Source organism: Hyunsoonleella rubra (assembly GCF_042684665.1).
Lineage (GTDB): Bacteria > Bacteroidota > Bacteroidia > Flavobacteriales > Flavobacteriaceae > Jejuia > Jejuia rubra.
In genome coordinates, this window is the sequence record NZ_JBHULY010000025.1 from 1 (window position 1) to 115,343 (window position 115,343).

Annotated in this window: 84 protein-coding genes and 2 tRNA genes (1 of these 86 running past the window's edge); 58 read left to right on the plus strand and 28 right to left on the minus strand. The window is 38.4% G+C overall.

The features are described from left to right. Positions 1-203: 203 nt before the first annotated feature. From ACFSR8_RS10790 to ACFSR8_RS10805, 4 genes are all read right to left on the minus strand, one after another. Positions 204-2,705, minus strand: a complete 2,502-nt coding sequence (locus ACFSR8_RS10790) for a COG1470 family protein (RefSeq protein ID WP_380291894.1) — start codon at positions 2,703-2,705, stop codon at positions 204-206. Positions 2,706-3,235: 530 nt separating this feature from the next. Beyond that, on the minus strand, positions 3,236-7,186 hold the full coding sequence (locus tag ACFSR8_RS10795) for a hybrid sensor histidine kinase/response regulator transcription factor (RefSeq protein WP_380291896.1): 3,951 nt from the start codon (positions 7,184-7,186) through the stop codon (positions 3,236-3,238). 223 nt (positions 7,187-7,409) lie between these two features. Then, positions 7,410-15,665 (minus strand): CARDB domain-containing protein, encoded by an 8,256-nt coding sequence (locus ACFSR8_RS10800; protein WP_380291898.1) that lies wholly within the window; start codon positions 15,663-15,665, stop codon positions 7,410-7,412. 13 nt (positions 15,666-15,678) lie between these two features. Continuing rightward, positions 15,679-16,785 carry a hypothetical protein gene (locus ACFSR8_RS10805; protein ID WP_380291900.1) on the minus strand — a complete coding sequence of 369 codons (1,107 nt, stop codon included), beginning with the start codon at positions 16,783-16,785 and terminating at the stop codon, positions 15,679-15,681. A gap of 254 nt (positions 16,786-17,039) precedes the next feature. Here ACFSR8_RS10805 and ACFSR8_RS10810 point away from each other — a divergent pair, with 254 nt between their 5' ends. After that, positions 17,040-17,828 carry a response regulator transcription factor gene (locus ACFSR8_RS10810; RefSeq protein ID WP_380291902.1) on the plus strand — a complete coding sequence of 263 codons (789 nt, stop codon included), beginning with the start codon at positions 17,040-17,042 and terminating at the stop codon, positions 17,826-17,828. A gap of 187 nt (positions 17,829-18,015) precedes the next feature. On the opposite strand, the gene ACFSR8_RS10815 is transcribed toward ACFSR8_RS10810, so the two are convergent. Then, positions 18,016-19,158: an acyl-CoA dehydrogenase gene (locus ACFSR8_RS10815; RefSeq protein WP_380291904.1), complete on the minus strand. Its 1,143-nt coding sequence runs from the start codon at positions 19,156-19,158 to the stop codon at positions 18,016-18,018. A 94-nt stretch (positions 19,159-19,252) separates the two neighbouring features. Between ACFSR8_RS10815 and ACFSR8_RS10820 the strand changes: the two genes are divergently transcribed. The 10 genes from ACFSR8_RS10820 to ACFSR8_RS10865 all read left to right on the plus strand — a co-directional run bounded on the left by ACFSR8_RS10820 (position 19,253) and on the right by ACFSR8_RS10865 (position 27,115). Continuing rightward, positions 19,253-20,317, plus strand: a complete 1,065-nt coding sequence (locus tag ACFSR8_RS10820) for an anhydro-N-acetylmuramic acid kinase (RefSeq protein WP_380291906.1) — start codon at positions 19,253-19,255, stop codon at positions 20,315-20,317. A gap of 148 nt (positions 20,318-20,465) precedes the next feature. Beyond that, a complete protein-coding gene (locus ACFSR8_RS10825) occupies positions 20,466-21,692 on the plus strand; it encodes a Glu/Leu/Phe/Val dehydrogenase dimerization domain-containing protein (RefSeq protein ID WP_380291908.1) in 1,227 nt (408 codons plus the stop codon). A gap of 10 nt (positions 21,693-21,702) precedes the next feature. Next, positions 21,703-23,094: a sodium:proton antiporter NhaD gene (gene nhaD, locus ACFSR8_RS10830; protein ID WP_380291910.1), complete on the plus strand. Its 1,392-nt coding sequence runs from the start codon at positions 21,703-21,705 to the stop codon at positions 23,092-23,094. Between the two features lie 131 nt (positions 23,095-23,225). Next, positions 23,226-23,924: a MotA/TolQ/ExbB proton channel family protein gene (locus ACFSR8_RS10835; RefSeq protein WP_186563374.1), complete on the plus strand. Its 699-nt coding sequence runs from the start codon at positions 23,226-23,228 to the stop codon at positions 23,922-23,924. Position 23,925: 1 nt separating this feature from the next. Continuing rightward, complete coding sequence (locus ACFSR8_RS10840; protein WP_186563372.1) at positions 23,926-24,321, plus strand: ExbD/TolR family protein; 396 nt, start codon at positions 23,926-23,928, stop codon at positions 24,319-24,321. Between the two features lie 61 nt (positions 24,322-24,382). Continuing rightward, on the plus strand, positions 24,383-25,231 hold the full coding sequence (locus ACFSR8_RS10845; protein ID WP_380291913.1) for an energy transducer TonB: 849 nt from the start codon (positions 24,383-24,385) through the stop codon (positions 25,229-25,231). Positions 25,232-25,234: 3 nt separating this feature from the next. Continuing rightward, positions 25,235-26,452 (plus strand): bifunctional folylpolyglutamate synthase/dihydrofolate synthase, encoded by a 1,218-nt coding sequence (locus ACFSR8_RS10850; protein WP_380291915.1) that lies wholly within the window; start codon positions 25,235-25,237, stop codon positions 26,450-26,452. A 63-nt stretch (positions 26,453-26,515) separates the two neighbouring features. Beyond that, positions 26,516-26,590 (plus strand) — tRNA-Val (locus ACFSR8_RS10855). Positions 26,591-26,720: 130 nt separating this feature from the next. Further along, on the plus strand, positions 26,721-26,969 hold the full coding sequence (locus tag ACFSR8_RS10860) for a GIY-YIG nuclease family protein (protein ID WP_380291917.1): 249 nt from the start codon (positions 26,721-26,723) through the stop codon (positions 26,967-26,969). Between the two features lie 71 nt (positions 26,970-27,040). After that, a tRNA-Val gene (locus ACFSR8_RS10865) sits at positions 27,041-27,115 on the plus strand. Positions 27,116-27,227: 112 nt separating this feature from the next. Here the strand turns inward: ACFSR8_RS10865 and ACFSR8_RS10870 are convergent. Together ACFSR8_RS10870 and gldJ are read right to left on the minus strand one after the other, a co-directional pair. Continuing rightward, positions 27,228-28,508, minus strand: coding sequence for a UDP-N-acetylmuramoyl-tripeptide--D-alanyl-D-alanine ligase (locus ACFSR8_RS10870; RefSeq protein WP_380291919.1), 1,281 nt, complete (start codon positions 28,506-28,508; stop codon positions 27,228-27,230). Between the two features lie 66 nt (positions 28,509-28,574). Beyond that, entirely contained in the window at positions 28,575-30,275 is a 1,701-nt protein-coding gene (gldJ, locus tag ACFSR8_RS10875) for a gliding motility lipoprotein GldJ (protein ID WP_380291921.1), read from the minus strand. Positions 30,276-30,541: 266 nt separating this feature from the next. Here gldJ and porU point away from each other — a divergent pair, with 266 nt between their 5' ends. The 18 genes from porU to ACFSR8_RS10965 all read left to right on the plus strand — a co-directional run bounded on the left by porU (position 30,542) and on the right by ACFSR8_RS10965 (position 55,622). After that, positions 30,542-34,426 (plus strand): type IX secretion system sortase PorU, encoded by a 3,885-nt coding sequence (gene porU, locus ACFSR8_RS10880; protein ID WP_380291923.1) that lies wholly within the window; start codon positions 30,542-30,544, stop codon positions 34,424-34,426. A 33-nt stretch (positions 34,427-34,459) separates the two neighbouring features. Continuing rightward, on the plus strand, positions 34,460-35,728 hold the full coding sequence (porV, locus tag ACFSR8_RS10885) for a type IX secretion system outer membrane channel protein PorV (protein ID WP_380291925.1): 1,269 nt from the start codon (positions 34,460-34,462) through the stop codon (positions 35,726-35,728). 84 nt (positions 35,729-35,812) lie between these two features. Next, positions 35,813-36,295, plus strand: coding sequence for a cytidine deaminase (gene cdd, locus ACFSR8_RS10890; protein WP_380291927.1), 483 nt, complete (start codon positions 35,813-35,815; stop codon positions 36,293-36,295). Between the two features lie 177 nt (positions 36,296-36,472). Continuing rightward, positions 36,473-37,471 carry a pyruvate dehydrogenase (acetyl-transferring) E1 component subunit alpha gene (pdhA, locus tag ACFSR8_RS10895; protein WP_380291929.1) on the plus strand — a complete coding sequence of 333 codons (999 nt, stop codon included), beginning with the start codon at positions 36,473-36,475 and terminating at the stop codon, positions 37,469-37,471. Positions 37,472-37,474: 3 nt separating this feature from the next. After that, the gene (locus ACFSR8_RS10900) at positions 37,475-39,106 is read left to right on the plus strand and encodes a pyruvate dehydrogenase complex dihydrolipoamide acetyltransferase (RefSeq protein ID WP_380291931.1); all 1,632 of its coding nucleotides are present in this window, start codon (positions 37,475-37,477) and stop codon (positions 39,104-39,106) included. 163 nt (positions 39,107-39,269) lie between these two features. After that, a complete protein-coding gene (locus ACFSR8_RS10905; protein WP_380291933.1) occupies positions 39,270-41,213 on the plus strand; it encodes a tetratricopeptide repeat-containing sensor histidine kinase in 1,944 nt (647 codons plus the stop codon). Between the two features lie 2 nt (positions 41,214-41,215). After that, positions 41,216-41,839, plus strand: a complete 624-nt coding sequence (locus tag ACFSR8_RS10910) for a response regulator (protein WP_380291935.1) — start codon at positions 41,216-41,218, stop codon at positions 41,837-41,839. A 76-nt stretch (positions 41,840-41,915) separates the two neighbouring features. Beyond that, positions 41,916-43,508: an ELWxxDGT repeat protein gene (locus tag ACFSR8_RS10915; RefSeq protein ID WP_380291937.1), complete on the plus strand. Its 1,593-nt coding sequence runs from the start codon at positions 41,916-41,918 to the stop codon at positions 43,506-43,508. 266 nt (positions 43,509-43,774) lie between these two features. Further along, positions 43,775-45,598, plus strand: a complete 1,824-nt coding sequence (locus ACFSR8_RS10920) for a sensor histidine kinase (protein WP_380291939.1) — start codon at positions 43,775-43,777, stop codon at positions 45,596-45,598. Then, complete coding sequence (locus ACFSR8_RS10925) at positions 45,599-46,222, plus strand: response regulator (RefSeq protein ID WP_380291941.1); 624 nt, start codon at positions 45,599-45,601, stop codon at positions 46,220-46,222. Positions 46,223-46,314: 92 nt separating this feature from the next. Continuing rightward, the gene (locus tag ACFSR8_RS10930; protein WP_380291943.1) at positions 46,315-47,997 is read left to right on the plus strand and encodes a BspA family leucine-rich repeat surface protein; all 1,683 of its coding nucleotides are present in this window, start codon (positions 46,315-46,317) and stop codon (positions 47,995-47,997) included. 83 nt (positions 47,998-48,080) lie between these two features. Continuing rightward, positions 48,081-48,464, plus strand: a complete 384-nt coding sequence (locus ACFSR8_RS10935) for a cadherin repeat domain-containing protein (protein ID WP_380291945.1) — start codon at positions 48,081-48,083, stop codon at positions 48,462-48,464. 463 nt (positions 48,465-48,927) lie between these two features. After that, a complete protein-coding gene (locus ACFSR8_RS10940; RefSeq protein WP_380291947.1) occupies positions 48,928-50,637 on the plus strand; it encodes a sensor histidine kinase in 1,710 nt (569 codons plus the stop codon). Then, positions 50,634-51,383, plus strand: a complete 750-nt coding sequence (locus ACFSR8_RS10945) for a LytR/AlgR family response regulator transcription factor (protein ID WP_380291949.1) — start codon at positions 50,634-50,636, stop codon at positions 51,381-51,383. The genes ACFSR8_RS10940 and ACFSR8_RS10945 overlap by 4 nt, the downstream gene beginning before the upstream one ends. Before the next feature lie 118 nt (positions 51,384-51,501). Beyond that, positions 51,502-53,118, plus strand: a complete 1,617-nt coding sequence (locus tag ACFSR8_RS10950; RefSeq protein ID WP_380291951.1) for an ELWxxDGT repeat protein — start codon at positions 51,502-51,504, stop codon at positions 53,116-53,118. 244 nt (positions 53,119-53,362) lie between these two features. Further along, positions 53,363-54,307 (plus strand): M28 family metallopeptidase, encoded by a 945-nt coding sequence (locus tag ACFSR8_RS10955; RefSeq protein ID WP_380291953.1) that lies wholly within the window; start codon positions 53,363-53,365, stop codon positions 54,305-54,307. Then, positions 54,300-54,983, plus strand: coding sequence for an SDR family NAD(P)-dependent oxidoreductase (locus ACFSR8_RS10960; protein WP_380291955.1), 684 nt, complete (start codon positions 54,300-54,302; stop codon positions 54,981-54,983). The genes ACFSR8_RS10955 and ACFSR8_RS10960 overlap by 8 nt, the downstream gene beginning before the upstream one ends. Positions 54,984-54,986: 3 nt before the next feature. Next, complete coding sequence (locus ACFSR8_RS10965; protein WP_380291957.1) at positions 54,987-55,622, plus strand: HAD family hydrolase; 636 nt, start codon at positions 54,987-54,989, stop codon at positions 55,620-55,622. A gap of 17 nt (positions 55,623-55,639) precedes the next feature. Here ACFSR8_RS10965 and ACFSR8_RS10970 read toward each other — a convergent pair whose 3' ends face one another. After that, positions 55,640-56,212 carry a hypothetical protein gene (locus tag ACFSR8_RS10970; protein WP_380291958.1) on the minus strand — a complete coding sequence of 191 codons (573 nt, stop codon included), beginning with the start codon at positions 56,210-56,212 and terminating at the stop codon, positions 55,640-55,642. 108 nt (positions 56,213-56,320) lie between these two features. Here ACFSR8_RS10970 and ACFSR8_RS10975 point away from each other — a divergent pair, with 108 nt between their 5' ends. The 8 genes from ACFSR8_RS10975 (at position 56,321) to ACFSR8_RS11010 (ending at position 63,786) form a co-directional block, all read left to right on the plus strand. Continuing rightward, positions 56,321-56,917, plus strand: coding sequence for a SprT-like domain-containing protein (locus tag ACFSR8_RS10975; protein WP_380292144.1), 597 nt, complete (start codon positions 56,321-56,323; stop codon positions 56,915-56,917). A gap of 5 nt (positions 56,918-56,922) precedes the next feature. After that, on the plus strand, positions 56,923-58,002 hold the full coding sequence (locus tag ACFSR8_RS10980) for a mannose-1-phosphate guanylyltransferase (protein ID WP_380291960.1): 1,080 nt from the start codon (positions 56,923-56,925) through the stop codon (positions 58,000-58,002). 74 nt (positions 58,003-58,076) lie between these two features. Next, complete coding sequence (locus ACFSR8_RS10985; protein WP_380291962.1) at positions 58,077-59,549, plus strand: DUF389 domain-containing protein; 1,473 nt, start codon at positions 58,077-58,079, stop codon at positions 59,547-59,549. A gap of 115 nt (positions 59,550-59,664) precedes the next feature. After that, positions 59,665-60,042, plus strand: a complete 378-nt coding sequence (locus ACFSR8_RS10990; protein WP_380291964.1) for a thioredoxin family protein — start codon at positions 59,665-59,667, stop codon at positions 60,040-60,042. After that, positions 60,039-60,971 (plus strand): FAD:protein FMN transferase, encoded by a 933-nt coding sequence (locus tag ACFSR8_RS10995; protein WP_380291966.1) that lies wholly within the window; start codon positions 60,039-60,041, stop codon positions 60,969-60,971. The genes ACFSR8_RS10990 and ACFSR8_RS10995 overlap by 4 nt, the downstream gene beginning before the upstream one ends. Continuing rightward, a complete protein-coding gene (locus ACFSR8_RS11000) occupies positions 60,952-61,161 on the plus strand; it encodes a DUF4266 domain-containing protein (protein WP_380291968.1) in 210 nt (69 codons plus the stop codon). Before ACFSR8_RS10995 ends, ACFSR8_RS11000 begins: the two co-directional genes overlap by 20 nt. A 9-nt stretch (positions 61,162-61,170) precedes the next feature. Beyond that, positions 61,171-62,385 carry a DUF3570 domain-containing protein gene (locus ACFSR8_RS11005; protein ID WP_380291970.1) on the plus strand — a complete coding sequence of 405 codons (1,215 nt, stop codon included), beginning with the start codon at positions 61,171-61,173 and terminating at the stop codon, positions 62,383-62,385. A gap of 132 nt (positions 62,386-62,517) precedes the next feature. Next, a complete protein-coding gene (locus ACFSR8_RS11010; RefSeq protein ID WP_380291972.1) occupies positions 62,518-63,786 on the plus strand; it encodes an NTP/NDP exchange transporter in 1,269 nt (422 codons plus the stop codon). 111 nt (positions 63,787-63,897) lie between these two features. Here ACFSR8_RS11010 and ACFSR8_RS11015 read toward each other — a convergent pair whose 3' ends face one another. Together ACFSR8_RS11015 and ACFSR8_RS11020 are read right to left on the minus strand one after the other, a co-directional pair. Then, positions 63,898-64,665: an ABC transporter ATP-binding protein gene (locus ACFSR8_RS11015; RefSeq protein ID WP_380291973.1), complete on the minus strand. Its 768-nt coding sequence runs from the start codon at positions 64,663-64,665 to the stop codon at positions 63,898-63,900. Next, positions 64,665-65,402, minus strand: coding sequence for an MlaE family ABC transporter permease (locus ACFSR8_RS11020; protein WP_380291975.1), 738 nt, complete (start codon positions 65,400-65,402; stop codon positions 64,665-64,667). The genes ACFSR8_RS11015 and ACFSR8_RS11020 overlap by 1 nt, the downstream gene beginning before the upstream one ends. Positions 65,403-65,513: 111 nt before the next feature. On the opposite strand from ACFSR8_RS11020, the gene pafA reads away from it, so the two are divergent. Both pafA and ACFSR8_RS11030 read left to right on the plus strand, forming a co-directional pair. Beyond that, on the plus strand, positions 65,514-67,136 hold the full coding sequence (pafA, locus tag ACFSR8_RS11025; RefSeq protein ID WP_380291977.1) for an alkaline phosphatase PafA: 1,623 nt from the start codon (positions 65,514-65,516) through the stop codon (positions 67,134-67,136). Next, a complete protein-coding gene (locus ACFSR8_RS11030) occupies positions 67,136-67,942 on the plus strand; it encodes a DNA/RNA non-specific endonuclease (RefSeq protein ID WP_380291979.1) in 807 nt (268 codons plus the stop codon). The genes pafA and ACFSR8_RS11030 overlap by 1 nt, the downstream gene beginning before the upstream one ends. On the opposite strand, the gene ACFSR8_RS11035 is transcribed toward ACFSR8_RS11030, so the two are convergent. The 3 genes from ACFSR8_RS11035 to ACFSR8_RS11045 all read right to left on the minus strand — a co-directional run bounded on the left by ACFSR8_RS11035 (position 67,943) and on the right by ACFSR8_RS11045 (position 70,793). Beyond that, entirely contained in the window at positions 67,943-68,911 is a 969-nt protein-coding gene (locus tag ACFSR8_RS11035; protein ID WP_380292146.1) for a Gfo/Idh/MocA family oxidoreductase, read from the minus strand. Positions 68,912-68,914: 3 nt separating this feature from the next. After that, positions 68,915-69,496, minus strand: a complete 582-nt coding sequence (locus tag ACFSR8_RS11040; RefSeq protein WP_380291981.1) for an acyltransferase — start codon at positions 69,494-69,496, stop codon at positions 68,915-68,917. Between the two features lie 88 nt (positions 69,497-69,584). Next, positions 69,585-70,793 (minus strand): glycosyltransferase, encoded by a 1,209-nt coding sequence (locus ACFSR8_RS11045; protein ID WP_380291983.1) that lies wholly within the window; start codon positions 70,791-70,793, stop codon positions 69,585-69,587. Positions 70,794-71,687: 894 nt separating this feature from the next. On the opposite strand from ACFSR8_RS11045, the gene ACFSR8_RS11050 reads away from it, so the two are divergent. Both ACFSR8_RS11050 and ACFSR8_RS11055 read left to right on the plus strand, forming a co-directional pair. Then, on the plus strand, positions 71,688-72,224 hold the full coding sequence (locus ACFSR8_RS11050) for a LamG-like jellyroll fold domain-containing protein (protein WP_380291985.1): 537 nt from the start codon (positions 71,688-71,690) through the stop codon (positions 72,222-72,224). A gap of 33 nt (positions 72,225-72,257) precedes the next feature. Next, positions 72,258-72,653 (plus strand): T9SS type A sorting domain-containing protein, encoded by a 396-nt coding sequence (locus ACFSR8_RS11055; RefSeq protein WP_380291987.1) that lies wholly within the window; start codon positions 72,258-72,260, stop codon positions 72,651-72,653. Positions 72,654-72,656: 3 nt separating this feature from the next. Here ACFSR8_RS11055 and ACFSR8_RS11060 read toward each other — a convergent pair whose 3' ends face one another. Further along, on the minus strand, positions 72,657-73,715 hold the full coding sequence (locus tag ACFSR8_RS11060; protein WP_380291989.1) for a 3-oxoacyl-ACP synthase III family protein: 1,059 nt from the start codon (positions 73,713-73,715) through the stop codon (positions 72,657-72,659). Between the two features lie 103 nt (positions 73,716-73,818). Beyond that, entirely contained in the window at positions 73,819-76,668 is a 2,850-nt protein-coding gene (gcvP, locus tag ACFSR8_RS11065) for an aminomethyl-transferring glycine dehydrogenase (RefSeq protein WP_380291991.1), read from the minus strand. Positions 76,669-76,862: 194 nt separating this feature from the next. Between gcvP and ACFSR8_RS11070 the strand changes: the two genes are divergently transcribed. Beyond that, positions 76,863-77,681 carry a hypothetical protein gene (locus ACFSR8_RS11070; RefSeq protein ID WP_380291993.1) on the plus strand — a complete coding sequence of 273 codons (819 nt, stop codon included), beginning with the start codon at positions 76,863-76,865 and terminating at the stop codon, positions 77,679-77,681. Here the strand turns inward: ACFSR8_RS11070 and ACFSR8_RS11075 are convergent. The 3 genes from ACFSR8_RS11075 to ACFSR8_RS11085 form a co-directional block, all read right to left on the minus strand. Further along, positions 77,664-77,921 carry a hypothetical protein gene (locus ACFSR8_RS11075; RefSeq protein ID WP_380291994.1) on the minus strand — a complete coding sequence of 86 codons (258 nt, stop codon included), beginning with the start codon at positions 77,919-77,921 and terminating at the stop codon, positions 77,664-77,666. The two genes, ACFSR8_RS11070 and ACFSR8_RS11075, sit on opposite strands and share 18 nt — an antisense overlap. Positions 77,922-77,923: 2 nt before the next feature. Next, positions 77,924-78,475, minus strand: coding sequence for a sigma-70 family RNA polymerase sigma factor (locus ACFSR8_RS11080; RefSeq protein ID WP_380291996.1), 552 nt, complete (start codon positions 78,473-78,475; stop codon positions 77,924-77,926). A 79-nt stretch (positions 78,476-78,554) separates the two neighbouring features. Next, positions 78,555-79,553, minus strand: a complete 999-nt coding sequence (locus ACFSR8_RS11085; protein ID WP_380291998.1) for a GlxA family transcriptional regulator — start codon at positions 79,551-79,553, stop codon at positions 78,555-78,557. A gap of 162 nt (positions 79,554-79,715) precedes the next feature. Here ACFSR8_RS11085 and ACFSR8_RS11090 point away from each other — a divergent pair, with 162 nt between their 5' ends. Then, positions 79,716-80,087, plus strand: a complete 372-nt coding sequence (locus ACFSR8_RS11090) for a SnoaL-like domain-containing protein (RefSeq protein ID WP_380292000.1) — start codon at positions 79,716-79,718, stop codon at positions 80,085-80,087. A gap of 70 nt (positions 80,088-80,157) precedes the next feature. Here ACFSR8_RS11090 and ACFSR8_RS11095 read toward each other — a convergent pair whose 3' ends face one another. Continuing rightward, the gene (locus ACFSR8_RS11095; protein WP_380292002.1) at positions 80,158-80,835 is read right to left on the minus strand and encodes a hypothetical protein; all 678 of its coding nucleotides are present in this window, start codon (positions 80,833-80,835) and stop codon (positions 80,158-80,160) included. A 282-nt stretch (positions 80,836-81,117) separates the two neighbouring features. Between ACFSR8_RS11095 and ACFSR8_RS11100 the strand changes: the two genes are divergently transcribed. Continuing rightward, on the plus strand, positions 81,118-82,050 hold the full coding sequence (locus ACFSR8_RS11100; protein WP_380292004.1) for an aldo/keto reductase: 933 nt from the start codon (positions 81,118-81,120) through the stop codon (positions 82,048-82,050). 1 nt (position 82,051) lies between these two features. Here the strand turns inward: ACFSR8_RS11100 and ACFSR8_RS11105 are convergent, their stop codons facing one another. The 3 genes from ACFSR8_RS11105 to ACFSR8_RS11115 all read right to left on the minus strand — a co-directional run bounded on the left by ACFSR8_RS11105 (position 82,052) and on the right by ACFSR8_RS11115 (position 85,929). Next, complete coding sequence (locus ACFSR8_RS11105; protein WP_380292006.1) at positions 82,052-84,112, minus strand: M3 family metallopeptidase; 2,061 nt, start codon at positions 84,110-84,112, stop codon at positions 82,052-82,054. 145 nt (positions 84,113-84,257) lie between these two features. Further along, positions 84,258-84,740 carry a 5-(carboxyamino)imidazole ribonucleotide mutase gene (gene purE, locus ACFSR8_RS11110; protein ID WP_380292008.1) on the minus strand — a complete coding sequence of 161 codons (483 nt, stop codon included), beginning with the start codon at positions 84,738-84,740 and terminating at the stop codon, positions 84,258-84,260. Between the two features lie 34 nt (positions 84,741-84,774). Continuing rightward, positions 84,775-85,929, minus strand: a complete 1,155-nt coding sequence (locus ACFSR8_RS11115) for a 5-(carboxyamino)imidazole ribonucleotide synthase (protein ID WP_380292010.1) — start codon at positions 85,927-85,929, stop codon at positions 84,775-84,777. Between the two features lie 261 nt (positions 85,930-86,190). Here ACFSR8_RS11115 and ACFSR8_RS11120 point away from each other — a divergent pair, with 261 nt between their 5' ends. From ACFSR8_RS11120 to ACFSR8_RS11145, 6 genes are all read left to right on the plus strand, one after another. Further along, a complete protein-coding gene (locus ACFSR8_RS11120; RefSeq protein WP_380292011.1) occupies positions 86,191-87,111 on the plus strand; it encodes a T9SS type A sorting domain-containing protein in 921 nt (306 codons plus the stop codon). Positions 87,112-87,273: 162 nt separating this feature from the next. Then, the gene (locus tag ACFSR8_RS11125; protein WP_380292013.1) at positions 87,274-88,383 is read left to right on the plus strand and encodes an adenylate kinase; all 1,110 of its coding nucleotides are present in this window, start codon (positions 87,274-87,276) and stop codon (positions 88,381-88,383) included. A gap of 63 nt (positions 88,384-88,446) precedes the next feature. Continuing rightward, the gene (gene obgE, locus ACFSR8_RS11130) at positions 88,447-89,445 is read left to right on the plus strand and encodes a GTPase ObgE (protein WP_380292015.1); all 999 of its coding nucleotides are present in this window, start codon (positions 88,447-88,449) and stop codon (positions 89,443-89,445) included. A gap of 56 nt (positions 89,446-89,501) precedes the next feature. Further along, complete coding sequence (locus ACFSR8_RS11135) at positions 89,502-90,224, plus strand: ion transporter (RefSeq protein ID WP_380292017.1); 723 nt, start codon at positions 89,502-89,504, stop codon at positions 90,222-90,224. 172 nt (positions 90,225-90,396) lie between these two features. After that, complete coding sequence (locus ACFSR8_RS11140; protein WP_380292019.1) at positions 90,397-90,921, plus strand: DUF4136 domain-containing protein; 525 nt, start codon at positions 90,397-90,399, stop codon at positions 90,919-90,921. Between the two features lie 53 nt (positions 90,922-90,974). Beyond that, complete coding sequence (locus ACFSR8_RS11145) at positions 90,975-91,700, plus strand: SDR family oxidoreductase (protein WP_380292021.1); 726 nt, start codon at positions 90,975-90,977, stop codon at positions 91,698-91,700. 1 nt (position 91,701) lies between these two features. Here ACFSR8_RS11145 and ACFSR8_RS11150 read toward each other — a convergent pair whose 3' ends face one another. From ACFSR8_RS11150 to ACFSR8_RS11160, 3 genes are all read right to left on the minus strand, one after another. Further along, the gene (locus tag ACFSR8_RS11150; RefSeq protein WP_380292023.1) at positions 91,702-93,138 is read right to left on the minus strand and encodes a M64 family metallopeptidase; all 1,437 of its coding nucleotides are present in this window, start codon (positions 93,136-93,138) and stop codon (positions 91,702-91,704) included. Beyond that, positions 93,135-93,593, minus strand: a complete 459-nt coding sequence (locus ACFSR8_RS11155; protein ID WP_380292025.1) for a hypothetical protein — start codon at positions 93,591-93,593, stop codon at positions 93,135-93,137. Before ACFSR8_RS11155 ends, ACFSR8_RS11150 begins: the two co-directional genes overlap by 4 nt. A gap of 152 nt (positions 93,594-93,745) precedes the next feature. After that, positions 93,746-99,925 carry an alpha-2-macroglobulin family protein gene (locus ACFSR8_RS11160; RefSeq protein ID WP_449272396.1) on the minus strand — a complete coding sequence of 2,060 codons (6,180 nt, stop codon included), beginning with the start codon at positions 99,923-99,925 and terminating at the stop codon, positions 93,746-93,748. A gap of 96 nt (positions 99,926-100,021) precedes the next feature. Here ACFSR8_RS11160 and ACFSR8_RS11165 point away from each other — a divergent pair, with 96 nt between their 5' ends. Then, complete coding sequence (locus tag ACFSR8_RS11165) at positions 100,022-101,092, plus strand: tetratricopeptide repeat protein (protein WP_380292029.1); 1,071 nt, start codon at positions 100,022-100,024, stop codon at positions 101,090-101,092. 274 nt (positions 101,093-101,366) lie between these two features. Next, positions 101,367-102,722 (plus strand): UDP-N-acetylmuramate--L-alanine ligase, encoded by a 1,356-nt coding sequence (locus ACFSR8_RS11170; protein ID WP_380292031.1) that lies wholly within the window; start codon positions 101,367-101,369, stop codon positions 102,720-102,722. 258 nt (positions 102,723-102,980) lie between these two features. Here ACFSR8_RS11170 and ACFSR8_RS11175 read toward each other — a convergent pair whose 3' ends face one another. Together ACFSR8_RS11175 and ACFSR8_RS11180 are read right to left on the minus strand one after the other, a co-directional pair. After that, positions 102,981-104,798: a long-chain-acyl-CoA synthetase gene (locus tag ACFSR8_RS11175; RefSeq protein ID WP_380292033.1), complete on the minus strand. Its 1,818-nt coding sequence runs from the start codon at positions 104,796-104,798 to the stop codon at positions 102,981-102,983. Between the two features lie 417 nt (positions 104,799-105,215). Beyond that, the gene (locus tag ACFSR8_RS11180; protein ID WP_380292035.1) at positions 105,216-105,632 is read right to left on the minus strand and encodes a hypothetical protein; all 417 of its coding nucleotides are present in this window, start codon (positions 105,630-105,632) and stop codon (positions 105,216-105,218) included. Between the two features lie 260 nt (positions 105,633-105,892). Here ACFSR8_RS11180 and ACFSR8_RS11185 point away from each other — a divergent pair, with 260 nt between their 5' ends. The 3 genes from ACFSR8_RS11185 (at position 105,893) to ACFSR8_RS11195 (ending at position 110,481) form a co-directional block, all read left to right on the plus strand. Next, positions 105,893-107,509, plus strand: coding sequence for a CTP synthase (locus ACFSR8_RS11185; RefSeq protein WP_380292037.1), 1,617 nt, complete (start codon positions 105,893-105,895; stop codon positions 107,507-107,509). Positions 107,510-107,672: 163 nt separating this feature from the next. Next, positions 107,673-109,565 carry a membrane protein insertase YidC gene (gene yidC / locus ACFSR8_RS11190; protein WP_380292039.1) on the plus strand — a complete coding sequence of 631 codons (1,893 nt, stop codon included), beginning with the start codon at positions 107,673-107,675 and terminating at the stop codon, positions 109,563-109,565. A gap of 220 nt (positions 109,566-109,785) precedes the next feature. Next, a complete protein-coding gene (locus ACFSR8_RS11195; RefSeq protein ID WP_380292040.1) occupies positions 109,786-110,481 on the plus strand; it encodes a toxin-antitoxin system YwqK family antitoxin in 696 nt (231 codons plus the stop codon). A gap of 93 nt (positions 110,482-110,574) precedes the next feature. On the opposite strand, the gene ACFSR8_RS11200 is transcribed toward ACFSR8_RS11195, so the two are convergent. Further along, a complete protein-coding gene (locus ACFSR8_RS11200) occupies positions 110,575-111,966 on the minus strand; it encodes a fasciclin domain-containing protein (RefSeq protein ID WP_380292042.1) in 1,392 nt (463 codons plus the stop codon). A 187-nt stretch (positions 111,967-112,153) separates the two neighbouring features. Between ACFSR8_RS11200 and mnmA the strand changes: the two genes are divergently transcribed. The 3 genes in view from mnmA to ACFSR8_RS11215 are tightly spaced (at most 25 nt apart) and all read left to right on the plus strand, a layout consistent with a single transcriptional unit that may run on beyond the window. Beyond that, positions 112,154-113,341, plus strand: coding sequence for a tRNA 2-thiouridine(34) synthase MnmA (gene mnmA, locus ACFSR8_RS11205; protein ID WP_380292044.1), 1,188 nt, complete (start codon positions 112,154-112,156; stop codon positions 113,339-113,341). Between the two features lie 25 nt (positions 113,342-113,366). After that, positions 113,367-114,968, plus strand: a complete 1,602-nt coding sequence (locus tag ACFSR8_RS11210) for a S8 family serine peptidase (RefSeq protein WP_380292046.1) — start codon at positions 113,367-113,369, stop codon at positions 114,966-114,968. Continuing rightward, positions 114,968-115,343 carry the 5' end (the start) of an NAD(P)H-dependent flavin oxidoreductase gene (locus ACFSR8_RS11215; RefSeq protein WP_380292048.1) on the plus strand. 572 nt of this gene lie beyond the right edge of the window, so 376 of the gene's 948 nt are visible here — the first part of the coding sequence; it begins with the start codon at positions 114,968-114,970; its stop codon lies beyond the right edge, outside the window. Before ACFSR8_RS11210 ends, ACFSR8_RS11215 begins: the two co-directional genes overlap by 1 nt.

Sequence of the window (115,343 nt, forward strand, 5' to 3'; positions counted from 1 at the left end):
TACTGCAATCCGTGGGAGAGTAGGTCGCCGCCTTTTTTGAAGGTCCAATTACAATCGTAGTTGGACCTTTTTTTTTGCCCTTAATTTCAATATCTTTAATACCAATACGTACAAAACGAGATCTCTTCCAATTATGTTGTACACCATAATAGATGTTGAAACGACGGGAAAGAGCAATTATAAATATGGTTATATTACTTTAATTAATTCCCATCACAATTTAAAATTCCTTCATTAGCACCAAAAATTAGCGTGAATGGCAAATCATATTCTTCTCCCTCATCCGTCTCACTTAGAAATACACCTGTAATATTTGCCTCTAAATATTGATTCTTCCACTTTATAGTAGCATTAAAGCTTGTGGGGCCAAATCCACCTTTTATATTAAAGCATTGAATAGGCATTTTAAGAGTTTGCGGCGTTTGGGTACCGCTAGTAACTTTTGTTTCTCCTTCCCCCGGTAAAAATTCGTTTGGAATATAAATCCAGATTTCCTCATCGAGTATATTATCGAAGTCATTATGCAGACGAATATCCATGCCTGTATCAGAAACAGTATACCATGCTATATCATAAGACGCTGAGGCCTCATTGGTTGAATAGCTCCAGTAACATGAGCATGCCCCAACAACTTCTATCTCAAGGGTATCAAATATTTCTGGGTTACTCTGTAATTCAGCTTTTATGATATATTTACCTGCTTCATTTGGTGCTGTAAAAATGCCTTCTTGCGATATGGCAAAATTTTGTCCGGATTCATTTTGTGCAGACCATTTAACTTCTTTGTCCTCTCCTTCTACGATTACATTAAAATCCTTCTCATCTCCAACCTGAAAGCAACCGAAAAGATCATCGGTGTAAACTGTAATTTGGGAATCATTTATTATTATTTCGGCGGTGATGGGATTTGCATACTGCGTCCCTCTAAAACATTGGGTGGATTTAAATTCGGCTGTCACGGTGAAAGGGTATTTACTTGGGTCTGTTGGAGTTTGAAGCGTAAATTTTTGGATAGTATCTAAAGATACTCCTTCTCCTGCTTGGAGAAAACCCTCTGGGGAATTCACAACAAGATCTAAATTTATGGTGTTTTTTAAATGTGCATCTAGGCTAACAATGTCACCTGGTTTTATGATATGAGGATTGGTTGTTGGTTTTGCCCATTTAAGCTCCACTGGTGTTAGCTCTATGTCTGTAGTAACCGATATGGTTTGCTGAGAAAAATATTCGGGACGCAAACTTATCTCTAATACATCTTTTCCTGTGTTTACTGGGTAAAATTCTATGCCACCATCAATTTTATAGTCCGCTTCAAAAATATTATTTAATGGGTTGGCCTTGATGTATTTATGGTTCAATACATCAATGGGGCCACATTCTATGGCTTCTATTTTTAGTTGGTCATTTTCCCAAAAGCCTTGATCGGCCAGATTTTTTAGTTGCTTAATCGTAAAGACCCTAGATAACTTAAAACCAAATTCTTCGATATACTCATTTAAATGTTTCTCCAAATACTCCTTCCATGGAGTACCTTCCTCTTTTTGTTTTATTTTTCTAGTTGATAAAATGCTGGCCAGTTGAAGTGCGGATTCATAAATCGTTTTTGGCATAAACCAATCATTGCTGGCCGCGTAAACATGGGCCTTATCCATAGGGATTGGACAAGCTACTTCTTCTAAAAACTTGGTTTTGGTTATATTAACCTCAAATCGAGTAAAATGTGATAAGCGGGTTTTGCTGTAAGCTTCTTCTATTTTTTGAATAGCAAAAACAATTGTACTTAAAATATCTCCAGCGGTGCCAACTCTTCCGGGTGCCAACCCAGTTATGGTGGCCAAATCAGATAAGTCTTTAAAGTATTCCCCTGTAGGGTTTTTGGGATCGGAATATTCTGTGTTTGCAGCAGATTTCATTTGAGAGGCCAAATCCTCAGCGTCCACACCCTTACACCTTTCTGAGTTTTTTTTTTCACTATTTTTTTCGTCCTTTGTGTTATTGCCCTGCTTACCAGTAAAATTGGACATAGTTAAATTTACATGGCCTAAAACCTCATATTTTTTTAGTAAACGGTTAGTAAGGTCAATGATTGTGGCTTTGTCCTGACTTTCCCCCGTCCAGTTTTTGTCATTATTCAAAAAAGGTATCAAGGCAAATTCAGCGTCTTCATTATGCAATAAATTATAAAGCATTGCAAATGGCACATCCGTTGGTTCAATGTTTGCTAAATCTCCAGATAAAAGGGCTTCATCTATATTTAGGTAATCCGTGCGCTGTTTTAAAAGCTGTTTAAGGCCTAAGGTCACCTTATCTGTGTAGCCGTCTGCCTCGGGCAATTCTAAAATCGTTATTGATTTTGTATTACATATTAATTCATCTGATAAATTTTTTACGATAACCTGTAGCTCACCTCCTTCAATCGGATGTTGAGGATGAACTGGAGCAATTATAAAAGATTTACCACTTTCATCTAGGCCAACGCTTGTACTTACCTCCGTAAAGGTATCATTATACCAAAATTCAACAATTAGATTATCTTCTTGTTTTTCATCAATTCCTTCGATAAAAACTTTTTCCGATGGATATGCAGTGCCTTGATTTAAAACGAGTTGATTGCATTCAATTTTTTGTTGTTCACTATGATTTTCTTCCTTGCTACAGGCTAATAGTGTTAAAACTAATAATGTTGATAGAATGGTTGATCGCATTTTGGTTGGTTTTATATGTGAGAGTAGATTTTTTAAAGGTCAAAAAAGTAATGTATGGCAGATTGTAATTAATGAACTTTCCCTTTATAACTTTTGCTTTGTAGGATAAAATACTTTATGTGAAGCCTTCTTTTTGGTTCGGTTGTTTCATGTAGTATCATTCTGAAGGGTTAAGGTTTGTTTAGCTGAAAAAGCAAAAAAAAGAGAGCCACTTTAGTTGCCTTCGGTTAACTCTCCTTTTCCATCACTGATTAATAGCATTTTAAATATTTTCAGCTCATTCTCTATTAAAGAATATGGACTTTATTACTTGTTCCTTTTGGGTAATTCTTAAATTATAAGTCCCTTTTTTCAGATGGTCTATGCTTAGATAGACCACATTTTTTTGGTTACTTTCTTTTTCAAAAACGTCCTCCTGGGTCACGAAAGTTATGTATTGAGAATTATTATGCTGTAAAATTACAAGGAGGGTTTCAAACGGGATAAAACATATGTAACAAATAATGTCACATACGTAACAAACCTTGATCTTACTTGGGGTTGTAGGTATTTGGGGTGGTGTTATAGGCTTCCTTAAAACACTTTATGAAATAGGAAACGGAGTTAAAACCGACTTGGTAAGCCACCTCAGAAACTGTTAAACCAGATTCGTTCAAAAGGGTAACGGCGGATTTTAGGCGTTGTGATCTTAAAAACTGCGAAGTTGATAATCCAGTAAGCGCTACAAGTTTTCTGTGCAGTTGCATTCGGCTCATGGCCATGTGTTTACTGAAACTCTGAGCATTAAATTCTGGATTATCTAAATGCGCTTTTAAAGCTTCCTCTACTTGTTTGATAAATATTTCATCCAGATTTGTAATAGCAATATCTTTCGGTTTCAAAACTGAATGTTGCGTATATCTTTTTTGAAGCGATTTACTGAGTGTAATAAGATTTTCAACCCGTTTTAGTAGAATTTTTGAATTAAAAGGTTTGGTAATAAAATCATCCGCGCCCACTTGCAGTCCCTCCAGTTCATTGGTTTCTCCTGTTTTGGCGGTTAGTAGAATAAACGGGATGTGGCTAGTAAGCGTATTTGTTTTTAAAGCGTTGCATAGTTCGATCCCATTCATTTCTGGCATCATTATATCGCTTATGATTAGGTCAGGAACGTTTTCGATGGCTTTTTCCAACCCTTTTTTTCCATCAGGAGCTTTAAGAACTTTATATTTTGGTTTTAATATGGATTGTATATAAGACCTGAGTTGAGAATTATCCTCAACCACCAAAACAATTGGTTTGTGATTTAAAGTAAGTTCTCCTTGTGCATTAGTTTCATCTGAATCATCAATTGATAAGGCTTCATCTTTTGGATTTATAACCTCGCTAATGTCATGTTCTTCAAAAGCGGATTTTTCTATTGGCAGGGTTACGGTAAACTGAATATCATCTTTATTGATGCTATTGGCTAAAATGCTTCCTTTTGCCAGGGACACCAGCTCTTTAACCAACGCTAAGCCAATCCCAACGCCATCCGCATTGGGGTTGATTTGGTAAAACCTATTGAATAATTGATTGATGTCCTTGGGGTCAATTTTGCTTCCGTTGTTTAAAATAGTAATTACTAAATGACCGTCCTGTCGCACTACTTTTAAAGCGATATACCCTTTTTTTGGCGCGTATTTTATGGCATTAGCCAAAAGGTTCACCATGATTTTTTCAATAACATCCTTATCATACCAAGCATTCTCTATTTCGTCGATATTAGATTTAAATTTTATTCTCTTTTGCTCAATTTGATACTTGAAACTACTAGTTAATTGGTTGATTAAAATGGAAAGGTTTCCTCTTTCCACTTTTAGTTTGGAGTAGCCAGTTTCCAATTTAGCCAAGTCAATCAGCTGATCTACTAAATTTAGGAGGCGTTCGGCATTATGTTTTATTAATGAAAGTTCCTCTCGGTTTTCTTGAGAAATCTCGGATTGCGCCAACTGATTTTTGGCCGGACCTAGAATTAAAGTGAGCGGTGTTCTGAATTCATGCGAAATATTGGTGAATAGCCTGGTTTTAAATTCATCCAAGTTTTTCAGGCGTTGCGTTTCGGCATGCTCCAATTGCAATTGGGTTTTGATATGCCATCGCCATTTAATATATCTATAAATAATAATACCTAAAAGTAAGGCAAGGCAAGCATATATGATTCGTGCCGTTAGCGTATTGTACCATGCACGCTGGATAGTAAAGGAGTAGGTGGCCGGTGTTTCGTTCCAGATGCCATCATAATTACTAGAAATGACTTTAAATGTGTATGTGTCTGGCGAAAGATTCCCGTAATAAGCGGTATTGTTATTACCAACCTCTATCCAATCTTTGTCATGACCCACCAACATATATTTAAAGGTGTTGAGTTCGGGTTGCGAGAAATGCAAACTAGCAAAAGAAAAGGTCAATGAATTTTCCTTGTGGCTAAATTGTTGGTCTAAATTCCTTTCAATCGGCTCATTAAATAGTGACAACCCCGAAATAATAGTTTTTGGTTTCACTTGATTGAGTGTCAATTGCTCAGGTTTAAACCAGTTGATACCGTCCAATCCCCCAAAATATAGCATTCCATAATCATCTTTAGTATAGGCCCCAGTATTAAATTCAAAGGCTTGCAAACCGTCGTATTGGTCGTAATTTGTAACCGACACTCCCGAATCCGTTTCAGAAAACATAGTGATGCCGCGATTTGAACTCAGCCAAAGATTATTGTTTTTATCGGGAAGAATTCCGTAAATCACATTATTGGGTAAACCGCCAACAGTGGTATAATTGATAGCGGTTTGGCTTACCGGGTTGTATTTTATTAAACCACTACCGTTGGTGCCCGCCCACAATACCATTTTTTCGTTATCCCATAACAGTGATTTTATTTTATCTGGAATACCATTAATGCGTTTAATTATTTTTGTTTTTGTGTTTAGTAGGCAAATCCCGTTGTCTTCGGTACCTATCCAAAGTTCATCGCCTTTTCCTTTTGTGATGACTCTTATATTATCGCTGGAGATTGAATTCTTGTCAGTCAGGTCGTATAGGTAATTTTCCTTGACACCTTCTTTTTTGTTAAACAGAATAAGTCCCTGACCTCCAGTTGCCAACCATATATTGCTTTCGTCTTCCTTTAATATGCACCAAACGGCATTTGTACTAAGAGCAGGGGTGGTGTTTTCATTGAAATGATCGATAGAACCGTTACCGTTTATAATATCCAGTCCATTGTCCTGAAAACCGACCCACAGTTCATCGTTAACGAAGTTCAGGCTCATGACTCGATTCGAATTTAATTTGGAATTTGCTGTGGTTATCGTTTTGTAAGTGTTGGTTTTTAAATCAATACTGGTGAGGCCCTTTCCCGAAGTACCCACCCAAATCACGTTGTTTTTGGGATTCACACAGATAGCACGGGCCACGTCTACATTTGTGCCCAAAGGCAACTGATTGTTGGTGAGAACATTAAATTTCAGTAAATGTTCATCATAATAACTTAGGCCTCCGCCGTCAGTGCCGACCCAAATATTTCCCGTATTGTCTTCAAAAAGACTAAGTGCATCATTATAATGCAGGGCATAAGGATTGTTTTGCTGAACGGTATAGTTATCAATTTTATGTCTTTTGAAATCGATGATGTAAACGCCCCGTCCATAAGTGGCCAGCCAAAGGCGTTGGTGTTTATCGGCCAATATGGCTTCAATATTCAAATTGGTGGGCAAGGGCTGATTTTCAAAACCCTTAAAACGATGCAACTTGGTATGATTTTCATCCAAATAAAAAAGCCCGTAGCTGTAGCTACCAACCCAAATACGGCCGTCCGAAAGCTGTTCAATACAGCTGTAATTTATAGGATTATCAATGTTCGAGGTAATCTTCCTATAACCAAGGTCGTACTTTGAAATTTTTAAAACGCTGTTTGACGTGCTGGCAAAAATGGTGTCCTTGTCCTCTAGAAAGGAATAAGTTGTTTTAGACTCATCTTCCCAAGAAAGAATTTGAGTGGTGTCTTTAGTTTTCGAATTAACATGATACAAACCATTACCAAAAGTGCCGACAAAGTAATTATGGGCGTCATCTTGAAAAATGGTACTTGCGTTTTTTATATTGGAAATACCTCGGAAACTATCGGTCTCTACATTAAATTTTTCAAGATTCCCAGAGTTCGAAATGATCCATAGTTGATTGGTTTTATCGGAATAAACCTTTCCTAATTTGCTATGTGTAATCTTGGTGACGTCCTCAAATTGCTTGTTATAAATCTTAAATCGTTTGCCGTCGTATTTATTAAGGCCATCCTGAGTGGCAAACCACATATAGCCAATACTGTCTTGGGCGATACTCACTATGCTATTCTGTGACAAACCTTGATCAACGGTTAAGTTATGAAAGGCAATAGGATCCAAAACGAGATTTGTCCCCGTTGTTTCTAACTCAGTGTTTTGGCCCGTTAGTATTATCGGCAAAAGCACTAAAATGAATAGTATGTAATTGTAAACTCTAATAAAACATGTGTTTACATAAATATATGAAAGAAATTTAAAGATAGTCGAAATTTGAACGGAAAGTCTTTATCGGCTATATTATGCCTTGACTATCAACTAAAAGACATAGAAGTAATTAAGTGGGCAATACTTGGAACAAAAAACCCAACTCTTTTATAGAGTTGGGTATCTAAATATTAGGACTGAGGTTTTAGTACTTCGTAAGTCTAATTGTTTGAATGCCGTCACTATGCACTATTCTCACCATATAAACACCGCTTTCAAGGTTTGAACCGAAGGTATAAACTTTGTTTCCGCTGAATTGGTTCTTGTGCACCAGTCTATTATTAATGTCGAAAACAAAAATATCCGTGTTGCCTATTTCCTTTTGCGATATCAATTTTATATTGAAATCTGTCTCACTTGGATTAGGCCAAAAATCAATTGTAAGTGTGGTTCCTGATGCCTCATCATTCTTAGAAATACTTTCTTTGGCTTTGGCATTTCCTTTTTGATGCACTATAATTGAGCCACCAGAAATGGCCAATGTGGCATCTGCGTTATCATCATCACCTAATTGGTTGTCGTACACCACGATTTCTGTAATGGCATCCCAAATTTTAATTCTGAAAGTATCGTCTCCTCCTTTCTTTGATTCATCTTTGGCTGAAATAATGAATTTATAATACCCTTGATTATTAATGGTTCCAGAACCTTTAAACATAGCTTTTGTGCCGGCAACAATCAACCATTCATAGACTGAACTTTTAAAATTAAGATTACCTGCATGGAATTGAAATTCAGTATGACCATCTGGAATGGTCTTCCCTTTTTTATACTTCGAAACGAATCCAAAATTTGCTTTTCCGACAAGTGATGGATCTGGAAGATAAGCCCCTAAAGGTGAATCAATCCAACCTCCACCAGTAACAAACCCTCCACTAGAATCATAAATCACTACATATTTGAAGGATTCAGACGTTTCATTATCACAAATATCAGTTATGGTTAACTTTACTTCATAAACTCCAGGATTTTGATAAGTATGGTTCCCTGAAATCATAGGTTCAGAAATCGCTCCATTTGAAGTAGTACCATCGCCCCAATCCCATATAGCAGATGCAATTTCACCACCTGTATAATCTGCAATTGCACTAATATTAGTCCCCATCGGTCGCGGGTCGGCTGGCAAATTTATGGAGGTAATTATTAGGGCATCACAATCAGTATCGTCACAAACATCTCCTATACCATTATTATCACTGTCAACTTGGTCTGGATTAGGGTGGTTAGGACAATTATCGATGCAGTCTGGAATGGTGTCGCCATCAGAATCCAAATTATCATCAAAACCGGGGCAAATATCGCTGCCGTCGCAGACACCATCACCATCGGTATCACCGGAGGCATCATCGCCGGTACAGACGTCACAGCCATCGGGGACACTGTCGCCATCAGCATCGGCAAGGTCATCAAAGCCCTCACAGGCATCCAAACAATTAGGCACGCCATCACCGTCACTATCGTTGGAAACGCCATTCGCATCCACGTCCAAGGGACAAGGCGAATTGACCTCAAGGTCGTCGCAATCGTTGACCCCGTCGTTATCGGTATCTACTGAATTGTCGCAGGAATCGCAGAAGTCCGGAATGCCGTCGCCGTCGGAATCCAAGTTATCGTCCCCGCCGGGACAGATGTCGTTCGAGTCGCAGACCCCATCGTTATCGGAGTCGTCTGCAGGATCCAATGGGCAGGGGTCGCTGTCGTCGCAGACACCGTCACCATCGGTATCGCCAGAGGCATCATCGCCAGTACAAGCGTCACAGCCATCGGGGACATTGTCACTATCGGCATCGGCCAAATCATCAAATCCCTCACAGACATCCAAACAATTGGGCACGCCATCACCGTCACTATCGTTGGAAACGCCATTCGCATCCACGTCCAAGGGACAAGGCGAATTGACCTCAAGGTCGTCGCAATCGTTGATCCCGTCGTTATCGGTATCCACGGAATTGTCGCAGGAATCGCAGAAATCGGGTATGCCGTCGCCGTCGGAATCCAAGTTGTCGTCCCCGCCCGGACAGATGTCGTTGGAGTCGCAGACCCCATCATTATCGGAGTCGTCTGCAGGGTCCAATGGGCAGGGGTCGCTGTCGTCGCAGACACCGTCACCATCGGTATCGCCGGAGGCATCATCGCCGGTACAGACGTCACAGCCATCGGGGACATTGTCACTATCGGTATCGGCCAAATCATCAAAGCCCTCACAGACATCCAAACAATTTGGAATACCATCACTATCGCTATCGTTCGAAACGCCGTCCGAATCCACATCCAATGGACAAGGTGAATTGACCTCAAGGTCGTCGCAATCACTGACCCCGTCGTTGTCGGTATCCACGGAATTGTCACAGGAATCGCAAAAATCGGGTATGCCGTCCCCGTCGGAATCAATGTTGTCATCCCCGCCCGGACAGATGTCGTTGGAGTCGCAGACCCCATCGTTATCGGAGTCGTCGGCAGGGTCCAATGGGCAGGGGTCGCTGTCGTCGCAGACACCGTCACCGTCGGTATCGCCAGAGGCATCATCGCCCGAACAGACGTCACAACCATCGGGAACACTGTCCCCATCTGCATCCGCTAGGTCATCAAAGCCAGCACAGATATCATCACAATCTGGAACGGTATCTCCGTCGCTATCGGCAATCGTTCCAGAACATCCACAATCATCATCATAGAGGTCATTTACGGTACAAGGATCACCATCGTCACATGGCGTACCTATTAGATTGGCATCGCAGTTATCACAACCGTCGGGAATACCATCACCATCGGTATCTATAGTGTCATCGAAACCAGGACATTGGTCATCGGAATCACAGACCCCATCGTTATCGGAATCATTTAAAAAGTCAAGTGGACAAGAATCACATTCGTTTGGAATACCATCATCATCCGTGTCTGCCAAATCATCTCCATCAGGACAAATATCACATGCGTCACCTACACCATCTCCGTCGCTATCCAGTTGGTCGGGATTGGAATTATCTGGGCAATTGTCGCAATTATCAGGAACTGCATCGCTATCGGCATCGGCCAAATCGTCAAAGCCAGGACAGACATCTTCACAATCGGGAATAGTGTCGCCGTCGCTATCTATGTCATCCACTAGAATTTCGCCTTCAACGGTTATCGATAAGCCTGTGTTGTCAGTTACCGTGAGCATATACGTGCCTGGACCACCTGTGATGGCGTTCAAAACAGAACCATCACTCCATTTATACGCGTAGGGCGGAGTTCCACCACTAACATTGGCTGTCAGACTACCGTTAGTCGCATTGTTGCAGCTTGGTGTAGATTCAATGTCAACATTCAAATTTCCAAGTTGGAAGGAAGCTTCATTATCTTCATAATTGTATTCAAAAGGATTGGAATTAACAATTCTTGCGATAATAGTAGTGTTATTATCAAGAACGTTCCACGGGAATTGGATGGTTGTATTCTCGCCGGTATTCAAGTCTATTGGAATTGGACCAAAAATTTGAATTTCATTTAGGGCATTATCGACATAATAAAATAATACATCAGCATCAACTGCCGCATTGCCCTCATTTTCAATAGTTGCTGAGATATCAATACTATCTGCAAGGTTTGGTGACAGATCCGAGCCTGTAAATGCCGTGAAAATCAAATTGCCCGCATCGCCTACTATTATGGCTCTGGTAGCCTCATTGTTGAGTTCATCTGATTCATTTATATCCTCAGCACAATCAATTTCGGCTGAAAGCACATGGGCTCCTGCGATGGTTGAGGAATAGGTTGACGTTAAGGAAATAGTATTATTCATTCCTGTTAACAGTCCGCCAACATTAGGAACCGTTTCGATAAGCGTACCATCGGCATATACACAAAGCTCCATTTGATCCCCTGCATTGGATGCGCCAATGTTTTCGTAGGTGACATCAATGTTGATAGCTTCGCCAATATCTGGATTTAATTCTGATGGATTAATATATTGTGCCAAAATGCGCATATCCGGTAAGTTCGTGACGTTAACTTCTACAGTTTTGACATTGTTGGTCTCATCACATTCTAAGTACCCATTCGTTGGATCCAGAGTTGCAGTTACCGTATAAATCCCAGCCTGCGGGAAGATGAATGGGACGGGTAAATCGGCCCGATACGGACAATTACAATTCGATTCTAGATCGTTGAGAGTCACCGTTCCAGCATTTACGGTTCCTGTTAACCCAGGGCCACTGACTTCATATAAAACCTCTAGAGCACTAGCGTCATAAAGGCCTGTAAGTTCAAAGCCCATTGAAAAGTAAACCGGTTTATTTATGGGTTGGATAATATCCCAAAAGTTATCGTCTACGCAGGATGTAGTATCAAATGCAAAATCCCAACACAAATCTCCCGATCTGGAATTGTCCAGTTCATTGCTTTCTGTAATATCATCATTGGCATCAATATTTACCGTTAAGGTTTCCGTACCCGATTGCACAGTTGAGCCATCAATACTTACGGTAGTATTAGCTCCTGGAGAAAGGATACCATTATATGTAGCCGTCAGTACTTGCCCTCCACTAAATACAAAATCCACATCAAAAGGACCTGTGGCCGTACCATCACCTTTATTATATATTTGTGCGGAATAGGTAGAAGTGCCTGGGAAAACAGGATCTACACTGACGTCAATTTTGTCATCATCGCAAGTTTCTGGATAGAAAGTGAGATTTGGGATACAATTAGAAACTGTTTGACTAAACGTTATAGTATTATTGGTTTCGTCAAATTCATCGATATCATTATTGCTGTCTGCTATCAATTCAAATTCATAGGCTCCTGCTGTGCTATAAGAAAATGGTTCGGTAAAGCTGTAAGTGTCATCAGCGTCAATACCTGAAACGTTTTCGGTTATGGTCTGAATTAAAGACCCGTCCAAATACACATTTACCAATGTTGTGAAAGCACCTGTGTCAACCGTATTTGCATTGGATAAAGTAAAGGTCACCTCCGTTGGGGCATTATCTATACAAGGTACGGTTCTAGGTGGCCCTCTAACAACTCCCAAATTAGGAAGAATGGGGTCAACATAAATTACAGCACAATCGTAGTTATTGTTTTCGAAACTTTCGGTAATTATCAATTGGGCATCCGCAAAAGCACATATTGAAAAACTTCCACTTGTATTATATACGATATTTGAAAAAGTGGTAGTAAAACTTTCTCCCGGATTAAGTTCAGGAATGATTGCATCTGCAATGGTTGGGTTTCCACCACTATTACTAATATCTAAAAGACTGGTAACGGTAGTTGCCGCACAACCGATATTTCTCACCGTAATAGTACCCGAAATGCTTTCACCACTCAATATAGTGTTGTTAGAAAGGGAAACGGTGGTTTCCAAATCTGGCAAACAAGGTGGTTCAATGATTTCAAAAGAAGTGGATTCTGTAGTACTTAAGGTGAAATCCGTTATAGTAACATTTGCAGTATAGGTTCCCGCAACTAATGGCACAGGAACACTAAAGCAATAATCCCCATTGGCATTGGTATATGTGGTATAGCTTGCGCCAGTTTCTGAAATTTCGATAGTAACGGTTGCACCCGCTACACTTGGATCAGAAAGTGATACAGCGGTATCCGTATAAATGGCATTACCACATATATTTACAGTATTTCCAAAACTGTTGTATGCAGGATTAGGGCTGGCATTGGCCGTTAAAACGATATTGCCCGGTACGTTAAAGTCCCCATTGGTAAATGGTCGTACTGCCGTATTGTTGGTTTCAATGGTTTCTGCAATAACATTGGTGTGGTCAATACTCACCAGCATTGGGTTCCATCCATCTGTTGGAGGGGTGGTGATCAACCAAGATAACGTGGTACTGCTATTTGCTGGCAAAATGGGTACAGTAATGTCTGGATAAACCGTTCCCGGTTCAGCCTGATTTTCAAGATGAACATCAAAGTTGAGGGCATCAAAATCTGAAATGTTATGAATTGTTGCGAATACTGTTATTTCCGAACTTACGTCAGGATTGGGATTACTGAAGGTAATATCGTTGGCAAAAATTTGCAAATCCGGTAACACAAGAACATCAGGATAATTAAACGGCCCAAGCGTCGAGCTACATGCGCCGTTGATAATCTGTACAGAACTTTCCCAATTGGTGCTTGCTGGTAGGGCAGGAACGGAAACAGAGTAACGTTTGCCATCACTGGTGTTTGTGTCATTGATATCCACCTCGGTCATTATCAAGGTAAGATCGTTGGGGTCGGTTAAATTGCCATTGCCTTCAAAGTCTAATAATAACCTTGGAAAAGTGGCTGGAGGCAAGTTATTACCAGCATCCGCATATACTACTTCAAAAGTAAAGCCAGTGTCGGTGCCTCCAGAAAGGGGATAGACCAATGCAGAGGTAAAATTAGCTGTGCCACTAAATTGTAGAGACGGATTATTGGGGTTAAAGTTGGAGTTGGTATCATCGCAGTCCGTATTATCAGCGACATAGCCTGAAGGTTGGGAGCAAGCCAGAGTGCTGTTTCCGGCATCTCCAAAACCGTCACCATCGGTATCGGCATACCAAGTGGTTTGTCCTGTAATATCTGGATCATCATTGTCAACTAATCCATCACAATCGTTGTCAATGCCATCACAAATTTCAGGAGCAGTTGGAAATTTGGTATTATCGGCATCATCACAATCGGTATTGTTTATGACAAAACCCGCAGGTTGGCTACAGGACATAGTACTATTGTTGATGTCTCCAAAACCATCACCGTCAGTGTCTGCATACCACGTAGTTAATCCAGTGGCATCAGGATCTGCGTCATCAATTAAGCCATCACAATCATTATCAATCCCATCACATACTTCTGGTGCAAGAGGAAAGACGGTATTGTTGTTGTCATTACAGTCTGTATTGTCCGCTACGTAACCAGGAGGTGCTTGACAGTCTGAAATTGAATTGTTTGGGTCGCCAAAACCATCACCATCATTATCCGCATAAAAAACAGTATTGCCTAAAATGGTTATGGTAAATGAGATACTATTGGTATTGTCGTTTCCATCATCTGCTGTTAGTGTAATTTCTTGTGTAGTGTTTGCACTAGAAAGCACGGTGCCTGGGCTGGGTGTTTGGGTTACCGTAGGCGTAGTACAATTATCCGTGGCCGTTGTCAACGAAGTATAATCGGGTACTATAAATTCACAATTGATGTCTAAGTTTTCGTCAAAATCATCAACCGATGTAAGTTCTGGTGCGGTGAGGTCATCAATAATCACATTTTGTGTGGATTGCACCACATTGCCATCGCCATCATCAAAGGTCCATGTAATTTCATAAGTACCTTGTTGGTCATAGGTTAAAGCGTCTGTGGTCGTTCCCGTAACACTCGATGCACAAAAGATGGATGTTGTGGGCGCAGTAACCGTGGCACTACACTCTTCAACAATATCATCAAGTACTGGAGGGTCAATATCAGTAGCGCTTACCACTTCCAAACCTGAGCCAATATCATACAGCGACCAGATATCATTTTGGTTTTTAACACGAATATAAAAATCATGAGTGCCACAGTCTAAATCCGTAGTTTCCAGATCTACGGTGTATTCATCTGGGTTTCCTGTTGGGGTTAAGGTTGCGGTTAGGCCTTCTCCAAAACCAGGATCGGTATCATAGAAATATTCAAGCCCTGTAATCGGAGCAATAGTAGTATCGGGTTGAATATAAAAGGTACGTTGATCATAAAGACTCCATACGCCATTATTGTCTTTTACCCTAATGTATAATGTGTTAAAACCTTCTAATGTATTGTCTAAATTTAAGGAGAAGGTTTGCGTTAATTCACCAGTATTGCCGTTTACCCCTAAAGGTATACCCCCGCCAAAACCAGGGTCTGTATTAACGAAATACTCCGCACTATCAATATTGGATGGTGAGTTGTCTTCTGGTACGATGTAAAATGTACGTTGGTCATAAAGACTCCATACGCCATTATTGTCTTTTACCCTAATGTATAAAGTGTTAAAGCCCTCTAAGGCACTATTTAAATTTAACGGAAAGGTCTGTGTTAATTCACCAGTATTGGGATTTACAGAAATGGGATTATTAAGACCGAAACCATCATCGGTATTTATAAAATATTCTGCACTTTCAATATTTGTAGGTGTATTGTCCTCTGGTACTATGTAAAAAGTACGATGGTCATACAGACTCCATACATTAGCATCATCTTTTACTCTGATGTATAATATATTAAAACCTTCTAAACTGGACGGCGGTGTAACGTTAAAGGTCTGTTCCAGTTCGCCCGAATTGCTCGATGCGGTAAATGTGGTGTTGTTGCCAAATCCAAGGTCTGTATTAAAAAAATATTCTATCTCGCTTACAGACTGCCCAAATCCCAACCAACTTATACCGCATATTATGTATAATAATATACGCGTTTTCATAAGGATTGGAATTTTAGTTGGCGTTAGCTTTAATGGTAACCGTAAGAGGCTGATTTTTATCCACTGTACTGCTGAAAGATTCTATCTGTAAATAAGGTGTGTTAACGGGTTGTCCCAACATGCTAAAGTTATAACCATTCAGAATACCGATATCACCACCATCGGAGGCAGCGCCAATGGCAGGGGAACCTGGCAATAAGGTGAAGTCGGCAATCGATCTGTCGAAACCGGATGAATTGTTGTAAATCCCGCCATCATTTGTAAAGTTAGGATTTCCCGAAACTGCATTATTAACAAAACTTGTTCCAGTACCAGCAAAGGACATTGTGGCATTTAAAGGGTTGTAGGTGAGGCAATTGTTAATTTCAAATGAGCCGTTATTTAACTCAACAATATTATGGCCACTTGCTGTACCAATAAACATTGAATTGCTAATGGTTAAAGTTGAACTAGAATTATTCGTTATGGTAATGTCGGCACTATTGTTTGTAAAATAACTTCTAAAAATATTTTTATCTACTACGATAGTGGCAGCTTTATCAAAAACCAAATCGGAACCTTGATAATCCGTAGTGTTTAGAAATATGTTATTAGCTATTATCATATTAGATACATTACTGCCTATTCGTTTGTTGAGACCATTTGAAATAACATTACCTTGAAAAACGACATTGTTAAAGTTTAGACTATTATTTCCAATAACATAATCATTAAATATATTTTCTTTTAGAATAAGGTTATTAATAGTGCTGCTAGATGCAGATGTTGTAAGCGTGCTAAAAATTATGCCGTTAATCGTGGTGTCCGATGCTCCCGCCGCTATGGTAATATTACCAAGGGTTGTTCGGTAATTGCTATTGGGCTCAGAATGCGAGCGCCCCACCAAGGTAATCCCCCGGTCTATAGTGATATTACCATAGCTGGTTGGCGATTGCTGTACATATATAATGTCTCCACCAGTTGCAGAGGCCGCATTTATGGCATCTTGGAGGTTGGAATAATCGGCTGTTGTCCCAGGGGTGTTATTTACTGTGTAAGTGGTTTGAGCAACTCCTAAATAGCAGGTTGAGAAAATAAAACAAATAATAAAAGCTTTAAGAGAAAGTAATGCAGTTTTCATAATGATGGTTTTTTAGGTTTAGACAATAAAAAGTTGGCACAAATTAAATTTGCGTTCTTTTGGGAGAAAGCCTTAAATAAATAGAACTTGTTATAAAGCAGATAAAGGGGTGGGCTTTAAGTGTTGTTGGGAGATAAAATTTTGTTGGTTAATAGCTTTTACAAGGTACAAATTAATTTTAGAAAGAAAATAGTCCATATGGGGTATTTTTTTAATAGTCGTTTTTTTATTAATTTAACACTTAAAATAGTACGATGGCAAATAAAAAAACTTCAAAAATAGTTGAAACGTGGAAGACGATAAATCCCGTGCAACGCCCCAATGATGTCAAGGATTTTCATGATATAATTAAAAAAATGACCTTTTTAATGACCTTGGGGCCCTACTACTATTTTGTGCTTAATTCGGTCAGTTATGAATTTGATTATGTAAGTGACAGTGTCAAGAGCGTGCTGGGTATAGACCCAAAAGAATTTACATTGGAGAAATTATTGAGCCTATATTATCCCGAAGATTTTCAGAAATTACAAGAAAAGGAAGAAATTATAGGTGATTTTATATACAATTATATGAGCGATAGAAGTTTTTCTGATGCAGTGTCTTTTGGTAAAGCTTTGTATTTGAAACGGCTAAGACATAGTAGTGGTGTTTACAAAACCATTATGCATCAGGTGATGGCTTTGAATGTCTCGGATGATGGAAAAATTCAACATTCTTTGGTGATTCATGCGGATGTGTCCCATTTGAACATGCTTGTGGATCATAAAGTGTCTTTTGTTTTTGAAAATGGGCCTTCATACTACTCTCAGGAAAAGGGGGTTTATTTTAACTTAAATGAAGTTGATAATTATACGGCTTTTACGAAGCGTGAGACGGAGATTATTAGAAAACTGTCCGAAGGCAAAGATTTTAACGAAATAGCCGAACAGCTAATTGTCTCTCCTCACACCGTCAGGGCGCATCGACGTAATATCCTCAAGAAATCTGGCTGTAAGAATACAGCGGAATTGGTAGCAAAATGCGTTAGGGAAGGCGTGATTTGATCTTCCTATGTAGTCATCCGAATCAAAAAAAATTATAGAAATGTCAGTTCGAGTGATTTTTGAAAAAAAATCGTATCGAGAACTATTTTAAGATCGAAAATTTCTATTCTCGATACAAATTTTGCTCATTCCAATCGCAAAATTCACTCGAATTGACAAAATTTTCTTAAAATCCAAATTGGCAATTCTAATCCCTCAAAATACTCCTTGAGATTACAATCTTTTGTATCTCGGAAGTACCCTCATATATCTGGGTGATTTTTGCATCCCGCATCAAACGTTCAACGTGATATTCCTTTACAAAACCGTTCCCACCGTGAATTTGTACCGCCTCCACCGTATGCTCCATCGCTACTTTTGAGGCATAAAGCTTAGCCATAGCGCTGGATTTGTCATAGTTGTTTCCGGCATCCTTATCGGTCGCCGATTTCATCACCAAAAGGCGCGCCGCTTCAATATCAGTGTACATATCCGCCAATTTAAAGGCGATGGCCTGATGGTTGCAAATCTCGGTACCAAATGCTTTTCTTTCTTTCGAATATTTTAGCGCCAACTCGTATGCACCCTGAGCAATGCCCAAAGCTTGCGCCGCGATACCGATGCGACCTCCTGATAATGTTTTCATAGCAAATCTGAACCCAGAGCCATTCACTCCGATGCGATTTTCCTTGGGTACTTTTACATCATTAAATTGCAAAGTGTGGGTGTCACTACCACGAATCCCCAATTTATCCTCCTTTGGGCCAACATGAAAACCTTCTGTGCCCTTTTCAACAATAAAGGCATTGATACCGTGGGAGCCTTTGTCACGATCCGTCTGAGCAATCACTATATAAACATCCGCTCTCCCACCGCTGGTAATCCAGTTTTTTGTGCCATTAATAAGATAATGGTCGCCTTTATCAATGGCCCTAGTTCTTTGTGAGGTTGCATCACTGCCGGCTTCTGGTTCACTCAAACAAAAAGCTCCTACGAATTCCCCAGTAGCCAGTTTGGTCAGATACTTTTGTTTTTGCTCCTCCGTTCCGTAAGTTTCTAAACCGTAGCACACCAAGGAATTATTCACACTTACAATCACCGATGCCGACGCATCAATTTTGGATAATTCCTCCATAATGAGCACATACGAAATGGTGTCCATCCCGCTACCGCCGTATTTTGGGTCTACCATTACACCCATAAAACCCAATTCACCCATTTTCTTCACCAATTCCTTTGGAAAATGCTGTTTTTCATCACGTTCAATAACGCCCGGGAGTAATTCGGTTTGGGCAAAATCACGAGCCGCGTCTCGAATCATTTTATGCTCTTCAGAAAGGTTAAAATCCATAATTCGTAATTAATATGTGTTTTTGGTAAAAAAAGTTCACAAATATAGCTTTTTAATGTGAATAATTCAATACAGATCATTAAATTTACGGGCTATGATGAACGACAACTATAATGTTATCGGAGTGATGTCTGGCACTTCTTTGGATGGCATCGATTTGGTTTATGCCAACTTCAAATTTGAAGATAAATGGCGTTTCGAAATCAAAAATTCCCAAACGGTTGCTTATGAGCCCGATTGGACAGAACAATTAAGGAAACTAGTTGATTTGAATTCTTATGAACTAAAAATACTTGATGTTTCATACACTAGGTACTTAGCCAATATTATTGATGCTTTCATTATAAAAAATAACATTCAGTCCATAGATGCAATCTGCTCCCATGGCCATACGGCATTGCACAAACCTGAAGAAGGTGTTACTTATCAAATTGGAAATCAACCTATTATTTCAAAATTGCTTAATCAAACGTTAGTTTGTGATTTTAGGGTGCAAGACGTCAAACTAGGTGGCCAAGGTGCGCCTTTGGTGCCGATAGGGGATAAGCTGTTGTTTTCGGATTACGATTTTTGTTTGAATCTGGGTGGCTTTGCCAACATATCCATGGACATCGAATCCAAACGTATTGCTTACGACATCTGCCCCGTCAATATCGTTTTAAATCATTATGTAAAACAACTGGGTCTGGATTATGATGATAATGGAACCATTGCTTCTAAAGGAGAAATTCACGAGGAATTATTGAAGCAATTAAACCAGTTGGGTTTTTACAATCTGCCTCATCCCAAATCCCTAGGATTGGAATGGGTGCAATCCCATATTTTTCCTTTGATAAATGAATTTCAATTGGACATCAAGGATATTTTAAGGACCTATTGTGAGCATATTGCCATTCAAATTTCAAAAGAAATCAACAGTAAAAAGGGAGCCTCTGTTTTGGTAACAGGTGGTGGAGCATATCATTCATTCCTCATAAATCGCATCAAATTCCATTCGGAGAACATACTAGTAATTCCCGATGCTCGTCTAATCGAATTTAAGGAAGCCCTGATTTTTGCGTTCTTAGGTGTGCTGAGGCTTCGTAATGAAACCAATTGTTTAAAAAGCGTTACCGGTGCTTCAAAAAATCATTCATCGGGTATGATTTATCTACCTTAAATTAATGCTAATTTAATCTGTAATGGTTTCTTAGTTTTTTATATTTGTGTCTATAACATTCTAAAATTTTTTCCGATGACTCAGCTTTAGCTTCACATAGATATTTACTCGAAATCAAAGTATGTGTTAGTTTAAAATGAATCTAAAGATGAAAGCGTTATTAAAAAAATTTGAAGATAAAGCCCCCGAAATTGTTTTTAACTGGAAAGATGCCGAGACGGATGCCGAAGGTTGGGTAGTTATTAATTCACTTCGCGGAGGTGCTGCCGGTGGCGGAACGAGAATGCGTAAAGGTTTGGATATGAATGAAGTGCTGTCCCTTGCCAAAACCATGGAAATAAAGTTTACTGTTTCGGGTCCGCCGATAGGTGGGGCAAAATCAGGCATCAACTTCGATCCAAAAGACCCAAGAAAAAAAGGAGTGCTCAAACGTTGGTATCGCGCCGTTTCCCCATTGTTGAAAAGTTATTACGGCACCGGTGGTGATATGAATGTTGACGAAACCCATGAAGTCATTCCCATAACTGAGGAAAGTGGTGTTTGGCACCCACAGGAAGGTGTGTTTAATGGTCATTTTAAGCCTACGGATGCCGATAAGATTAATAGGATTGGACAGTTGCGGCAAGGCGTCATCAAAGTCATTGAAAATCCATACTACTCACCTGATGTTACCAGAAAATATACCGTGGCCGATATGATTACTGGTTTTGGCGTGGCCGAGGCTATCAAACATTATTATGATATTTATGGCGGTTCAATAAAGGGTAAACGTGCTGTGGTTCAGGGTTTTGGGACCGTGGGTGCCGCCGCAGCGTTTTATCTATCTCAAATGGGAGCTAAGGTAGTAGGTATCATTGACATAGTTGGAGGGTTAATAAATGAAGATGGTTTTAGTTTTCATGACATTAGTCATATGTTTCTTGCCAAGAAAGGTAATACTTTAGTGGCCGATAATTTGATTCCTTTTGAGGAGATAAATCAACGCATTTGGGGATTGCAGACGGAAATATTTGCGCCTTGTGCGGCATCGCGACTGATTACTATACATCAAATCGATGAAATGATCGATAGCGGATTGCAGGTGATATCCTGTGGTGCTAATGTGCCCTTTGCCGATAGAGAGATATTTTTTGGTCCTATCATGGAGCATACGGACTATAGGGTGAGTTTAATTCCCGATTTTATATCAAATTGTGGGATGGCACGGGTTTTTTCGTATTTTATGGAACGAAAAGTACAAATGACGGATGAAGCAATTTTTAATGATGCGTCAAATAGAATTCGAGAAGCAATAAAGAAAGTTCACAATAAAAATAATTCAAAAACCGAGATAAGTGCAACCGCATTTGAGATTGCGCTGAACCAACTTGTTTAAACACTAATTTATGGAAGCAGTAATTATCCTAGTATTCGCCTTAGGCTATTTGGCCATTACCTTGGAACACAGTCTAAAAATTGATAAATTAATTCCGGCACTGGTCATGATGGCCATTTGTTGGGCCTTAATTGCGTTAGGACTAGAAAGCTTCCCTCAGTGGTTTGACTCTGGTAAACATGCCCTTTTAGAAGATTTCGGTGGCTTTGGGCATGAAGAAAAGATGCACCTAATGGAAGAAACCTTGTTGCATCATCTGGGTAAAACTGCTGAAATCTTGGTGTTCCTTTTGGGAGCGATGACCATTGTTGAAATCATCGATTACTTTGACGGTTTTGCAACTATTAAAGGCTTTATCAAAACCAAAAAGAAGACAAAAATCCTTTGGATATTTTCCATTTTGGCGTTTATACTGTCGGCAATCATTGATAATTTAACTGCCACCATCGTATTGATATCTATTCTTCAAAAAATTGTAAAAGACAGAGATATCCGAATTTGGTATGCCGGTTTAATCATCATTGCCGCTAATGCTGGAGGGGCTTGGTCACCTATTGGAGATGTTACTACAACGATGCTTTGGATTGGGAATAAAGTATCCACAGGACATTTAATAGGGTATTTATTCTTGCCTTCATTATTATGCATGGTGGTTCCTTCGCTAATAGCCTCGTTCCTGCCCGTATTTAAAGGCAATTTGGATATTGTCGAAGAATCGGAAAAGACAAAGTCAAGATTTAGTGGTACCATGCTTTATTTGGGCTTGGGGGCTATTATTTTTGTTCCCATCTTTAAAGTAATTACCCATTTACCGCCTTATGTTGGTATGATGCTATCTTTAGGCGTCGTAGCTACTTTTGCAGAAATTTATAGTAGTTCAAAATTTGCGCTTTCTAGTCCTGACCGCGAGGAGAGTGATGCTCACGCTCACCATAGCCCCGTGCATACAGCATTGTCTAAAATAGAAACTCCAAGTATCCTGTTTTTCCTTGGAATTTTGATGGCAGTGGCGGCCTTGGAGTCTTTGGGAATTCTGTTTGGTTTTGCCGATTCATTAAGAGAAACCATGCCTCAGCTGGGTACGGAATTACATGAAGGTGGCGTTTCAGATCTAGTGGTATTGTTGCTAGGGGTTGGTTCTGCGGTGATTGACAACGTACCTTTGGTTGCTGCCAGTTTAGGTATGTTTTCTGAGCCCATGGATCATGAGTTATGGCATTTTATTGCCTATTCTGCAGGTACGGGAGGAAGTATGTTGATTATCGGTTCGGCCGCAGGAGTGGTGGCAATGGGAATGGAAAAAATTGATTTTTTCTGGTATTTAAGAAAGATTTCGTGGCTGGCCCTTGCTGGATTTTTGGTCGGTGCCGTTGCGTTTATGTTCACCCGAACTTTATTCTAAAAGATAAACTATAATATGGTATAAAATTTGAAAGATTAGCAAAAACGCTAATCTTTCTGTTTTTTAAAACCTTAAATATTATACTTTAGCAGCAAAACGCACGTTATACAGTTGCATTTAACCTAAATTTTATGTTGAACCTATTATTACTATTTACCCAAGAAGGGACTGAAGTAACAGAAGGGGAATCCGTTGAGAAAACCCTATCTATAATTGAATTGATAAGTAGCGGTGGTGTAGCAGGACAGGTGATTATTGCTGTTTTGTTCTTATTGCTTATGGTGGCTACTTACATTTATTTTGAAAGACTTTTTGCCATTAAGGCAGCCTCTAAGGTTGATTCGAATTTTATGAACCAAATCAAGGACCATGTCAGCAATGGGAAAGTGGATTCTGCACAAGTGCTATGTGCTCAGGCCAATTCACCTGTGTCGCGATTGATCGGAAAGGGTATCACTAGAATTGGTAAACCTTTAGCTGATATCAATACGGCAATTGAAAATGCCGGAAGATTGGAAATTTATAAGTTGGAAAAGAACGTTAGTGTATTGGCCACCATTTCAGGTGCCGCTCCAATGATTGGATTCCTCGGTACCGTAATCGGTATGATTTTAGCCATTTTTGAACTGGCAAACGCCGGAGGTAGTATTCAAATTGACGTATTGGCCAGTGGACTTTATACGGCAATGACGACTACGGTTGCTGGTTTGATTGTTGGTATTGTGGCCTATATGGCGTATAACCATTTGGTGGTGCGAACCGATAAAGTGGTGTATCAAATGGAGGCGAATTCCTTAGAATTCTTGGATCATTTAAACGAGCCTACTTAATATGAATTTTAGAGGAAGAAATAAGGTAACGCCGGAGTTCAATATGTCGTCCATGACGGATATTGTATTCCTTTTGCTCATCTTTTTTATGATAGCTTCCACATTGGTGACCACTAATGCGATAGATATTTTATTGCCCAAAGCCAGTGGAAAGACCGAAAATAAAAAATCTGTGGCCGTTAGTATCAAAAAAGATTTGACCTATTATATCGACCAAAAGCGCGTGGGGGTTAGCGTTTTAGAAAATGAATTGATGGCAGCGCTATCCAATCAGGACAAGCCAACCATAGTATTACGAGCCGAAAAGTCCGTACCTGTTGAAAATGTAGTAAAGGTGATGGATATAGCCAATAGAAATAAATTCAAAGTAATCTTGGCGGTAAAACCGAATAATTAAATAAAAGTGTCACTTCGAGTGATTCCGCCATAAGCGGAATTGTATCGAGAAGTTGTGTTAAATGAAATATTTCGAAACCAAACACGAACGTAATTCAGCAAAAATAACGGCTTTGATCGCTGTTATTTTGTTGCTCCTGTTGTTTGTGGTTGGCCCACCGTATATGGATCCTCCGATAGAATATGGCGTAGCGGTAAATTTTGGAAATTCTGATTTTGGAAAAGGAAATGTACAGCCGAAGAAACCTGTGAAATCTGAACCAAGAGTAATTGAAGAACCACCCCAACCAGAATCTTCAAAAGCGGAGCCTACTAAATCCGCAGAAGCGAAAGAAGAAGTGTTGACTCAGGATAATGCAGAAGAAATCGCCATCAAAAAACAAAAAGAAGCCGAAACCAAAGCAAAGGCTGTTGCGGAAGCCAAGGCTAAAGCAGAGGCTGAACGAATTGCCAAGGAAAAACTTGAGCAGGAAGAAAAACGAAAAAAATTGGATGCTTTAATAGGTGGTGTAAGTAAATCTGAAGGCACTGAAACGGGTAGTGAGGGAAACGACAATAAATCTGGTGATAAAGGTCAGTTGGATGGCGACCCTTATGCACCAAGTTATTTTGGTGGACAAGGTGCTGGCAGCGGTGGTGTAGGTTACGGCTTGAACGGCCGTGGCAGTGCTACGTTTAAAAGGTTGAAGCAGGATTGCAATGAGTCTGGACTCGTTATCGTAAAAATAGTTGTGAACCGAAGTGGCAATGTGGTAGAAGCGACTCCGGGTGTACGAGGTACTACAAACAACGCTCAGTGTTTGCTTGAGCCTGCCAAAAAGATTGCACTTTCGCATAAATGGCCTGCCGATTCCAATGCGCCTTCCCGTCAAATAGGATTTGTAAGCGTTAACTTCAAATTGACCCAATAGTACATGACTTATCCCGATACGCTCGATTGGATGTTTGCACAACTACCAATGTATCAACGGCAAGGCAAAACCGCCTTTAAAAAGGATTTAACTAATACCTTAAATTTAGCGACTCACTTAAATCATCCTGAAAAGGATTTTAAGTCCGTTCACGTCGCTGGCACCAACGGCAAAGGTTCCACAAGCCATATGGTTGCTTCCATACTTCAGGAAGCAGGATACAAAGTCGGGCTATATACTTCGCCTCATCTTAAAGATTTTAGGGAGCGCATCCGAATCAATGGAAAACCTGTAAGCAAACAGTTCGTTATTGGGTTCATCAAGCGAAATAAAGCCTTTTTAGAGCAAAATAAACTCTCTTTTTTTGAACTGACCGTCGGAATGGCCTTCGACTATTTTTCAAAACAAAAAGTTGACATAGCCGTGGTTGAGGTTGGAATGGGTGGCCGATTGGATTCCACAAATATTTTAACACCTGAGGTTTCGGTCATTACTAATATTGGCATGGATCACACCCAATTTTTAGGTGATACTTTGGAATTGATAGCAGGTGAAAAAGCTGGAATTATTAAACCAAAAATTCCTGTGGTTATTGGTGAAACACAAAAGGAAACGAAACCAGTGTTTGACAAAAAGGCCGAGTTGAGTTCCTCTAAAATAGTGTATGCCGATCAATCCGTTAAAAAAGTATATCCTTCCGATTTGGTCGGAGCGTATCAATCCAAAAATATAAAAACAGCTTTTCAGGCTATTAAGGAATTACAGTTACAGGGGTTCAAGATTTCAGATAAGCATATCGAAAAAGGCTTTTTAATTGTTGTAAAAAACACTGGCTTGTTGGGGCGTTGGCAGGTATTGGGTGAAAACCCCAAAATAGTTTGTGATACAGGGCATAATCGCGAAGGGTTGGGCTATGTGATGCATCAAGTTTTAAATCAAACCTTCGATCAATTACACATTGTTTTTGGAGTCGTGAATGATAAAGATTTAACAACAATTGTGGATTTATTGCCTAAGGAAGCGATCTACTATTTTTGTAAACCAGATATGTCACGTGGAAAAAATGCCGAGGAACTCCAGAAAGAATTCAGTAAATATCATCTCGTTGGGGAGTCTTATAATTCTGTAAATGAAGCCTATCAATCTGCGTTAAAACATGCTTCAAAAAACGACTTCATATTTGTTGGCGGGAGTACTTTTGTCGTAGCTGAAATAATTTGATTTTTTCTGGAAAAAGTTTTTGCAGAATTAAAAACTAGGTTATATTTGCACACCTAATTATTAGGGCGCGTAGCTCAGTTGGTTCAGAGCACTTGGTTTACACCCAAGGGGTCAGGGGTTCGAATCCCTTCGCGCCCACCTTCGCTCGCCGAAGTTTTCTTTTTTGAAAACGTAGGCGAGTTTTTTGTTTTAAAGCGTTCCATATTTTAATTTTGGTAGCGAGCTTCGGCGGGCAACGCCCACTATCTACTAATTCTTAAAAGCTCTTATGGAAGATGAAATTTGGACGGTTTACATTTTACTATGTTCGGATGGGACAAATTATGTTGGATGCACAAGTAATTTAGCTTCAAGATTGAAGAGGCATTCAAAAGGACAGGTAATTTCAACTAAAAATAGATTGCCCGTAGAAATTGTAACTTACATCGTTTTTAATGATAAATACAAGGCTTTCAATTTTGAAAAATATTTGAAATCCGGTTCGGGAAGAGCGTTTATGAAAAAGAGGCTTATTTAATATTTTAATCTTATTTTTGAAAAACTAAAAGGGTCATTAACTCAGTAGCCTGCCCGCCAATAAATTTTAATGGAGTGTTAGCTCAGTTGGTTCAGAGCACTACCTTGACAGGGTAGGGGTCACTGGTTCGAATCCAGTACACTTCACTAAGGCAGGCAGGGTTCAGAGTGTTACCATGGCACTGTAGAAGTCACTGGTTCGAATCCAGTATGACCCACAATTTTTGAAAGGATTAAAACGGGCAGATTTATGTTTTCGCTAAAGCAACTCCAAAACCCGTTCCAAGGCCATACCTCTTGAACCCTTGATTAAAATTAAGGAATCCTCGAAAGTACTATCACTAAAAGCTTCTTTGAAATCCTCAAAAGAATTGAATTGGATTGTCTTTTTAGAGTTGATTTTAGATTGATTGAAGTTTTCGCCAACAAGAAAAATGTTGTCAATAGCCATCGAATTGGCTAATTCCGCAATGGTTTGGTGCTCATATTCAGCATCCTCGCCCAACTCAAACATATCCCCAAGGATTGCGATCTTGTGACCTTCCTGTTTTTCAAAATTCAAAAGGGCTGCCCGCATACTTGTTGGATTGGCGTTGTATGCGTCTAATATGATTTTGTACGTTCCTTTTTCAATGATCTGGGAGCGGTTATTTGAGGGGATATAACTTTCAATAGCGGATTTTATTTTGGCAGAATCAACTTTGAAGAAATCTCCGATGGCAATAGCAATAGCAATGTTCGTAAAGTTATAATCTCCAATGAGTTGGCTATTTATAATGGTTTCTTTGTATTTTGAAACGACAAAAGGTTGCGCTCCCAAAAAGTCGATGACGATTTCTGGTTGGCTTTCGGGATTTCCAAAAGTGATAGTTTTAGCACCTTGGGATTTCTCAATTTGAATTAGATCGTTATTATTTAAGAAAATCGTTTTATCGTGTTCCGCTAAATGCAAAAACATTTCACTTTTGCCTTTAATAACACCATCAATACCTCCAAATCCCTCTAAATGGGCTTTGCCGTAATTGGTAATTAAGCCATAATCAGGGTAGGCAATCTTGCATAAAAACTCAATTTCTTTTTGATGGTTGGCACCCATTTCTACAATGCCTATTTCGGTCGCCGAAGTCATAGAAAGCAAAGTCAAGGGCACCCCTATGTGGTTATTAAGATTGCCTAAAGTAGCAGTTGTTTTATAGTTTTGAGATAATACAGCATTGATGAGTTCTTTGGTGGTGGTTTTGCCGTTGCTTCCTGTGAGGGCGATAATTGGCGCTTTCAAATAATTTCTATGATGAGTTGCAAGCTTTTGAAGTGTTTTAAGAACATCATCTACCAAAATAGTTTTATCAGAGCTGTCATAAGCTTCTTCATCTACTACTGCATATTTGGCACCTTTTTCCAGGGCGTGTTCGGCATAAGTATTCCCATTAAAATTTTCGCCTTTAAGGGCGAAGAACATATTTCCATTTTCCAATTTTCTCGTATCCGTGCACACGGAATTGCAATCTAGGTACAATTGGTGAAGTTGTGCTATCTCCATAAAAATTTGATATAAAAAAAGTCCTGATCGGAATCAGGACTTAAATATAAACTTTAGAGTTGAGATTTAACTCTTCTTTTTGTTTTTCATTTTGGATTTTGAACCAACACGAGACATCGCGCATCTAAAGCCGATGTAGTCGGTGGCCATATCCTGCGGGAAGTAGCGTCTTTGTGCTGGATCCAACCAGTACTCTCTGTCTTTCCAAGAACCACCTTTATAAACTCTTACCTCGTCATTAATCATGGAGGTTCTGTTATTGGCCTTGTCATATTCTCTAACAATATTTCCTAGAGAATCTCTAGTAATTGTATGTTTAGGCGAATTATACATTTTTCTGGTTTCAGTTTCTTGAACGCTACCTTCTTCATCCGATTCAATATCGTTAAAACTTTCATAGTAGCGAGAAGAACGTCTGTCACCATCCCTAAAGTTGATATGGTTACTTCTATCAAAATTGGTTCTCAAATACGTCTCATTTTCATCAACAGGTACTTGAACAATTTCACCTGGTAGGTCCCTTGCAATTACTTTTCCATTAGAAAGCGTATCATAAACAATATCATCTACTGTAACTACCTTTACTGTACCGTCTTCAGTAATGGCGTTTTTTGTATACACATTACCACGATAATAGTTAAAGTCGTTAAACTCATCATCCACAATCGGTCTGTAAACATCTGCTACCCACTCGGCCACGTTTCCAGCCATATCATATAAACCGTAATCATTTGGAGGGTATGATTTTACTTGATTTGTAATATCAGCACCATCATCACTCCATCCAGCAATGCCGCCATAGTCTCCTTTACCTTGCTTAAAGTTCGCTAATTGGTCACCACGATATTTACGCTTTCCAGAACGGGTGTATTGTCCATCCCATGGATATTTTTTTCTACCTCTATATAGGTTGTAGCTTCTTATTTCGCTTAAACCAAGAGCGGCATATTCCCATTCCGTTTCAGTTGGGAGTCTGTATTTAGGAGAAATCAAACCAGATTCTCTAGTGGCGTAAAGTCCAGTTTCATTGCCATCGGCATCCACACGAACGTTTCTTCTGCCTCGTCCATCTCCGCTAGTGATTTCTTCATTACCTCCATACGTTAATGTAGGAGCGTTGATATAAGTATCAGTGTTAAAAGTAGCGTCTGCCATAACTTCAGTAGTCTTAGCATCGCGCTTGATGTAGCCTGCTCTTTCCAAGTTGTATTCGTTAACACGATCTGAGCGCCAGTTGGCGAACTCCACTGCCTGAATCCAGCTAACTCCAACCACAGGATATTCTGCATAACCTGGATGACGTAAATAGTTCTCAGTCATAATTTCATTAAAACCTAAACGATTTCTCCATACCAAGGTGTCTGGTAAAGCCCCATTGTAGATGGCTCTAAAGTTTTCGTCAGATGGCGGATAAACGCGCTTAATCCAATCCAAATATTCGAGGTACATCATATTGGTCACCTCAGTTTCGTCCATATAAAAGGATTGTACGTGTTGCTGTGTAGGGGTATTGTTCCAATCGTGCATGACATCATCTTGTACACGACCTTTGGTAAACGTACCACCTTCTATGAAGACCAAGCCAGGAGAAGTTTCCTGCTCTTTAAAGTTGGTATTGTATTGAAAACCTCCTTCGCGACTGTTGATCTGCCATCCCGTTGCTCTGGAGCTATTTTTGGAGCTGGATGATTTTTTACAACTAAAGGTTGTAACAGATAGTGTTGTTAGCAACAGTACCTTGAATATCACTACGTTTCTCATATCCATACGTTTAAGTAAGCTAAATTTCTTTTTGGTGCTGCAATATAAGAATTAAACCTTACAGAACAAGCAATTTTTTGCATTTTGGCGAAAAAATTAGGTATTTCATCCTGAATACCGTGCATTTCATCGATGATTTTGACGCTTTTCCGACATTTCCTGCTTTGAATAAACGCTCAATTTCAGAAATTATTATTGTATTTTTGAACGCTTAAGAAAAAATGTTGTTTTTATTAAATACTAACGTCAAATTAAAGACGTTATTTTAGTGCATGAAAGGAAAAATTTTACTTTTATTTTTATTGATTGTATCGGCTGTTTTTGGTCAAAAGAAAAACTTCTCGATAAACTGGGATGGCAAAAAAGTGTTGGATTTTGGCCAGTACAAGTATGTATTGCCGTCATTTGATGATAAGCACTACAATTTTGATTTTGCGCAGGGGCTGACCTTTGTGGACCAATGGGAAGCTACAAATGCCGTTGATGAATCCTCTGTTTCGGTATCCAACATTGCCTATCGCCCGATACCCCAGCAGGATTTGTTCGAGTTGGATATCAAAACCATTCCCAGTCGAATAAAATTCAGTTTAAAAAATTCGAAAGCAAGGAACAAAAGCTACGTATTTTTTGAAATCACACCTATTGTAAAAGATGCAAATGGTACCTTCAAAAAGGTTGTATCTTTTCAAATCAACTATAAAAATTCAAACCGCCAAAACAAGAGAGCGAATTTTAAACGATTTACTAATTCAAAAGTTGTTTCAAATTCTGTGTTGCGCACCGGCGAGTGGTATAAGTTTTATGTTGACACTACTGGGGTTGTTCAATTGAGCAAAGGGTTTTTGCAGGCACTTGGGGTAAACGTAAATACTGTGGATCCCAGAACTATTAAGATCTATGGAAATGGTGGAGCGATGATCCCTTATTCCAATAGTGTACCCTATCCATTTGATGTCACGGAGAATGCCGTTAAGTTTGTTGGTGAAGCAGATGGTGTTTTTAACAATGAAGATTACATTTTATTCTATGCCCAAGGCCCAAAAGGCTATAACGAGGAAAGCAACACCAATATCAATGCCTACTCGGACAAAACCTATTATTATGTAAATGTAAGCTCGGGGCAAGGGAAGCGTATCCAATCTGGTGTGCAGCCTACAGGTGCTGTAGACCTTACCATTGATACCTTCCAGGATTACAAATTTCACGAAAAGGATATACATAACTTAGGTACTGTTGGACGGAGATGGTTTGGCGAACGGTTTAATATTGATAGCGAACAGACCTTCAGGTTTAATTTTCCCGATTTAGTCGTATCCGAACCTATAACATTGAAGGTGTATGCAGCGGCGGTTTCGACATCCAATACATCCATGACTATTAACTTGAATGGCACAGTGCTAAGTACGATTCCATTTGGTTCTACTAGCAAAACTATTGTGGGGTCCGGGTCGTTTTTATCCACGGAAAGAGACGTTTCCGATGGCCGGATTGATGTTACCCTTACCTATAATAATCAGGGAAATCCAAGCGCTGTGGGCTATTTGGATTATATTTCCATAGAAGCGACAAGTGTGTTGAGGTTCAATAATAAACAGTTTCAATTTAGAAATAAAGATGTTGCCGGGAGTTCGGGTATAGGAGAATATGTTATCTCAGGTGCTGGAAGCCTAGAGGAAGTTTGGGATATTACAGATATTTATAATGTTTCAAGTTATGAAAATAGCGAAGCTTCCTCTGAATTTAGTTTTAGGGTGGCTATGGGGGAAGAGCGGGTATATGTTGCAGTTTCAGCATCGGACTATTTTCAACCGAAGGCAGATGGTAACAGAAGTGTGGCAAACCAGGACATTAAAGGCACAATTTTGCAAAATGCGCAAGGTCAGTTTCAGGATTTGGATTATCTCATTGTGGCACCAAATAATATGTTGCAGCAGGCAGAACGCCTTGCCCAAATCAATAGAAATCAATACGGATTGACAGCGAAAGCCGTCGGTCTAAATGAAATTTATGCGGAATTCAGTACTGGGAATCAAGATATTGGTGCCATCCGTAATCTGGTGAAATATATTTATGATAATGCCAGTGCCCTCGAAAAACGGATAAAGTATTTATGCCTTTTTGGGGATGCTTCATATGATTATAAGGATAGAATTCCCAATAATACCAATATTGTGCCTTCTTGGCACTCGTATAATAGTTTCAGTTTGACGAGTGCGTTTGTTTCGGATGATTTTTACGGTACGATGGATGATAACGAAGGCACCATGAGCATTAGCGACAAACTAGATGTTGCTGTGGGTCGGATTCTGGCAGATACCCCACAAAGGGCGCGTGAATTGGTGGACAAAATAGAATCCTACTACATCAAGGAAGCTTTTGGAAGTTGGCGGAACAGTTATTTGGTGGTATCAGACGATGTAGACCACGATTGGGAAGGTATTTTACAGGAAACAACCGATGATGTTGGAGAAAGGGTAACACAGAACAAGCCTTTTATTAATGTAGTAAAAATTCATATGGATGCATTTCAGCAAGAGTCTTCTGCCGGGGGAAACAGTTATCCTGAAGTTACGGAGGAGTTTGCGAATGCAATTGATAATGGAGCTTTAGTGGTTAATTATTTTGGGCATGGAGGTGAAGAAGGCCTTGCCAATGAACGTGTGCTTCAAAAAACTAATATCCAGGAGCTTAGGAATTTCTGTAAACTGAATTGTTTTGTTACCGTTACTTGTGAATTTACCAAGTTTGACAATCCTTTCCGGGAAACGGCAGGGGAGTTTACGTATTGGAACAAGCAGGCCGGTGCCATCAGTTTAATTACTACTACCCGTCAGGTATTTGTGAATTTTGGCGTACAGTTCAATGAGGCGTTGGATCAGTACTTATTTTCTTTTAGTGATATCGATGACATCCCAGATAATGATTACCCTACTATGGCCGAAGCATTGAGGCTGACCAAAATCGATCCCGGAATTGCATTTTCCGGTCAAAGAAGGTTAGTGTTTTTTATTGGAGACCCCGCTATGAAATTGGCATTTCCAAAGCCCAATGTTAGATTGACGGAAATTAACGATGTGCCCTTGGCACAAACTACTGATACCCTAAAGGCATTGAGCCGAGTTAAACTGGCCGGAGAGGTTACTGATGTAAATGGAAATTTATTAAGCGGTTATAACGGCACGGTTTCCACCACCATTTATGATAAGTTTGTGCAGCGACAAACCTTGGCTAATGATAATACCCGACTTAATGGCCAGTTGGTGAAAATGGATTTTAGGACACTTGGAGAAATTATTTTCAAGGGGCAGGCTACTGTGAGTAATGGCCAATTTGAGTTTGATTTTGTGGTGCCAAAGGATATTAGTATTCCCGTTGGCTTAGGAAAAGTGAGCTTTTATGCAAAAAACGGACAAAGATTGGAGGATCATGCAGGGGCTAACCTTTCGGATGTCAGAATTGGGGGTATTAACGAAAATGCTGAGGTTGACAATACGGGTCCCGTCATTAATATTTTTATGAATGATGAGAATTTTGTTTCAGGGGGCATTACCAATGAATCTCCAACTCTATTGGCAAAACTGGAAGATGCCAATGGGATCAATACAGCAAGTGGTGTTGGGCACGATATAGTTGCCATAATTGATGGCGATGAAACCAATCCTGTTATATTAAATGATTATTACGAAACCGAATTGGACAGCTATCAAAAAGGAACCGTGAGCTTTCCATTCAGGGATTTGGAGCCTGGGTTGCATACGTTAACCCTTAAGGCATGGGATGTTTACAATAATTCCTCCACGGCCGAAATACAGTTTGTGGTCTTTGACAAAGATCAGGACTTGGTTATTAACAATGTCTTGAACTACCCAAATCCCTTTGTGAATTATACTGAATTTTGGTTCAACCACAATAGTTCGGAGCCTTTGGACGTTTCTATACAAATATTTACAGTATCCGGTAAATTGGTAAGAACCTTAAACGGACAGACTTCCGGAGGCATTAAAGCGACTAGTTCCCTTTCAAAAGATATAGTTTGGGACGGTCGTGATGATTTTGGTGATAAAATAGGAAAAGGTGTGTATGTGTATAAACTCACTGTAAAATCAAACCTTTTGAATAAAAAAGTAGAGAAAATCGAGAAACTTGTGATACTCTAATAAAAATTTATATTTGCAAAATAAATCTGATATATGAAGAATCCAATTATAGTGCTGATCCTTTCGTTTTTAGCACTGAACTTAACCGCCCAGAATACTACCGTAATTGTTCCCAATGAGAATGATTCCCGAGTGATTACAACAGGTATGCCTTTTACATTAATTGTGCCCGATGCGCGATCTGCAGGAATGGGGGACATGGGTGTGGCCACTAGCGTTGATGCCTATTCCCAGCAATGGAATTCCGCTAAATATGCATTTTCAGAAAATGACCAAGGGTTTTCTATAAGTTATACGCCTTACCTAAGTAAATTAGTAAATGATATTGGTTTGGCCTACATTACCTATTACAACCGTTTGGATGAGCGTAGCGCTATTGGTGCGAGTTTCAAATACTTCGGTTTGGGGGAAATAGAATTTCGAAATAGCGAATTTGAAGAACCTAATATACAAAAGCCCAATGAACTGCAGGCTGACATCTCTTACGCCTTGAAGCTAAGCGATCAATTTGCGATGTCTGTAGCCATGCGTTATTTAAGATCGGATTTAAGGCTTAATGTACAAAACGTCGATGCAAGTGCGGCAAATACCTTTGGGGTAGATATTTCTGGATTTTATCAAACCGAGGAGCAGGCCTATAATGACTTCAATGGCCGTTGGCGTTTAGGTTTTGCAATTCAAAATCTTGGTCCCAAGTTTAAATATGATGATGGAGGAGCTGATAATTTCCAACCTACTAATTTACGCTTAGGTGGTGGATTCGATTTTATTTTTGATGATTATAATAAGTTATCGATTACTGCTGAAGTTGCGAAACTTTTGGTGCCTACGCCACCAATTCTTGGAACAGAACTCGTGTTTACCGATAATAATAATAATGGAATGTACGATGAGCCGGCCGATCCAGGAGACCCACAACCCGGGGAGGACGTTTTGGTTTCGGAAACTGAAAATGTAATTTATGAAGGAAAATCTCAAGATGTAAATTTCCTATCAGGAATTTTTCAATCTTTTGGGGATGCGCCAGGTGGATTTAGCGAGGAATTACAGGAATTTACATGGGCTTTAGGTGCGGAGTATCTTTATCAGGATTCATTCGCTTTTAGAGCTGGATACTTCAATGAGGCCGAAGAAAAAGGAGCAAGACAATTTATGGCAGTGGGAGCAGGATTTAAGCTGAATATTCTTAATATTGACTTTTCTTATCTGTTCTCGACGTCAAAGGTTCAAAGCCCTTTGGAGGGAACATTGCGTTTTTCCCTAACGTTTAATTTTGGGGACGGCACGTATTACGAATATTAGGCAAAATGAAATATAATTTAGAAAAGCTATTGTTCCCTTTACGATAGCTTTTTTTATTTTCCAGAGATTCTTAATTTTACTTTTATGAAGGTAGAAAAAATTGAAAGCCTTTTTTATATTTTTGAGAATGCCGAAGCACTACCAAAGGATGTCGGCGGTCTTATGAATAAAGCCTTAGAGGCAAGACAAAATGCCTATGCCCCTTATTCAAACTTCAAAGTAGGGGCAGCCTTGCTTTTGGATAGTGGCGAAGTGGTTACTGGAAGCAACCAAGAAAACGCCTCCTATCCTTCGGGATTATGTGCCGAACGCACTGCCGTCTATTATGCTGGCGCTAAATATCCTGGCTCTAGAATCATGAAAATAGCGATTACCGCTGGGGCATCCAATGGAAATACTTCAAAGCCAATTCCGCCTTGCGGAGCATGTAGGCAGGCTATTGCGGAATATGAAATCAAGCAGAAAACCCCGATTGAAATTTACTTTATGGGCACCTCTGGAGAAGTAATTAAATCCGATTCCCTTAAAAACTTGCTGCCCCTGATTTTTGATAATTCGCAGTTGTAAAACTAAAGTCTTTTTTTAAAATTTATTATAATCGAACCTAAACCAAAAGATTTCCAAAAAATGCGTGTCAAGGCTTGATATTTAACAATTTTTAGACATTACATACCCAACCGTTTTCCCAATAGGAATCAAAGTATTACTTTTGTATTTCGCTTAAACATAATATTAAACTAGCCAATGCAAAAAATCACGAAACAGGTGTACCTAAAATGGTACGAGGATATGTTGTTCTGGAGAAAGTTTGAGGACAAACTTGCTGCAGTTTACATTCAACAAAAAGTAAGAGGATTTCTTCACTTATATAACGGCCAGGAAGCTGTATTGGCAGGAGCCTTGCACGCCATGGATCTGACCAAGGACAAAATGATTACGGCATATAGAAACCACGTACAGCCAATCGGCATGGGCGTTGATCCAAAGCGAGTTATGGCAGAGCTTTATGGAAAGGGAACCGGAACATCGCAAGGTTTAGGAGGGTCAATGCATATTTTTTCTAAAGAGTTCCGTTTTTATGGTGGTCATGGTATTGTTGGCGGACAAATTCCTTTAGGTGCTGGTATTGCTTTTGGAGATAAGTACCACGGCAGTGACGCTGTTACGCTTTGTTGCTTTGGAGATGGAGCTGCCAGACAGGGTTCATTGCACGAAACGTTTAACTTGGCGATGTTGTGGAATTTGCCTGTAGTTTTCGTTTGTGAAAACAATGGCTATGCCATGGGAACGTCAGTAGAACGAACTGCAAATCACGACGAAATTTGGAAGTTAGGTAAGGGTTATGAAATGCCTTCTGCACCGGTGGATGGTATGAACCCGGTGAAAGCAGCTGAAGCGTTTGACGAGGCTATCCAACGTGCCAGAAAAGGTGGTGGGCCAACATTTTTGGAGTTAAAGACTTATCGTTACAGAGGACACTCCATGTCTGATGCACAGCACTATAGAACCAAAGATGAGGTTGAGGAATACAAGAAAATCGACCCTATTACACAAGTAAAAGAGGTTATTCTTGAGAAAAAATATGCTACGGAAGACGATATCAAAGAAATTGATAAGCGTGTAAAGGCAAGGGTTTCTGAGTGTGAAAAATTTGCAGAAGAATCACCTTGGCCAGAAAAGAGTGTGATGTACGATGTGGTGTACGAGCAAGAAGATTATCCATTTATTCAACACAAATTATAAGATATGGCAACAGTAGTAAATATGCCGAGATTGAGTGATACCATGGAGGAAGGAACTGTGGCGTCATGGTTAAAGAAGGTAGGGGACAAGATTGAGGAAGGTGATATTTTGGCGGAAATTGAAACCGACAAAGCGACCATGGAATTTGAATCGTTCCATGAAGGTACGTTGCTTCATATTGGGGTTCAAGAAGGCGAAACTACAAAGGTGGACGAGCTTTTGGCTATTATTGGCGAAGAAGGTGAGGATATATCAGGATTGTTGAATGGTGGTGGCGGAGATGCACCTGCTCCTGAAGCTAAAGAAGAAGTAAGTGAAACGCCAAGTGCTTCTAAAGATGCTACAGAAAGTGAAGCACCAGCCTCGCAAGAATTACCGGAAGGGGTAATCATTGTTACCATGCCGCGTTTAAGTGATACCATGGAAGAGGGTACAGTGGCTACTTGGTTAAAAAAAGTGGGTGATACCGTTGAGGAAGGCGATATTCTTGCAGAAATCGAAACCGATAAAGCAACGATGGAGTTCGAATCCTTCCAATCGGGTACACTTTTGGAAATAGGCCTACAGGAAGGCGAGTCGGCAAAAGTAGATTCGCTATTGGCAATCATTGGCCCTGCCGGAACGGATGTTTCCGGAGTTGCGGCTGGTTTTTCAAGTTCGTCAGCACCAGCGAAAAAGGAAGATGCGCCGAAAGCTGAGGCTGAAGCAGAGTCTCCAAAGGCGGCGCCAGCACAAACAGAAACAAAAACTAAAGCACCGGCTCCCACACCAGTAACCGAAAACGGAAGAGTATATGTTTCTCCTTTGGCCAAAAAACTGGCGGAGGAAAAAGGTATCAATCTAACTAAAGTACAAGGTTCTGGTGAAAATGGACGTATCATAAAAAGAGATATCGAGAATTACGAACCAGCCGCTGGAGCAGCAGCAGTTGGTAAGTTTGTACCATCAGGTACTGAGGACTTCGAAGACGTGCCTAATTCTCAAATGCGAAAAGCTATTGCTAAATCATTGACCAAATCTAAATTCTCTGCGCCACATTATTATTTAGCAGTTGAATTTGACATGGACAATGCCATTGCATTTAGAACACAATTTAATTCAATCCCAGATACTAAAATATCATTCAACGATATGGTGGTAAAAGCTTGTGCGTTAGCGTTAAAGCAACATCCGCAAGTTAACTCACAATGGTTTGATGACAAAATGCGTTTAAATAACCACGTTCATATAGGTGTAGCTGTAGCAGTTCCTGATGGGTTAGTCGTGCCAGTTGTACGTTTTGCAAACGAGCAAAGTTTACCACAAATTGGTGCTGAGGTGAAAGAATTGGCTGGAAAGGCTAGAAACAAAAAGTTAACCCCAGATGAAATGTCTGGAAGTACATTTACAGTGTCTAACTTAGGAATGTTTGGTATCGATTACTTTACATCGATTATCAATCAACCAAACTCAGCAATTTTATCTGTTGGTGCTATTGTTCAAAAACCAGTAGTTAAAAACGGTGAAATCGTTGTTGGGAATACAATGAAGTTAACTTTAGCCTGTGATCACAGAACAGTTGATGGCGCTACAGGAGCACAATTCTTACAAACTTTAAAAGGATATATTGAAAACCCTGTGACGATGTTGGTGTAAACATAAGTTGTCATTCTGAACTTGATTCAGAATCTCATAATAAAGTAGAAACCCATTTCGAAAAGAAGTGGGTTTTTTATTTGAAATGGTTTTGTTAATGTGATTTACTACCAAAAAGGGTGGGTGTTTTTCGTTTTGTGTTTTTGTAACTTGTTTTCTTTTTATGAGAAACACCTTTTTCAAATATACTGTAATGCGATTGCTTTCGATACTCGTGTTTGTTCTATCTATTACAAATGTTAATAGTCAAGATGTAGAAGCAGAGTTGCGGGGCCAATTAGTTGATGCTTCCACCGATTCCAAAGTCGAAATCTATTCAGAATTGGCCCAATATTACTACGAATCCACTGGTAATGGAGATTCTATGATGGCTTTAGGAAACAAGATTATTAAATTATCTTCTAACGAAAATGGCTTAAAACATCAAATTACAGGCTATAGATTAATAGGCGAGGGAAATTTTATCAATCGGCAATTTGATACTGCCGAAATTCATTTAAAAAAAGCATTCGAGCTAGCACAAACGGATAATAATCAAGGAGAATTAGCCAAAATTCATAGTCGCTTAGGAGGAGTTTATCAAAACAAGGATAGACTTCCAAAAGCCATTTCACACTTTTTAGAGGCCATAAAATTAGCTGAATCCATTTCAGATGACAAAACGTTTGCATCTGCTTGTTACGGTATTTCGGTAATTTATGCACTTCAAAAGCAAACCGAAAAACAAATTGAATATTTAGTAAAATCAACGAAAGCATGTGATACAAAAGAAAGTATTCCTCTATTCACTAAAAACGTGATTTATGGTTCGGCATCGCAACAATATTCAGTATTAGGAAGTAAATCTGAATTTAAAAACTACACCGATTCCTCGATTGTTTATGCAAAAAAAGCATTACGTATTTCTAAAGAAAACCAATTAAATCAGCGTATTCCTTCCGATTTAATCGTTTTAAGTTCACTACACGCTAATAAAAAGGAGAACACCAAAGCTTTGGAATATGCCGAAGATGCCCTAAACTATTTGGATTTTATGAAAGAGGACACCAAGTTGAATGTGTTTATGACGTTGTCTTACATAAATCGGGCAGAGGGCAATAAAGAAGCTAGTTATGTGTATCTAGATTCCTTGGATAACTTACCCATAAAGGAAAGGCCTCATTACGGAGGGATTATTGAAAAATTCAAGTACAATTCTTATAAATATTTCAAGGATTTCGACAAGGCATTTAACGCAATGGACAACTATTTTGAGCTTGAAAGTAAAAAGAAGGCTATTGAACAGAATAAAACGATTAATGAGTTGGAAACCAGATATAAAACGGAGTTAAAAGATAAAGAGATTAAGCGTTTATGGGTGCTGTTAATTATCGCCTTGTCAGTCATTTTATTGGGCGGTTTTATTTTTAAATGGATTCAACTAAAGCGCAGTAAAGCCAAAAACATTGCTTTAAAAGAAGCTATAAAACAGCAACTGAAATTAGAGCGGGAATTGGTGAATGTACGGCACAATATTGCGCAAGATTTTCATGACGATTTGGGGAATAAATTGGCGAGAATTTCTTTTTTAACCCGATTGGTAGAGGATGAGCTTTCAAATGAAAATGAAGGCGTTAAGGCCAAAGTAAATCAGGTAAAAGAGGATACGGTAAGCCTGTATGTAGGCACAAAGGATTTTATTTTTTCATTAAAACCAAATAGTGATTATCTCGAAGAAGTCGTAACGTATTTGTCCGATTTTGGTGAGGATTATTTTGATCAAACTGATATCAAATTTGTACTCAATAAAGATATTAGTCTCAATATGAAATTACCACATTATTGGAGCAAGCAATTGATTTATATTTTTAAGGAAGCTATGACGAATGCTTTTAAACATTCAAAATGTACGGTGCTGACCTTAAAGTTCAAGCAAGTTGAAGACGAATTATATATTGAATGTTCAGATAATGGTGTAGGGATTTCAGAAGCACATCTTAATTCGAAAAATGGGTTGCGTCACATGAAATCGAGAGCTGAAAAAATAGGAGGGCGTTTGGAGATTCAAACTTCAAAAGAAAATGGAACATCTATAGTATTTAAAGGAAAAACTAATAAAACCATCTAAAAATGAAACACAAAGTTGTTATTATTGAAGATAATATCCCACTGCGGGATGGGTTTGCCCAAGTGATTAACAGCACCGAAACGTTTAAAGTTATTAGTGTTTATGATAACTGTGAAGATGCCATCAAAAATGTAAAAAAAGATAGTGCAGATGTTTATCTAATGGATATTGAACTGCCGGGGATGAACGGGGTTGAGGGCACTAAACGGCTAAAAGATATCAATGAGCAAATTGATGTTTTGGTAGTAACGGTGCATGAGAATTCCGAAACCGTTTTTGATGCTTTATGTGCTGGTGCAACTGGCTATTTAACCAAAAGTTTAATGCCAGAACAACTTATAGAAGCTCTTAATCAAACTATTTCAGGTGGTGCTCCTATGAGTATCAAAATCGCTAAAATGGTGGTAAGTTCCTTCAAACGAAAACCAAGTGAAATTGAATTATCCACCCGAGAAAAAGAGGTACTCACCTTACTTTCAGATGGCAATAGTTATGATGTGATAGCCGATAAACTTTTCTTAAGTAAAAATACCATCAAATTCCATATCAAGAATATTTATGGGAAACTTCAAGTCAATTCAAACGTAAAAGCAGTTCAAAAAGCCAATCGCGAAAATTTAATTTAGAAAAACTACCCTTTTTGGTGTTACAAGTCAGTTTTGGGTGAAATAGTTTTGTCTCATAACCTTAAATCTATTAATTATGAGAATAAGACTACTTTTATGTTGTTTGTTATTTGGCTTTTCTGCCATAGGTCAAGTAAGTTTGGTTGATGATATTAACCCTACCGGAGATGCCTCTCCGCTGAAGCTCACTGTATTTAAAAAATCACTCTACTTTACGGCTAATGATGGCACGAATGGTAGGGAACTTTGGCAATACAACGGCACGAATACCACATTGTTTGACATTAATACCACAGCAGGAGCAGGGTCGTCTCCTACGGGTTTATTCCCCTTTCAAGGTAACTTGTATTTGTCCGCGGATGATGGTAATAACGGGAAAGAACTTTGGCGTGGTGATGGCACAAGCTTTAGCCTGTTTTTGGATATCAATTCAGGGAGTGGGGATGCCACACCAAATGCGTTTGTGGAATACAATGGCCAAATGGTTTTTACTGCCTTTCAGCCATTGCCAGTAGCAAGGGAGCCTATGATTAGTGATGGAACAGTTTTTGGTACACAATTATTGGCAGATGTAAGCCCTGTGACCAATACCTCCTCAAACGCCGAATTTTATACCGAATATAATGGCAACCTATATTTTTCAGGTGCATCTACGGTAGGTGGAGCAAATGGGGTGCAATTTTATGTTACCGATGGTACAGGTGCAGGTACACAAATGGTAAAACGTATTAATAGTTCGGGAGATGCTTTTCCAAGGGATTATATTGTTTACAATAACTTAATTTATTTTACTGCTGAGGATGGTGTAAACGGTAGGGAACTTTGGGTGAGCGATGGCACAAATGCAGGTACACAATTGGTGCAAGATTTATATTCAGGACCCATTGGAAGTTCTCCAGGTTTCTTCACGATTTACAACAACAGATTGTATTTTAAAGCATCACATGCCACATTGGGTACAGAGTTGTTCTATGTTAATACTTCAGGATCTATCGTTAATGCCGCCAATATAAACCCTGGTTCAGCGAGTAGTCTACCTTCATGTCTTAAAGTCTTTAATGGAAAATTATACTTCTCCGCTACCGATGGGACTAGCGGTACTGAACTATGGGAAACCTCAGGTACTGCGGTATCTACAGTAATGACAAAAAATATTAATCCTGGAAGTAACAGTAGCTCTCCAAAAGAGTTTACCGAGTATAATGGAAAATTGTATTTTAATGCGTCTGAAGACTTCACTGGAGCTGAGCTATGGGTAACCAACGGAACATCGGCAGGAACCATCATGGTTGCAGATATAAATCCCAGTTTTGGGCCTCAAGGAGACCCAGAACAACTTACAGTATTCAACAATAAACTACTTTTTGTGGCTAATAACGGCACGTCAGGGCGAGAGTTGTTTGAATATACCGATCCAACACTATCTGTACAGCATCAAGAATTAAATAAGGATTTAACTATATATCCAAATCCAGTTTCTGAAAATTTTAAAATAGATAACGAGTCTCAAATCAAATCCATTGTAATTTATAATATACAAGGTAAGGAGGTGAAGGTATTTGGGTATAAGCAGAGTGTCTATGGAATCGCTAATTTAAAATCTGGATTATATTTTGCTGAGATTGTTACCGACAGAGGCGTAGTTTCAAAAAAAATTATTAAGCATTAATAACGAGATTTTTTAGCAATAATAAACTAGAAATTATGACTGCTTTAAGTTAGATTAATAGTTAAATCCCCAATATAAAACCTGTTTCTCCCGAAAGCTATCGAGGCGGAAACAGGTTTTTTTTGCATCAAACTCAAAATGACACTACCCAATCGGGTAGTTGCTTGCTTTGTTTGCTTTTTGTACATTTAGAATATTGAATTTGCAATAAGTTTAAAATGGATTTTAGGGCAATAAATACAATAGTTTTCGCCTTTTTAATAACTATGTGTTCTTTTGGGCAGATCAATTGTAATTGCAGTATTGGAAGTTATTTAGAGAAAATAGAATTACTAAACACTAGGGATTCATTGGAGGTTTTTGAGCTATCTGCTGAACTAAAAAAAACAAAGCTAGAGGTATGTAAATTCAAAGCCTTAGAAATTGAGTTCAACTATTTCATTACTCAATTAAATGAGGAAAAGGCTTTTGCAGTTTTAAATGAACTTGAAGACTATTTAGGGCGTATCAATTGCGAAAGTGACCTAAAATTCAATATTTACATAAATAAAGCAAAGTATTTCAAGTTACATAATAACTACGAAAAATTATCAGAATTTGCCTTTAAAGCTTTAAAAGAAGCTGAATATCTCAAAGATTCTAATAAAGAAATTGAGGCAATAAAACAGATCGTTTATCTTTTTACTAGGATGGATGAGGACGATAAAAATTGGCAGTACATAAAACGTGCTGAAAAATTAATCTTTAAACAATCAAATCCAATACGATCTGTAAAGAACTTTCGGTGGCTGGCTTTTGAATATGAAACAAAATATACAAGAACCAAAAGAAAACCATTGCTCGATTCATTGTTTATTTTTGCAAATCATTCAAAAAAAGGAGCTAAAAAGTATAATATATTTGATGAGTTGGCACTCTCGTATCGTGCCTTGGAGGCATACTCGTATCACAAAGGAAATGCAAAAAATGCCCTAAAATATATTGATTCTGCTATTTTTTATGCCAAGAAAATAAAGGGCAAAAAAAACTTGAGTGGATTATATATTTCAAAAGCATGGGATCATTTAGATTGGGGAGAAAAAGAACTGGCTGTAAAATGGATGGACACGTCCTTTGCTTACGATACAAAAGATGATATTGCAGGTTTTATGATGCATCATTTAGACGCTACTGATTTATATGAACAAGCTGGGAGATTAGATAAGGCTCTTTCCAGTTATCAGATTCACTCTAGGATAAAAGATAGCATTTTTAATACTGAACGGACCCAAGTAATAAATGAACTTGAGACAAAGTATAAAACAGAACTAAAAGATGCCAAAATAAAAAGACTTAATGTGTTGTTGGTCATTACTTTGTTGATCATTGTGTCTATTCTTTTAGCGGGAAGCGTCATCCAATTAAAGCGAACAAGAAAAAAGAACAAAATATTGAAACGCGCCATAGAGGAGCAGGAAAGGTTGGAAAAAGAATTATCTGATGTGAGGGGTGAGATTGCACAGGATTTTCATGACGATTTAGGAAATAAACTTGCCAGAATTTCGTTGCTGTCAAGTTTGATTAGTGGCGAAGTGTCCATAAAAAGCCCAAACATAAAATCGAAAATAAAACAGATAAATGAAGATGCCAATGGTTTGTACAAAGGCACCAGAGATTTTATTTTTTCGCTCAAATCAAACAGTGATTACCTAGAGGAAGTAGTTACTTATTTGTCAGATTTTGGTGGCGATATATTTAATAAGACAGAAATTAAATTTACTGTTGAAAAACATATTTCAACTAATGTAAAACTGCCCTATTATTGGAGTAAACAGATTGTCTTTATTTTTAAAGAAGCCCTAACCAACGCGATGAAACATTCAAATTGCCATACGGTTAAACTTTCATTTGGGTATCAAGGTTATCAACTTTCAATTAGGTGTGAAGATGATGGGATAGGAATTTTAGAAAGTGATTTACAATCTCTAAATGGATTATCGCATATGAAAACAAGAGGCATTAAAATAGGTTGTGAACTTCTCATTAATTCTAATATTGGTGAAGGTACTGCGGTTATTTTAAAAGGTAATTTAAAAGAAGATATCATTTAAATGAAGCATAAGGTTGTAATAATAGAAGATAATTTGCCTTTACAGGAAGGGTTTGCCGAGGTTATAAAAGCTACTAAAAATTTCGAATTGACTAATTGTTACAATAGTTGCGAAGAAGCTATTGAACGACTAGAATATGATACTGCCGATATTTTTTTGATGGACATAGAACTGCCTGGAATGAATGGTGTTGAGGGTACAAAGCTTATTAAACAACAATTGCCAAAGGCCAATATTATAATGGTTACTGTTTTTGAAAACTCAGAGATTGTTTTTGATGCTTTATGTGCAGGTGCAACGGGGTATTTAACCAAAAATATCGATCCGGAAGAATTAATAGATGCGCTCAACGAATCAATCGCTGGCGGTGCTCCTATGAGTATAAAGATTGCGAAGATGGTGGTAAGCTCTTTTCAAAAAGAACCTAGTAAAATAGAATTATCAAAACGTGAAAAAGAAGTTTTGTCTTTTTTGGCAGAAGGTAATAGTTATGACAGTATAGCAGAGGCGCTCTTTATTAGCAAAAACACCATAAAATTTCACCTTAAAAATATCTACATCAAGCTTCAGGTAAACAGCAATATTGAAGCCATAAAAAAGGCGAATAAGGAGAATCTTATTTAGTTAAAGACTTTTCATTTTTAAAATCCACCCAAAGGGGTAGTACAGTTTAAAAGGGGTGAATCTACTTTTACATCAAACTTTTAAACCTATTTATGATGAAAAGACTTTTACTTTATTTGATTGCCATTGTTCCAATTTTTTCAATATCACAGAATCATTTTGTGACAACATGGCAAACTACTACTCCAAATGAATCTATAACGATACCAACGATAGGAACAGGATACAACTACGATATTGATTGGGAAAACGATGGTACTTTTGATGATTTAGGAGTTACCGGAAACATTACTCATAATTATCCTAATTCAGGTGTTCATACTATTGCAATTAGAGGAGATTTTCCCAGAATCTATTTTAATAATGGAGGGAGTAAAAATCAAATATTGTCCATTGAGCAATGGGGAGACATTGCTTGGACTTCATTTAATAGAGCCTTTTTCGGTTGTGCTAATCTGGTTATTAATGCCAGTGATGCTCCAGATTTATCAAATGTAAATGATTTATCTTCTATGTTTCGTAGTTGTACTTCCTTTAATCAATCTATAGACCATTGGGATGTTAGTAATATTACAAGTATTGCCGCTATGTTCTTTGATTCAACATACAACCAGCCATTAAATTCATGGGATGTAAGTAATGTAACAAGTATGTCAAATACGTTTAGTGGAGCATCCTTTTTTAACCAACCACTTAATAATTGGGACGTTAGCAATGTTATTGATATGACTTACATGTTTAATGCCTGTTCAGCATTCAATCAGCCTTTGGACAACTGGGATGTTGGCAACGTCACTAGTATGTTTGGGACGTTTTATTTTGCTATCGCTTTTAATCAACCTCTAAACAGTTGGGATGTTAGTAGTGTTACTAATATGTGGAATTCATTTGGTTCAGCAAGCTCATTTAACCAGCCCTTGAATAATTGGGATGTAAGCAGTGTAACGAACATGCGAGGTATGTTTGAAGCTGCGCAATCGTTTAATCAACCCATTGACAGTTGGAATGTTGGAAATGTTACCGATATGGCTTTTATGTTTATTAATGCCCAAAGTTTTAATCAACCTTTAAATAATTGGGATGTTAGTTCAGTTACAAATATGAATCGAATGTTTACAGATGCAATTTCATTTAACAGACGTTTGGGCGGTTGGATTGTTAGCAATGTAACCGATATGTCAAGAATGTTTGATGGAGCTACATCATTCAATCAGCCTTTAACTACATGGGTTGTAAATAATGTAACCGATATGTCAAGTATGTTTTCAGATGCTACCGCTTTTAACCAGCCTTTAAATACTTGGGATGTGAGTAGTGTTACCAACATGACAAACATGTTCTTAAATGTAACTTTGTCAACAGAAAATTATGATGATACACTGATAGCATGGGATGCCCTAAACCTGCAACCCAATGTTGTATTTCATGGAGGAAACAGCTTATATTGTAATTCTGCCACGCAACGTTTAAATATGATAAATAGCGATGGCTGGACGATCACAGACGGTGGGCAAACCATTTGCGGTTCTTTAAGTACAAATGAGTTTGATGAAGATATCGTAGCTTTATATCCCAACCCAGCACGAAATAGTTTTTCGATTAATTCAAACGAAAATATAAAACAAATAGCAATACATGATCTTTCAGGAAAAGAGGTATTACGTTATGATAGAATAAAAAGAGACTATAGAATCGAAAACCTTGTATCTGGAATTTATTTCGTAAAGATTCAAACTGAAAAAGGAGAAGTAACCAAAAAGCTTATCAAAAAATAATACTACCCACTAAGGGCGGTTCAATAAAATAGGATAATATCTAATTTTACTGAAACAGATTAATAACCCCAAATCTTTTAATTATGAAATTAATGAAAACTTTAGGCTTTGTCGCTGTTTTGGCTTTGATATTAGCCTGTGATAGCGATGATAGCCCAACAAATAATCCTCCGGTTTTAGAGGACAGAACTATGAATATGGATGAAAATCCAACATCCGACTTGTTAACGACCGTTACGGCGACCGATGCTGATGAGGATACTTTAACCTACGCCATTATCTCTCAAACTCCCGCCAATAGTGTATCTATAAACTCAGTAAATGGAGAATTGTATATTATGAATGCTAGTGCTTTTGATTATGAGCAAAACACCTCGATAATGGTTACAATCTCGGTAACGGATGGAACCGATACGACCGAAGCAACGCTAACCATCAATATTTTGGATGTAAACGAAAACGGTTAAGCATGTTTTCAAAACTAAAAAAATACAAGTTGGAAATCTTTATGACCCTTTTCTACGGCGTCATGATAAGCTTGATATTCTTGGCCCTGAGTTAGGTTAATAGTCAAGTCCCCAATTTTAAACCTGTTTCTATATATTTTTAGAGGCAGGTTTTTTTATTCAAATACGTATTCAATGATAACACTTGTTTGAAAATTAATGACACTTATTTAATGAACATAACTTTTGCAATTTGTATTGCTCATTCAAAGACTGAACTTTCAAATTATTGCTTAATTTAGTTTTAATAACCATTCAGGTTTTCATTAGTGTTTTGTTGTTAGATAATTTTAGATTTAAAGTAGGATTTCAGCTTTTCTTAAGAGTTGCAATGCTTTTGTATATTATCTTTTGGTCAATTTCGCTTCATACTCAAGAACGCTGTAGGTGTGACATGCCTTACCCAGAAATCAATTATTATTCGATGGACTCCATATCTGTTGTTCATGCAACAAACGCATATCTGAGTTCGGAAACCGAAAGTTGTAAATTTAAAGGAGAATCAATTCTCTTTCACTTTTATTTAAATAACAATGATTTTGACAAAGCGTTAAGCATTATAAATCGACAAGAACAGCTTTTGAATACATTTAGTTGCAAGGGACAATTTCAATATCAATTACTTAACAATAAGTCTATATACTATAGAGCGATTAACGATTTAGAAAACCTTTCGAACTTTGCTTTTAAAACTTTGGAAAGTGCTGAGCGCTTAAAAGACCCCAAGAAAGAAATTGATGCTATTCAGCATATTGTATTCGTGTTTACAAGATTAAACGAAGACGATAAAAATTGGAGCTACATAAAAAGAGCACAAAAGTTAATAGAAGTCTTAAAACCCTCAAAAGAAACCGCGCCCTATTTGAGGTGGCTTGCCCAAGAATACGAAACAAAATATACGTTAACCGAACGGGAAACCTTAATTGATTCCGCATTACTATTTATCAATAAATCTAAAACAATTGCACTTAAATATGATATGAATGCGGAACTATCAGAAACCTACAAGGTATTGGAGGGCTGTGCGTACCACAAGAAAAATTTTAGCAATGCTGTAACTTATATTGATTCTTCGATATATTATGCCAAAACCATTAAAGGCAATGTAAATTTAGGACCATTATACATCTATAAATCTTGGGATTTATTAGAAATGGAGCAAGTTGAGGAAGTTAATAAAAACCTTGATTCAGCATTAAAATATGATAAATCCAGTGGAGGAGGTAAAATGTATTTTTACCATGAAGTTTCTGCAATTTACGAAGGCATAGGAAAAAGGGACAAAGCACTTCATTATTACAAAAAATACGCCTCGCTAAAAGACAGTGTCTTAAATATCAAAACACTTGAAAAGGTGAATGATATGGAGCAGAAATATAACAAGGTAGCCAATGAAAACAAGATTGTTCAGCTTGAAAAAACAAAGCAGTTTTATTTGTTTTTGATTTTGGGAAGTCTACTCACCTTGCTAACGTTTATTTTGCTGTTTAGGCAACGAGCATTAAAAAATAAACATAAGATTATGCTTACGGAGCAACGGTTGAACAAAGCCAGAATGGATCCGCATTTTTTCTTCAACGCCATGGCATCCTTACAAAATTTATCCTTGGAGGAAAATAGCCCAAATACATCACTATTTGTTTCCCGTTTCGCAAAAATAATGCGACAATCTTTGGAAAACACCTATGAAGACCTTATTCCATTGGAGGATGAAATTGATTTTCTTAAACACTATTTGGAAATACAGAAATTGCGCTATCCCGACAAATTCGATTTTAAATTTTCAATTGATGATACTTTAGAAATCGATGAACTTTATATGCCATCAATGATACTGCAACCTTTTGTTGAAAATGCCATAGAACATGGGTTTAAGAATATTAACTTTAAAGGTATGCTTAACGTTGGTTTTAAAGACCTTCAAAATGTCATTCAAATTACGGTACGTGATAACGGAAAGGGGTTTGAAACAAAACCAATAGAAAAAGAGTACAAATCTAGAGCAATGCAGATTATAAAAGACAGGCTTTATTTGTTCAATGTACAGCATAAATCCAATGCTAAATATATTGTAAGTCAAAAGGTTGATGGGTTTGAAATAGAAATTGAGTTACCAAAATTATATCAAATATGAAAGTTTTAATTGTTGATGACGAATTAAACATCAGGGAAGGGCTAAAAAAAATGATTACAGCGTTTTGTCCCTATGTTTCCGAAATAGGCGATACTTATGGTGTGCAATCTGGATTGGAAGCTATTAAGAAAGAACAACCGGATTTGGTATTGTTGGATGTAGAACTGGAGGACGGTACAGGAATGGATTTGTTATCATCACTCGATGTTATCGATTTTCAGCTCGTTTTTATTACAGCGCATAACAAATACGCCATTGATGCATTTAAGTTTAGTGCCATCGAATTTTTATTGAAACCTATTGATACTGATAATTTGATGCACGCTTTGGACAAGGCCAAAAAACAAATTGGGAACGAGAATTTAGCAGAACAATTGCAAATTTTAAAACAAAGTTTAAACGCTATAAGGGCTAACGATAAGAAAATTGTGCTCAAAGATATCAATTCCATCTATTTCGTAAAGGTAAGCGACATCGTTCGGTGCGAATCCGACGGACAGTACACGCAGTTTCATTTAAGCGATTCACAAAAAATACTGATTTCAAAATCCCTAAAGGAATACGAAAAATTGTTGGAGCCTTATGGTTTTATAAGGCCTCACCATTCGCATCTTATTAATCGCCATAAAATCGTTCGCTTTGATAAAACCAATGGTGGTACTTTACTAATGGAAACCAATTGCCGTATCCCAGTGTCCCACAGAAAACGTGCCCATATACTTCAGGTATTGGACAATCAACAGTAAATTGCACTTATATATTATGTTGTAACGACTGTATAACGCCCTTTTACAGTAAATAATGTTGGTGTTTTTTGGATAGAATTTTCATGATTTTTGGCTTAAATCTTAAACCAAATTTATCATGAAAACAAAACTACTTATTTTATTAAGTTTCACTTACTTGCTTAACTACGCTCAAGTAAGCCAAGTTAAGGACATCAACTCTGGGTCAGCTTCAAGTAACCCTGAAAACTTAACCATATTCAACAACGGATTTGATGATACGCTGTACTTTACGGCAACCACAACTGCCCAAGGTAATGAAATGTGGAAATCTAATGATGCCACATCGGCGCAAACAACAATTTTGGCTGATATAAATCCCAACACGGGAACAGGAAGTTTTCCGAAAACGCTGACTAAAGCAGGAAACTTCAGGTTATATTTTACTGCAGATGACGGCACTACAGGAAGGGAAATATGGTACACTAACGGTGTTGGAGCAACGCTTTATTTTGATCTTTATGCAGGAAGCACAGGTAGCAACCCTACCGAACTAGTTTCCAATGGTACAAATGGTGTATTCGCATCTTGCCATACATTAACTTCTATTGATTATGGTACAGAAATAGTTAATACCGCCAGTTTTAGTATAACAGATGTTGGAACTGGGGCATTGAATGGCGAACCCGAAAATCTTTATTTTGAAACAGCCAATAACATTATTTACTTTTCAGGGAACAATCAATCAGGATCTGGAAAGGAACTTTACCAATGGAATGATGGCTCTAATGGAACGCTAGTTGCTGATATTAATACAAACCCGATGGGAGACAGCAACCCAAATCATTTTATTAATTTAAATGACAAGATTTATTTTTCTGCAGAGGATGGCAATGTTGGAAATGAATTATTCGAACTGGATTACAATGGTGGCAACCAAGTTGTTATAGTAAAGGATATAAATATCAATGCTGGAAGTAGTAATCCTGGAGAAAAAATTGTGTTCAATAATAAAATTTATTTTTCAGCGGATGACGGCATCAATGGTACTGAATTATGGGAATCAGATGGGACAAATGCAGGAACACAATTGGTATTTGATTTATACTCTGGAATTCAAGGAAGTAACCCTAAAAATTTCACAATTTATAACAATAGGCTATATTTTTCAGCATTGCACCCATCGTTGGGTACGGAATTATTTTATATGACCACTTCTGGAAACGTTATTTTAGCTTCCAACATTGCCTCTGGGGCGTCAAGTTCTAATCCCGAATATTTAAAAGTGTATAACGGTAAGTTATATTTTAGCGCTACCGATGGGATAAACGGCATAGAACTTTGGGAAACTTCCGGGACAGCTTTTAGTACCTTGATGACCGCAGATATCAATACGGCAGGTTCTTCAGATCCAAGTGAATTGGTAGTAATGGACGGCAACAAGCTAGTGTTTTCGGCAGACGATGGGGTCTCTGGAAGGGAGCTGTGGAAATATATCGACCCTACATTATCTTCAGACACCTTTGAATTAGATAATCAAATTGTACTTTTTCCAAACCCGGCTAATGATACATTTTCAATACGTTCAAATTTGAAAGTTGATGCTGTGTTGTTAATGGATATTTCTGGAAAACAAATAAAAACATTCAAAAGTAATTTAGAGGATTATAGCATTAGGGATATAATGTCAGGTATGTACTTTGTGAATATACAAACGGACAAGGGAAGCGTCTTAAAAAAGCTAGTCAAAAATTAAATTCTTTTGTAAAGGGGCAAATCACGTAGGTTTTAATAGTTAAAAGACAAGAATCGGAAATGGCTATGCTGTCAAAACTAAAAAAATATAAGCTGGAAATCTTTATGACCCTTTTCTACGGCGTCATGATAAGCTTGATATTCGTGGCCCTGAGTTAGGTTAATAGTCAAGTCCCCAATTTAAACCTGTTTCATGCATTCGCTGAAACAGGTTTTTTTTATCTTTAAATTTTTAAAACCATAAAATGAAAAAAATATTTTATTTGATCCCCTTTGCTTTGATGTACTGTTGTAAAGGTGAAGTTAAAACTGAACCAATTATAATTACCTCAGAAGAAATTCAAGAAATAGTTGGTTATTTGGCCTCAGATAATTTAAAAGGAAGAAACACAGGTACCGATGGCATCGATAAATCAGCTACTTATATTGAAACACGATTTAAAGCTTATGGTGTGAAGCCATACTTTGAGAGCTATCGTGACAACTTCAAAGTAGATAGCCTCAACGCATTTAATGTTGTGGGCTATTTGGAAGGCAGTGATAAAGCGTTGAAGGATGAAGTCATCATTTTAGGAGCACATTACGACCATATTGGTTTTCAAAAAGACATTGAAGGAGATTCTATCGCCAATGGTGCCAATGATAATGCCGCCGGAACTAGTGCAGTGATAGCAATGGCAAAATATTTTACTCACAAAAAGAATAACAAACGAAGTATCATTTTTGCGTTGTTTTCAGCCGAAGAAAAAGGCTTGTTGGGTTCAAAACATTTGGCAAAACGCTTGAAGGAAGATAAGCTAAACCTTTATACAATGGTCAATTTTGAAATGATTGGAGTGCCTTTTAAGGATAGGGATTATGAGGCGTTTTTAACGGGATATGACACGTCCAATATGGCCGAAAAAATCAATACTTATGTGGGATCAAATTTAATTGGAAAGTCTGATGTTGCCGTAAAATATCAATTGTTTAAAAGGTCGGATAACTATCCATTTTATTTGGAATTTAAAGTCCCTTGTCAGACAATTTCTTCGTGTGATATGTCTAATTTTGATTATTACCATCACGTGGATGATGAAGTCGATAAATTAGATTTTAACTTTATGGCAAACTTGATAAATAAAACCATTCTAGCCATTGAAACCATGAGTAACACACCAACAAAGGAAATTAAAATCACGAATGAGTAAAAATATCATAGTTACAGGAACAAGCAGGGGCATTGGCTTTGAGTTGGTACAATTGTTTGCCAAAGCAGGGCACAATGTATTGGCACTTTCGAGGAATGAAAAGCCTATTCAAGATTTAAATCTTGAAAATGTATCTTGTTTTTCTTTTGACTTGAATGATTCCAAAGCCTATCAAAATGTAAAAGCCTTTATTGAAAAGGAATGGGGTCAGGTAGATGTGCTCATCAATAATGCGGGAGCACTTTTAAACAAACCTTTTTCAGAAACTACGATTTCTGATTTCGAAACCGTATATAAAACTAATGTTTATGGAGTTTCCGAATTAACAAGAGTCGTTTTGCCATTTATGAAAGGTGGAAGTCATGTAGTAACTATAAGTTCCATGGGTGGGGTTCAAGGGAGTATGAAATTCCCTGGTTTGGCGGCCTACAGCTCCAGCAAAGCCGCAGTTATCACCTTAACGGAATTATTGGCTGAGGAATATAAAGATTTTGGTATCTCATTCAACGTATTGGCTTTGGGTGCTGTACAAACCGAAATGCTGGAAGAAGCTTTCCCGGGATATCAAGCCCCAATCACAGCACCAGAAATGGCAGAATACATCTTCGGTTTTTCTTTGAACGGCAACAAATACTACAACGGAAAATTACTTCAGGTATCTAATTCTACACCATAATTTATGAGCAAATACAAATGCATCATTTTTGATTGCGACGGTATTTTAATTGATAGCGAATCCATCGCCATCGGCGTTTTGGTGGATATGGCGAATGATTTGGGAGCAAAAATGGACTTTGAAACCTCTTTGATTGATTTAAAAGGGAAATCGCTAAACTCCTGTATGGCGTTGATTTCTGAGCGTATTGGAAAACCGCTTCCCGTTAATTTTGAACCCGATTATCGTATCAACACATTCGAGGCATTCCGCAAGGATATTAAACCCATTGAAGGGATTAAGGAAGTGGTTGAAAACCTAGAAATACCATTTTGTACCGCATCCAGCGGCCCCGCCAACAAAATACGTTTAAATATGGAAATCACGGGTCTGTTGCCTTATTTCGATGGCAAGATATTTAGCTGTTACGACATCCAAAAATGGAAGCCAGAGCCCGATATTTTTTTATGGGCGGCAGAAACTATGGGTTTTCAGCCTGAGGAATGTTTAGTGGTTGAGGACAGTGTTTCAGGGGTAAAGGCGGCAAAGGCTGGTGGCTTTGATGTGTTTGGCTATACCGAACATGATTATAAAAATGAACTTAAAGCCTTGGCTACACAAACTTTCGATAGTATGGATAAGCTTTTGGGGATGATTTAATTTATCAATCCATTCTTTTAATTTCTTAGAGGAAAGGATAGCGTTATGCCAACACCTCCATTCACCTGTTCTAAGGAAGGGTGTTCGTAATAGGTTACAGCGAGTTCAACATTATGTTTAGGGCCTAAAGCCAACCCCAGCGAATAGGGGATATGAATAAAAGCCCCACTTTCATCAATATTGGTTAAAGGTGTAAAGGTTTCAAAAGCTCCAATAGATGCACCAACTCCAATTTCAATAAAAGGAGCTACCCAAGGAATAGGTGCCACAACTCTTACCTTGCCACCAAACATAAAGGCCTTTGATGATACTTTAAAATCGGCTAAATTGGGATTGTCCGAATCCGCAGGAGATGTTAATATAAACCCTGCATACGGGCGAACGCCAAACCAGGTTTTTATGCCCATTACGTATTCAGCTTGGGCATAAAAACCTGATCCGGAAATATCAAAATCATCATAAGGAAAAGTGATACCTATTCCAATGGAGGCATTTATAAATCTTCCTTTTTGCGGTTGTGCATATGCAGTGGTTTTAAATATTAGGGTAAGTGCTGAAACAAAAAATATGGAGCAAAACTTCCTGGGCATAATTAAGAATTTAAAGATAGCAATTTCTATATTTTTTATGAATAATCCTACTAAAAAGATAACCTAATTCAGCCTTGAAAATCGATGAAATTGGCTATTTTTGTACTGATGCAAACCGCTCTGGAAAGCTATATCCCAAATAAAGCCCAACCTGAAGTTGTCAGGCTTTTGGAACATGATAATCTTCTGGTCAAAATTAAGAATGAACGTAAAACTAAACATGGCGATTACAGGCCGTTGCTAAACGGGAAGCATCAAATTACCATCAATTCCAATTTAAATCCTTACCGTTTTTTAATCACATTAATCCATGAGATTGCCCATTTTGAGGCATATAAAAAACATGGTAGATTCATTAAGCCCCACGGCAGGGAATGGAAACTTACTTTTCAGTACTTAATGCTCCCATTTTTAAATCCGGAAGTGTTCCCAAATGATTTGTTGCCACTTTTGGCAAACCACTTCAAAAACCCAAAAGCGAGTAGCGATACCGATGTTAAGTTATCGTTAGCATTGAAACAATTTGATGCACCTAATGATAAAACTTATATTTTTGAATTACCTGCTGGCAGCACATTTAAATTATATAACGGCAAAGTATTTCAAATGGGAAAGAAACGTACAAAGCGTTTTGAATGTGTTGAGATCAAAACGGGCAAAATATATCTGTTTAATCCAAACGCAGAAGTCGAACTGATAAATTAGAAAAAATGAATAAAAATTATTATGCCATATTAATGGCCGGAGGTGTAGGCTCACGTTTTTGGCCTGTAAGCACCCAGGATTTCCCAAAACAATTTCACGATATGTTGGGGACTGGGGATACTTTGTTACAAAAAACGTTTTACAGGTTGGCAAGTTTTATCCCAAAGGAAAATATTCTGATATTGACCAATGAACGTTACAACGATTTGGTTTTGGAACAGCTACCTATATTAAACCCGGGCCAAGTTGTGTTGGAACCAGCGATGCGCAATACGGCACCTTGTATTTTATATGCCTCGTTGAAAATCCAAAAGGAAAATCCAAATGCGGTAATGATAGTGGCACCGAGCGACCATTGGATTGAAGATGAGAAAGCCTTTGCCAAAAATGTAACACAGGCTTTTGAGTTCTGCTCGGAAAACGATGCGTTGATGACTTTAGGCATTCAACCAACTTTTCCAAACACGGGCTATGGCTATATCGAATATGATAAATCGTCTTCCACAGAGATAAAACCCGTAAATCAGTTTAGGGAAAAACCAGATTACAACACCGCCAAGGAATTTATTGCACAAGGTAATTTTCTTTGGAATGCTGGTATCTTCATGTGGAGCGTGAAGAGTGTGGTGAATGCTTTTAAAAATAATCAACCCAATTTATTCGAATTGTTTGAAAATGGGATAACGGCATACAATACCGATGCCGAAAAGGATTTTATTGCTGAAAATTACCCAAAGGCGGAAAACGTTTCTGTGGATTACGCCATCATGGAAAAATCAAAAAATGTATTTGTGATTGCCGCTGAATTTGACTGGAACGATCTCGGTACTTGGGGTAGCCTTTACGATAAATTGGATAAAAGTGAATCCGATAATGCATTAGTTAATGCCAAGGTTTTGGCCGAAGAGGCCTCCGGAAATATGATTCGAACGGAAAAGAAAAAAATAGTGGTTGTGGACGGCATCAGCGACTACATTATTGTCGATAAAGAAGACGTATTGCTTATTTATCCCAAAGCCAAGGAGCAGGACATCAAAAAAACACTGCAAAAAGTTAAGGACAAGTTTGGCGAGAAATATGGGTAATTCCTAACATTTTTTTAAGTCCGTTGTATTTTAAATTGTCTTATATTCGTGAGGTATGAGCCAATTTAAATACAATGGAAGAAAGTAAATTCAATTTTTCTGAGGAGCCAGAAGAAAAAAATAGCGAGCAAAAAGTAGAGGAATCCAAAGAGGAAGTTAGAAAAGGTGCCCAGGGATTATATGCCAGCACCAAAAAATTTCTGAATGAACTTTTAGATTTCAGGGAAGATACCGACAGGGATGCCACCATTCAGGCCATAAAAGGTGATATTTCCTTTAAAGGCGCCACGGCTTGGATTTTAATATGTTCCATTTTTGTGGCTTCCGTGGGACTCAACGCCAATTCTACAGCCGTTGTAATCGGTGCCATGCTAATTTCTCCTTTAATGGGACCTATTTTGGGCGTAGGGCTTTCAATTGCCATAAATGATATTGACACTTTGCGACGGTCGTTAATCAACTTGGCTATAATGATTGTGTTGAGTTTATTGACCGCATTTCTGTTCTTCAGATTTTTTCCGCTTAGCGAAGATACATCAGAACTTTTAGGCCGGGTAAAACCGGATATTCGGGACGTTTTAATTGCTTTTTTTGGCGGTTTGGCACTCATCATTGCTAGAACGAAAAAGGGGACTATTGCCTCTGTGATTTTTGGCGTGGCCATTGCTACAGCCTTGATGCCTCCTTTGTGTACGGCGGGTTACGGACTTGCCAAGGCCAATTTCGTCTATTTTGGACAGGCCATGTATTTGTTCACTATAAATACCATTTTTATTGCCTTGGCCACCTTTTTGGTGTTGAAGTTATTACGATTTCCAATGTTGCGATATGCCAATTCTAAAAAGCGAAGGATGATTTCAAGGGTGGCTACAATTTTAGCCATCGTGGTCATGATTCCGGCAGGTTTCACGTTTATCGATGTATATAAAGAAAGTAATTTCAAGAGAGATGCAGCACTTTTTATTGATGAAGAATTGAATGCTTTGCCTCATGCAGAGTACATCAAAAATAATTCGTCATATAAATACGGTGGTGATGAAGACAGCAAGATTTTATTAAATTCCTTTGGCTTGGATGAAATCCCTGAAACCACAATAGACGTTTTACGAACTAGGTTGTCCAGCTATCCATCCTTGGCTTCAAATACACAATTGATATTTAACCAAAGCAGAAGCACTGGCCTGGACAATTTTAAATATATGAAGGAACTGCGGGCTAGGGATTCTTTGGATATTCTATCGCAAAGCGAAAAGATCGCCTTTTTAGAAAGTAAGGTGAAACAATTGTCCGTTTTAGAAAAAAACTATTTTGCATTTGATGAATTGACCAAGGAAATGAAGATAAATTATGATGCCATTGAAAGGATATCCTATTCAAACGTTATCAGTTCCAATTTTTCAAAGATGGATACATTGTCGGTTTTTGAGGTAAAATGGGTGGACTCTTTGTCTAATAATGAATCACGGGCAAAAGATAAATCAAAACTAGAAAATTGGCTGAAGTTTAAATTGGATTTGGATACCCTAGTCGTTAAAAGGTTGAACTAGGATAAAATTGTCAGTCCATATTTCGTTTTAAGAAAAAGGTTTAATTTTAAGGCGACCAAAAACCCGATACCTTATTAAAAATCTAGTTTTAATTGTAGTTGTCATTGTAGTTTGGATGACTACCAGTAGTTATTCAAACCCATCGCTCTCTTCAAATACATTCACTCTTTTTGTTTTTGAGGGTTCTGATTGGTGCGTTAATTGCCGAAGACTTGAAAAAAATGTTCTGTCAGATACAACTTTTATTTCATTTTTAAATGAAAAACAAATCACACTGACTAGGGTGGACTTTCCTCAAAGAACAAAACAGAACAGTCAAGTGAAAAAGAACAACGAACTATTGGCGGAACGTTATAATTTTGATGGTATTTTCCCCACTTTGATTCTTTCGAGGAACGATACCTTACTCTATCGAAAACTTTTCTACAACAAAAAGCAGGATTCTAAGGGAATGCAAGACCTTATATTAACTCATCTTAAAGCCTTGAAATGAAAACTTTTGTCCACAAGGAAAAATTGATGGGTACGGCATTCAGTTTGGGCGTTGTGGCAGAAGATGAGCAAGAGGCAAAACATTGGCTCAAAATTGGGGTTGATGAAATTAAGAGAATCGAGGATTTACTTTCTGAATACAAAACTACATCGGTCACTTCAAAAATTAATGTTTTTGCAGAAAAGCGTCCAGTGTCGGTTGATAATGAGACGTTTGCGCTTATTGAGCGAAGTATTGCGATTTCAAAATTAACCAAAGGTGATTTTGATATTACTGTTGGTCCTTTAAAAAGACTGTTCAATTTTAAGAACACTGATTTTGAAATGCCATCTAATGGTTTGATAAAAAAGACTTTGGATTCGGTTGGATTTCAAAATATTAGTTTGAATAAAGAAAAATTAGAGGTAGCTTTTAAAGCAGAAGCTATGAAAATCAGCTTTAATGCTATTGGAAAAGGTTATGCATCCGATAGGGTAAAAAAGCTATGGAAAGGGCACGGTGTTACCTCCGGATTTATAAATGCCAGTGGGGATTTAACGGCTTTTGGGCAAAAGCCTGATGGCTCTAATTGGAACATCGGTATCGCCAATCCAAATACGAAGAACCAAGCTCTTTTGAATATTCCGCTGGTCAATGCCTCGGTAGCTACATCAGGGGACTACGAACAGCATTTTTTATGGAAAGGGAAACGTTATTCTCATAATATCAACCCGCATACCGGGATGCCTTTGTCGGGCATTAAAAGTGTAACAGTCATATCCCCAAGCGCTGAACTTTCGGATGCCTTGGCCACGGCGGTTTATGTTAAAGGGGTTGCCAAGGGATTAGAATTTATTAATCAATTACCTCAAACCCATTGCATCATAATAAATGACGACAACCAATTATTTTTCTCTAAAAAAATGGCCTATGAAAATCATGTGGCTTAGTCTTTTGTTAGCAATATTGCTGTCGTCCTGCAAAGCGGTAAAACCTTATGAACAGCAATATGTAAGTGACCCTGAAATGCAAATGCAAAATGATACGGGGAAAAATTTCAATCTTTATGTGCAATCCATTCGAGAGGGAGCAACCCCAGCTGGAAGCGCCAAAGGTAGTGGAGGATGTGGCTGTAACTAATACTTTGGTATGAACAAGAAACTTTTGATGGTCGGGAGTTTTGCTTTCATGCAATTGATGGCAAGGGCGCAGGCAAAAGAGAATGCACAGCAGGAGCGTTTGAATAAAACCGAGGTGGAGTTGGTGTACAACCATTATCTTCAATATGGGGATAATTCGGCCGTTACAGGTGGGGTGGGTACGGAGCGCTTAATTGTGTATGGTCCTTCATTCACCATGAAAAAATCTTGGAAAACCAATACCATTTCTTTTAATCTTGGGACGGATGTGATTTCCTCCGCTTCCACCGATAATATTGATATGATTATGTCTTCCGCATCGCGATTGGATGCCAGGACTTATGCCTTTACTTCTTTTGAAAAGAATCTTCCAGTTCACAACATGCTACTGTACGGCGGTATTGGTTTTTCTATAGAGAGCGATTATTTTTCCGTTGGAACCAAGATTGGATTGGTAAAGGAGGATAAAAAAACCTTGACTACTTATTCCGCTCAATTTCAAATGTTCAATGACGACTTACGCTGGGGTAGATTGAATTCTAAAACAAGCTACGGTCCCTCAAATTTGATATATCCCGAAGAATTGAGATTTCAAGAATGGTACGATGAAGTAAAACGGAATTCTTTCAATTTAAGACTCGGGATATCAAAGCCGATTGATAAAAAGAACATTCTAGGTTTTTATCCCGAAATCACGTATCAGGAAGGCCTTTTGGCAACGCCGTTTCATCGTATTTATTTTTCGGATGGCACATTAGGGGTGGAGCAGTTGCCAGATGAACGCTGGAAAGGAGCCCTGGCAGTAAAATGGAACAGATTTCTTTTGGGGAATATCATTTTAAAAAATGTACTGAACGGGTATGCAGATAATTTTGGGATAGTTGCCGTATCATTTGAAAATGAAACTGTCATTAAACTTAAACCGGAATTTCAATTATTGCCCAACATTCGATTTTATACGCAAAAGGGTTCTAAATATTTTGATGAGTTCATGCAGCATGATGTCAATTCGGAATTCTATACCTCTGACTTTGACCTTTCAGAATTCCAAACCTACAACGCAGGACTAGGCATAAAATTGAACCCGCACAATAGTTTAAAGCGAAAGAGACTATTAAATGCTATAGTAATTCGATACAACTTTATGTATCGTTCCAATGGATTGAAAGCACATATTTTTTCGTTTAGCTTGCAAACGGAGTCTTATCGAAATCCAAAAAAGTGAACTAGGAATCGAAGGAGTGATACCGATGTATTGGAATTAGTGATCAATATGAAAGCACCATAAGTTTTTGGAATGACAATTTCCAAGGATTTTGACAGTTGAATAGGGTTTTTTTAAGTAAATTGGATTAAAATGCTAAAAAGTATTCTAAACAAGACCTCTGAAATAAAAGCGCACGAAATAAAAGCGACGGTATTATCTTTTCTATTTGTTTTTATTCTAATGTTGGCTTATTATATCTTGAGGCCAGCTAGGGATGCCATGGCCAGTGATTGGTCTGATTCGGAGGTGAGTCAATTGTGGACACTAAATTTCTTTCTTAGCACGGGAGTTGTAGCACTTTACGGAATTGCAGTTTCTAAAATGAACTTTAAGTTTTTGGTGCCCAGTGTTTATGTGTTTTTTGCCATTACTTTTATTCTTTTTTATTGCTCGATGTCTGCTATGGACGATAGTAAATTGGTGGACAAGTGCTTTTATGTTTGGTTAAGTGTATTTGCCATGTTCCATCTTTCGGTATTCTGGAGCTTTATGTCTGACATTTTCAATAAGGATCAGGCACGAAGACTTTTTGCAACCATTGCGGCAGGTGCCAGTGCCGGAGCTTTAATTGGACCAATGATTCCAACCTTGTTCGCTGGAATAGGAACGGACAATCTCATTTTGGTAGCAACATTGTTGCTTTTAATTCCGATCCCAATTATACTCACTTTAACTAGGCTTAAAGCTAGCGAATTAAAGAATGAAGATGAAGCAACAGATAAAAGCAAGTACAAAATTGGCGGAAACCCGTTTGCTGGGTTTAAATATTTTGTAACTAATCCTTATCTCTTAGCCATTGGAATCTTTATTTTGCTTTATACCATGATAAGTACGTTTGTGTATTTTGAACAGAAGAATTTACTGGCCGAATATGATAGGCCTACCAGAACCCAGATTTTGGGTAGTATAGACTGGATTGTCAACGTTTTAACTTTCGCCATAGCATTCTTTGCAACGTCCAGACTTGTCAAAAAAATAGGAATGGGTTTTACGCTTGCACTTATGCCCTTAATAGTATGTATCGGCGTTTTGGTTTTGGCATTTGCCCCAATAATAGTGGTACTTTTGGCACTTCAAGTAGCACGTAGGGCAGGAAACTATGCAGTTACCAAACCAGCGCGTGAAATGCTATTTACCGAAGTGGACAAGGAAACAAGATTTAAGGCAAAACCAGTGATTGATATTGTGGTTTATCGAGGTGGAGATATGACTACCGCATGGATTTTTACTGGACTTACTGAAGGATTGGGACTTGGATTTACCGCAGTAGGTGTAATTGGGGCGGGTATTGCGGCAATATGGGCTGGTGTTGGCCTGTGGATGGGTAAATTATATAACCGCCAAAAGACCTTGGGGTAGTCTTTGATTGATAATAATCACAAATATTTCTTTTTGAAAATTTAAATAATAAAGACAATAAAAGATTGTATTGTCATGAGTTGTGAAAATTTTTAGTGGGGGAATTAATTGCTAAAGATTTTCATCTATATACATCTTGCGTACTTTTTTGAATAAGTTTGAGGAGTAAACAAAATCAGTAACCGCCTGATTGTCTGTTTTAAAAATAGTGTCTTTCGAACCCTCCCATTCTTTAATCCCATGTTTTAGGAAGACAATTTTCTCTCCAATTTCCATAACGGAGTTCATATCATGGGAATTGATTACCGTAATTATCTGATATTCATCCGTAATTTCTTGAATTAAATTATCGATCACAATAGCCGTCTTTGGGTCAAGGCCCGAGTTGGGTTCATCACAAAATAAATACTTCGGATTGTTAACTATTGCGCGTGCAATTGCAACACGTTTTTGCATGCCTCCAGAGGCTTCGCTGGGCATCTTAAGGTGAGCATCAGGAAGGTTGACCCGTTTCAGGACAACATCTGCTCGATCTTCCATTTCACTTTTGCTCATTTTGGTAAACATCCGTAAAGGGAACATCACATTTTCAGCAATGGTCATTGAATCGAATAGGGCGCTACCTTGAAATACCATACCAATATCGGCCCGTAAATCCCGCTTTTCGCCTTCAGATAAGTTGGAAAAAACTTTCCCGTCATATGAGATTGAGCCAGATTCATAAGTAAAAAGCCCCAAAAGACACTTTAAAAACACCGTTTTGCCAGAGCCGCTTTGCCCAATAATCAAATTGGTTTTGCCTTTTTCAAAGGTGGTTGTAATACCCTTTAAAATGTGGGCATCTCCAAACGATTTATGTAAATCTGTAACCTCAATCATTAGCCTAATAGCATTCCAGTAATAATATAATTTATCAAAATAATAACCACACTGGTCCATACAAAGGACGTGGTACTTGCTTTCCCGACTTCCAAAGCTCCACCTTTCATATAATAGCCATAAAATGAAGGGATTGTGGCCAGTACAAAAGCAAAAATAAAGGTTTTTATAAATGCATAAGTTACATGAAAAGTATCAAAATCGGTTTGAATCCCAGTGATATAGTCGGTAAGCGTAGAGTAACCCCCAAAAACGCAGGCGGCCATCCCGCCCAAAATGCCCAAAAACATACCCACGGCAATGGCAAACGGATAGAGCATTAAGGCAATGGTTTTGGGAAAAACTAAATAATTTAAAGAATTGATCCCCATAACCTCTAAAGCATCGATTTGCTCTGTAACCCGCATCGTTCCAATACTGGAGGTGATAAAAGATCCCACTTTTCCGGCCATAATAATGGAGGTAAACGTAGGCGCAAATTCCAAAATCACCGACTGTCTTGTAGCAAATCCTACCAGGTATTTTGGTATCAAAGGATTGTCAATATTCAGCGCCGTTTGAATTGTAATTACCCCACCAACAAAAAAGGAAATAAATGCAATAATACCAAGAGAGCCAATGATAAGGTCCTCAATATCCTTCAAAATCAATTGGCGCATTACTGACCACTTGGTTGGCTTGCGAAACATTTCAGCAATCATCAAAAAATATGCGCCTATATTGTGCAGGTAGGTCATACGTCCTTTTATTGGTGCTAAAGTAAAAAAAACTTAGGGGTATTTAATCTTTATTTAAAATAATGATGCCCTAAATATGTTATTTTTGAATTCAAAATATCTACTTAAAAAATGAAACGTTTATTTTCAGTTTTAGTACTTTTTTTATGGGGATTTCTTGTTTTGGCACAAGAAGAAAGGCCGAAGTTGGTGGTTGGAATTGTGGTTGACCAAATGCGCTATGATTACCTCACTCGGTTTTATGATAGATATGGAGAACGTGGTTTTAAGCGGTTGATGAGAGAAGGTTTTAATTGCAAGAACAATCATTTTAATTATATGCCTACTTATACAGGGCCGGGGCATGCATCCATATTTACAGGGACTACCCCTAAGAATCATGGTATTATTGCCAATGATTTTTATGATAAGGAACTAAAAAAAATGGTGTACTGCGCAAAAGATGATTCTGTTTTGGCGGTTGGTAGTACTTCGGAAAAAGAGCGTATGTCTCCCCACAGAATGAAAACGACGACTTTTGCGGATGAAAACAGATTATTCACCCAAATGCGTGGTAAAACCATAGGCATTTCCATAAAAGATAGGGGTGCTGTTTTTCCGGCGGGACATACTGCGACTGCTGCGTATTGGTTCAGAGGAAAAAATGAAGGTAAGTTTATTTCGAGTACTTATTACATGAAAGAACTGCCAAAATGGGTGAAAAAATTTAATAGGTCTGGTGCCGTTGAATCTTATCTTAAAGAGTGGAATACTTTATATGACATTACGACTTACACCGAAAGTGGAGCTGATTCTAATGAGTTTGAAGGTGGATTTAGTGGAAAGGATGAACCAACATTCCCATATGATTTAAAAGTGTTAATGGATAAAAATATGGGATATGATATTTTAAAGGAGACCGCCTTTGGAAATAGCATACTTGCCGATTTTGCCATCGAAGCCCTAAAGGCAGAAAATTTAGGAAAAGATAACGATACAGATGTTTTAACGGTAAGCTTTTCGAGTACGGATTATGTGGGGCATCGATTTGGAGTGAATTCAAAAGAAATTCAAGATACTTATTTGAGATTGGATAAGGATTTGGAGCGTTTTCTGAAAGCCCTTGATGAGGAGGTTGGTATTGGGAATTATACCGTGTTTTTGACATCTGATCACGGTGCCGTTCATGTGCCAAATTATTTGAAATCCGAAAAAATACCTGCGGGATATGTGAGATATGCAGATTTAAGAAAGCAGTTGAAGGCTTTTCTTCAAGGTAAGTTTCAAGCCGATGATTTAATTGAAAATATGAGCAACAATCAGATATTCTTGAATAGGGACAAAATAAAGACTTTAGGTTTGAATTTGATTGAAGTTCAGGAGGCCATAGTGAATGAAATTATAGGTTATACGGAAGTGTATAAAGTATACTCTGCAACTACAATTAGCAGATCATCCTTTACTGTGGGGGTAGAGGCATTATTACAAAATGGATACAATCAAAAGCGCTCTGGCGATGTTCTGATTGTTCCAAACCCTAGTCATATCTATTTTAGAAAAACAGGGACTTCACACGGTTCAGGTTTTAATTATGACACCCATGTACCCCTCTTGTTTTTTGGAAAAGGTATCAAGCATGGAGAGACCCTTCAAAAGACCGTAATACCAGATATTGCGCCGACCATTTCCGCGCTTTTGGACATCGCATTTCCAAATGGAGCTACAGGTCAACCATTGGAATTTGTTTTTAAGTAATGAGAAAACGAACGCTATTCACTTTAGTCGCTTTGCTGATAATTCTAGGCATTTATGCTTTCGAGTATTTTTTGATTGAAGAGGAGAAAAAAGAGACCGTCGGCCAGGGTGAAAAAACTAAAGCTGATACGAATACATTCCTCTTGCCCTCAAGTACTACCGGGCAAATTGTGCATCACGAAACCTATTCATTATCTTATAGCGAAGCCCATGAGCAGGCGGAATGGGTGGCTTATGAATTGAAGAAATCCCATCTTTCAAATACTAATCACAAACGTCCGTATTTCGAAATTGATAAGGCAGTAAAAACAGGAGCGGCCAGTTGGAGAAACTATAAAAATTCTGGATTTGATAAGGGGCATTTGTGTCCGGCAGGAGATAGGAGATTTAGCAAATCAGCCCATGATGAAACATTTTTAACCAGTAATATTAGTCCGCAGGAACATCAATTTAATTCTGGTGTTTGGAACAGGTTAGAACAAAAAGTGCGCTATTGGGCCTCGAAATATGATGGTGTTTTTGTGGTGACGGGAGGTGTCTTAAAAGATGATTTAAAGACCATTGGGAGAGAAGAAGTTTCAGTTCCTAATTATTTTTATAAAGTGCTTTTAGATTTTAATGGCGGTGAACCAAAAATGATTGGCTTTTTAATCCCCCACAAGGATTCTAATAGGCCATTGTATGAATTTGTAGAGTCCGTAGATTACATTGAAAAGCTTACCGGAATAGATTTTTTTCCTATGTTAGAAGATGAAATTGAGACTGAACTTGAGGCTTCTAGTAGTTATAAAGGGTGGGGGTTTTAATTATTTGCTAAATGGATGAATTGAGAGTGGGAGTTTTGCAAGAGGGTGAAATTCTCCAATGATTGGTGAATTTTGAGTATGTCTTAAAGAGTGGGCTAATTCGATGGATTTTAGACTTTCTTCTACCCCAAAACCTTGACCAGATAAAATATGTTGATAGGACTTCGTATGCAAATCTGTAAAGCCCGAACTAAATTCCAATTCTTCTTTATCAATGGTAATGGCCCTAAAAGTACGTTGCCCAACCTCTTTAATATGGTTTGGTAGTGTTTCAGGGTTTATGGATAAAAACCATCTTATGTTTGCTCCCTTCAATTGTAAAAAACCTGATGCCCGGTCGTGTTCCATAAGATGCACAGTGCTTTTAATTACATCTCCAAAAATCCAAATCAGCATGTCAAAAAAATGAATACCTATGTTTGAGCAAATACCTCCAGATTTTTCCAATGCCCCTTTCCAAGAAGCGTAATACCAATTGCCTCTGGAAGTGATATATGTCAAATCAATATCGTGAATTCTGTCTTCGGCACCCTTATCGATTCGCTCTTTAAGGGCAATGATGGAAGGATGCAGCCTTAATTGTAGAATTGTATGAATTCGATTTTCAGAATGTTCTTCAATTGTCAAAAGCTTTTCCGCATTCCATGGATTTAATACTAAGGGTTTTTCGCAGATCGCATCTGCACTATTCCGCAGAGCGAATCTGATATGTGCATCATGTAGGTAATTCGGTGTGCAAATGGAGACATAATCTATAGGGTTATTTTTTTCCAACCGCAATTTTTCAAGATGCCTGTCAAATCGCTCAAATTCTGTAAAAAAATGAGTTTGAGGGAAATACGAATCTACAATGCCTACGCTGTCGTTTGGATCAAATGCTACAAGCAAGTCGTTTTCGGTTTCCTTAATGGCTTTTAAATGGCGAGGGGCGATAAACCCTGCAACACCCATAATTGCAAATTTTTTCATCATCTAAATTGGGCTTACAGTTTCGTTATGCAATTTGTATGAGTAGCCACTTTCAGGGCAAATGGCAATGTCAGCGCTCTTAAAATCAAGCCTGTGTCCATGTTTACTAACCCAACCAATTTGCTTCCCCGGGTTTCCTATTATCAGGGCATAGGGTTTCACTGGTTTTGTGATAACTGCTCCTGCTCCTATCATAGCATAGGCTCCAATCCGATTTCCGCATACCACTGTAGCATTTGCTCCAATTGTTGCACCCTTCTCCACATAGGTTTCCATAAATTCTTCTTTCCGAACTATGAAACTTCTTGGATTAATAACATTGGTAAATACCATCGAAGGGCCCAAAAACACATCATCTTCGCAAATTACGCCCGTATAAACTGATACGTTATTTTGAATTTTGACCCCATTGCCAATAATCACTTTAGGTGATATTACCACATTTTGGCCAATGTTGCATCGTTTGCCAATTTTAGAATGGCCCATTATATGAGTGAAGTGCCAAATTTTCGTTTCAGAACCAATTTGGACATCATCGTCAATTACGGCTGTAGCGTGTGCAAAATAATTTGTTTGGGAATCCAAAATTTAATGTTTAGAGATATTAATTCCGCAGTTTATCCGTGCATAAAAGTAAGCAACTTTTAAAGAAATAGAGTAAATAAAAATTCTATCATTGATTTTGGGAATCAATTTTATGGCCATTATAAATATTCAAAAATTGTTTATCCGATTCAAGCTCATAAAGTTTCAAAAGTTTCTTTTTGCCATTTGCACCTAAAGTCTGCCTTAATGTTTTATCGTCTAAAAGTTTGGATAGTTGTGTCTCGAACTCTTGTTTGCATTCATACAAAAGTCCACAATTGGCACTTTCAATTAGTTCTTTTTGGGCTTTGCATTTGGTTGCCAAAATTGGGATTTCACCATACATATATTGAAATAATTTATTGGCCACACCCGAATTATGTTGCTCGTTAACCCTAAAAGGAGCCAAACCAATGGTTATCTGTTTAAGATAAGCAGGAAGGAATTTCACATCTGCCCAAGGGATATAAGTAATGTTTTTACTTAATATAGGCTGATTTATTAAGTGGTAAAATTCCGATTTGTCCGCTTTATCAACGGGGCCGATTATTAAGGTGTGGAATTCTTTGCCACCTTCTAATAATGCTTTAATCCAAGGTAGTATATCGATAATTCCTCTTCGCTGTGCTACTACTCCAAAATAAAAAAGTGTTGGTGTTTCCGATTCAAAATCGACAACAAGATCATTTTTTTCAAAACTTTGAAAGCTTTCAAAATCGGGCATATTTGGATGGACAAAAAAAGGTGTCGTTTCTAATGAAGGAAATCGGGTAATCAGATTTTCCTTAAAAGACTTACTCAAAACAACGAGATTATCTGCATAATTCAAATACGCTTCTTCTTTCTTATACCATTTTTTGGGTTGCACAACAAGTTTTCGCCAACCCTTTGTAGCCCATTGATAAGAGTTAATAGCCGCTGGGTAATTTTCGTGCAAATCTAAGGTAAGGGGAATGGTAAATTTACTTCTGTTGATACCTCTTTTTCCAGCTTTGGCCATGTATAAATCATGAACGTGTAGTGCGTCTACTTGAAATTCCTGAATAAAGTTCGAAATATGCTTTTCCCAAAACCACTCGTATAGCCCAAATCTTGTACTCAGCAACACGAGCAAGTCCTTGATTTTTTTTGGAATTTTAACCCTCTTTACGTTAATACTATCGTAGGTTTTATAAGCTTTTCCGAAATCAAAACATAAAACTGAAACGGTATGGCCTTCGGTAATCAATAGCCGAATTTCCTTCTGAAGACGATGGTCATTCTCAAATTCATTATCTACAACAACCCCTATACGCATTTCAATGTATTAATAAAGAATTTTGCATTCATTATATTGGTTTTTTGCTTGTCATGTATGAAAAGTAATGCGCTTTATTGGAATAGTTTGGTAAACGAAAATAAAGGTTATTGGAAACATTCACAACTGTAGGCTTTAAATCAAATCAACAAAAAACAAGGAGGCGCTAAATTTGATGAGCTTATTATTAGGCGAAACCAAAATAAGTTCGCTATCTGGCGGTTTTAATTCTAAATTGGGTAATAATGATGTTTTTATTGCCTTCATTGAGATCTTCAGCTAAATTAAGATTTAGGTGCTTTACATTGTCAACTTCATAAAAATCAACTTTTCCTAATGCTCTGCTAAGTGCAACATCAAGAGGCTTAATATTTTATTTTAAATATTTTAATGAAATTTTTCTGAGATGAAATTTGGAGCTAATGAAGGCACGAAGTCTTAGGTTTTAATTTGGAGATTTTCTTTCAAAGCAATTAATGAACGGTATCCAATGTTTGATCTTATAACACTAAAAATTTGTCTTTTTTTAAAAGACTCTCAGATATTTGTTAATATTCAAAATTTTTATACCCTTCCCAAAAAAGCAATTGTGTAAGATGGCTTGTTTGGTTAGTTGCCAACTTTACTTTCCCGAAGTCTAAATTTATTTTAAGATTTCCAGCGGGCGGGAGCAGAAAATGTTTTGGCAGAATGAACCTTAGTATAAGAAGTAGGTTTCTTACGACATAATTTATTTGCCTTTGGTAGATTATTTTGTAAATGATTTGTTTGAGTTCCATATTTTAGAGAAGAACTTTGATTCCCCAAAATTGATAAAAGAAATCTGAGCTAATATTTTGGTTTTAGTATATATCTGACAATATTAAAGTATTAAAACCTCATAGAAAAAAGAAGATGAATAAAATTATTTTGTTATTAATTTTTTTAGGTACGGGTGCGCTAGCGCAAAATATAAATAATGGGTTATTGCTTGAATATAAGTTTGATGGAAATGCGGATGATAGTAGTGGAAATGGGTATCACGGAACAAATTATAGAACAAGTTTTGTAAATGATAGATTTGGGAACCCCTTTTCGGCCGCTTTTTTCAACGGAATTGACAGCTATATTGATTTACCTAATCTATTGGAGTTAAAACCTGCTTTACCAGTATCTTTTTCATTTTGGATAAGATATGATAGTAATGATTACAAGGATAGAGATGTATTTAACACCTCTTTCAAAGAAGACGAAAGCTCAGGAGTAGTCTTTAATTCTCAGGCTTCAACGGGTAAGTATGCTGTAAATTATGGGGATGGTTCAAGTAACTACACTTCGGCGACCAGGAAAACTTACGTTTCCAATTCTGTTATTGAAGTAGGTGAATGGCATCATGTTGTTGTTATCGTAAGTTCGGGATTAAATATGAAGATATATGTGGATTGTGCTTAAATTAGTGGTACATATTCTGGTTCTGGAGGAGAGTTGAAGTATTCTGACACCTCTGGAAGTATTGGAAGGCATGACAGAGATATTGGTATTCCTGCAAATTATTTTAAGGGAGCATTGGACGATTTTAGATATTGGAATAGAGAGTTAACGCAGATAGAAGTGGAAAGCCTTTGCATTTATTTAAGTACTTCAAATTTTTCGCAAGTAGAACAAGATGTAAAAGTTTATTCAATTCCTGGTTCTGGAGTCATAAAAATTAAGTCTAGCATTGATTTTGATAAAGTAGCCATATTTAATGCTTTAGGAGAGCGTGTTTATTACGGTACTCATGCTTCTGATATACATTTAAAAAGACAAGCAAAAGGGATATATTTCGTAAAGCTTTCTTTCAATGGACAAATAATTTCTAAGAAATTAGCTTTACTATAGTAGTTAAACTTGATATACAATAGCATTAATATGCATACCTGCACCTACGCTGGCAAAAATAACGATATCCCCTTTTTCAACGCTATGATTTTTCATCTTATTGTTTTTTACCAAGTCATATAAGGTGGGTACGGTAGCTACTGAACTGTTGCCTAGTTTTTGGATGCTCATCGGCATCACATGTTCAGGAATTTCGGTTCTGTAGAGTCGATAAAATCGATTGAGAATAGCTTCATCCATTTTTTCGTTGGCCTGATGGATGAAAATCTTTTTTACATCTTTAATGTCCACTCCACTTTTGTCCAGACAGGCTTTCATTGCTTTGGGCACATTTGTGAGTGCAAATTCATAAATTTTTCTACCGTCCATTTTAATGTAGCGTGTATCCTTGTCTAGCCCCGGATTATTGGAATGTCCAAAGAAGAGGTAATAGGCTTCGTCATATGTGTAGCTGGCCGATTCATGGGCCAAAATACCACCATACTCGTTGGTTTCTTCGATTATTGTAGCACCCGCTCCATCCGAATAAATCATACTATCCCTATCGTGTTTGTCCACCACTCTAGATAAAGTTTCGGTGCCAATAACCAAACAGCGTTTCGCCATTCCCGACTGGATAAACGCCTTGGCTTGAATAAAGCCCTCAACCCAACCTGGGCATCCAAAAAGGATATCATAAGCCACGCATTTTGGGTTTTTAATTCTCAAATTGTGCTTTACCCGAGAGGCCAAAGACGGTAGCATATCGCTCTGTATGGTATTGTGTTTTACATCTCCAAAGTTATGAGCCACAATGATATAGTCAATGGTTTCAGGGTCGATATCGGCATCGGTAATTGCTTTTTCGGCCGCAATGGAGCCTATGTCGGAGGAATTTAAATCGTTGTCGGCGTATCGACGTTCAGAAATACCTGTTATAGATTTAAACTTTTCAACAATCACCTCATTTGGAGAATTGATGGAGGAACCGTCCGCATTTAAAAATGTATGGTTGTGAAAGTTTTTGTTCTTTTCGATATTTGACGGAATATAACTACCCGTCCCCGTAATCTTGATAGACATAAATGTGAAAATTGCTATTAATTAATCGATTGATAGCAATATACTTTCTTTTGATGTAATGCTTATCAGTTGCAAAAATAATTTACGATGCCCAAACTACTTTTTACACCTCAGCGTAATCCGCGATCGGGGTACAAGTACAAATAAGATTTCTGTCGCCATAGGCATCATCTACACGCCTTACACTTGGCCAAAATTTGTTTTCACGTATATATGCCAATGGAAATGCGGCTTCCTCTCTTGTGTATGGAAAATACCACTCGTCAGCAGTAATCATTTCTAAGGTGTGAGGTGCGTTTTTTAAAACATTATTGTCATCTTCTTTTGAGACACTATCAATTTCACTTTTAATCGAAATCATGGCATCACAAAAACGATCCAATTCGGCTTTGCTTTCACTTTCCGTAGGCTCAATCATTAATGTTCCTGCCACTGGGAAGGATACTGTAGGAGCGTGAAATCCATAGTCCATCAATCGTTTAGCGATATCTGTTACTTCTATGCCGTTTACTTTAAAAGGTCTGCAATCCACGATCATTTCATGGGCAGCCCTTCCTCTTTCTCCAGAATACAGTGTATTGAAGTAGCCGTCCAGTCTATGTTTTATGTAGTTGGCGTTCAAAATCGCAACTTTGGTAGCTTCCGTTAATCCCTCTGCACCAAGCATTTTGATGTATCCGTATGATATTAAGCAGGCCAGGGCAGAGCCAAAGGGCGCCGCAGAAATTGCTGTAATTGCTTTTTCTCCACCAGTTTTAAGTACAGGGTTGCCAGGTAAAAAAGGTGCCAGTTGCTCAGCGACGCAAATAGGGCCAACACCAGGGCCACCACCGCCGTGAGGAATGGCAAAAGTTTTGTGCAAGTTGAGGTGACACACGTCAGCACCAATGTTTCCGGGATTTGTCAATCCTACTTGAGCGTTCATATTGGCGCCATCCATATAAACTTGCCCGCCATTGTCGTGTACTATTTTTGTGATTTCTTTTATGGCTGATTCATAGACACCGTGGGTCGATGGATAGGTAACCATCAAGGCCGAAAGATTGTCCTTATGAAGTTCGGCCTTTTGTCTTAAATCATCAACGTCGATATTACCTTCTTCGGTAGATTTCGTGACCACAACTTTCATTCCGGCCATTACCGCACTGGCTGGGTTGGTACCATGAGCTGAGGATGGAATCAAGCATATATTTCTATGATGGTCACCACGGGATTCATGATAGGCTTTGATGACCATTAAGCCCGCAAATTCACCTTGGGCGCCTGAATTGGGTTGTAAGGAAGTAGCAGCAAAACCAGTAATTTCTGTCAACTGGTCTTCCAATTCTTTTAAAACGATTTGATAGCCTTTGGCCTGTTTCAGAGGCGCAAAAGGGTGGATGTTTCCCCATTTGAACCAACTTAATGGTAACATTTCTGAGGCTGCATTCAATTTCATAGTACAAGATCCCAAAGAAATCATGGAATGGTTTAATGCCAAATCTTTCCGTTCCAAAAATTTAATATATCGCATCAATTCGGTTTCCGAATGATAGCTGTTAAAGACAGGTTCGGTTAAAAACTCCGATGTTCTTTGTAGTCCTTTTGAAATGTGATTTTCCTCTTCGATAGAAGAAATCACAATCGTTTCGGTTTTGGCAATAGTAGCAAACACAGAAATCAAATAATTGATATCCCTAACAGAAGTAGCTTCATTGATAGAAATGGTAACGGTTTCCTTATCGGGATAGCATAAATTGACCTTTTTCTCAGTAGCTACTTTTTTAATGGCTTTCGCTTTCGTTTTTATTTGAAGCGTGTCAAAATAAGAGGTATTCACTTGGGAATAACCTAATTTTTCTAACGCTTTGGCCACAACAACAGCTTTATAATGAACCTGATCGGCAATAAACTGTAAGCCATTTGGCCCATGGTACACCGCATACATTCCAGCCATTACGGCCAAAAGCACTTGGGCAGTGCAGATATTGGATGTAGCTCTATCCCGTTTAATATGTTGCTCCCTAGTTTGAAGCGCCATTCTTAGGGCTCTATTGCCGTTGGTGTCTTTAGTTACCCCTATAATACGACCGGGGATTTCCCGCTTGTAGGCTTCCTTAGTGGCAAAATAAGCCGCATGTGGGCCACCGTAGCCCATGGGGATGCCAAAACGTTGGGTGGTGCCAACCACTACATCTGCACCAAATTTACCCGGCGCTTCCAATTTTACCAAGCTTAAAATATCGGCAGCAACAGCTACTTTAATTCTAGAACTATTGGCATTTTCAATGAAAGATTTGATATCCGAAATTTGACCATTTTTACCGGGGTATTGTAAGATGGCTCCGAAGAATTCTGGTGAAAAATCAAATTTATTTTCATCCCCTACCACTAATTCAATACCTATAGGTGTTGCCCGTGTCTTAAGTAATGAAAGGGTTTGTGGCAAAATATTATCCGAAACAAAGAATTTATTAATTCCAGCTTTTTTCTGGTCTCGTTCCCTCACGGCAAATAGTAAACTCATGGCTTCTGCGGCCGCAGTACTTTCATCCAGAAGAGAAGCATTGGCCAATTCCATTCCCGTTAGGTTGGTTACCATAGTTTGGAAATTCAAAAGTGCTTCCAATCTTCCTTGTGCTATTTCGGCTTGATACGGTGTGTACGCCGTATACCAACCTGGGTTTTCCAAAATATTGCGCTGGATTACGGCCGGCATAATGGTTGGGTGGTACCCCAAACCGATATAGGTCTTGTACGCTTTATTCTTTTTTGAAAGCTCGTGGATATGCAACAAGTACTCGTGCTCGGTCATAGGTTCCTCCAAATTCAAACCGTTTTTTAAACGGATTTCATTGGGGATGGTTTCATTAATCAATTCATCCAAAGTATCTAAACCAATGGCCTCAAGCATCAATTTTTGTTCCTCTTCCCTTGGCCCTATATGACGCAGAGCAAAAGCGTTTGTGTTCATTGCAATTTTGTATTTGAGTAATTCGCAAAATTAAGTAATAAAGGCGGTGTTTTATTGTGTAAAAACGAAAGTTTTTAACTTTTTGAAAGCTTTATTAACATCATTAAGCAATAATCTTAAATTTATCATAAAATGAAAGACGATCTTTCCCGGTTACCTATTTACTAACGGTAAAGTATAAGTATTTTTGTTGCATGTCTTTCCTCAAACAACTTTTTAATTTCTATATCAATAGTAGTATTCATGTGGCTTTGGCCGTGTATGCTTTGGTATGGATAACACTTTTGAAGTTGGGAGTGGATTATAATGAAAACCTATTGTATTTTATTTTTTATGCTTCTATCACAGGCTACAACTTTGTAAAGTATTTTGGGATAGCCAGGTTCCATCACAGGCGGTTGGCAGATTATTTGAAGTGGATTCAAGTGTTCTCATTCATCTGCTTTGTGCTGATGTGTTATTATGGGTTTTATCTTGAATTGAAAACACTTGCGGTTAGCCTTGTTATGAGTGTTTTGACATTTCTGTACGCCATTCCCTTGTCTTCCAACAGAAGATTTACTTTGCGAAATATAAATGGCTTAAAAGTTTATGTAATTGCTTTCACATGGGCAGGTGTAACGGTAATGCTGCCTGTGGTGGAATTGAATTTGGAAATGAATGCAGATATTGTTTTGATGATGCTACAGCGTTTCCTTTTTATTGTGGTGCTGATGTTGCCTTTTGAAATTCGGGATTTAAAATATGATACTGCATCATTGGCCACACTGCCTCAAAAGCTTGGGATAAAAGGAGCAAAGCGATTAGGTGTTTTTCTATTGGCACTATTTTTTGTACTGGAATTTTTTAAGGATGAAACACGTTTGTCCTACATTTTTGTTATGCTCGTGATTGCTATTATCACAGGAATCTTTGTAGCGTTTTCAAAGGTAAGTCAAGGGAAATATTATAGTGCATTTTGGGTGGAAAGTTTGCCAATAATTTGGCTGGGATTATTACTCCTGTTCCGCTAGGGCCTTTTCAAAATCCTTTTTCATGGTCTCTCTTGCTGTTTTGTCCAAACATTCCACGTTCGAAGTTTTTATCGATTTTGTCAATTTGGTGTTATACTTTGTGTACTCCCTACAAGCCCGGCAGTACAATAAGTGGAGGTTCAGCTTAATCTTTTCCCATAAAGTGGCCTCCTTGTACTGCGTTTTGTCACATACATGGTTTGCTTCATCGCAAGGAATCATAAACTTCATTTTACCCATAACTAAAACCAATTTTCTTTAAGGCAATCCGCCATAGCGGTTCTTGCCCTATGGATAATTACCCACAGGTTAGACGCTGTAATATTTAGTTCATTACAAATAACTTCGGTTTCATAATTTAAAATAGTTTTCATTTTAAATACGTCTGCCTGTTTTTGGGGCAACTTGCCTAAACAATTGTGAATGGCATCGCCCAGTTCGCTGTTTTGCAGTGTGTCCTCAGCCGTTTTGTCATAGGGGTCAGCTACGCGCTCCTCCAACCAATCTCCCTCACTTTCGGCGTCGTTATAATTAATCCTTACCTCGGCCTTGCCTTTATTGGAATTGATTTTACGGTAGTGGTCGATAATCTTCCGTTTTAAGATTGAAATTAACCAAGTACGCTCACTGGCCTCGCCCTTAAAGTTTTTCATGGATTTCAGCCCTGCAAAAAAAGTATCCTGAACCAAATCCTGCGCAATTTCCCTATCGCTTACACGTGTAATGGTGTAATTGAAAAGGTAATCGGAATATAGGTCAATCCACTTATTCGGATTTATTTGATGCTCGGGCATTCGAGTAGCGAATTTTTTTTCGAAAATCAAAAATACACTAAAAAATCGAATTTTTTAGCCCAAATATTTTAGATTAAATTTAATAACTCACCAACTCCCTATTATACTTCTGTTTGTAGGCTACAGGTGTTAACCCTGTATGTCGTTTAAATAAATTACGAAATGCTTTGGTGTCGGAATACCCAATTGAATACATTACCTCATTGATGGTTTTAGGGGAGGATTCCAATGCATTTTTAGCTACTTCAATTTTTACACGCTGTATGTATTCTAAAGGGGTATTGCCTGTGGCCTTTTTAAAACGGCGAATAAAATTCCTTCTACTCACGGCCAATTGCTCTGATAGGGCATCCACAGAAATTTTCTTGTCAATATGCTCTTCAATGTAAGTCTGCGCTTCTTGAATTGTAGTGTCGGAATGTTCCTTTTGTCCCATAAAGATGGCAAACTGATTTTGGTTGTCCCTGTCGATATCAATTTCAAAAAGTTTCGAGATATAAATGGCCACTTCCTTACCGCAATATTTCTGAACCAAATGAACAATGAGGTTCAAAAAAGAATAGGCACCCCCACTGGAGTAGATGCCTTCTTGGTCGGTTACAATCTTTTCAGGTTTCACATCAATATGGGGGTAACGCTGCTTAAACAATTCGATACCCGCCCAATGCGTTGCGCATTGCTTACCATCGACTAAACCGGTTTCTGCCAAGAAAAAAGCACCCATACACAAACTGGCAATTTCGGCATTGTGTACCAATCGCTGTTGTCGGATCCATGGAATAAAATCATAGTTGGCTTCTACATCTTGAATTACATTGTGGGGCAACACGGCCGGAATGATGATGAGGTCTGTTTTCTCGATGTCCTCAAGCATGGCAGTACAATGAATGGAAAATGCCCCATCATACAATATGGACTCTTTGTGTATCCCTACCAAATCGATTTTAAACATTGGCGATGTGCTCTGTCCGGATTGGGTATAAAAATCATTGACGGCGCTAAAAATTTTATAAGGCCCAACCACACTGCTTAGAATTGCATTTGCCCTAGGAACCAAAATTGTTACATGTTTTGTCATTATAAATGATTGTAAAAGTGGCTTTTAAAAGTAGCACATATATCTGTCATAATCAACACCCTAAAGTGTCAAATTTGCCCACTGTAATCGATTTGAGGATTTTATAATTTTGAAAGGAAGTCAAAACAAAGAAATAAATATTCATCAATACATTTGAACATTATGACAACAAAAGAAGTTGCTGAAAAGCTAGTAAATTATTGTAGACAAGGGCTGTACGCCGAGGCAGTACAAGAGTTATACTCACCAAATATCGTAAGTATTGAGCCCGATGGGGCGCCCGTAAAAGTATGTGAAGGCATAGAGGCTGTGATTGCAAAAGGACAACAATTTCAGGAAATGACAGAGGAAGTCCATGGCAATGAAGTATCAGATCCAGTAGTGGCGGACAAGTTTTTTTCTTGCAGAATGAAAATGGATGTTACCTTTAAGGGCGCCCCAAGAATGACCATGGAAGAAATTTGTTTGTATCAAGTTGAGAATGGCAAAATTGTGCACGAGGAATTCTTTTTTACACCGATGCAACAGGGGTAATTTTTCTTTTACACCACTTAAATTTTTAGCTGACCCACAAGGTTTTTAAAACCTTGTGGGTCTTGTAGCATTATTTAATTTGCAAATGAATATGGTCATCATGACGAACAGCTTGACAGCCATGAAATCTAATTCGAGCCTCATTTGACAATCCTAGCGACTGCTTCAAATGGGGCTCTATAAATATTTTTTGAGTTGACGAATTGGAAAGTAACTGTTGCAAAATGTGTTTGGTTCCTTCTTGATAGAAATCCAATTCATGGATAGTTCCAAAAGAAAGGTATTTGGTAAAGTCGTACTGCCGATATCCATTGTTTCGACATCTTTTTACAGTATAATTATCTTCAGAATTTACATAAACCCCATAACCTGAAACCGATGGCTTTTTGTCCGTAGGCTCTTTCTTTTCATCTAAATACATCAAGGAAAGGTCAACTTTCTTACCATCGTTATGACTTAAATGCGGAAACAAAGGGAAGCCGTCAATAAATGGGAAGTTGGCATCCAGATAGGTGATGGGCATGCTAGTAGATTTATAAAAAACCGATGCGTCATTTTGCAATTGTTTCTTTAGGTTGGGTGCGACATAATTTCTGAACAATAAGGGGTAGCACCAGTTTCTAGGTTTTATTTCTTTACTGAAGGTTGGTAATTTTTCCCTGCCAAAGGATTTAGCGATAGGGGGTATTATAGCGATATTGAAAAGTAAATAAAGTATTGGAAACACAAATCGTTTTCGAATGCTCATGTGTTTTGAAACCCCAATACTAAGCAACCAAATCAACCCACCAATCTGAGTGAGGCAAGTAAGGAAAGTAAAAATAAAAAGGTGTTTTATTAACTTAAGAAGATTCACAATGGCTTAAACGTTTTGACTTTTAAACGTATAACACTTCCAATTAATATGTTCATATTCATATTTTTTGATTGCCTATCCAACCCTTAAAATTTTCTTAAAGGTTTCAGGTATATTAATTTGTCCTGTCTTAATTTATTAAATTGAAGAAGTTTCGACCAAATATAATTTGCAATGAATTCAAAAATATACACCCGGAGGGAAATGGCAAAATTGACAGGCCTATCGGCTCTGGGCCTTTTAATGTCGCAAAATGCCATGTCATTTAATTTATCCAATACAATGTTAAAGCGCCCGATTTTTTCATCTAATGAAAAACTGCCGGTAATCGGACTGGGGACCTGGCAAACCTTTGATGTTAAAAGCTCACCTACAGTTGATGCCCCACTGGTAAAGGTCCTAGAAATCCTAAGGGAACAAGGGGGTAGTGTCATTGATACATCACCGATGTATGGTAGATCAGAAGGAGTAGTAGGTGATCTGACGAAAAAAATGGGTATTGCCGATAATTACTTCTATGCCACAAAGGTCTGGACTTCTGGAAAGGAAAAAGGTATACAGCAAATGGAAAAATCATTTCAGTTAATGCGACGAAAACAAATGGATTTGATGCAAATTCACAATTTGGTGGATTGGGAAACCCATGTAAAAACTTTAAGGGATTGGAAAGAAAAAGGGAAAATCCGGTATTGGGGGATTACACATTATTTAGATTCGGCCCATGAGGCATTGGAAAAAGTGATTCAAGCCGAAAAGCCTGATTTCGTGCAGTTCAATTATTCGATTAGGAATAGACACGCTGAAAAATCATTGTTTCATACGATAGAAAAAAATGGCACGGCCGTATTAATCAACCGCCCTTTTGAAAGTGGTTCGCTTTTCGGAAAAACCAAAGGCAAGCCAATGCCCTTATGGTGCCTGGATTATGATATCAAAAGCTGGGGACAATTCTTTCTGAAGTTTATTTTATCGAATGAATTGGTGACCTGTGTGATTCCTGGAACCTCGAAACCGAAACATGCCTTGGATAATATGATGGCAGGTTTCGGTAGAATGCCAGATGCAAAAACTCGAGAGAAGATGTATAGCTTTATTAAAAATTTGTGATTTAGGACACTTCTTCCAATAGGCCGGCACGTCTCAACAGAGCCTCAGGCCTGGGTTCCTGCCCCCTAAAACGTTTATAAAGGGTCATTGGGTTTTCAGTACCCCCTTTGCTTAATACATGCTCCTTAAATTTGTCAGCGATGGATTTGTTAAAAACCCCATTTTCCTTGAAATACTCAAACGCATCGGCGTCCAAAACTTCAGCCCATTTGTAGCTATAATAACCAGAGGAATACCCGCCTTGAAAAATGTGCGAGAAGGCTGTACTCATGCAGGTTTCTTTAGTTTTGGGGTATAAAGTAGTGCTCTCAAAAGCTTTGGATTCATGTACTTTAACATCGGCAATACCGCCCGGATCTTGCCCATGCCAACTCATGTCCAACAAGCCAAAACTCAATTGGCGCAACGTCTGCATGCCTTCCAAAAACGTGGATGATTTTTTTATTTTTTCAATCAAATCCATAGGGATAGTTTCCCCGGTTTCGTAGTGTTTGGCAAAGAGTTCCAAAGCCTCTTTTTCATAACACCAGTTTTCCATTACTTGACTGGGCAGTTCCACAAAATCCCAAAACACGCTAGTTCCTGACAAACTTGGGTAAGTTGTATTGGCCAACATCCCGTGAAGGGCATGTCCAAATTCATGGAACAATGTAGTAACCTCATTAAAAGTAAGAAGCGAAGGTTTGGTTTTTGTCGGCTTGGTAAAATTGCAAACTATGGAAATATGTGGCCGGTGGTTATGCCCATTTTCAATCATCTGTGGCTTGTAGCTTGTCATCCACGCCCCATTACGTTTACCTTTTCTAGGATGAAAGTCAGCATATAAAATAGCCAGTAATCCACCGTCGTCTTTAACCTTGTAGACTTTAACATCTTCGTGATACTTGTCAATATAGTCTATGGAATTTTTATCTGAAATTTCCTCGAATTGTAAATCGAAAAGCTTGTTTGCAACTGTAAAAGCACCATCAATAACATTTTCTAATTTAAAATAGGGCTTCAATAGCTCATCGTCCAAACTGAACAGTTTTTGTTTCAGTTTTTCAGAATAGTATGAGCCGTCCCACTTTTGAAGTTGTTCAATCCCATCTAATTCTTTTGCAAACTCTTGGAGCTTTTTAAATTCCCTTTCTGCCGCAGGCTTTGCTTTTTCCAAGAGTTCATTGAGGAACTTTTGAACATTTTGAGGAGTCTCGGCCATGCGCTCTTCCAGCACAAAATGCGCATGGGTTTTATAACCCAAAAGCTTAGCGCGTTGGTGACGTAACTTTGCAATTTCAAGAACATTCTTTTGGTTGTCTAATTCATCACCTTTAAACGATTTGCTTCCAGCCGCAAGCGTTATTTTTTTTCGCAATTCTCTATTATCAGCATAGGTGACAAATGGGATATAACTTGGGTAATCCAAGGTAAATAGCCAACCCTCTTTGTCTTTTGATTCTGCCAATTGTTTAGCGGCTTCTTTGGCGCCTTCGGGCAATCCTGATAAATCTGCTTCATTGGTAATCAGCATTTCAAACTTGTTGGTTTCCGCCAGAACGTTTTCGCCAAATTTCAATTTTAACTGACTCAGTTTTTTGTCGATTTCACGCAGTTGCTCTTTTTTCTCTTTCGGAAGATTAGCTCCATTTCTGGAGAAACTTTTATACTTTTTGTCCAAAAGGGTTTCTTGTTCGATGGTCAGATTGAGACTTGATTTTGAATCGTAAATTGCCTTTACACGTTTGAACAAATCTTCATTTAAGGTTATATCATTGCTGAATTCTGAAAGTAGGGGAGAGACTTCTTGCGCTGTTTTTTGAATGTTTTCATTTGTTTCGGCCGCATTCAAATTGAAAAAGACGCTCGAAATACGTTCTAATTGCTTCCCTGAAAAATCCAAGGCTTCAATGGTATTCTCAAAAGACGGCGCCGTGTTATTTTGTGCTATTTGGTCAATTTCAATTTTAGCATCGGCGATAGCCTGTTTGAAGGCGGGCAAAAAATCTTCGTCCTTTACTTTTGAAAAGGGAGCAGTGTCGTATGGTGTATTGAAGGGTTGGAGCAGAGCGTTTGAATTCATTGATAATAAAAAAATGTTAAAGTTTAATTATATTATGCAGGCATTGTAAATTTTATATATTTTTGCCCAGATTTTTCAGAGGAGTTGAAAGACTCGTAAGAATTATTGTTAATAGCTAATGAAGCCCCGATTCGTCGGGGTTTCTTTATTTTAGGCCTTTGGCAGATTCGTTTACCTTTACCTTCAATCCTTCCTTGTAAGCTATAATTTTGTCTAAAACACAGGAGTCATTCGAACCTAAGATTTGTGCTGCTAAAATCCCTGCATTTTTTGCACCATTAAGGGCTACCGTGGCTACGGGAACACCTCCGGGCATTTGCAAAATGGACAGCACAGAATCCCATCCATCAATAGAATTACTACTTTTTACGGGCACTCCGATGACCGGTAGAGGCGACAAAGATGCAATCATTCCTGGTAAATGGGCGGCACCTCCGGCACCAGCAATAATTACCGCAAAACCTCTAGTGTGAGCATTTTTGCCATAGTCAAAAAGCTTTTCTGGAGTACGGTGGGCGGACACGATGTCTACTTCAACTTCAATATCAAAACCTTTTAAGATGTCAATCGCATCTTGCATTACAGGAAGGTCGCTTTTACTTCCCATGATTACGCCTACTTTATTCATAAATTCAATATTTTAGATATTGTTTGTCGTGGGTTTATTCACTTATGACTTTAATCGATTTTTTAACTTCCTCAGCAACTCTTCTGGCCTCATTTAAATCTTCATTTACAATGGTTACATGGCCCATTTTTCTAAACGGGCGGGTTTGTTTTTTACCATAAATGTGAGGTGTAACACCCTCCATGGTCATAATGTTTTCAATATTTTCATAAACCACATTTCCGGTGAATCCTTCAGCTCCCACCAAATTTACCATCACACCTCCCACTTTGCTATCTGTTCTTCCTAAAGGTAAATCCAAAATGGCTCGTAAATGTTGTTCAAACTGCGAAGTGTAACTAGCCTCAATAGTTTGATGACCAGAATTATGGGGTCTTGGAGCTACTTCATTAACAAGAATTTCGTCCTCTTGGGTTTGAAACATTTCTACCGCCAACAAACCAACATGACTAAAAGCTTGGGAAACCTTTAAAGCGACTTCACGCGCTTTCATGGCCACATCACCCGAAATCCTAGCTGGGCAAATTACGTATTCCACCTGATTCGCTTCTGGGTGAAACTCCATTTCAACAACAGGGAAGGTTTTTGTGACGCCAGAGGCATTTCTTGCTACAATCACAGCAAGTTCGTTTTTAAACGGAATCAATTCTTCAGCAATGCATTCTCCTTTAGGCAGGCCGTCCAAATCTTCCAAAGTCCTTACAATTTTTACCCCATTGCCGTCATATCCAAATTGAGCCGCCTTCCAAACAAAAGGCAATTCCAATCCACCATTTTGCAGGGCATCCTCAATTTCGGAAAGATATGCAAATCGTGTAAAATCGGAAGTAGGGATATCATTGTCCCTGTAAAACAACTTCTGTTTGGCTTTGTTTTGAATGGTGCGCAAAGTTTTCGATGCAGGATACACCTTTACGCCTTCTTTTTCAAGAGCTTCAAGCGCATCTACGTTGACGTTTTCAATTTCTATAGTCAAAACATCCACGTTTTTGCCAAAGTTGAAAACGGCATCGTAATCCATTAAACTTCCCAAATGAAATTCATTACATGCTATTTTGCATGGGGCGTCTTCGCTGGCTTCTAAAACACAGGTATAAATATCAAATTTCCGGGTATTGTATAGCAACATTTTGCCTAATTGACCGCCTCCTAAAATACCCAGTTTGAAATTTGAAGAGAAATAATTCATCGTAAAATTTTAGTTGAAATCTGAATTTTAAACTACTGCAAAAATACATTTAAAAATGGAACGTACAGCACCAAAAATGTGAAGTTCCAGAAGATGAAGAGAATTCTTTAATCCATGGTGAACACTGGGTTTATCGATAATGTGACGAAAAACTTGGGTGTAATATTCGATAAGTGGAATAAAAACTCGGATATAATTTTCCGATTTAATGCTAGGTTTGTAATATACTATTAATTAAGCCATTAAATTAAAAATTACCCCATGAAAAAAACTACTTTTTTAAAATATTTCGGTGCATTTTGTTTGATGCTATTGTTTACTGGAATTAGCTTTGGGAAGGAAGATATAGCTGATTACGGAAAGAACACGGTATTTGCTGATGAAAACAACTTGCCCTATAATTTGCCATTGACTCCGGATTTTACGGTAATGGCAAAAATAAAGATCAATATTGCCGGGTCTAACTTGTTTACCTGGTCCAATGAAGAAGGGCAGGTCTTTTCGTCTATCACCATTACCGATGATTTCAGGTTACATTTTAGTATCCCTGCCATAAATTACCAGATTACATCTCACACATCATTGGAATCCGGGTGTCACCATCTTGCAGTGGTCTGTGATGCTGGTCTGATCACCTTGTATGTAAACGGGGTAGCGGAAATTTCTACTCAGATCAACCTGGTAGAATTGGCTGGCCTGATGGGTACTGTCAACCCTGCAACCATTAAAGGAAATTTGAAGGATTTGGGTGGATTTGTCATCAGTGAATTTGCATTGTTTGAAGACCCACTGGCTCAGGTTTTAATCCAACAATTTATTTCATCCCCTCCAGTAATTACCTCGGATGCGGAAATTGGATTGTTGTTAGCCGTAAACTTTAATTTACCGGGGATGCCATTTGAAGGATTAAGTGGGACTTGGTTAGCTGAGATTTGTACAACCCTCTCTTCTGATGACTTGGATCAAAATAAATTGAGCGTGCACCCAAACCCAACATCAGACTATATTAAGTTGTCGAAAACTTTTGCCAATAGAACTTTTAGTGTACATGATATTTTGGGCAAACAATTAATGAGAAGTGCAGTTGGTACAAATGGAGAAATCGATGTCCGCTCATTAAAAAGTGGAATGTACTTTCTGAGAATAGATAGCGAACGTTCCGTAAAATTCTTCAAAAGATAAATTCGAAATAAATAATTTTTAAAAAGGCCATAACTTGGATGTTGTGGCCTTTTTTGTTTCATAGCAATTCATACGAATACTGTTGGGTACAAATCGTAAATCGAAAATATCGCAAATCGCAAATCATTTAATTATCTTTGCATCTTTCAAACTAACCAAAAGGTGATTCAACTTCACGATAAATTTTTTAAACCATTTATTTCTGCCGAAGAAATTGAAACCGCGGTGGACAGATTGGTGGCTGAAATTGCAAACGATTTTGCAGACGAAGTTCCTGTTTTTGTGGGGATTTTGAACGGGTCGTTCATGTTTACCAGTGATTTTGTGAAGAAATATCCCAAGCCCTGTGAAGTTACTTTTATTAAATTGGCTTCGTATGAAGGTTTGAAATCCTCCGAAGACATTCAGCGATTAATTGGATTAACACAGGATTTGACTGGAAGGACGGTAATAATCCTTGAAGATATAATTGATTCGGGGAAAACCCTAGCAGAAGTATACCGCATCTTTAAAAATGAAAAGGTGAAAACCTTGAAAATTGCTACACTTTTTTTCAAGCCCGAGGCATACAAAAAAGACTTTAAATTACATTATGTAGGTATAAAAATTCCTGATAAATTCATAGTTGGCTACGGCTTGGATTATGACCATTTGGGTAGGGATTTACCAGAAATATATCAAATAAAAGAAACGCAACACATGACTAATCTAGTATTATTTGGCCCTCCGGGAGCAGGTAAAGGCACGCAAGCCAATTTTTTAAAGGAAAAGTATAACCTTGTTCATATTTCTACGGGTGATGTTTTTCGATACAATATAAAAAATGAAACCGCTTTGGGTATGCTGGCCAAATCTTATATTGATAAAGGTGCTTTGGTGCCGGACCAAGTTACTATCGATATGCTAAATGCCGAAGTTGAAAAAAATACGGATGCCAATGGGTTTATTTTTGACGGTTTTCCACGGACTAATGCACAGGCTGAAGCCTTGGATAAATTGATGGATAGCAAGGATTCGCAGATCAATGCCATGATTGCCTTGGAGGTTGATGATGAAATTTTGGTTGAACGTCTTTTAAAACGCGGAGAAACCAGTGGCAGGGCAGATGATGCTGACGAATCCGTTATCCGAAATAGAATAAAGGTGTACTACGCCGAAACTGCAATTTTGAAGGATTATTATACTGCCCAGGATAAATATTACGGTGTTGATGGTGTGGGTAGTATCGAGGAGATAACCAAAAGGTTAAGTAGCGTAATAGACGCATTATAGTGCTCTTTGCGGGAGTTTAAACTTGAAACTTGAAACTTTGAACTTGAAACTTTAAACTCGAATATGACCGAAGGAAATTTTGTCGATTACGTAAAAATGTATGTGGCTTCCGGAAAAGGAGGACAGGGTTCTGCACATTTACATCGAGAAAAATATATTGCTAAAGGAGGCCCAGACGGAGGTGATGGTGGTCGTGGTGGGCATGTCATTATTCACGGGAATTCGAATCTGTGGACACTTCATCATTTAAAATTCAAAAAGCATATACGCGCTGGTCATGGAGAGCATGGTAGCAGTAGCCGAAGCACTGGAGCCGATGGCGAAGATGCGTATATTGATGTCCCCTTGGGCACGGTGGTTAGGGATACTGAAACCAATAATGTCATCTTTGAAATAACCGAACACGGTGAGGAAAAAATTATTGTAGAGGGCGGTAAAGGCGGCCTGGGTAATTGGCACTTTAAATCCTCGACTAACCAAACACCGCGCTATGCGCAACCCGGCCTGCCCATGGAAGAAAAATACATTACCATGGAGCTTAAAGTGTTGGCTGATGTTGGGTTAGTGGGGTTCCCTAACGCAGGAAAATCAACATTGCTTTCTGTGATTACTTCTGCCAAACCAAAAATTGCCGATTACGAGTTTACTACTTTAAAGCCTAATTTGGGCATTGTGGAGTATCGCGATTTTCAAACGTTTGTAATGGCCGATATTCCCGGGATTATTGAAGGTGCGGCTGAAGGCAAAGGTTTGGGTCATTATTTTTTGCGCCATATCGAACGTAATTCCGTCCTGTTGTTTCTTATTCCTGCCGATGCCGATGATATTAAAAAGCAATACGATATCCTTTTGGATGAATTACGAAGGTATAACCCTGAAATGTTGGACAAAGATCGATTGATAGCCATTTCAAAAAGTGATATGCTGGATGATGAGTTAAAGCAAGAGCTTAAGGCTGAACTGGATAATGAAATCCCTATTCCATATTTATTTATTTCTTCAGTGGCCCAAAAAGGTATTACCGAACTGAAAGATAAGTTATGGAAAATGTTGAACGATTAATTGCCCTGAATTTTATTTCAAGCATTTTTTTCGTTTTTTTACAATAAAGTTTTCGGATGAAACAGTACCTGAAAAACATTGTAGAAATTAACGACAATAAAAAGAGTAGATATTTTGCTTTCTTTATTCAGGGGCTTATTTTAATATCCGTTATCACATTTTCTGTTGAAACCATTCCCAATTTAAAACCGCGAACAAAAACCATACTTCAAATTATTGAATGGTTTAGCGTTATTATATTTTCTGTTGAATATCTATTGAGAATTTATGTAGCAGACAGTAAACCAAAGTTCATTTTTAGCTTTTTTGGCATTATCGATTTTCTCGCTATTTTGCCCTTTTATCTGTCTTTTGGTGTAGATCTACGTTCGTTACGAGCTTTGCGTTTTCTTAGGCTTTTTAGAATATTCAAACTGGTACGCTACAATAGGGCGATGAATCATTTTACTACAGCAATAAAATCTGCCAAGGAAGAGATTTTCCTCTTTTTGTTTATTACCTTGATACTAATTTATTTTTCGGCTGTGGGTATTTATTATTTTGAAAATAAAGCGCAGCCCGAACATTTTTCGTCCATATTTGATAGTTTGTGGTGGGCGATAATTACATTAACGACGGTAGGTTATGGTGATGTTTATCCGATTACCGTTGGAGGCAAAGTATTTACTTTTATTATTTTGATGATTGGCTTGGGCATTGTGGCCATTCCAACTGGAATTATTTATTCGGCATTGACAAAGTCTGTGGATAAAAATCAACATACTACAGAGGAAAACTAGTAGAGGATTTAGGTTTCCTGCAAGGTCTTTAAGACCTTGTAGGTGTGAGCCCCGAAGTTGAAAAGACCTACAAGGTTAACAAAACCTTGCAGGTCGAGGAGAATTAACAATGAACTGGTAAAAGCTCTTGGAATAATTTTTGATTACATTTATTAGTGAAAAATCAATAGTTATGAAATACGTTCTATCCATACTCATCACACTTTTCTTAATGTCTTGCGCACCAATTTATGTGAATTATGATTACGAAAAGACAGCTGATTTTTCAAAATATAAAACCTACCAATACTTCGGGGATATGGATACGGGCTTAAGTGAATTGGACGCCAAACGCTTGTTGGACGTTCTGGATGAAAGGTTGAAAGCGAATGGTTTCAGTATTTCTGAGCATCCAGATTTTCTCATTGACATCAAAAGTGTAGAATATCAAAATCCACAGCGGGAAACGGTTGGCGTTGGTGTCGGCGGTGGAGGTGGTAATGTTGGTGGTGGTATTTCTATTGGCATCCCAGTTGGACAAGGCAGTATGACTCGGGAAATTGTGTTTGATTTTGTGGACAGCTCAAATAACCAATTGTTTTGGCAGGCCAAAAGCGAATCCAATTTTAATCTTAAAAGCACTCCGGAAAAAAGAGAGGCTCGTTTTATGGCGATTGTAGAAAAGGTGCTTAAAAAGTATCCGCCTAAATCTAAATAATTCAATCTATATTTTCCATTAGTTTCGTAGCTTTACTTCAAAAGATAAAATTCATGAATGCAATTCAAAATAAAGTCGCTTTAATCACTGGAGGTTCAAAGGGCATTGGTTATGGCATTGCCGAAGCTTTAATGCAAAAAGGCGTTAATGTGGGCATTACGAGTAGGAGTGAAGCATCTGCCAACGAAGCTTCAAACCAATTAAATAAAGATAGTGCTTCAAGCGCAAAGGCAGTCGGAATACAAGCCGATGTTCGGGATTTTGAAAGTCAGCAGGAGGCCGTTTCCAAAGTTTTGGAGCATTACGGTAAACTAGATGTTTTGATTGCTAATGCCGGTTTGGGGCGTTTTGGAAGTATCGAGGATTTGTCTGTTCAGGAATGGAACGAAGTGATTGATACCAACCTCACGGGAGTTTTCTATTCTATTAAAGCAGGGGTGGAGGCCTTAAAACAATCCCAAGGTTATTTTATTACGATTTCAAGTTTAGCGGGTACCAATTTTTTTGCTGGGGGTTCGGCCTACAATGCCAGCAAATTTGGGGTTACCGGGTTTACGCAAGCTGTCATGCTGGATTTGCGGCAGAAGGGCGTGAAAGTGAGCACAATAATGCCCGGATCAGTTTCTACATTCTTCAATGGAAATGAACCCGCTGAGAAGGACGCATGGAAAATTCAAATTGAGGACATCGGGAAATTGGTTGTGGATTTACTGGAAATGCATCCACGTACATTACCAAGTAAAATTGAGGTGAGGCCAACTGCGCCACCTTCAAAGTAGATTATTGTTTTACGAATTCTTTGCTGTCGATTAAGGCGTTGTTCGCATAAAAATTAATCAGGTAAATCCCTTGGCTCAAATCGTCAACAATAACCCTTTCTCCCGAAACATTCGAAATTCGAAATTTCTTTATTGTTTTGCCCTCCAAACTTAGGATGTCAACTTTGAGTTCTTCTGTATTGGCACCTTCCACTTTTAAATTTAGGATACTGGAAACCGGATTGGGGTAAAGCGAAATTGAGTAATCAGCTCTTTCACTTTGAATATCCTCGATACCCAACGACGAATAATTAATGGTCCAGGTTACCGTATAAACATGAGAGGACATATCATGGTTATCTACTTTTAGCAAAGATGAATCGTCATGAACAACAACGGTTAGGGTATTTGTGCCTTCAGTTAAGTCCGTGGAGGTAAGAGAAATATCGTCAACATCATTGGCAAAATTCGATCCGTTTAACGTCCACTGACTTGTTAAAGTATTTGGAATGGGTTTAATTAAGGTTAGTTCCACGTCTAAAGGTAAGGTGGGATTGTTCACTGTGATATTATTTGGAGTGAAAGCTTCAATTGGGGACACTAAATCATGAATTTTTTCAATCATTCCTTCTTTACATACTGCACAAAAATCCCAATCTACCCTTCTCATTTTACAACTTTGGTGTGGCCTGTACCAGGGCTTGGGGTTGCCATCATCGTCCTCGTGTTGATATATCCCAACACCGTCTATGCCTATCCAATTTTTCCATTTAACCAAGTTCGGGTCAGTTTCTTGTGTCATGTTGATACCTTCAACCGCTAAGGTTTCATCTATAGGAAAATATTCGTCTATTAATGAGAACAGAGAATGCGCCATTTCGTGCATGGCTACATCGGGGGCATAAAATCCCGAGTAACTCATAGCAAAATTCCCCCCGCTACCTCCATACTCATCAGAATTCACAAGAAGTACAACAGCATCGTATTCCGGTAGGTTGTCAGCCAAAACCATCATTATTTTGGCCTCTGTATTGTTCGCATTGGCGCCATCAATTTCGTAATATAATAATCTATGGAACCCAAAGGAATCATAGGTGGCATTAAAATAGGTATCCACGGTTTGTATTGGAACTGCTGGTGAAATGGTAGATTCCAAAGGGTCTGTGCTCGTCCCTGGGTGGTCTGCTCCACTTTCGTTGGAAGGTACTTTTATGGCAAAAACATTAAAATAATCCGCATATTCTGAAAATGGGGATTCCAAAAACATGTCGTTGCTAACTTTTGAGGCATCTGTTATGAACTGGTTGAGTTCACTACTTTGGTAACCTTCACTTATGATAACTAGATTAATGCGCTTATCTTTCGATCCCGAAAGTTTAAGGGTTTCCACATCAAAAACCTGTGCCGAAATCAAATTCAAGCTGCACAGGAAAACTAAAAAAAGTAGATGCCGCTTCATAGGGACTTCACTTTAGAAAGTAAAAAATAGTTTTCGGTAGTATTATCTCCTATGGCAATATACCTTGTCTCAGGGTTTAATTGCAACCTTATGGAAAAGTACGCGCTATCCGACTCAATTTGGGCAACTTTAAAACTTCGGGATTCGCCGAGGTATTCCACACGTTTATGCAGTGGATCTTCAATAACAATTTTGGATATCACGGAGGATTTATTCTTAAGTTGATAACAAATCAAATCGTTTTGGGTTATATTGTTTTTAAATTTCCCGCCTTTAATTTTGCCTTCTACTTTTTTAGAACTAAGGAGTTTGACAGTTTTTATCCCGTTTGAATTTTGGGCAATACTATAATTCAAAAAAATGAGTTGAGGAGGTTGTTCTATTGTGGTATTTGTATTTGCTGAAGATTTGATTTTGGGGCCACAGGACAACAATAAGAATGCAACCCAAAGCATTATCAATGGCTTGGCTGTATTAATGGTTTTGGGGCGTCCGCAATACATGTCTCTTTAAATAAGCAACTTAAAAATGAATTACAAAGTTAATAAAATAAAAAAAGAGCTGTTGGAGTAGATTTAGTTACGGTTCCTCAAAGGACAAAAAGTCATTACTCCACATCAATTCTATCCCCCTCACTATGGCTACTGAATTCTGGGGCATACATACTTTGAATCGTTGTAATGCCATTGCTCATGTTACCTGAATTGTTCACCCGTAAATCATATTCAAACACGTAAACGCCTTTTGGCAAATAGTCAAAAAAGAAATTGGTAGAAGCGTCCTTGGTGCTTTCATAATAACCCAAACCGTCTTGCCATTTGTACTGAGAAAATACATTAACAGGTTCTAAGCCAGAAGCTCTCATGTCTTTCATATGAAGGAATTCCATTGGTCTATCACTTTTTAATTCGATACGTACGCGAACCAAATCTCCAACTTTCAATGTTATGTTTTCCGCTATTTCTGAAATTTCCTCACCAGTATCGGTATTCGTTTTTAGGAATAATTTTTTCTTCAAACTTAAAGGTGTTTCAGCAGAAGAAATCTTGTCTAAATCTTCAAAATACTGCCAATACAAACCGCCCCAAGCTATACCATTTCCTTTTTTGGAGATTTTGACTTCGCCCATCTCTGGAGTGATTTCTGAGGCTGCCCAAGATGTTTTATAATACCCCGTACCAGCTTCAACTTTTACATTTTCTAATTTTGAAGGCGAAACTTGCTGACCGCCTAAAACCACATCCACCATATCCGTGACTGATATCCAATCACTACCTTGAAGTAAAAGTGCATAAACGGCTTCGGTGGTCGCTTTTGTGGTTTTCCATCGATTGGTTTGTTTGTTTTTGAGTAACCAAATTTTTAGGTTGTCGATGGTTTCCAGATTCTTCGCTTCGCTCTGAATGACACCTCCAGCTTCAGTAAAAGCTTCAATTAACAAGGCCTGTGTTTCAATTGGGGCGTGATACCAGTGCCAAGAGTTGGTGTTGGTTTTCCAATACATTCCTAATTCCTCGGAGGAAATACTTGTTTCCTTTAGTGAATTTAAAATTTTTGAAGTTGTCTTCGCATCTTCATTTCTGTGAGACACCAAGGCCATCACACCTTTGGCGTACAAAGGTCGCTTAAGCCAATACTTTTGAATTTGGGATTGGTAATACTGCATCACTTCGTCCACTTTTTTCGAGGTTTTAATTTCGGGGAAAAAACTTCGCATATAGAGGTAATGCAATTGGGTATAGCTTAAATGGTCTTTATTTAAATCGATTTTTGAATTGTATTTTCGGATGTCTTTGTATTCTTTTAGGAATTGTTCATCAAGATAGTTGATGGCTTTTGAAATCATAGATTCTTCGCTATCGCTCTGAATGACATTGAGTTTTTTTAGATGTCCGAATCCCGCAATAATATGTTGCGTGATGTAACGGTTCTCACGTCCACCTTTGAACCACGCCCAAGCCCCCGAAGGCATTTGATTGGCTTTTAATTTGTTCAAAGCGGATTGCAATTCATTGTTCATTTTATTCAAATCGAATAACAAGGCGATACGTTTTTTCTGCTCCGTTTCACTTTGTGCATCACGAAGCCAGGGAGTTTCCTGGATTAAAATGGATTTCAATTCCTGATTTTTTTCCAAATTTGAAATGAGAGCATCCGAGTTTCTCCATTGATTGAATACTTCTTGAATCCTTGGATTGGAATTCGCAATATGGCTCGCTAAAGCATTGGCATAATATCTTGAAAAGGTTTGCTCATTACAGTCGTGTGGATATTCCATTAAATAGGGCAGGGCCTGCACTGCATACCATGCCGGGTTGGAGGTCATTTCTAAAGTGAGTTTATGGTGCTTTAACGTGGATGAGGTATTGGTTTTCAACTTATCCAAAGTAAAAGTTCGGGTTTCATTACTTTTCACCCACATGGGTAAGGTTTCCGTAACCAACATCCTATTGGAGAGCACGGGCAACGCATTTTGTTCACCGTCACTAAAATCACCTGCTTTGGCTAGGATTTTATATTGTACGGCTTGTACGTTGTCTGGAATAGATAAACTCCAAGATACTTGGGTGTTGGCTTTTGCATGAACTGAGAATGGCTTGGTGGCTGAGGTACTCGAAGCCTCATTTTGATTTGCTTTACTGCTGTCAGTGTCTTCGAGAGCCTCAGACACCAGTTCAGTCGTTATGTCTTCCCCTGAAATCGCATCCGTTAGAATCAATTTAGCTTCACCTGAAAGTGCCTTTTCTGAAAGGTTTGCAATTTTCGTGCTGATGGTAATTTGGTCACCTTCACGTAAAAATCTTGGGGCGTTGGGCATAACCATCAATTCCTTTTGGGTGACTGCGGTTAAGCTTTTTGTAGCACTTTCCAAGGTTTTGGTGTGCGCCAATAGTTGTAGTTTCCATTGGGTTAAGGCCTCGGGTGTGGTAAAGCTAAAACTCACATTGCCCTCGACATCCGTTTGCAACTGCGGAAAGAAGAAGGCGGTTTCCTTCAGATTTTTACGGATTTTGATATTGTCGAAGTTTGGTTTTTCTGTTTTGATTGTGGCTCCAGTATTGACGGCTTCTTTTTGTTTTACGCCATAACCAACAACCGCACTTTCCTCTAAATCGGCTTCATCGGCTACCATCATAGGTGTAACCACTTCTTCTTCAACTATATTTGATTCAACTTGAACTCCTGGAACACTTGCGACTCTGGCATATTGTCTCGATGCCTTAAATCGAGCTATACCACCATTCCCAAAATAAAACCCAAACCAATTCCATTGATCATAGCCTTGATTCTTATAATTCAGGCGAAACCTATCTTGGTACACCCTAAAATTCCGTGTGCCAAAACTACGGTTCGCATTGTTGCTACTGAAGGCATAATAGTTAGGTTGATCAATAGGCCTAAACTGCCATTGATGTGGTTTAAATTGATCTAATGACGCGTCATACATACTGGCCAATAACTCTGAACTTACCTTATCGCCTTGCGGCCCCTTAATTTTAAACGACCAAGTTTCATCTGTGCCCGGTTGTAATTTGTCCCGAAACGTGAGCGTTTCAATTTCTAAATCTGTTTTTGGGTAAGGTACGTTTATACTTTTCGAACCCGATTGGTAACTATTAAACACCCCAAAACTGTAATGCACTACAAAGCCCCCCAAATCATTTTCGGTTACTGGAATCGTAATTGTTTTTTTATTATTGTTGAGTTGAATTGCCTCAGTTCGGATGATGTTTTTATCCTTTTCCACCGAAAGGGTAACGGTTACATTTTGGGCAGATGAACCAATGGTTATTTGAGCCGTGTCACCAATGTTGTAGTTGTTTTTATCCGCAGTAATGGTAAACAATTCGTTGTCGGCAGGGGCTTTATCGTCGTTGCTAAATACTGTGGTTCGTGTTTCATCTTTTACCAATTGCCCAAACTTGTCTTTGCTTTCTAAAGTGATAAGGTATTGTCCGGATGGCCACTTCTTAATCTTGCCTAATTTCAATCTTTTGGAATCACCAGTATCAAAGGGTTTTTTCCAAACCAATTCGCCTTTTTCCCAGTTATTGGGATTGTGTTCATCGGCATAAGCATCGTGCGGAAATAGGCTTTTAAATTCTTCTTTTGAAAAGGTCTGGTAATCGGGAGCAGGCCATGGGCGTTTTCTCAAAACGTTTTCAGGGGCTTTCAGTTTGTAGATTTTCACCACACCTTTTGCTGGCACAAATTCACCGTTGAGGTTTTTGGTATCAATGCTCAGTTGGTGGTCTTTTTTGGTTTTGTCCAAACGGTCGGCCAAACTCAAATTGGCGGTCATCGCATGATAGCCTACATTTACTATGGTAGTTGCGCTTCGGGTTTCACCATTCAAATCGGTAACATCGGCGGTGATTTCATAATTGAAAATAGGCAGACTAGTTTTGTCTACACTTTGGTCCGGCATGGCCTTAAAGGTAATTTCAAATTCGCCTTTGTCGTTTGTGACGGTTTCTCCATGTGCAATTTCTTGTGGCTCAGTTTGAAACCAAGGGCGGTACCAAAAATACCAGCGCGGATATTGCACTTTTCTATGTACACGATACACCACCTTCGCATCTGTAATATTACTGCCTGCATAGGCCAAAGCATTGCCTTTTACCGTTACTGAGTGGTTGACCTTAAATGTATCGGTTATAGGATTAAATTTGGTTTCAAATTTTGGACGTTTGTATTCTTCAATAGAGAAGTAATGGTTGTTCCTAATGCCTCTTGTAGTATAAATTTCAATATAGTATTGACCGTTAAGCCCATTGTTTGGTAGAATAAACTCCCCTGCAATTGAACCAAAATCATTGGATTCAAAATCCAACTCTGAAACTTTTTCGCCATTGGTATTATATAGCGTTGCAAAAACCGTTTCACCCACAAAAGGCTCTGATTTTTGCCCGTCTTTTTTTATTAGAATAGATTTAAAATGCACGGTTTGCCCGGGCCTGTAAATACTTCTATCGGTAAACAAAAAGGATTTATAATCTACGGTTTCCTTTTTATCCTCATAATATCGGTCCAAATAATAATCGCCAAAATAGGCTACCTCATTGGCAAAGGTCACTTTCAGGTTCACATTTCTATACCAATCGTTATGCTTTCCAATTTTGAATTGGCCCAGTTGATCCGAAGTGTAACTCTTGGAATGCTCAGTTCTCGAGCCACTCTTGTAATACGTCATTCGCACGGAGGCATTCGCAATGGGGCTACCATCGTTTCTATCAATAATTTGGAAGATTTTAAATGCTTGGGTCTCCGTTTCCACTAAGGCTAGATTGGTAACCTGAACTTGCGCAAAGGTAAATTCGTTTTCATTGTTTTCCCGGGTTGTGGCAACTATCAAATATCTGCCATTGTCCAATTTAGGAAACAGAACCTCGGTAGTATGTTGCTGATAGTCCCTCTCGTTTTTAAGTTTGTTTTCCCACGACCTTGTGGCATTTAATTTTTGAATGAACGCCCATTGTTCCTCCTGTCGGTAGGTTTTGCCAAATTTTTCGAGTTCCCGCGGAGATAACTTGTACGCCTTAAAACGTAAAAAGTCTGAGTTTTTATAGCGCACTAAAACTCGTGCATCCTTTTGAATTGGTAAATAGAATTCGCTGGTTAATCGAAATGTTTGCTGTTCGATTTGCGCTTTTAAAATTCTGCAGTTTTCGGCACCCTTGCTTTTCGGGAATTTAGCCATAACGCTGTTACAAATCTCGATGGCATCTTTGGCTTTCCATCTATGTTCTTCTTGCCTTTTGGGAATGTAATTTTTGCCTTGTTCGTAGTATTTCGAAGCGATTTCAAAATTGTATAATCCTGAAACAGCATCATTTTGCAAACGGACACTTTCAGATTTTAAAGTTTCTAATAAAATCTCACCTTTATCGGCAAAGGTGGCATGTTGATGTACAAATTTTATACGTTCGATATTGACATTTGCCAATGCCTCTGGTACTTCGTCATTTAAATGAAATCTAATTAAACTCTGATATATTTTTAGGGCATTCAATTGCAATGAAGTTGTATCTTCTGAATTGATTTCCAGAGAAGAAAACGTTTTGGCGTCCGCCAAAAACTTTGGATCATCAATTTCAAATTTATAAGATGGCTTTGTGATGTGGGTTTCATCCGTTTTGTAAAATTGAAGCGCATTATGGCTTAAAAAATCAAAAAGTGTCGGACGGTAAATTTTTGAATCTTTTTGCTCGTGAAGCAATGTGTCGTATGTGCTCAAATCCTCCTGCTGGAGCATCAAACCATTTCCCAAAGACTTTTGAAAATGCAGATGAATTTCTTCAAAAAGTGTTTGCAGATCCCATGTTCTAAAATCATCATTGGGCATTGAGGCTCTCGAAATGCCAGAGTTGCCTTCTGTGGTGTCTTCGAGAACCTCAGACACCTTACTGCGGTTGTAAAACCTCCATCGGTTTTGCTGAAAATATTGCCAGTAAAGATTGGCTACTATGCTTTCCAAGATATTTTTGACAGGAAATTTGCTCGAAGCAATATCTTGTTCAAGCCCCTTAATAATGTTCAATTGCGCATCTTCCTCCAAAACCAAAGCAAACTTGCCTTTATAAAGTTTGGTTTTGATGATTTGTGGGTGATTTTCGTCTTTTTCCGCCAATTTTTCAATATTCGAGACAATTTTGAGGGCTGATTTCGGCAGGCCATCGGCTTCCAGTTTCTCAACCTGCTGCCATAAATCGAGATAGTCAGGGCTTTGGGCTCGCGAAACGATAGAAAAAAATAGCATCATAAATAAAAAAAGGGAATGTTTCACTAGTGCTGAATTCATTTCAGTATCTGTTTAAATATGTACCAAACTACGTTCAAAAGCCGTTCCAAAAAACAATAATTGGGTGAAAGCTTCCGTTGGATGAGTGAAGTTAATCATTTTGACCTTAAAACTGCAGAAGTTGGTATTACCGAAATGATAAATCTTAAGATTATCTTAATCAGAAAAACACTTATTTTTGTGCCTGTTACCTCAAAACTTATGATGCGCTTTGTAATATTTTTGCTGTTACCTCTGTTATGTGTCTCGCAACAAAGCTTGGATGAGGTAGAAAAACTTTTTGAGAATAAGCGGTTTAAAACAGCAGAAACTCTTATCAAAAAGACTTTGGAAAAGCATCCTACTAATTTAAAGGCTATTGAACTTTTAGGAGATGCTTATGGTCATCAAAAAAAATGGGATGATGCATTGGGGGAATACGAAAAATTGGTTGGGGCAAAACCAAATGTAGCCAATTATCACTATAAATATGGTGGGGTTTTGGGGATGAAAGCCTTGGAGAATAAATTTAAGGCTATTGCTTTTATTGGGGATATTAAAAGTTCGTTTCTCAAAGCTGCCGAACTAGATAAAACCCATATCAATGCACGTTGGGCTCTAGTAGAATTGTATATGCAATTACCCGGGATTTTGGGGGGTAGTAGAGATAAATCCCTTAAATATGCCAACGAGTTGGAAAATCTGTCCAAAGTGGATGGGTATTTGGCAAAGGGCTATGTGTATGAGTATGATGACGAACCCATACTTGCAGAGAAATATTATAAAATGGCCATTCGCGAAGGTGGTTCGCTCACCTGTTTTGATAAACTGACCGAACTTTATAAAAAGGAAAACCAACCCGAAAGTGCTATTAAGAACATTGAACAAGCGCATAAAAAACACCAACGAAACGCATTGCATTACCAAATCGGAAAAGTGGCCGCCGAGTACAATGTGGAGTTGGAAAAAGGGGAGATGTGTTTGAGGGTTTATCTTAGGAATTATTCGGCCGAAGACGGTGTGCCGAAGGCCTGGGCGCATTACCGTTTGGCGCAAATCCATACGCATAAAAGCAATAAATCGAAAGCCTTGGAGCATATCGAATTGGCTCTGGCCGAATTGCCGAAGATTAAACCATTCAAAGTACAAAAGGAAAAAATTTTACAGTTATAGCATTTGGGCGTTACCCACAAGGGGTCGGGCTTTCCACTATATCTTTTTAAAACGTCTTGTCCCCCACGTCATTGCGAACGTAGTGAAGCAATCTCCTCATGGCTAAGAGATTACTTCGTCGTGCCTCCTCGTAATGACGACCTACTTGCTAAGATTTTAAAAAGGATGTCGTTTCTATCCCTAACGCAGAAGAAACTTCCTTCTTCAGAAATACAGCATCCATCTTTCAATCATTAAACTTTGAACTTTAAACTGAGAGTTTGATATTTGCTACATGAACGTACATTTTATAGCCATTGGCGGTGCTGCGATGCACAATTTAGCCCTAGCCCTTCACAATAAAGGATACCATGTCACTGGTAGCGACGATACTATTTTTGAGCCCTCAAAATCCCGGTTGGAAGCTAAGGGGTTGTTGCCCGAAACATTCGGTTGGTTTCCAGAAAAAATCACAAAGGATTTGGATGCCATCGTATTGGGAATGCATGCCAAGGCGGATAATCCGGAGTTGGTAAAGGCCCAGGAATTGGGACTAAAAATATACAGTTATCCTGAGTTTTTGTACGAGCAATCCAAACACAAAACCCGAGTGGTAATTGGCGGAAGCCATGGCAAAACTACTATAACCTCCATGATTTTGCATGTGATGCATTATCACGATAGGGAAGTGGATTATATGGTAGGTGCCCAATTGGAAGGTTTTGACGTAATGGTAAAACTCACCGAGGATAATGATTTTATCGTTTTAGAAGGTGACGAATATTTAAGCTCCCCGATTGACCGCAGGCCGAAATTCCATTTGTACAAACCGAATATAGCACTGATAAGTGGCATCGCTTGGGACCATATTAATGTATTCCCAACGTATGATAATTATGTGGAGCAGTTTAGCATTTTTGTGGACTCCATCGTCAACGGGGGCAGTATCAATTATAATGAAGAAGATGCCGAAGTGAAGCGGGTAGTGGAAGCCAGCGCTAACACTATTCGGAAAATTCCATACCAAACGCCCGCATATAAAGTTGAAAACGGACAAACCCTCTTGGAAACTCCGGAAGGCGATTTACCCATTGAAATATTCGGAAAACACAACCTCAATAATCTGGCCGGCGCCAAATGGATTTGCCAGCACATGGGCGTGGATGAAGATGATTTCTATGAAGCCATTTCTACATTCAAAGGCGCCAGCAAACGCCTGGAAAAAATAGCGGAGAGTAAGAATAGTGTGGCATATAAAGATTTCGCCCATTCTCCAAGTAAGGTGGAGGCCACAACAAAAGCGGTAAAGGAGCAATACCAAAACCGTACTTTGGTTGCCTGTTTGGAACTGCACACTTATAGCAGTCTCAACGCCGAATTTTTAAAGGAATACAAAGGCGCTTTGGATGCTGCGGATACTGCAGTTGTATTCTATTCGCCACATGCAGTAGAAATTAAAAAGTTAGAGGAGGTCACACACCAACAAATCGCCGATGCCTTTCAAAGGGACGATTTAATCATTTATACCAACCCCAACGATTTTAAGGAGTTTCTCTTTTCTCAAGATTTTAACAACAAAGCCTTGTTGCTGATGAGTTCGGGGAATTATGGCGGTTTGGATTTTGATGAAGTTAAAGGTTTAATCAATTAACTGTATTGTCATCCTGTCCCGATAGCTATCGGGATTGATTCAAGATCTCATAAGTTTTCTGTAATGGATTCCGCATCAAGTGCGGAATGACAAGCAGTTTGAATTTTGGGGAGGTGAAGGGTTTAATTGAACAGCTGTCATCCTGAACTTGATTCAGGATCTCAATAACACATTCTTGGCAGGTGCCACGTCACACTTCGACTACGTTCAGTGTCTGTGGGGAATGACAAAAAGATAGGATTTCGGAGATTGATGGGATCAAAAAATATAAGCCCCGTTGTTAATTATATTTAAAAGATTGTCATCCAAACCTACATAAGAATTGCTTTTTGGCAGCATCACATAAACTTCGTCATCACAATTAAAGCCTTCTTTCTTTAAATCCGATTTTTTTATTTTGTGGGTATGGGTAAAATCCATTTCGTCTTTCACCCTAATAAATATCGGGACGGCATATCTCGGCAACTTTTTCAACAGGTAATCGGCTATTGCTTCTAAATCAAATGGTTCATTCTGATCTTTTAAAATAGTTGCCATCCCCGCCCTTCCGTCGTTGTTTGGAATTTGCACGCCATAAACAGCGCTCATCTCCACACATTCCAAGTTGCAAAGCACACCTTCAACTTCCGCTGTGGCTACATTTTCACCTTTCCATCGGAAGGTGTCCCCAATTCTATCCACAAACCTGGCATGCCTGTATCCAATGTCCTGAAGCAGGTCGCCACTGTTAAACCATTGGTCGCCCGGTTTAAATACGTTCCTAAGAATTTTACCTTCATTTTTCGTTTTATTCACGTAGCCGTCAAAGACAAAGGTTTCGCTTATTTCAGAAATCAATAGTCCGGTTTCACCTTTCTTTACCGGAATGAGGAATCCGTCGTGGTCTTTAATCGTGCTGTCATTTTCCACATCGTATTTTACAATTTTGAACTTTTGTGGCGACCATCCTACCGTGCAATCCAAATTCAGGGTATTAGTAAACCCAACGTTACCATCCGCCGCCCCATACAGTTCATAAACACCATCAATACTGAATCGTTTTTTAAATTGATGCCAAATATCCGGCCTCAATCCATTTCCAATTATTTTTTTAATGCAGTGCGCACTATCCAAATCCGATTCCGGGGCATTCAGAAGATAGCGACACAATTCTCCAATGTAGATAAAGGCACTAACGTTATACTTGCTGACATCCTTCCAAAAATGAGTGACTGAAAATTTTCTTCGCATTACCATAGCGCAAGGTCCCGAAAGTGCTATTGACCAACCAACTATTAGTGCATTGGTGTGGTAAAAAGGCAGTGGCACGTACATAACATCATTGGGGTTAAGGTTCATGTTTACCTTGCCAAACCAATAGTAGGCCGATAGCCATTTTTTATGTGTTTGTCTTGACGCCTTGGGCAAACCCGTAGTACCTGAGGTAAATACATAGGCATACACCTGGCCTGCTTTTATGTTTTGTGTGTTTGATGGATTATTTGAATTAGCATTAACCAAAGTCTGTTTTAGATTCACGTAACCTGTTGGGCAATCATTCAAACCGGTATCGCTAATCCAATAATACTTGTGGTTTGAAGCCTGAGAAAGCGACGATTTCACATCTTCGAAATTCGAAATCAATTCCTCCCCAATAAAAAAGTGGGTCGATGTCGCAAGCTCGATAGAATGGATAAGTACCTCTCCTTTTTGGTTCGGGTTGATCAGCGAAATGATGGCGCCGATTTTAGCACAAGCCGTAATTAAGAACAACAATTCAGGCCTGTTTTCTAAGATGACAATAATCGTTTCGTTGTTTTTAACGCCTAATTCTTGAAGGTAATTGGCATATCTATTGGAGATTTCATTGAAATGCTTATAGGTATAGGTTTGGTCTTCAAATTGAAGTGCGATGGTACTTCCATGGTTTTCGGCGTTATATTCGATAATCTTGCCAATGGATTGAAGACTTTCTGGGGTGATGCTTTTGGCCTTTTTGATATTTTTTACGAATCGTGGTAATTGAGGAACAAGTTTCACGATTCTCCCAAAAACATGAAGGAAGCTTAACGTATTGTTTTCGTCTTTTTTTGACATTTTTGTTTAGGTTGGTTAGCGAAAATGCAAGGTTGAAGCTATGCTTTATTCGGGCTCATAGTTGTGGGATTCAAGGTAATTGAAATTTTTAATACCTCCAATTGCAAATGTTATGAATTCTAGCTTCTATTTCTTCCGATGACAATGGAAAAAAATTAATCACTAACTGTCATCCTGAACTTGATTCAGGATCTCATTAATGCATACTAATTGGATTCCGCATCAAGTGCGGAATGACAAACAGTTTGGGTTGTAGGGGAAAGTGTGATTGGGTTTTTTTTAGGTCAATATTTAATAATCCGTCATATAACGGGTTGCCTTATAAAGAGTACGTTTGATAGACTTAAAAGTAAATTTACTAGTACTTTGAAGAATAATGCGGTGAGCCTATTTTTTGAGCCTAGCAAGTATCATTTTTTACTTTTTCAAACCAGAAACATAAAGTCTTACTTTTTCTAAAATTAGACTATCTATTGGTTCGTTATTTTTTAATTTTTCTAGGTATTGTTTGCATTCCCAACATCCGCCTTCTTTATGGGAAATTTTCCAATATCTTTTGGCGGCTTTGAGTTCATCTGTCTTATACATATAAGCCCCAAGAAGAAAATAAAAGTCACCACTTTTAAAGCCATGTTTCTGAGATTGGTCAACAAAATATTTTGCTTTTTCTATGTTTCCTTCAAAGTATGCTACATAGGCCTGATTAATATTTTTACTTGCCAAATCCATTTTACTTTGAGTTGTAGCACTATTTTGAGGAACACCGAAAATGTTCTGTTGAGAATACAAATTTATGGTTGAGAGTAAAATTAAAATAACAAATATATTTTTCATTTTTTCTACAATATACTTTTTCTTTTTATTAAGTGAACCACTTTAAATTGACAAGGGGTTAATTTACTTTTGAAACACGCTTGACACTTGAGAAGTTAATTTTCCTTTGAACGAAGTTGCAAAAAAATTCTACAAAACCAATTCAAGCGTAAATAATTTCGGCTTTGCATACTGTTAATAACCTCCCGCCAAATGTTTAAAAAGGTTTTCTTTATTAACTGTTTTAATTTTGTAAATTTGCCTGCGTTTATAAGCGCATCATGGCATCCAACACAAAGTATATTTTCGTAACCGGGGGGGTTACATCTTCATTAGGTAAAGGCATTATCGCCGCGTCGTTAGCCAAATTATTACAGGTACAAGGGTACAGGGTTACCATACAAAAGCTGGACCCGTATATCAATGTGGACCCGGGTACGCTTAACCCTTACGAGCATGGGGAATGCTACGTGACCGAGGATGGTGCTGAAACCGATTTGGATTTGGGGCATTACGAACGCTTTTTAAATGTGCCGACCAGCCAAGCTAATAACGTAACCACGGGCCGCATTTACCAAAGCGTTATTCAAAAGGAGCGTGAGGGTAAATTTTTAGGCAAAACGGTTCAGGTGGTGCCACATATTACGGATGAAATAAAACGTAGAGTGCAACTGTTAGGGAAGTCTGGGGATTATGATATCGTGATTACTGAAATCGGTGGTACCGTGGGTGATATTGAATCTCTACCTTACATTGAAGCCGTGCGTCAGTTGCGTTGGGATTTAGGGGAGCACAATGGTATTGTAATCCATTTGACTTTGGTGCCATACCTTTCTGCTGCCGGCGAATTAAAAACAAAACCCACTCAGCATAGCGTAAAAACCCTAATGGAAAGTGGGATTCAAGCGGATGTTTTGGTGTGTAGAACCGAGCATCATCTGCCGAAGGAGCTTAAGCGAAAATTAGCATTGTTCTGCAACGTTACCGTTGAATCTGTGATCCAATCCATAGATGCTTCTACCATTTATGATGTGCCTAATTTGATGTTGAAGGAAGGCTTGGACAAGGTGGTATTGGAAAAGCTGAATTTAGAAAGTACCAAGCCGGATATTGCTAGTTGGAACAAATTTGTGCACCGTTTTAAAAATCCGAAAAGCGAAGTACACATTGGCCTCGTTGGGAAATATGTTGAGTTACAGGACTCCTATAAATCCATTTTAGAGTCGTTTATCCATGCCGGAGCGGCCAATAACGTAAAGGTGGTTGTCGAATCCGTACATTCCGAATATTTGAACGATGACAACGTGAACGTTATGCTATCTCATTTGGATGGCGTTGTGGTAGCCCCAGGATTTGGTGAGCGTGGGATTGAAGGTAAAATTACTGCGGTTCAATATGTTAGGGAACACAATATTCCATTTTTAGGTATCTGTTTGGGCATGCAAATGGCAGTTATCGAATTTGCCCGAAATGTGCTTAACCTAAAAAGTGCCAATTCAACTGAAATGGATCCAGACACATTGCATCCAGTCATCGATTTGATGGAGGAGCAGAAAAACATTAAAAATAAAGGTGGAACTATGCGTTTAGGCGCTTGGGATTGTGCATTGATGCCCGGAAGCAAAGTCGAAAAAATATATAAAACAGAACATATTAAGGAACGCCACAGGCACCGTTACGAATTCAATAGCGATTACAGATATCAGATTGAAAAAGGAGGGATGCAGGCCACTGGCTTAAACCCAAAAACAGACTTGGTGGAGATTGTTGAACTATCCGACCACCCTTGGTTTATCGGTGTGCAATACCATCCAGAGTATAAAAGCACCGTCGCCAATCCGCATCCATTGTTCGTAGATTTTGTAAAGGCAGCCGAAAAACATAAAAACGCAAAGTAGTGTCATTGTGTCATATTAAGATAAGTTGGATAGTTTTTTGACACACGATATTAATTCCTCTCCTTTTCACGGAGAGGTGTCCGCAGGACGGAGAGGTTATTCAGGGTATTAATCTTAAGCCTGTCTTTAATGTCACTTTCAAAAGGAGGAGAGATTTAAAATTATGGAAGAAAAGAAATTAGATATTAATTCCATTATCGGTTTTGTGCTGATTTTTGGAATATTGGCGTACATGCTTTGGCAAAACCAACCAACTCCTGAAGAATTGGAAGCCCAAGAAAAAGCAAAACAGGAACAGGTTGAAGCCGAACAAAAAGCCAAAGAAGCAGAAACTACATTTGAAACCACTGCTGAAGATTTTAAAGTTGGGGCAGTGGATTCGCTTCAACAAATTGAACTTACAAACAAATTAGGCGCTTTTGCGCATTCCGCCATTCATGCCACTGATGAAAGTACCAAAGTGGAGAGTGACCTTTTAGCACTGACCTTCAACAACAAAGGCGGTTATCTTTCAGAAGTAAAATTAAAGGAATTTGTGGATTTTAAATCTGATCCTATTTATCTAATTAAGGATGACAATGCCCTTTTCAATATCAATTTTGGAACCACTGACAACCGTATTTTAAATACCAAGGATTTATATTTTGAACCATCCATAACCAAAAATGAAGGCAGTACTATAGTGTCCATGAAGCTTAAAGTTTCGGACTCGAAATTTTTGGAGTATCGTTACGATATCAAGGATGGGGATTATATGATCGATTTTTCGATTCGTTCCCAAGGATTGGCCAATGTGTTGAACAGTTCCCATGCCATCAATTTGGATTGGAAGCTTAAAGGCTATCGTCATGCGAAAAGTATATCCTATGAAAACAGATATACCGATATCCATTACGATTACGACGATGGAAAGGACGATTATACTGGCCCCCGTGACGCAGATGAAACCGTTGAAGACGTGACTTGGATTGGCTATAAGCAACACTTCTTTTCCTCGGTACTATTGACCGACACACCATTTAAAACGGTCAATCTTAAGTCCAAGGATTTGGTGGAAGATGAGGCGGTCGATACGCTGTACACCAAAAGTTTTGCCTCAACCATTCCACTAGAATTAAAGGGTGGCGAGTTGAACGAAACCATGGATTGGTATTATGGCCCAAGTGATTTTAAAATATTAAATGCCTACGATAGAAACTTAGACGAATTGGTGCCGTTGGGCTGGGGTATTTTCGGTTGGATCAACCGATATGTCTTCATGCCGTTATTTAGCTTTTTAGGTGGATTTATGCCATATGGTATTGCGATTATCGTGATGACCATTTTAGTAAAGATTTTGTTGTCTTTCGTGCAGTACAAGCAGTTCCTATCTCAGGCAAAATTGAAAATCCTTAAACCGGAATTGGATGCCATCCGTGAAAAGTACAAGGACAATAAAATGAAGGCACAGCAGGAAACAATGGCGTTGCAGACCAAAGCAGGGGCCAGTCCGTTGGCAGGTTGTTTGCCGGCTTTGATTCAATTGCCGGTGTTTTATGCGCTGTTCCAGTTTTTTCCTTCTGCCTTTGATTTGAGGCAAAAAAGCTTTCTTTGGGCGGATGATTTGTCGTCTTATGATACGGTTGCGAACTTGCCGTTTAATATCCCATTTTATGGAGATCATGTCAGTTTGTTCCCGATTTTGGCTTCGGTTGCTATCTTCTTTTACATGCAATTGACGACAGGACAGAATATGCAAGCGCAACCACAACAGGAGGGTATGCCCGATATGGCGAAGATGATGAAGTACATGATGTATTTCTCGCCAATTATGATGTTGTTTTTCTTTAACAACTATGCCTCTGGATTGAGTTTGTATTACTTCATTTCCAATGTAATTAGTATCGGAATCATTTTGGTGATTAAAAATTATATTTTGGACGAGGATAAAATCCATGCTCAAATTCAGGAGAATAAAAAGAAGCCGAAAAAGGAAAGCAAGTTTCAGGCTAGGATGAAACAGATGATGGAGCAGGCCGAACAACAGAAGCAGGCACAACAGAAACGAAAGAAGTAAATTCCAGCAAAAGATTTTTAGGTTTCAGTTTCCCTCCTATTAAGGAGGGAGTGAGGGAGGTGTTTTTCACATTTTTCAATATGATTTATGGGAAAGAGCTTTTAGATATTTTACACGCCCCTTAATCTCCTCTTGTTAGAGGGGAATTATTATGTTTATTTATCAAATTTTCTATAAGAACTTTTAAATCTTTTCGTTACTATTTCAAATATCTTTTGAAATGAAAAAGTTTCTAATTCTTCTTTTTTCATTATGTTTTACATTATTATGTGCCCAAAATAGCAATCAATTTGATGTCAACGGCAAACGCCACGGGATTTGGAAAAAGCATTTTGAAGGCACTGAAGTACTGCGCTACGAAGGCCAGTTTCATCACGGAAAGGAAATTGGCGCTTTCAAATTCTATAAAAATATCAAAGGGAAACCGGTGTTATCCGCTACCCGAGAGTTTCAAGAAGACAGTTCAATCGCAGACGTGAAATTCTTTACTTCCAAAGGAAAAGTTATCAGCGAAGGTCAAATGAACGGTAAAATCTATATCGGCACTTGGAAATACTATCAAAAGGATTCGGATAAGTTATTGATACTGGAGCATTACAATGACAAGGGGCAATTGCATGGCGAACGATTTGTGTATTACGAAAATGGAGAAGTAGCTGAAAAACAGCATTACAAAGATGGTGTCCTCCATGGAGAGGCTATTAATTATTCATTGAAAGGTATTGTTCTAAAAACCTTTATTTATGAAAATGGTGAGCTACACGGGCCATCAAAATATTATAATCCCAAAGGAGAGCTGATAGTGCAGGGGCAGTACAAAAAAGGTAAAAAGCATGGTATTTGGAACTACTATGAAAACGGGGAGTTAAGCGATACTAAGAATTTTACCGTAGAAGGGAAGTATAAGCCAAAATAAAAAGCCCCTTAAATTGCTTTAAGGGACCCTTCTTCATAGACAATTCTTATTAAAACTTGCCTATACTAAACAAACCAAACTAAACTAAATATCTTAATCTAAATTAGGTAAAGCTACCTTATTTAATACGTGGATTACACCATTTCCTGCTTGTACATCTACGGCAACTATTCCGATATCGGAGTTTTCCGCACCATCCGTTACATCAGCAATGTTTCCATTTGTGCCAGGCAAGTTGATGGTTAAAGACTGACCTTGCAGTGTTGGAGCTACCGTTTGTGATGGATCTAAATCTCCAGACTGCACATTTGCACCACCGACTACATGATGCAACAGCACTTGTGTCAATACGCTCTCTTCAGGCACTGTGATTGCGGCGAAAGCATCATTAACGGGCGCAAATACTGTAAATGGAGGATTTAGCATATCACCGTTTCCACCTTCCGTTCTGGCCAATACTTGCTCAAAAGGAGTTCCAGGAGTTAGCGTTGTTAACGCTGAGACCAAAGTTGAGAAATTAGGATCAGCTAAAGCAAAGGTTACCACAGTTGGAATAGTGATTACTTCACTTATGCCATGGATAATTCCATTTGTTGCTACAACATCAGGGGCTGTTACCATGGACATGCCGTTAAACATCACCTCACCCTCTACAACTCTGTAATACAAACTAATATTTTCGTCATTAGGACCAGTAGCTAGTGTGTTGGTATAACCTGCACCTGTACCAATGATATCGGAAGCTTGCACAATATCCCCTATCACATGGTTTAGTAAGGTATTCACTAAAGCATCTCCAGATGGAATGGCAGGCAAATTGCTGAAAGCATTGTTATCTGGCGCCAAAACAGTCAATGTTCCAGGGCTGCTAAGCACAGTTACTAAATCAGGGGTAAGGGCTCCTGTTAAAGTACTGAAATTAGAATTTGCGGTAGCTAATGTGGTAATTGTTGGTAATCCAATTACGGCATCTACAACGTGAATAATACCATTTGTGGCATCAATGTTTGCATTATTTAAATCTACATTGGAAACCCCATTTAATGTTACACCACTCGATAAATCTACAAACATGCTTAGGTTTAAACCAGTTCCTTCTTGAGTAGCTAATGTTTTTATGTAAGATGTACTTAAACTTGAAGATGGAAATTCACCATCTATTACATGATTTAATAGCACCTGAGTCAATACATCTACTGGAACATCATTGATGGAGTTGAAATTATTAGCTGTCAAAAATGCGTCGAAAGCTGTATTTGTGGGCGCAAAAACAGTGAATTGCCCTGAACCATCTAAAGTTCCAACAAGATTCGCGCGTTGCAATGCTTGAACAAGAGTAGTTAAGCCTGGGCTTGCCTGGGCAATTTCGGCTATTGTTTCTGGAGTAAAAGTAACCGTGTTGTCATCATCTAGATCACACGATACTAAAAATGTTACAGCTAAGAGGCTTAACGATAATTTTTTTAAGATTTTTAATGCATTCATTTTCATAAGAATTTTAAATTGTTTAGCAAAAATATAAATAAGTTAAACAAAAATCCAAATAATGTTTCATAAAATTTTCAAAAAGTTAAACAAAGTGTCAATTTTGTGCATTTCATCGATGTTTTTCAGTTAAACAAAACCTATGAAATTGTGTATCTTTGTGGGCTAAAATTTTTGATAATCCATAATGAAACGCGTTGTTGTTGGACTTTCCGGAGGTGTAGATTCTAGCGTTGCTGCATATTTACTTAAGGAGCAAGGTTATGAGGTGATTGGCCTTTTTATGAAGAACTGGCACGACGATTCTGTGACTATTTCCAACGAGTGCCCTTGGTTGGACGACAGTAATGATGCCATGTTGGTGGCTGAAAAATTAGGAATTCCGTTTCAGACTATTGATTTAAGCGAGCAGTATAAAGAACGTATCGTGGACTATATGTTTGCTGAATATGAAAGGGGGCGAACACCCAATCCGGATGTGTTGTGCAATAGGGAAATCAAGTTTGATGTTTTTATGAATATTGCCTTGGAGTTGGGAGCCGATTACGTGGCAACAGGCCATTATTGCAGAAAAGGGACGATTCAAAAAGATGGAAAAACTTTATATCGGTTATTATCAGGCGCGGATCATAATAAGGACCAATCCTATTTTTTATGTCAATTGTCGCAAGAACAATTATCCAAAGCACTATTTCCAATAGGGGAATTGACAAAACCCGAAGTTAGGGAACTGGCTACCAGATTGGATTTAGTTACGGCTGAAAAAAAGGATTCGCAAGGCTTATGCTTTATAGGAAAGGTAAAACTACCCGATTTTTTGCAACAGCAGTTAAAGCCAAAGTGTGGAGTTATAGTTGAGGTGTCGGAAGATAAAGGACTTTATTCAAATGAAGTTAGTGACTTCGCCTCAAAAGAAGAAGAGCTGGAATATCTATCGAAGAAGATTGAGTATTCCATTAAAGATGGCGAAATCGTCGGTAAACATCAAGGTGCCCACTATTTCACCAAAGGGCAACGTAAAGGATTGGCTGTTGGTGGCACACCAGAGCCGTTATTCGTTATTGATACTGATGTTGAGGAGAATGTGATTTACACGGGCCAAGGCAAAAACCACCCTGGATTGTTGAAAAAAGCATTGTTTATTAGTAATGATGAACTCCATTGGATACGGGAGGATTTGGCTTTAAAAGAAAGTGAAACGATGCAGGTTCAGGTCAGGATTAGATACAGGCAACCTTTACAAAAAGCTACTTTACATAAGGTTGAAAATGGTTTGTATATTGAATTTGAACAATTTCAATCCGCAATAACAGAAGGGCAGTTTGCCGTGTGGTATATTGATGAGGAACTTATAGGTTCTGGAGTAATTTCGTAATTTAGTGATTCCAAATCGCTTTGTTATGAGGACTATCTTATATCTAACTCTCTTTTTTTTCACTTCGTTTGCGGTCAATTCTCAAGAGGAAGCTTGGGTATATTTGTCAGATAAAGAAAATGTAACAGCTTCGTTAGCCAACCCCATTTCCATTTTAACTCAGAAGGCCATTGATAGAAAAAATCGCCATGGAGTAAGCATAGATGCCCGCGATGTTCCGGTAAACGAAAATTATATAACACAATTAAAAAATTCCGCAGGAATTACCGTGATGGCGAAATCCAAATGGTTTAATGCCGTACACGTCAGAGGAAGTCAAACCGATATTGAAGCTCTTGAAAACTTTAGTTTTGTGGATTCGGTGGAGTTTGCGGACAGAAGTTTGAACACCAGTAAATTCACCCAGATAAAAAAGAAATCGAAATTAGAGAAGGAGCTGACCACTTTCAATTACGGCAATGCCGCCAATCAAATTGAAATGTTTAATGGGGATGATTTGCATTTGGATGATTACACGGGATCGGGCATGACTATTGCCCTTTTGGATGCGGGGTACCCCAATGTCAATACAATGGCCTCTTTCCAAAGACTACGGGATGCGGGCAATCTTTTGGGCAGTTACGATTTTGTAGGCAGGGATGTTGATGTTTACACGGGTACAACCAGTAATCATGGTACATTGGTTTTCAGCGATATGGCTGGTTATGTTGAAAATCAATTTGTGGGTACTGCTCCTGACGCCTCCTATTATTTATTCATTACTGAAGATGCTACAAGTGAAACTCCCGTAGAGGAAAGTTATTGGGTAGAAGCGGCCGAGCGTGCCGATAGTTTGGGAGTGGATATTGTAAATACGTCTTTAGGCTACTCAGATTTTGATGGAACCAAATACGATTATTCTCAAGCAGATATGAATGGGACAACTACATTTATCACTAGAGGCGCGAACATAGCTTTTGAAAAAGGGTTGCTGTGTGTGAATTCCGCTGGTAATTCTGGGACTTGGGGTATTACTGCGCCTGCTGATTCGCCTAATGTACTTACCGTTGGCGCCGTGAATGCTTCAGGGACTTATGCCAATTTTAGTTCTGTGGGGACTGTCCATCAGCCTACACAAAAACCGGATGTTGCGGCGCAAGGTGCAGCCAGTTATGTGATTTCAGAAAACGATATTATTTTCACTGCAAATGGGACCTCGTTTAGCTCACCAATTTTAGCCGGAGGCGTGGCCTGTTTGTGGCAAGCTTTGCCCAATAAAACCAATGCCGAAATCATGCAATTGGTTCGGGAATCTTCATCCCAATTCAATTCGCCAGATAATTTTCTGGGTCACGGCATTCCTAATTTAAAATCGGCATTGGATACTGCTTTATCCGTTGATGAAAATGTTCTTGCAGAATTCAGTATCAACATCTTTCCCAATCCCGTCACCGATAAACTTTTTATCAAACTTTCATCGGGAGAGGGAAGTCTTCGACTATTTGATATTTCGGGTAGATACCTTAGAACACATGCTTTGATTTCGAATAGGAATACACTTGATATGTCCTATCTGGCTAAAGGGATATATTTGGCTGAAGTACAGTTTGAAACCGTTTCTAAAACCTTCAAAATCATAAAGCAATAATGCCAAATCGCATAACAGAACTTTTCAATATTAAATACCCAATCATTCAGGCCGGTATGGTTTGGAACAGTGGATGGCGTTTGGCATCAGCTTCAAGTAATGCTGGGATATTGGGTTTAATAGGCGCTGGTTCTATGTATCCCGAAGTGTTACAGGAGCACATTCAAAAGTGCAAAAAAGCGACTGACAAACCTTTCGGAGTGAATGTGCCAATGCTTTACCCTGACATCGAAAAAATCATGGATATCATTGTCGATGAAGATGTTAAAATTGTTTTTACCTCCGCTGGAAATCCAAAAACTTGGGCAGGTTGGTTGCAGGAACGAGGTATTACTGTAGTGCATGTGGTAAGCAGTGTAAAGTTTGCGCTGAAAG

Bases quoted from the DNA above. Each gene is read 5' to 3' on its own strand.
- ACFSR8_RS11140 (WP_380292019.1), top strand. From the start codon at position 90,397: ATGAAATACGTTCTATCCATACTCATCACACTTTTCTTAATGTCTTGC.
- ACFSR8_RS11015 (WP_380291973.1), bottom strand. From the start codon at position 64,665: ATGATTGAGGTTACAGATTTACATAAATCGTTTGGAGATGCCCACATT.
- ACFSR8_RS10995 (WP_380291966.1), top strand. From the start codon at position 60,039: ATGAAAACTTTTGTCCACAAGGAAAAATTGATGGGTACGGCATTCAGT.
- mnmA (WP_380292044.1), top strand. From the start codon at position 112,154: ATGAAACGCGTTGTTGTTGGACTTTCCGGAGGTGTAGATTCTAGCGTT.
- pafA (WP_380291977.1), top strand. From the start codon at position 65,514: ATGAAACGTTTATTTTCAGTTTTAGTACTTTTTTTATGGGGATTTCTT.
- cdd (WP_380291927.1), top strand. From the start codon at position 35,813: ATGAAGGTAGAAAAAATTGAAAGCCTTTTTTATATTTTTGAGAATGCC.
- ACFSR8_RS11135 (WP_380292017.1), top strand. From the start codon at position 89,502: ATGAAACAGTACCTGAAAAACATTGTAGAAATTAACGACAATAAAAAG.
- ACFSR8_RS11080 (WP_380291996.1), bottom strand. From the start codon at position 78,475: ATGCCCGAGCATCAAATAAATCCGAATAAGTGGATTGACCTATATTCC.
- ACFSR8_RS11075 (WP_380291994.1), bottom strand. From the start codon at position 77,921: ATGGGTAAAATGAAGTTTATGATTCCTTGCGATGAAGCAAACCATGTA.
- ACFSR8_RS10825 (WP_380291908.1), top strand. From the start codon at position 20,466: ATGAAAGCGTTATTAAAAAAATTTGAAGATAAAGCCCCCGAAATTGTT.
- gcvP (WP_380291991.1), bottom strand. From the start codon at position 76,668: ATGAACACAAACGCTTTTGCTCTGCGTCATATAGGGCCAAGGGAAGAG.
- ACFSR8_RS11100 (WP_380292004.1), top strand. From the start codon at position 81,118: ATGAATTCAAAAATATACACCCGGAGGGAAATGGCAAAATTGACAGGC.
- ACFSR8_RS11000 (WP_380291968.1), top strand. From the start codon at position 60,952: ATGAAAATCATGTGGCTTAGTCTTTTGTTAGCAATATTGCTGTCGTCC.
- ACFSR8_RS10970 (WP_380291958.1), bottom strand. From the start codon at position 56,212: ATGCCCAGGAAGTTTTGCTCCATATTTTTTGTTTCAGCACTTACCCTA.
- ACFSR8_RS11050 (WP_380291985.1), top strand. From the start codon at position 71,688: ATGAATAAAATTATTTTGTTATTAATTTTTTTAGGTACGGGTGCGCTA.
- ACFSR8_RS11060 (WP_380291989.1), bottom strand. From the start codon at position 73,715: ATGTCTATCAAGATTACGGGGACGGGTAGTTATATTCCGTCAAATATC.
- ACFSR8_RS11155 (WP_380292025.1), bottom strand. From the start codon at position 93,593: ATGCTTTGGGTTGCATTCTTATTGTTGTCCTGTGGCCCCAAAATCAAA.
- ACFSR8_RS11120 (WP_380292011.1), top strand. From the start codon at position 86,191: ATGAAAAAAACTACTTTTTTAAAATATTTCGGTGCATTTTGTTTGATG.
- ACFSR8_RS10800 (WP_380291898.1), bottom strand. From the start codon at position 15,665: ATGAAAACGCGTATATTATTATACATAATATGCGGTATAAGTTGGTTG.
- ACFSR8_RS11150 (WP_380292023.1), bottom strand. From the start codon at position 93,138: ATGAAGCGGCATCTACTTTTTTTAGTTTTCCTGTGCAGCTTGAATTTG.
- ACFSR8_RS10850 (WP_380291915.1), top strand. From the start codon at position 25,235: ATGACTTATCCCGATACGCTCGATTGGATGTTTGCACAACTACCAATG.
- ACFSR8_RS11200 (WP_380292042.1), bottom strand. From the start codon at position 111,966: ATGAATGCATTAAAAATCTTAAAAAAATTATCGTTAAGCCTCTTAGCT.
- porV (WP_380291925.1), top strand. From the start codon at position 34,460: ATGAAGAATCCAATTATAGTGCTGATCCTTTCGTTTTTAGCACTGAAC.
- ACFSR8_RS10900 (WP_380291931.1), top strand. From the start codon at position 37,475: ATGGCAACAGTAGTAAATATGCCGAGATTGAGTGATACCATGGAGGAA.
- ACFSR8_RS11165 (WP_380292029.1), top strand. From the start codon at position 100,022: ATGAGTGAAGTTAATCATTTTGACCTTAAAACTGCAGAAGTTGGTATT.
- porU (WP_380291923.1), top strand. From the start codon at position 30,542: ATGAAAGGAAAAATTTTACTTTTATTTTTATTGATTGTATCGGCTGTT.
- ACFSR8_RS11045 (WP_380291983.1), bottom strand. From the start codon at position 70,793: ATGCGTATAGGGGTTGTTGTAGATAATGAATTTGAGAATGACCATCGT.
- ACFSR8_RS11085 (WP_380291998.1), bottom strand. From the start codon at position 79,553: ATGACAAAACATGTAACAATTTTGGTTCCTAGGGCAAATGCAATTCTA.
- ACFSR8_RS10920 (WP_380291939.1), top strand. From the start codon at position 43,775: ATGTGTTCTTTTGGGCAGATCAATTGTAATTGCAGTATTGGAAGTTAT.
- ACFSR8_RS10905 (WP_380291933.1), top strand. From the start codon at position 39,270: ATGAGAAACACCTTTTTCAAATATACTGTAATGCGATTGCTTTCGATA.
- ACFSR8_RS10790 (WP_380291894.1), bottom strand. From the start codon at position 2,705: ATGCGATCAACCATTCTATCAACATTATTAGTTTTAACACTATTAGCC.
- ACFSR8_RS11180 (WP_380292035.1), bottom strand. From the start codon at position 105,632: ATGAAAAATATATTTGTTATTTTAATTTTACTCTCAACCATAAATTTG.
- ACFSR8_RS10990 (WP_380291964.1), top strand. From the start codon at position 59,665: ATGACTACCAGTAGTTATTCAAACCCATCGCTCTCTTCAAATACATTC.
- ACFSR8_RS10960 (WP_380291955.1), top strand. From the start codon at position 54,300: ATGAGTAAAAATATCATAGTTACAGGAACAAGCAGGGGCATTGGCTTT.
- yidC (WP_380292039.1), top strand. From the start codon at position 107,673: ATGGAAGAAAAGAAATTAGATATTAATTCCATTATCGGTTTTGTGCTG.
- ACFSR8_RS10955 (WP_380291953.1), top strand. From the start codon at position 53,363: ATGAAAAAAATATTTTATTTGATCCCCTTTGCTTTGATGTACTGTTGT.
- ACFSR8_RS10820 (WP_380291906.1), top strand. From the start codon at position 19,253: ATGATGAACGACAACTATAATGTTATCGGAGTGATGTCTGGCACTTCT.
- ACFSR8_RS10940 (WP_380291947.1), top strand. From the start codon at position 48,928: ATGGACTCCATATCTGTTGTTCATGCAACAAACGCATATCTGAGTTCG.
- nhaD (WP_380291910.1), top strand. From the start codon at position 21,703: ATGGAAGCAGTAATTATCCTAGTATTCGCCTTAGGCTATTTGGCCATT.
- ACFSR8_RS11030 (WP_380291979.1), top strand. From the start codon at position 67,136: ATGAGAAAACGAACGCTATTCACTTTAGTCGCTTTGCTGATAATTCTA.
- obgE (WP_380292015.1), top strand. From the start codon at position 88,447: ATGACCGAAGGAAATTTTGTCGATTACGTAAAAATGTATGTGGCTTCC.
- ACFSR8_RS10945 (WP_380291949.1), top strand. From the start codon at position 50,634: ATGAAAGTTTTAATTGTTGATGACGAATTAAACATCAGGGAAGGGCTA.
- ACFSR8_RS11170 (WP_380292031.1), top strand. From the start codon at position 101,367: ATGAACGTACATTTTATAGCCATTGGCGGTGCTGCGATGCACAATTTA.
- ACFSR8_RS10915 (WP_380291937.1), top strand. From the start codon at position 41,916: ATGAGAATAAGACTACTTTTATGTTGTTTGTTATTTGGCTTTTCTGCC.
- ACFSR8_RS11020 (WP_380291975.1), bottom strand. From the start codon at position 65,402: ATGACCTACCTGCACAATATAGGCGCATATTTTTTGATGATTGCTGAA.
- pdhA (WP_380291929.1), top strand. From the start codon at position 36,473: ATGCAAAAAATCACGAAACAGGTGTACCTAAAATGGTACGAGGATATG.
- ACFSR8_RS11070 (WP_380291993.1), top strand. From the start codon at position 76,863: ATGTCTTTCCTCAAACAACTTTTTAATTTCTATATCAATAGTAGTATT.
- ACFSR8_RS10975 (WP_380292144.1), top strand. From the start codon at position 56,321: ATGCAAACCGCTCTGGAAAGCTATATCCCAAATAAAGCCCAACCTGAA.
- ACFSR8_RS10950 (WP_380291951.1), top strand. From the start codon at position 51,502: ATGAAAACAAAACTACTTATTTTATTAAGTTTCACTTACTTGCTTAAC.
- ACFSR8_RS10870 (WP_380291919.1), bottom strand. From the start codon at position 28,508: ATGGAGATAGCACAACTTCACCAATTGTACCTAGATTGCAATTCCGTG.
- purE (WP_380292008.1), bottom strand. From the start codon at position 84,740: ATGAATAAAGTAGGCGTAATCATGGGAAGTAAAAGCGACCTTCCTGTA.
- ACFSR8_RS10840 (WP_186563372.1), top strand. From the start codon at position 23,926: ATGAATTTTAGAGGAAGAAATAAGGTAACGCCGGAGTTCAATATGTCG.
- ACFSR8_RS10845 (WP_380291913.1), top strand. From the start codon at position 24,383: ATGAAATATTTCGAAACCAAACACGAACGTAATTCAGCAAAAATAACG.
- ACFSR8_RS10860 (WP_380291917.1), top strand. From the start codon at position 26,721: ATGGAAGATGAAATTTGGACGGTTTACATTTTACTATGTTCGGATGGG.
- ACFSR8_RS10925 (WP_380291941.1), top strand. From the start codon at position 45,599: ATGAAGCATAAGGTTGTAATAATAGAAGATAATTTGCCTTTACAGGAA.
- ACFSR8_RS11185 (WP_380292037.1), top strand. From the start codon at position 105,893: ATGGCATCCAACACAAAGTATATTTTCGTAACCGGGGGGGTTACATCT.
- ACFSR8_RS11005 (WP_380291970.1), top strand. From the start codon at position 61,171: ATGAACAAGAAACTTTTGATGGTCGGGAGTTTTGCTTTCATGCAATTG.
- ACFSR8_RS11175 (WP_380292033.1), bottom strand. From the start codon at position 104,798: ATGTCAAAAAAAGACGAAAACAATACGTTAAGCTTCCTTCATGTTTTT.
- gldJ (WP_380291921.1), bottom strand. From the start codon at position 30,275: ATGGATATGAGAAACGTAGTGATATTCAAGGTACTGTTGCTAACAACA.
- ACFSR8_RS10980 (WP_380291960.1), top strand. From the start codon at position 56,923: ATGAATAAAAATTATTATGCCATATTAATGGCCGGAGGTGTAGGCTCA.
- ACFSR8_RS10805 (WP_380291900.1), bottom strand. From the start codon at position 16,785: ATGAAAACTGCATTACTTTCTCTTAAAGCTTTTATTATTTGTTTTATT.
- ACFSR8_RS10965 (WP_380291957.1), top strand. From the start codon at position 54,987: ATGAGCAAATACAAATGCATCATTTTTGATTGCGACGGTATTTTAATT.
- ACFSR8_RS11090 (WP_380292000.1), top strand. From the start codon at position 79,716: ATGACAACAAAAGAAGTTGCTGAAAAGCTAGTAAATTATTGTAGACAA.
- ACFSR8_RS10985 (WP_380291962.1), top strand. From the start codon at position 58,077: ATGGAAGAAAGTAAATTCAATTTTTCTGAGGAGCCAGAAGAAAAAAAT.
- ACFSR8_RS11145 (WP_380292021.1), top strand. From the start codon at position 90,975: ATGAATGCAATTCAAAATAAAGTCGCTTTAATCACTGGAGGTTCAAAG.
- ACFSR8_RS10815 (WP_380291904.1), bottom strand. From the start codon at position 19,158: ATGGATTTTAACCTTTCTGAAGAGCATAAAATGATTCGAGACGCGGCT.
- ACFSR8_RS10935 (WP_380291945.1), top strand. From the start codon at position 48,081: ATGAAATTAATGAAAACTTTAGGCTTTGTCGCTGTTTTGGCTTTGATA.
- ACFSR8_RS11035 (WP_380292146.1), bottom strand. From the start codon at position 68,911: ATGAAAAAATTTGCAATTATGGGTGTTGCAGGGTTTATCGCCCCTCGC.
- ACFSR8_RS10835 (WP_186563374.1), top strand. From the start codon at position 23,226: ATGTTGAACCTATTATTACTATTTACCCAAGAAGGGACTGAAGTAACA.
- ACFSR8_RS11010 (WP_380291972.1), top strand. From the start codon at position 62,518: ATGCTAAAAAGTATTCTAAACAAGACCTCTGAAATAAAAGCGCACGAA.
- ACFSR8_RS11095 (WP_380292002.1), bottom strand. From the start codon at position 80,835: ATGAGCATTCGAAAACGATTTGTGTTTCCAATACTTTATTTACTTTTC.
- ACFSR8_RS11105 (WP_380292006.1), bottom strand. From the start codon at position 84,112: ATGAATTCAAACGCTCTGCTCCAACCCTTCAATACACCATACGACACT.
- ACFSR8_RS10810 (WP_380291902.1), top strand. From the start codon at position 17,040: ATGGCAAATAAAAAAACTTCAAAAATAGTTGAAACGTGGAAGACGATA.
- ACFSR8_RS10910 (WP_380291935.1), top strand. From the start codon at position 41,216: ATGAAACACAAAGTTGTTATTATTGAAGATAATATCCCACTGCGGGAT.
- ACFSR8_RS11210 (WP_380292046.1), top strand. From the start codon at position 113,367: ATGAGGACTATCTTATATCTAACTCTCTTTTTTTTCACTTCGTTTGCG.
- ACFSR8_RS11195 (WP_380292040.1), top strand. From the start codon at position 109,786: ATGAAAAAGTTTCTAATTCTTCTTTTTTCATTATGTTTTACATTATTA.
- ACFSR8_RS10930 (WP_380291943.1), top strand. From the start codon at position 46,315: ATGATGAAAAGACTTTTACTTTATTTGATTGCCATTGTTCCAATTTTT.
- ACFSR8_RS11115 (WP_380292010.1), bottom strand. From the start codon at position 85,929: ATGAATTATTTCTCTTCAAATTTCAAACTGGGTATTTTAGGAGGCGGT.